Origin of the sequence: Streptomyces sp. NPDC087787 (assembly GCF_044743035.1) — a bacterium.
Lineage (GTDB): Bacteria > Actinomycetota > Actinomycetes > Streptomycetales > Streptomycetaceae > Streptomyces.
Genome location: NZ_JBIUVQ010000012.1, coordinates 1 through 113,543, shown reverse-complemented (window position 1 = coordinate 113,543; position 113,543 = coordinate 1). Strand labels below are relative to the sequence as shown.

102 protein-coding genes, 1 tRNA gene and 6 pseudogenes are annotated in these 113,543 nt (G+C 70.8%); 38 read left to right on the top strand and 71 right to left on the bottom strand.

Features of this window, described 5'->3' with window-relative positions; all coding sequences use genetic code 11:
* Window positions 1-151: 151 nt before the first annotated feature.
* Window positions 152-484: pseudogene (locus ACIOWN_RS20280) on the bottom strand (LacI family transcriptional regulator); the annotation flags it as partial.
* A gap of 137 nt (window positions 485-621) precedes the next feature.
* On the opposite strand from ACIOWN_RS20280, the gene ACIOWN_RS20275 reads away from it, so the two are divergent.
* Entirely contained in the window at window positions 622-1,464 is an 843-nt protein-coding gene (locus ACIOWN_RS20275; RefSeq protein ID WP_401347878.1) for a hypothetical protein, read from the top strand.
* Between the two features lie 433 nt (window positions 1,465-1,897).
* Entirely contained in the window at window positions 1,898-2,464 is a 567-nt protein-coding gene (locus ACIOWN_RS20270) for a Uma2 family endonuclease (RefSeq protein ID WP_326803423.1), read from the top strand.
* Between the two features lie 1,407 nt (window positions 2,465-3,871).
* Here ACIOWN_RS20270 and ACIOWN_RS20265 read toward each other — a convergent pair.
* The 4 genes and pseudogenes from ACIOWN_RS20265 to ACIOWN_RS20250 form a co-directional block, all read right to left on the bottom strand.
* Window positions 3,872-4,411 (bottom strand): EF-hand domain-containing protein, encoded by a 540-nt coding sequence (locus tag ACIOWN_RS20265; protein ID WP_362350045.1) that lies wholly within the window; start codon window positions 4,409-4,411, stop codon window positions 3,872-3,874.
* 34 nt (window positions 4,412-4,445) lie between these two features.
* Window positions 4,446-5,663 (bottom strand): sodium:calcium antiporter, encoded by a 1,218-nt coding sequence (locus ACIOWN_RS20260; RefSeq protein WP_401983021.1) that lies wholly within the window; start codon window positions 5,661-5,663, stop codon window positions 4,446-4,448.
* Between the two features lie 142 nt (window positions 5,664-5,805).
* Window positions 5,806-6,189 (bottom strand): annotated as a pseudogene (locus ACIOWN_RS20255) (TIGR03943 family protein); the annotation flags it as partial.
* 62 nt (window positions 6,190-6,251) lie between these two features.
* The gene (locus tag ACIOWN_RS20250; protein WP_401983019.1) at window positions 6,252-6,716 is read right to left on the bottom strand and encodes an ATP-binding protein; all 465 of its coding nucleotides are present in this window, start codon (window positions 6,714-6,716) and stop codon (window positions 6,252-6,254) included.
* A 156-nt stretch (window positions 6,717-6,872) separates the two neighbouring features.
* On the opposite strand from ACIOWN_RS20250, the gene ACIOWN_RS20245 reads away from it, so the two are divergent.
* From ACIOWN_RS20245 to ACIOWN_RS20215, 7 genes are all read left to right on the top strand, one after another.
* Entirely contained in the window at window positions 6,873-7,787 is a 915-nt protein-coding gene (locus ACIOWN_RS20245) for a Scr1 family TA system antitoxin-like transcriptional regulator (RefSeq protein WP_401983017.1), read from the top strand.
* Window positions 7,744-7,884, top strand: a complete 141-nt coding sequence (locus tag ACIOWN_RS20240; protein ID WP_383731107.1) for a DUF397 domain-containing protein — start codon at window positions 7,744-7,746, stop codon at window positions 7,882-7,884. Before ACIOWN_RS20245 ends, ACIOWN_RS20240 begins: the two co-directional genes overlap by 44 nt.
* A 1,013-nt stretch (window positions 7,885-8,897) precedes the next feature.
* Window positions 8,898-9,536 carry a YeeE/YedE family protein gene (locus ACIOWN_RS20235; RefSeq protein ID WP_401983015.1) on the top strand — a complete coding sequence of 213 codons (639 nt, stop codon included), beginning with the start codon at window positions 8,898-8,900 and terminating at the stop codon, window positions 9,534-9,536.
* Entirely contained in the window at window positions 9,536-9,952 is a 417-nt protein-coding gene (locus ACIOWN_RS20230) for a YeeE/YedE thiosulfate transporter family protein (protein ID WP_362350034.1), read from the top strand. The genes ACIOWN_RS20235 and ACIOWN_RS20230 overlap by 1 nt, the downstream gene beginning before the upstream one ends.
* Before the next feature lie 163 nt (window positions 9,953-10,115).
* Entirely contained in the window at window positions 10,116-10,271 is a 156-nt protein-coding gene (locus ACIOWN_RS20225; protein WP_362350031.1) for a hypothetical protein, read from the top strand.
* Complete coding sequence (locus ACIOWN_RS20220) at window positions 10,255-12,159, top strand: ABC transporter ATP-binding protein (RefSeq protein ID WP_401983013.1); 1,905 nt, start codon at window positions 10,255-10,257, stop codon at window positions 12,157-12,159. The genes ACIOWN_RS20225 and ACIOWN_RS20220 overlap by 17 nt, the downstream gene beginning before the upstream one ends.
* Entirely contained in the window at window positions 12,156-13,013 is an 858-nt protein-coding gene (locus ACIOWN_RS20215; RefSeq protein ID WP_401983011.1) for a serine/threonine-protein kinase, read from the top strand. Before ACIOWN_RS20220 ends, ACIOWN_RS20215 begins: the two co-directional genes overlap by 4 nt.
* Window positions 13,014-13,049: 36 nt before the next feature.
* On the opposite strand, the gene ACIOWN_RS20210 is transcribed toward ACIOWN_RS20215, so the two are convergent.
* Window positions 13,050-13,802 (bottom strand): hypothetical protein, encoded by a 753-nt coding sequence (locus ACIOWN_RS20210; RefSeq protein ID WP_362350023.1) that lies wholly within the window; start codon window positions 13,800-13,802, stop codon window positions 13,050-13,052.
* A complete protein-coding gene (locus ACIOWN_RS20205; RefSeq protein WP_100568443.1) occupies window positions 13,792-14,379 on the bottom strand; it encodes an RNA polymerase sigma factor in 588 nt (195 codons plus the stop codon). The genes ACIOWN_RS20210 and ACIOWN_RS20205 overlap by 11 nt, the downstream gene beginning before the upstream one ends.
* A 232-nt stretch (window positions 14,380-14,611) precedes the next feature.
* On the opposite strand from ACIOWN_RS20205, the gene ACIOWN_RS20200 reads away from it, so the two are divergent.
* Complete coding sequence (locus ACIOWN_RS20200; protein WP_401983084.1) at window positions 14,612-16,573, top strand: NAD-binding protein; 1,962 nt, start codon at window positions 14,612-14,614, stop codon at window positions 16,571-16,573.
* Window positions 16,574-16,649: 76 nt separating this feature from the next.
* Here the strand turns inward: ACIOWN_RS20200 and ACIOWN_RS20195 are convergent, their stop codons facing one another.
* Window positions 16,650-18,509: a prolyl oligopeptidase family serine peptidase gene (locus ACIOWN_RS20195; RefSeq protein WP_401983008.1), complete on the bottom strand. Its 1,860-nt coding sequence runs from the start codon at window positions 18,507-18,509 to the stop codon at window positions 16,650-16,652.
* A gap of 178 nt (window positions 18,510-18,687) precedes the next feature.
* Here ACIOWN_RS20195 and ACIOWN_RS20190 point away from each other — a divergent pair, with 178 nt between their 5' ends.
* Window positions 18,688-19,494, top strand: a complete 807-nt coding sequence (locus ACIOWN_RS20190; protein ID WP_362350017.1) for an SURF1 family protein — start codon at window positions 18,688-18,690, stop codon at window positions 19,492-19,494.
* A gap of 76 nt (window positions 19,495-19,570) precedes the next feature.
* Here the strand turns inward: ACIOWN_RS20190 and ACIOWN_RS20185 are convergent, their stop codons facing one another.
* The 4 genes from ACIOWN_RS20185 to ACIOWN_RS20170 all read right to left on the bottom strand — a co-directional run bounded on the left by ACIOWN_RS20185 (window position 19,571) and on the right by ACIOWN_RS20170 (window position 24,199).
* A complete protein-coding gene (locus ACIOWN_RS20185) occupies window positions 19,571-20,737 on the bottom strand; it encodes a hypothetical protein (RefSeq protein WP_362350015.1) in 1,167 nt (388 codons plus the stop codon).
* Window positions 20,734-21,429, bottom strand: a complete 696-nt coding sequence (locus ACIOWN_RS20180; protein WP_401983006.1) for a SigE family RNA polymerase sigma factor — start codon at window positions 21,427-21,429, stop codon at window positions 20,734-20,736. The genes ACIOWN_RS20185 and ACIOWN_RS20180 overlap by 4 nt, the downstream gene beginning before the upstream one ends.
* A 392-nt stretch (window positions 21,430-21,821) precedes the next feature.
* Window positions 21,822-22,925, bottom strand: a complete 1,104-nt coding sequence (locus tag ACIOWN_RS20175; RefSeq protein WP_362350012.1) for an aspartate-semialdehyde dehydrogenase — start codon at window positions 22,923-22,925, stop codon at window positions 21,822-21,824.
* Complete coding sequence (locus ACIOWN_RS20170; protein ID WP_100568438.1) at window positions 22,922-24,199, bottom strand: aspartate kinase; 1,278 nt, start codon at window positions 24,197-24,199, stop codon at window positions 22,922-22,924. Before ACIOWN_RS20170 ends, ACIOWN_RS20175 begins: the two co-directional genes overlap by 4 nt.
* A gap of 400 nt (window positions 24,200-24,599) precedes the next feature.
* Between ACIOWN_RS20170 and ACIOWN_RS20165 the strand changes: the two genes are divergently transcribed.
* The 3 genes from ACIOWN_RS20165 to ACIOWN_RS20155 all read left to right on the top strand — a co-directional run bounded on the left by ACIOWN_RS20165 (window position 24,600) and on the right by ACIOWN_RS20155 (window position 29,631).
* Window positions 24,600-27,488, top strand: a complete 2,889-nt coding sequence (locus tag ACIOWN_RS20165; RefSeq protein ID WP_401983004.1) for an alpha/beta fold hydrolase — start codon at window positions 24,600-24,602, stop codon at window positions 27,486-27,488.
* A gap of 388 nt (window positions 27,489-27,876) precedes the next feature.
* A complete protein-coding gene (locus tag ACIOWN_RS20160; protein WP_362350002.1) occupies window positions 27,877-28,704 on the top strand; it encodes a proline hydroxylase in 828 nt (275 codons plus the stop codon).
* 90 nt (window positions 28,705-28,794) lie between these two features.
* Complete coding sequence (locus ACIOWN_RS20155) at window positions 28,795-29,631, top strand: PhzF family phenazine biosynthesis isomerase (protein WP_362349999.1); 837 nt, start codon at window positions 28,795-28,797, stop codon at window positions 29,629-29,631.
* 34 nt (window positions 29,632-29,665) lie between these two features.
* On the opposite strand, the gene ACIOWN_RS20150 is transcribed toward ACIOWN_RS20155, so the two are convergent.
* Genes ACIOWN_RS20150 through ACIOWN_RS20135 form a run of 4 tightly spaced genes read right to left on the bottom strand, consistent with a single transcriptional unit; the run spans window position 29,666 to window position 31,842 of the window.
* Complete coding sequence (locus ACIOWN_RS20150) at window positions 29,666-30,130, bottom strand: RidA family protein (RefSeq protein WP_362349997.1); 465 nt, start codon at window positions 30,128-30,130, stop codon at window positions 29,666-29,668.
* A 57-nt stretch (window positions 30,131-30,187) separates the two neighbouring features.
* The gene (locus tag ACIOWN_RS20145; protein ID WP_362349994.1) at window positions 30,188-30,847 is read right to left on the bottom strand and encodes a DUF5063 domain-containing protein; all 660 of its coding nucleotides are present in this window, start codon (window positions 30,845-30,847) and stop codon (window positions 30,188-30,190) included.
* Window positions 30,840-31,439, bottom strand: a complete 600-nt coding sequence (recR, locus tag ACIOWN_RS20140) for a recombination mediator RecR (protein WP_141359690.1) — start codon at window positions 31,437-31,439, stop codon at window positions 30,840-30,842. Before recR ends, ACIOWN_RS20145 begins: the two co-directional genes overlap by 8 nt.
* A gap of 58 nt (window positions 31,440-31,497) precedes the next feature.
* A complete protein-coding gene (locus tag ACIOWN_RS20135) occupies window positions 31,498-31,842 on the bottom strand; it encodes a YbaB/EbfC family nucleoid-associated protein (RefSeq protein WP_362349991.1) in 345 nt (114 codons plus the stop codon).
* A 255-nt stretch (window positions 31,843-32,097) separates the two neighbouring features.
* Between ACIOWN_RS20135 and ACIOWN_RS20130 the strand changes: the two genes are divergently transcribed.
* A complete protein-coding gene (locus tag ACIOWN_RS20130) occupies window positions 32,098-32,847 on the top strand; it encodes an SLATT domain-containing protein (RefSeq protein WP_362349988.1) in 750 nt (249 codons plus the stop codon).
* Between the two features lie 6 nt (window positions 32,848-32,853).
* On the opposite strand, the gene ACIOWN_RS20125 is transcribed toward ACIOWN_RS20130, so the two are convergent.
* On the bottom strand, window positions 32,854-35,226 hold the full coding sequence (locus tag ACIOWN_RS20125) for a protein kinase (protein ID WP_401983001.1): 2,373 nt from the start codon (window positions 35,224-35,226) through the stop codon (window positions 32,854-32,856).
* 215 nt (window positions 35,227-35,441) lie between these two features.
* Here ACIOWN_RS20125 and ACIOWN_RS20120 point away from each other — a divergent pair, with 215 nt between their 5' ends.
* The 4 genes from ACIOWN_RS20120 to ACIOWN_RS20105 all read left to right on the top strand — a co-directional run bounded on the left by ACIOWN_RS20120 (window position 35,442) and on the right by ACIOWN_RS20105 (window position 40,769).
* On the top strand, window positions 35,442-36,800 hold the full coding sequence (locus ACIOWN_RS20120; protein ID WP_362349982.1) for an aspartate aminotransferase family protein: 1,359 nt from the start codon (window positions 35,442-35,444) through the stop codon (window positions 36,798-36,800).
* Window positions 36,801-36,910: 110 nt separating this feature from the next.
* Window positions 36,911-37,612 (top strand): GntR family transcriptional regulator, encoded by a 702-nt coding sequence (locus ACIOWN_RS20115; protein ID WP_362349979.1) that lies wholly within the window; start codon window positions 36,911-36,913, stop codon window positions 37,610-37,612.
* The gene (locus ACIOWN_RS20110) at window positions 37,609-40,038 is read left to right on the top strand and encodes a glycosyltransferase (RefSeq protein ID WP_401982998.1); all 2,430 of its coding nucleotides are present in this window, start codon (window positions 37,609-37,611) and stop codon (window positions 40,036-40,038) included. The genes ACIOWN_RS20115 and ACIOWN_RS20110 overlap by 4 nt, the downstream gene beginning before the upstream one ends.
* A gap of 80 nt (window positions 40,039-40,118) precedes the next feature.
* Window positions 40,119-40,769 (top strand): hypothetical protein, encoded by a 651-nt coding sequence (locus ACIOWN_RS20105; protein ID WP_100568430.1) that lies wholly within the window; start codon window positions 40,119-40,121, stop codon window positions 40,767-40,769.
* 83 nt (window positions 40,770-40,852) lie between these two features.
* Here the strand turns inward: ACIOWN_RS20105 and ACIOWN_RS20100 are convergent, their stop codons facing one another.
* The gene (locus ACIOWN_RS20100; protein WP_362349973.1) at window positions 40,853-42,136 is read right to left on the bottom strand and encodes an adenylosuccinate synthase; all 1,284 of its coding nucleotides are present in this window, start codon (window positions 42,134-42,136) and stop codon (window positions 40,853-40,855) included.
* Window positions 42,137-42,333: 197 nt separating this feature from the next.
* Between ACIOWN_RS20100 and ACIOWN_RS20095 the strand changes: the two genes are divergently transcribed.
* Entirely contained in the window at window positions 42,334-43,197 is an 864-nt protein-coding gene (locus ACIOWN_RS20095) for a diacylglycerol kinase family protein (RefSeq protein WP_401982996.1), read from the top strand.
* Window positions 43,198-43,230: 33 nt separating this feature from the next.
* On the opposite strand, the gene ACIOWN_RS20090 is transcribed toward ACIOWN_RS20095, so the two are convergent.
* Window positions 43,231-43,728: a MarR family transcriptional regulator gene (locus ACIOWN_RS20090; protein WP_362349967.1), complete on the bottom strand. Its 498-nt coding sequence runs from the start codon at window positions 43,726-43,728 to the stop codon at window positions 43,231-43,233.
* Window positions 43,729-43,837: 109 nt separating this feature from the next.
* Here ACIOWN_RS20090 and ACIOWN_RS20085 point away from each other — a divergent pair, with 109 nt between their 5' ends.
* Both ACIOWN_RS20085 and ACIOWN_RS20080 read left to right on the top strand, forming a co-directional pair.
* A complete protein-coding gene (locus tag ACIOWN_RS20085) occupies window positions 43,838-44,797 on the top strand; it encodes an ABC transporter ATP-binding protein (RefSeq protein WP_362349964.1) in 960 nt (319 codons plus the stop codon).
* Window positions 44,794-46,437: an ABC transporter permease gene (locus ACIOWN_RS20080; RefSeq protein ID WP_401982991.1), complete on the top strand. Its 1,644-nt coding sequence runs from the start codon at window positions 44,794-44,796 to the stop codon at window positions 46,435-46,437. The genes ACIOWN_RS20085 and ACIOWN_RS20080 overlap by 4 nt, the downstream gene beginning before the upstream one ends.
* 195 nt (window positions 46,438-46,632) lie before the next feature.
* Here ACIOWN_RS20080 and ACIOWN_RS20075 read toward each other — a convergent pair whose 3' ends face one another.
* From ACIOWN_RS20075 to ACIOWN_RS20020, 12 genes and pseudogenes are all read right to left on the bottom strand, one after another.
* Window positions 46,633-47,862: a cytochrome P450 gene (locus ACIOWN_RS20075; protein WP_362349959.1), complete on the bottom strand. Its 1,230-nt coding sequence runs from the start codon at window positions 47,860-47,862 to the stop codon at window positions 46,633-46,635.
* Window positions 47,863-47,948: 86 nt separating this feature from the next.
* Window positions 47,949-48,623 (bottom strand): response regulator transcription factor, encoded by a 675-nt coding sequence (locus ACIOWN_RS20070; RefSeq protein ID WP_326803392.1) that lies wholly within the window; start codon window positions 48,621-48,623, stop codon window positions 47,949-47,951.
* On the bottom strand, window positions 48,620-49,975 hold the full coding sequence (locus tag ACIOWN_RS20065) for a histidine kinase (protein WP_362349957.1): 1,356 nt from the start codon (window positions 49,973-49,975) through the stop codon (window positions 48,620-48,622). Before ACIOWN_RS20065 ends, ACIOWN_RS20070 begins: the two co-directional genes overlap by 4 nt.
* Before the next feature lie 102 nt (window positions 49,976-50,077).
* A complete protein-coding gene (locus ACIOWN_RS20060; protein ID WP_362349955.1) occupies window positions 50,078-50,752 on the bottom strand; it encodes a response regulator transcription factor in 675 nt (224 codons plus the stop codon).
* The gene (locus tag ACIOWN_RS20055) at window positions 50,749-52,182 is read right to left on the bottom strand and encodes a histidine kinase (RefSeq protein ID WP_401983083.1); all 1,434 of its coding nucleotides are present in this window, start codon (window positions 52,180-52,182) and stop codon (window positions 50,749-50,751) included. The genes ACIOWN_RS20060 and ACIOWN_RS20055 overlap by 4 nt, the downstream gene beginning before the upstream one ends.
* Entirely contained in the window at window positions 52,182-53,399 is a 1,218-nt protein-coding gene (locus ACIOWN_RS20050; RefSeq protein WP_401982988.1) for an acyltransferase, read from the bottom strand. Before ACIOWN_RS20050 ends, ACIOWN_RS20055 begins: the two co-directional genes overlap by 1 nt.
* Entirely contained in the window at window positions 53,392-54,291 is a 900-nt protein-coding gene (locus ACIOWN_RS20045; protein ID WP_362350343.1) for an alpha/beta hydrolase, read from the bottom strand. The genes ACIOWN_RS20050 and ACIOWN_RS20045 overlap by 8 nt, the downstream gene beginning before the upstream one ends.
* A gap of 711 nt (window positions 54,292-55,002) precedes the next feature.
* Window positions 55,003-55,971 (bottom strand): alpha/beta hydrolase, encoded by a 969-nt coding sequence (locus ACIOWN_RS20040; RefSeq protein ID WP_362349954.1) that lies wholly within the window; start codon window positions 55,969-55,971, stop codon window positions 55,003-55,005.
* A gap of 195 nt (window positions 55,972-56,166) precedes the next feature.
* A complete protein-coding gene (gene kynU, locus ACIOWN_RS20035) occupies window positions 56,167-57,366 on the bottom strand; it encodes a kynureninase (protein ID WP_362349953.1) in 1,200 nt (399 codons plus the stop codon).
* Window positions 57,359-58,216 carry a tryptophan 2,3-dioxygenase family protein gene (locus tag ACIOWN_RS20030; protein WP_100568414.1) on the bottom strand — a complete coding sequence of 286 codons (858 nt, stop codon included), beginning with the start codon at window positions 58,214-58,216 and terminating at the stop codon, window positions 57,359-57,361. Before ACIOWN_RS20030 ends, kynU begins: the two co-directional genes overlap by 8 nt.
* 145 nt (window positions 58,217-58,361) lie before the next feature.
* A pseudogene (locus ACIOWN_RS20025) lies at window positions 58,362-58,496 on the bottom strand (DUF3151 family protein); the annotation flags it as partial.
* A gap of 771 nt (window positions 58,497-59,267) precedes the next feature.
* Window positions 59,268-59,510 (bottom strand): hypothetical protein, encoded by a 243-nt coding sequence (locus ACIOWN_RS20020; protein WP_362349951.1) that lies wholly within the window; start codon window positions 59,508-59,510, stop codon window positions 59,268-59,270.
* A 66-nt stretch (window positions 59,511-59,576) separates the two neighbouring features.
* On the opposite strand from ACIOWN_RS20020, the pseudogene ACIOWN_RS20015 reads away from it, so the two are divergent.
* The 3 genes and pseudogenes from ACIOWN_RS20015 to ACIOWN_RS20005 all read left to right on the top strand — a co-directional run.
* Window positions 59,577-59,811: pseudogene (locus ACIOWN_RS20015) on the top strand (ATP-binding protein); the annotation flags it as partial.
* 572 nt (window positions 59,812-60,383) lie between these two features.
* Window positions 60,384-60,983, top strand: a complete 600-nt coding sequence (locus ACIOWN_RS20010; protein WP_362349949.1) for a hypothetical protein — start codon at window positions 60,384-60,386, stop codon at window positions 60,981-60,983.
* Between the two features lie 15 nt (window positions 60,984-60,998).
* Window positions 60,999-61,496 (top strand): hypothetical protein, encoded by a 498-nt coding sequence (locus ACIOWN_RS20005; RefSeq protein ID WP_362349948.1) that lies wholly within the window; start codon window positions 60,999-61,001, stop codon window positions 61,494-61,496.
* Window positions 61,497-61,586: 90 nt separating this feature from the next.
* On the opposite strand, the pseudogene ACIOWN_RS20000 reads toward ACIOWN_RS20005, so the two are convergent.
* Window positions 61,587-62,077 (bottom strand): annotated as a pseudogene (locus ACIOWN_RS20000) (DUF3631 domain-containing protein); the annotation flags it as partial.
* Window positions 62,078-62,314: 237 nt separating this feature from the next.
* Complete coding sequence (locus ACIOWN_RS19995) at window positions 62,315-63,280, bottom strand: recombinase family protein (protein WP_362349946.1); 966 nt, start codon at window positions 63,278-63,280, stop codon at window positions 62,315-62,317.
* A gap of 122 nt (window positions 63,281-63,402) precedes the next feature.
* Here ACIOWN_RS19995 and ACIOWN_RS19990 point away from each other — a divergent pair, with 122 nt between their 5' ends.
* Window positions 63,403-63,822 (top strand): DUF3151 domain-containing protein, encoded by a 420-nt coding sequence (locus ACIOWN_RS19990; protein WP_326803385.1) that lies wholly within the window; start codon window positions 63,403-63,405, stop codon window positions 63,820-63,822.
* Here the strand turns inward: ACIOWN_RS19990 and ACIOWN_RS19985 are convergent.
* The 8 genes from ACIOWN_RS19985 to ACIOWN_RS19950 form a co-directional block, all read right to left on the bottom strand.
* Window positions 63,740-63,991, bottom strand: a complete 252-nt coding sequence (locus tag ACIOWN_RS19985) for a DUF3151 family protein (protein ID WP_401982985.1) — start codon at window positions 63,989-63,991, stop codon at window positions 63,740-63,742. The two genes, ACIOWN_RS19990 and ACIOWN_RS19985, sit on opposite strands and share 83 nt — an antisense overlap.
* A gap of 92 nt (window positions 63,992-64,083) precedes the next feature.
* On the bottom strand, window positions 64,084-65,634 hold the full coding sequence (locus tag ACIOWN_RS19980; RefSeq protein ID WP_401982983.1) for an MFS transporter: 1,551 nt from the start codon (window positions 65,632-65,634) through the stop codon (window positions 64,084-64,086).
* A 122-nt stretch (window positions 65,635-65,756) separates the two neighbouring features.
* A complete protein-coding gene (gene fbaA, locus ACIOWN_RS19975) occupies window positions 65,757-66,788 on the bottom strand; it encodes a class II fructose-bisphosphate aldolase (protein ID WP_362349943.1) in 1,032 nt (343 codons plus the stop codon).
* A 214-nt stretch (window positions 66,789-67,002) separates the two neighbouring features.
* Entirely contained in the window at window positions 67,003-67,551 is a 549-nt protein-coding gene (gene pyrE / locus ACIOWN_RS19970) for an orotate phosphoribosyltransferase (protein ID WP_100568410.1), read from the bottom strand.
* Window positions 67,552-67,561: 10 nt separating this feature from the next.
* The gene (locus tag ACIOWN_RS19965) at window positions 67,562-68,359 is read right to left on the bottom strand and encodes an aldose 1-epimerase (protein ID WP_362349942.1); all 798 of its coding nucleotides are present in this window, start codon (window positions 68,357-68,359) and stop codon (window positions 67,562-67,564) included.
* Between the two features lie 635 nt (window positions 68,360-68,994).
* Complete coding sequence (locus ACIOWN_RS19960) at window positions 68,995-70,161, bottom strand: SRPBCC domain-containing protein (protein WP_401982981.1); 1,167 nt, start codon at window positions 70,159-70,161, stop codon at window positions 68,995-68,997.
* 91 nt (window positions 70,162-70,252) lie between these two features.
* A complete protein-coding gene (locus ACIOWN_RS19955; RefSeq protein ID WP_362349938.1) occupies window positions 70,253-71,881 on the bottom strand; it encodes a polyamine aminopropyltransferase in 1,629 nt (542 codons plus the stop codon).
* An 89-nt stretch (window positions 71,882-71,970) separates the two neighbouring features.
* Window positions 71,971-72,498: a DUF2617 family protein gene (locus ACIOWN_RS19950; RefSeq protein WP_362349936.1), complete on the bottom strand. Its 528-nt coding sequence runs from the start codon at window positions 72,496-72,498 to the stop codon at window positions 71,971-71,973.
* An 865-nt stretch (window positions 72,499-73,363) separates the two neighbouring features.
* On the opposite strand from ACIOWN_RS19950, the gene ACIOWN_RS19945 reads away from it, so the two are divergent.
* Window positions 73,364-74,557: a pyridoxal phosphate-dependent aminotransferase gene (locus tag ACIOWN_RS19945; RefSeq protein WP_362349934.1), complete on the top strand. Its 1,194-nt coding sequence runs from the start codon at window positions 73,364-73,366 to the stop codon at window positions 74,555-74,557.
* Between the two features lie 143 nt (window positions 74,558-74,700).
* Here ACIOWN_RS19945 and ACIOWN_RS19940 read toward each other — a convergent pair whose 3' ends face one another.
* From ACIOWN_RS19940 to ACIOWN_RS19930, 3 genes are all read right to left on the bottom strand, one after another.
* Window positions 74,701-75,264: a YbjN domain-containing protein gene (locus tag ACIOWN_RS19940; protein ID WP_362349933.1), complete on the bottom strand. Its 564-nt coding sequence runs from the start codon at window positions 75,262-75,264 to the stop codon at window positions 74,701-74,703.
* 296 nt (window positions 75,265-75,560) lie between these two features.
* Window positions 75,561-78,158 (bottom strand): ATP-dependent chaperone ClpB, encoded by a 2,598-nt coding sequence (gene clpB, locus ACIOWN_RS19935; protein WP_401982978.1) that lies wholly within the window; start codon window positions 78,156-78,158, stop codon window positions 75,561-75,563.
* Window positions 78,159-78,511: 353 nt separating this feature from the next.
* Window positions 78,512-78,847 carry a hypothetical protein gene (locus ACIOWN_RS19930; protein ID WP_100568401.1) on the bottom strand — a complete coding sequence of 112 codons (336 nt, stop codon included), beginning with the start codon at window positions 78,845-78,847 and terminating at the stop codon, window positions 78,512-78,514.
* A 298-nt stretch (window positions 78,848-79,145) separates the two neighbouring features.
* On the opposite strand from ACIOWN_RS19930, the gene ACIOWN_RS19925 reads away from it, so the two are divergent.
* Both ACIOWN_RS19925 and ACIOWN_RS19920 read left to right on the top strand, forming a co-directional pair.
* Window positions 79,146-80,159 (top strand): helix-turn-helix transcriptional regulator, encoded by a 1,014-nt coding sequence (locus ACIOWN_RS19925; protein WP_362349929.1) that lies wholly within the window; start codon window positions 79,146-79,148, stop codon window positions 80,157-80,159.
* Window positions 80,160-80,178: 19 nt separating this feature from the next.
* Window positions 80,179-81,168 carry a helix-turn-helix transcriptional regulator gene (locus ACIOWN_RS19920; protein WP_401982976.1) on the top strand — a complete coding sequence of 330 codons (990 nt, stop codon included), beginning with the start codon at window positions 80,179-80,181 and terminating at the stop codon, window positions 81,166-81,168.
* On the opposite strand, the gene ACIOWN_RS19915 is transcribed toward ACIOWN_RS19920, so the two are convergent.
* The 7 genes from ACIOWN_RS19915 to ACIOWN_RS19885 all read right to left on the bottom strand — a co-directional run bounded on the left by ACIOWN_RS19915 (window position 81,131) and on the right by ACIOWN_RS19885 (window position 90,093).
* Window positions 81,131-82,174 carry a helix-turn-helix transcriptional regulator gene (locus ACIOWN_RS19915; RefSeq protein WP_362349927.1) on the bottom strand — a complete coding sequence of 348 codons (1,044 nt, stop codon included), beginning with the start codon at window positions 82,172-82,174 and terminating at the stop codon, window positions 81,131-81,133. The two genes, ACIOWN_RS19920 and ACIOWN_RS19915, sit on opposite strands and share 38 nt — an antisense overlap.
* Before the next feature lie 196 nt (window positions 82,175-82,370).
* Window positions 82,371-83,483, bottom strand: a complete 1,113-nt coding sequence (locus tag ACIOWN_RS19910; RefSeq protein WP_401983082.1) for a sugar ABC transporter substrate-binding protein — start codon at window positions 83,481-83,483, stop codon at window positions 82,371-82,373.
* Window positions 83,484-84,358: 875 nt separating this feature from the next.
* Window positions 84,359-84,808, bottom strand: coding sequence for a heat shock protein transcriptional repressor HspR (locus tag ACIOWN_RS19905; protein WP_100568395.1), 450 nt, complete (start codon window positions 84,806-84,808; stop codon window positions 84,359-84,361).
* Window positions 84,809-84,813: 5 nt separating this feature from the next.
* Window positions 84,814-85,989 (bottom strand): molecular chaperone DnaJ, encoded by a 1,176-nt coding sequence (gene dnaJ / locus ACIOWN_RS19900; RefSeq protein WP_362349924.1) that lies wholly within the window; start codon window positions 85,987-85,989, stop codon window positions 84,814-84,816.
* A gap of 39 nt (window positions 85,990-86,028) precedes the next feature.
* Entirely contained in the window at window positions 86,029-86,700 is a 672-nt protein-coding gene (grpE, locus tag ACIOWN_RS19895; protein WP_362349922.1) for a nucleotide exchange factor GrpE, read from the bottom strand.
* Window positions 86,697-88,559 carry a molecular chaperone DnaK gene (gene dnaK / locus ACIOWN_RS19890; RefSeq protein ID WP_362349920.1) on the bottom strand — a complete coding sequence of 621 codons (1,863 nt, stop codon included), beginning with the start codon at window positions 88,557-88,559 and terminating at the stop codon, window positions 86,697-86,699. The genes grpE and dnaK overlap by 4 nt, the downstream gene beginning before the upstream one ends.
* A 94-nt stretch (window positions 88,560-88,653) precedes the next feature.
* Window positions 88,654-90,093, bottom strand: a complete 1,440-nt coding sequence (locus ACIOWN_RS19885; protein ID WP_401982973.1) for an undecaprenyl/decaprenyl-phosphate alpha-N-acetylglucosaminyl 1-phosphate transferase — start codon at window positions 90,091-90,093, stop codon at window positions 88,654-88,656.
* Window positions 90,094-90,318: 225 nt separating this feature from the next.
* Here ACIOWN_RS19885 and ACIOWN_RS19880 point away from each other — a divergent pair, with 225 nt between their 5' ends.
* The gene (locus ACIOWN_RS19880) at window positions 90,319-92,646 is read left to right on the top strand and encodes a (Fe-S)-binding protein (RefSeq protein ID WP_362349918.1); all 2,328 of its coding nucleotides are present in this window, start codon (window positions 90,319-90,321) and stop codon (window positions 92,644-92,646) included.
* Between the two features lie 122 nt (window positions 92,647-92,768).
* On the opposite strand, the gene ACIOWN_RS19875 is transcribed toward ACIOWN_RS19880, so the two are convergent.
* Window positions 92,769-93,101: an antibiotic biosynthesis monooxygenase gene (locus ACIOWN_RS19875; protein WP_362349916.1), complete on the bottom strand. Its 333-nt coding sequence runs from the start codon at window positions 93,099-93,101 to the stop codon at window positions 92,769-92,771.
* Between the two features lie 217 nt (window positions 93,102-93,318).
* Between ACIOWN_RS19875 and ACIOWN_RS19870 the strand changes: the two genes are divergently transcribed.
* The gene (locus ACIOWN_RS19870; protein WP_362349914.1) at window positions 93,319-94,215 is read left to right on the top strand and encodes a Yip1 family protein; all 897 of its coding nucleotides are present in this window, start codon (window positions 93,319-93,321) and stop codon (window positions 94,213-94,215) included.
* Window positions 94,216-94,312: 97 nt separating this feature from the next.
* Here ACIOWN_RS19870 and ACIOWN_RS19865 read toward each other — a convergent pair whose 3' ends face one another.
* A complete protein-coding gene (locus ACIOWN_RS19865; RefSeq protein ID WP_401983081.1) occupies window positions 94,313-94,735 on the bottom strand; it encodes a hypothetical protein in 423 nt (140 codons plus the stop codon).
* Window positions 94,736-95,130: 395 nt separating this feature from the next.
* Here ACIOWN_RS19865 and ACIOWN_RS19860 point away from each other — a divergent pair, with 395 nt between their 5' ends.
* Genes ACIOWN_RS19860 through fmdA form a run of 3 tightly spaced genes read left to right on the top strand, consistent with a single transcriptional unit; the run spans window position 95,131 to window position 97,364 of the window.
* Entirely contained in the window at window positions 95,131-95,412 is a 282-nt protein-coding gene (locus ACIOWN_RS19860; protein WP_362350337.1) for an FmdB family zinc ribbon protein, read from the top strand.
* A gap of 38 nt (window positions 95,413-95,450) precedes the next feature.
* Window positions 95,451-96,104, top strand: a complete 654-nt coding sequence (locus ACIOWN_RS19855) for an AmiS/UreI family transporter (protein ID WP_401982970.1) — start codon at window positions 95,451-95,453, stop codon at window positions 96,102-96,104.
* A gap of 9 nt (window positions 96,105-96,113) precedes the next feature.
* Window positions 96,114-97,364 (top strand): formamidase, encoded by a 1,251-nt coding sequence (gene fmdA / locus ACIOWN_RS19850; protein ID WP_362349911.1) that lies wholly within the window; start codon window positions 96,114-96,116, stop codon window positions 97,362-97,364.
* A gap of 90 nt (window positions 97,365-97,454) precedes the next feature.
* Here the strand turns inward: fmdA and ACIOWN_RS19845 are convergent, their stop codons facing one another.
* Both ACIOWN_RS19845 and dcd read right to left on the bottom strand, forming a co-directional pair.
* A complete protein-coding gene (locus ACIOWN_RS19845) occupies window positions 97,455-97,964 on the bottom strand; it encodes a phosphoribosyltransferase (RefSeq protein ID WP_362349909.1) in 510 nt (169 codons plus the stop codon).
* 14 nt (window positions 97,965-97,978) lie between these two features.
* Entirely contained in the window at window positions 97,979-98,554 is a 576-nt protein-coding gene (dcd, locus tag ACIOWN_RS19840) for a dCTP deaminase (protein WP_362349907.1), read from the bottom strand.
* A 503-nt stretch (window positions 98,555-99,057) separates the two neighbouring features.
* On the opposite strand from dcd, the gene ACIOWN_RS19835 reads away from it, so the two are divergent.
* Window positions 99,058-99,131 (top strand) — tRNA-Gly (locus ACIOWN_RS19835).
* Between the two features lie 79 nt (window positions 99,132-99,210).
* On the opposite strand, the gene ACIOWN_RS19830 is transcribed toward ACIOWN_RS19835, so the two are convergent.
* The 14 genes from ACIOWN_RS19830 to ACIOWN_RS19765 form a co-directional block, all read right to left on the bottom strand.
* Window positions 99,211-100,377 carry a tyrosine-type recombinase/integrase gene (locus ACIOWN_RS19830; protein ID WP_401982967.1) on the bottom strand — a complete coding sequence of 389 codons (1,167 nt, stop codon included), beginning with the start codon at window positions 100,375-100,377 and terminating at the stop codon, window positions 99,211-99,213.
* Window positions 100,377-100,589 (bottom strand): excisionase family DNA-binding protein, encoded by a 213-nt coding sequence (locus ACIOWN_RS19825; RefSeq protein WP_362349903.1) that lies wholly within the window; start codon window positions 100,587-100,589, stop codon window positions 100,377-100,379. Before ACIOWN_RS19825 ends, ACIOWN_RS19830 begins: the two co-directional genes overlap by 1 nt.
* The gene (locus ACIOWN_RS19820; protein ID WP_401982965.1) at window positions 100,586-101,887 is read right to left on the bottom strand and encodes a replication initiator; all 1,302 of its coding nucleotides are present in this window, start codon (window positions 101,885-101,887) and stop codon (window positions 100,586-100,588) included. The genes ACIOWN_RS19825 and ACIOWN_RS19820 overlap by 4 nt, the downstream gene beginning before the upstream one ends.
* A gap of 130 nt (window positions 101,888-102,017) precedes the next feature.
* A complete protein-coding gene (locus ACIOWN_RS19815) occupies window positions 102,018-102,266 on the bottom strand; it encodes a SpdD protein (protein ID WP_401982963.1) in 249 nt (82 codons plus the stop codon).
* A 14-nt stretch (window positions 102,267-102,280) separates the two neighbouring features.
* On the bottom strand, window positions 102,281-102,475 hold the full coding sequence (locus ACIOWN_RS19810) for a hypothetical protein (protein ID WP_358737017.1): 195 nt from the start codon (window positions 102,473-102,475) through the stop codon (window positions 102,281-102,283).
* 10 nt (window positions 102,476-102,485) lie between these two features.
* Entirely contained in the window at window positions 102,486-102,677 is a 192-nt protein-coding gene (locus ACIOWN_RS19805) for a mobile element transfer protein (protein WP_401982961.1), read from the bottom strand.
* Window positions 102,677-102,877 carry a hypothetical protein gene (locus tag ACIOWN_RS19800; protein WP_358737020.1) on the bottom strand — a complete coding sequence of 67 codons (201 nt, stop codon included), beginning with the start codon at window positions 102,875-102,877 and terminating at the stop codon, window positions 102,677-102,679. The genes ACIOWN_RS19805 and ACIOWN_RS19800 overlap by 1 nt, the downstream gene beginning before the upstream one ends.
* Before the next feature lie 18 nt (window positions 102,878-102,895).
* A complete protein-coding gene (locus tag ACIOWN_RS19795; protein ID WP_401982959.1) occupies window positions 102,896-103,495 on the bottom strand; it encodes a DUF2637 domain-containing protein in 600 nt (199 codons plus the stop codon).
* Entirely contained in the window at window positions 103,495-103,701 is a 207-nt protein-coding gene (locus tag ACIOWN_RS19790; protein ID WP_388479209.1) for a hypothetical protein, read from the bottom strand. The genes ACIOWN_RS19795 and ACIOWN_RS19790 overlap by 1 nt, the downstream gene beginning before the upstream one ends.
* An 83-nt stretch (window positions 103,702-103,784) precedes the next feature.
* Window positions 103,785-105,164: an FtsK/SpoIIIE domain-containing protein gene (locus tag ACIOWN_RS19785; protein WP_401982957.1), complete on the bottom strand. Its 1,380-nt coding sequence runs from the start codon at window positions 105,162-105,164 to the stop codon at window positions 103,785-103,787.
* 5 nt (window positions 105,165-105,169) lie between these two features.
* The gene (locus tag ACIOWN_RS19780) at window positions 105,170-105,520 is read right to left on the bottom strand and encodes a hypothetical protein (RefSeq protein ID WP_358737027.1); all 351 of its coding nucleotides are present in this window, start codon (window positions 105,518-105,520) and stop codon (window positions 105,170-105,172) included.
* Window positions 105,521-105,646: 126 nt separating this feature from the next.
* A complete protein-coding gene (locus tag ACIOWN_RS19775) occupies window positions 105,647-106,375 on the bottom strand; it encodes a GntR family transcriptional regulator (RefSeq protein ID WP_401982955.1) in 729 nt (242 codons plus the stop codon).
* Between the two features lie 92 nt (window positions 106,376-106,467).
* Window positions 106,468-106,905 (bottom strand): ATP-binding protein, encoded by a 438-nt coding sequence (locus ACIOWN_RS19770; RefSeq protein ID WP_362349893.1) that lies wholly within the window; start codon window positions 106,903-106,905, stop codon window positions 106,468-106,470.
* 276 nt (window positions 106,906-107,181) lie between these two features.
* Window positions 107,182-107,922 (bottom strand): GntR family transcriptional regulator, encoded by a 741-nt coding sequence (locus ACIOWN_RS19765; protein ID WP_401982952.1) that lies wholly within the window; start codon window positions 107,920-107,922, stop codon window positions 107,182-107,184.
* Window positions 107,923-108,003: 81 nt separating this feature from the next.
* On the opposite strand from ACIOWN_RS19765, the gene ACIOWN_RS19760 reads away from it, so the two are divergent.
* Both ACIOWN_RS19760 and ACIOWN_RS19755 read left to right on the top strand, forming a co-directional pair.
* On the top strand, window positions 108,004-109,098 hold the full coding sequence (locus ACIOWN_RS19760) for a DUF1152 domain-containing protein (protein ID WP_401982950.1): 1,095 nt from the start codon (window positions 108,004-108,006) through the stop codon (window positions 109,096-109,098).
* A 491-nt stretch (window positions 109,099-109,589) separates the two neighbouring features.
* The gene (locus ACIOWN_RS19755; RefSeq protein ID WP_401982948.1) at window positions 109,590-109,805 is read left to right on the top strand and encodes a hypothetical protein; all 216 of its coding nucleotides are present in this window, start codon (window positions 109,590-109,592) and stop codon (window positions 109,803-109,805) included.
* Between the two features lie 778 nt (window positions 109,806-110,583).
* Here the strand turns inward: ACIOWN_RS19755 and ACIOWN_RS19750 are convergent.
* A complete protein-coding gene (locus ACIOWN_RS19750; protein WP_401982947.1) occupies window positions 110,584-111,126 on the bottom strand; it encodes a hypothetical protein in 543 nt (180 codons plus the stop codon).
* Between the two features lie 1,035 nt (window positions 111,127-112,161).
* On the opposite strand from ACIOWN_RS19750, the pseudogene ACIOWN_RS19745 reads away from it, so the two are divergent.
* Window positions 112,162-112,292, top strand: a pseudogene (locus tag ACIOWN_RS19745) (IS481 family transposase); the annotation flags it as partial.
* Here the strand turns inward: ACIOWN_RS19745 and ACIOWN_RS19740 are convergent.
* Window positions 112,289-113,122, bottom strand: a complete 834-nt coding sequence (locus ACIOWN_RS19740; protein ID WP_401982945.1) for a hypothetical protein — start codon at window positions 113,120-113,122, stop codon at window positions 112,289-112,291. The pseudogene ACIOWN_RS19745 and the gene ACIOWN_RS19740 overlap by 4 nt on opposite strands.
* Between the last annotated feature and the right edge of the window lie 421 nt (window positions 113,123-113,543).

The following is a 113,543-nucleotide window of genomic DNA, read 5'->3' as shown; positions in this document are numbered from 1 at the left end:
CCTCCTGCAGACCCAGAGCACTTCCGCCGACCTCGTACGGTCTGGCGGAACGTCCGCCGATGTGATCACTTCAGCGGTGCTTGACCGAGCCCGAGGTTCCTCTCTCCCTGAACGCCCGGGGCGTGCAGCCCCAGGTATTCCGCAACCATGCCTATGCGCCCATGCGTCGCCTCTGCAGCAAGGTGTCCAACACGCGCACCGGTGACATGGGGCATATAGTCAGGCGATCCTCGACTGCAGCCTCCCACTGCTCGGTCAAACCAAGCATGAGGCGCCTGCGCATGCCGGAGGTGACGGGGGCGTAGCGAGCGGAGACGGAACTGTCGACGTGGTCCATGCGCTCGTCCATGAGGACCTTCTCGGTGCCGAGGTCCTCCATCACGGTCCGGTGGGTGTGGCGAAAGCCATGGGAGGTGAGGCTCTTGGCGATCGGCAGCCAGCAGGTATCGGCCCGCTCACCGGCGCAACGCCCTCGCGCTGGCACACGCTGACCACGTCCTTCAGGAGTGTCAGTGGTCGAACAGGGCGAAGCACAAAGCAACGTTGGCGGCCAGCCACTGTCACTGCTCACCCTTACCCTCAACTGCGCATCCCCCGAAAACACGTGAGAGGCCGCTCGACATGGTCAACGACGACGACATGTCCCCCGAAGTGCAGCGCATGCTTCAAGAAGCGCAGGCCATGATGACCGACGAGGTCATGGAGGAGACCCTTCGCAGCAAGGCCGGCGCGGACCCCAGCCACCTGGCCACATTGCTGGACCTCGTAGCGATCGGCATCACCAACGGCGCCTGGCGGAACAGCTGCATCGAGAACTGGCACGCCGAGGGCCGACTGTCGGACGGCGACATGATGCGCATCAACAGCTACACCACGGATGCCATACGTCGGCGCCTGAAGGGTTGGTGCATCGAGTCGGGGATCACTTCGGCGAACAGCACCGCACTGGCGAGGACCGACGCGGAGGACGTGGACGTCCTTGCCGGTCGTCTCTTCCGATGGCTGACGAATGCTGAGCGCAGGCTCCCCACCGGAATGACTCTCGGCGAACTGGCTCGCTCCAGGGAAGACCTCGAAGAGTACGAGGACCACGCGGATCGGGTCCTCGGCGGCTTTACCGGACAGATGGAGGACAAGGGCGTCCGATTCGGTCTGCTGCGCACCGCCTGCCACGGTGCCCTGGCCTGCTCCCGGTGGTGGGCGCATCCCGCATGGCCCGACCGCGTCGAACGCTTCATTCGCGTCCTTGACGATGCGACCGACTCTCATTGGGGTTCCAACGGTGAGCGGAAGAAGAAACTGGGCGCCGAGCCGCCCTCCGTGCAAGACCGTGACGTTATGCGTGCCGCGCTGCTGGAGAGCCCGTGGAAACTCGATCCCATGGCCGCTGAGTGGATCGTGGATGCCGGGATCGGCCACATGACGCCCGAAACGGGGCTGCCGGCCGCAACCGCATCCGATTAGAAGTTGCAGTAGGCATCGAGTCTGGAAAGCCATTTGGGGGCCGACGCGCTCCCGAAGCTCCTCCCACTCAGAAGCGCTCCGCCCAGGTAGACGGTCACGATGCTGTCGAGGAGATCAACTTCCATGCCGTCGGGTCCCTCGATGGCCTAGACCGATCCCCGGAAGCTCTGGGCTACGGGCTGGCTGGGGTGTGGGCGGACGCTGTGACGGGCCGACGCAGGTCCACCCTGACGGCTCCCACTGCGGCGACCGCAGCGAGGCAGCGCAGGCCGCCGCTGATCAGCGGCGCAGCTCCGGAGGTGGCGTCGCCCACAAGGCCAGCACGCATGTTGCCGATGTCCGATAGCCCTGAGGCAGAGTGCCCGACGGGCTGGAGACAGTACGCTGAACCGAGCGGGATCGGGCCCGCCGCACAGTGTCCGGGAGGTGCTTCATGACGGCCGAGATGGTGGCCCCGGCGTGGATGCACGAGCAGATCACGGCGGAGGAGTACGAGTCCTGGTCCGAGGAGCAGTGCGCCGGCATCGAGATCGTTGACGGGATGGTCGTCGTGAGCCCGAGTGCGTCCAAGCGGCACAACCGGCTGGCCCGGATCCTGGCAAACGCCCTGGATGCCGCCGCGGGGCCGGACTGGAACGCGGACACGGACTTCGACGTCCGGCTCCAGGACGTCCCGCTGACCAATCGCCGCCCGGACATCGTGGTGTACCGCGCGGACACGATCGACGTCACGCCCACCCGGCCCGAGCACGTACTGCTGGTGGCGGAGGTGGTATCACCGGGCTCGGAGACCACCGACCGGGTCGTGAAGGTCGACCAGTACGCCAAGGCAGGCATCGGCTTCTACTGGCGGATTGAGCAGGCCGCGACAGGTGTTCCTCTGGTGTATACCTACGTGCTCGACCCTGCGACGAAGACCTACCGGGACGGGGACGTGTTCACCGGTGTCCTCAAGGTCACGGCCCCCTTCCCGGTGCAGATCGACCTCGGGCAGATCTGACCCACATGCTGCCGAGTGGTCCGCTGTGCGTGGGCGGACGGTGCCGCGCAGGGCATCACTGAGAAGGCCGCGCGACACCTGTCACGGGCTCTGACCAGACAGATCCGCCCAGCGGAGCACCGTCCGGAACCACCCGGCACACCCCCACCAGCCCTCGTAATGCGCAGGTCTCATCTCTGCCGACCGCCCCAGTGCACGCGCGCCAGAAGGCGGATCGCCAGTCCGTCGGCGCCGACCAGCCTGAGGTGGCAGATGAGGGTCCTTCTGGGAGCCATCGGGGAGCCGACTCACTCTCCGAGCCCCTTCGAGACCACTCGAGACCACGCCAACCCGACGCTCTGACCAGGGCAAACGCCATCCGAGCTGGCAAGGTCAGCAACCGGACCTCATTCGGGACGAAGAGGTCGTGGGTTCAAATCCCGCCACCCCGACGCCAGTCAGAGGCCCATTCGCGTGATCGCGAATGGGCCTCTGTCGTGCTCGGAGGGCCAACCACCCTGGCTGGTGTGCCCGACCCTGCCAGGTCGGGCCGGACCTGGTCGACGGACTGGATGTCGACTTGTGAACGGACTAGCGTCTGCAAGTGAAGCCGCGATCGGGTCACGCCTCGTCCGGCGAGGCTCCTCAGCGGGGCCCTGGTCGCAGCGCCCGCCCGTGGAACCCGGGCGGGCGGCGTGACGGCATCGGGACGTGCTCTCATCAGCGGCGGCGCCTAAGACCGCGCCACTCCGTCTCATTCGGCGGGCGCGGCCATCAACCTCGCGCGGTTCCCTTGCGTGAGGCGATGGAAGGAAAGGTATTACCCATGCGAGCACAGCGCGTCAAGCGCCTTCTCGCGGTGTCCGCAGCGGTGTGGTCGTGGCCGGCGGCGCGGCGATCGGCGCGGCGGGGACCGCTTCGGCGCATGACTTGAGCTACGACCAGGGTCACCATTCCGGTTACAGCAGCGACTACGGCGACCGCGGCGGCGGTGGCGGTGACGGTCACGGCGGCGGCTACGGCGGTGGCGGTCACGGCTACGGCGGCGGCTACGGCGGTGGCTATGGCGGCTACGGTCACAGGTGGGGCGGCGGCTACCACCGATACGACCGCAACAACGATTACGGAAACGGTTACAACCGCCTCCACCTGCGCATACACAACCGAAACAACAACCTGGGGGTTCATGAATCAGCGCGACTACCAGGGATACGAGTGAAAAACTGGGCGGCATGGGTTGCTGTACTTCGCAGCCGCCGCGATGCGCCGACGTCCAAGCCCGTTGACGCCAAGCCTGGATGTCGCCGCATCACCCCGTTTCTCCTCGACGTACGCTTTTGCCCTCGCGCCCTCGACGCGGGGGCAAAGCTCTGGCGACCGGCGTCGTGTCCGGTACTACGGCACGACCTCCAGGGATATCTCCTCTGCTCAGTGGCCGAGCAGCGGTACGTCGATCTCGCCCAGGTGGTAGGCGCGGACGGCCTGGACCAGTTCGTCGGCGGAGAGCTGGTCGTCGCCGTTGGTCTGCATCTGGCGGAACGCGTCGGCCGGGTCGATGTTCTCGACCCCCATGGCGTCCAGCCAGGTCTTGAACTCGGTCGGGCTGATCTGGTCGTCGTCATCCACGTCCGCCAGCTCGATCATGGCCTGGACGGTCGGCTTGACGGCCTTCCCGAAGTCCGTGCCGCCGTTCTCCAGGACGTGTTCCTTGACGATGTCGTGGAACTGCTCGGCGGTCAGCCGGCCGTTCTCCTTGTCGATCCCGGCCTTGCCGGCGAAGAAGTTCCACATGCCCAGGTAGGCCTCGCTCAGCACGCGGCTTCTCGGGGAGCCGGGAGCTTCGCCGAAGGCCCGCAGGATGCGCTTGGACTCGGCGTCGAAGTCGGCCCTGTCGATGCGGCCGTCGCCGTTCACGTCCCAGCTGTCGAAGCGCGTCTTGATGCGGTCGAGCTGCACGGAGGTGGTCATCTCGGAGATCTCCAGGTGGTTCGGACACGGAACGTCACAGTATCGACACTTTCTGCAATGACGGGTCGTGCGCGTATTGCCAACCGAGTGATACGGAGCGGGCATGGGCGGGCGCGCCCGGAACCGCCGGGGCCTCGATGCCCGGTCGCCGCGCGTCGTCGTCGGAGCCCGGGGCGTCGTCGACGGGAACCAGCCCGAACACGGAGAAGCTGATGGCCCAGTAGGCGATGTAGGCCACCAGCAGCACCGCGCCGTGCCAGCGCCTGAGGTGCCCGGTGAGAAGTGCGTAGGCGGCGAACCCGTTGATCGCCACGAGGGCCGGCAGGTGCCAGCTGAAGATTTCCCGGGTGATCACGAGCGCGCCGCCGGCCAGGGTGATGATGCCCACCTTCGCGGTCACCGAGAACACCACGCTGCCGATGACGTTGCCGACGCCGATCGCGGGCGCGCCCCGCCGGGCCGGCTCCGCGGTCAGGAAGATGTCCTCCAGGGACAGCACCAGCGTCGCGATCGTCGCCCCGAAGACAGTGCCGCTGATCGCGAAGTCCTCCAGGATGCCCTCGGTTCCCCTCGTCATGATCCAGGCGCCGACGACGATCCCGGTCAGCGCGAGGAGCGCCAGTCCGAGCAGCATCCATCCCGGCCGGTTGGCCGACTTCGCCGCGCCGACCTGGCCGGTCTCGTAGAGGCCACCGGAGCCCTGATCCCGGTCCCCTGCACCACCCCCCGCGCCCCCGGCCGTCCCGGCGGCCACGCCGACGAGTTCGGGACTGTCCACCGCTTCGAGTACTTCCGCGCTCCTGAACGTCGGCAGCGCCCGGCGGGACTCGCGGTAGGCGATGTAGGCGACGAACAGCACGAACAGCAGGACGAGAACGATCGCGAAGACGGTCCCCAACTCGCCGAGCAGTGCCGGCACGATCAGGATCAACGGAGCGATCGCGAACAACGCGATGTAGTCCTTGGGGATCTCCACCCGGCAGGGTGCGACGAGGGCGGCGATCGCGAGCACCAGGCCCGACAGCGAGATGACGGTTCCGAAGACGACGCCGAGCGCGACGTCTTCCAGGCCCTCGACGTTGAGCACCACACCGAAGGCGAGGTCGTCGAACTCGATCCCGGTGAACACGATGGCCAGCAGGAACAGCGAGATCGCCAGGCCGCGCGCGGCGCCGACCAGGTAGGTGATCAGCTTCTCGGCACTGTAGATCAGCAGCGCCACTCCGGCGGCGAAGATGAGGATGGACGTCATCCGATTGCTCCCCCTTGAGCAGAACGGACTGGCCAGGCCCCGTGGGTGCCTGGCCAGCGTCAATCAATCGGAAGCTAGCAGGGATGAGGGCGAGTGACAGCCGGGCGCACTGGAGCACTCCGCCCCAGGGCGTGCGCCCGCCTCACCTCGTGGGAGTGAGCGGCAGGGCGTCGGTGTACGCGTTCGCCGGCTTGTCGGTCTTCTCCACGGAACGGGCGTCGAGCGCGGCGGGCGCGGAGCTCGTGCCCAGCGTTCCACCGGGGTGCCAGGTGCCCGTGACGGCCACCCAGCTGTCGGCCGGCGGGGCCGGGGTGCCGTGGATCCGTACCTTCACGGACTGGGCGTCCGCCGCACAGCAGGAGATGACGATCCGGGGCAAGGTCCGGCCGTCGCCCTGCTTGCCCGAGGTGACGAAACCAGTCAAGCGGACCGGACGCTCCTCGACGGCCCGCGTGCGGTCCTGCTGCACACGGCGGGTGACGTCCGAAAGCGTCATCGGAAGCGGCGAGGCCGCGGGCAGCGGGTCGCCGCGCCCCACCTGTCGGATGTTCCCGTCAACATAACGGGCCCCGAACTGACGGACGGTGCTCAACCGGCCTTGCCGGAAGGGCCGCCGACCTCGGCCCAGACCGTCTTGCCCACGGGGTGACGAGGTGTCCAGCCCCAGCGCAGGGCCAGGGCGTCCACCAGGAGCAGGCCGCGGCCCGATTCGCCGTCGGGGTGGGATGAGGGGGCGGTCGCCGGAGGGTGTTTGGGCGAGGCGTCCGCCACCTCGATGCGCATGACGCCCGTCGCTGCGTCGAGGGCGAGCCCGAGAGCGAACTCATGGCCCGGCGCCCGGCCGTGCCGCACGGCGTTCGCCACGAGTTCGCCGACCACGAGCGCGATCGTGCACGACGTGTCCGAGTCCGGCGGGTGCCCCCACTCCTCGATGTGCCGCACGGCCAGGCGCCGGGCCAGCCTCGCGCCTCGCGGAGTCGCGGCGAACTGCGCCGCGAAGTGACGGGAGTCGGGCGCTACGCCCTCTTCCGGTGTGGTCGTTCCTGCCAGCACGGCCTGTCTTCCTTCCCGCAAAGTGCACGAGTCGTCACGTTCCGTACTCAAGAGTCGTCCACCGGCCCTACGCTCGGAAGACGGCGCAGCCTTACCTTTCAGCTCATAAGAAACGGAAGTAACGCCTTGGCCAAGGGAATCGACCCCAGTACGTCCATGGCGGCGCTGTTCGGTGCACGGGTGCGCAGACTCCGTACGGCGGCCGGACTCACCCAGGCCGAACTCGGCGCCAGGACACACGTGGTGAGCACCCGGATCACCCAGATCGAGCGCGCCTCCGGCGCCAAGCCCACCCTAGAACTGGCCCGCGCGCTCGACGCGGCCCTCGGCGCGGACAACCTGCTCGTCGAGCTGTGGCCCTACGTGTACCGGGAGGCGTTCCCGGACTGGTCGAGGGCGTTCATGGCCTACTCCGAGCGCGCCCTGTCCATCAGGCAGTACGCGGCGCACGTCGTGCCGGGGTTGTTCCAGACGGAACAGTACGCGCGAGCCGTTCTGAGCCTGGACGCGCTACTCGCCGACGAGGACCAGCTGGAGGAACGCGTCGCGGCCCGGCTGGGGCGACAGGAACGGCTTCGTTCGCCCGGCCGACCGGAGCTGTGGGTGATTCTCGACGAGGCCGTGCTGCGGCGTCCGATCGGCAGCCTGGCCGTGATGCGAGAGCAATTGGGGGAGTTGCTCAATGCGGCAGCGGACCGTCGCACCACCGTGCAGGTGCTGCCCTTCGACCAGGGCGGACACGAGGCGATGGGCGGATCACTGACACTTCTCACTCTCCCCGACGGTTCAGAGGCCGCCTACACAGAGGGCTCGGACTATGGACGACTCATCGAGGAACCGACCAACGTCAGTCGCTACACGGTGATTTACGATCGGCTACGGGCAGCCGCCCTGCCCCCTCTCATGTCGCTCGACATGATCCGAAGCGTGATGGAGGGCAACCACCGTGGAGCGAACGTCCCGTCCCGATCCGAACGGCGCCGCTTGGCGCAAGAGCAGCTACAGCAATCAGGCTGGGGGCGACTGCGTGGAGGTCGCGGACGGGCTCAAGGACATCGTCCCCGTTCGTGACAGCAAGGTCCCGGACGGTCCCTCGCTGGCCTTCGGCGCCGGCTCCTGGGCCTCGTTCATAGGCGAGTTGAAGTCCGGCACCACCGCATCGAACTGACGTAAGGCGCTGGTCCGTTAATTCGGCGACCGGGAAAGATCCCGGCCGCCGAATTCATTTAGGACCTGCAATTCTCACGCTCCCCCCACAACCCCGTCGAATATTCGCACTCTCTCCACAAACGACCGACGCACGTCCGCAGCGTGCGGGATCATGTGACCTGATCGCGATCAAGTCCTGACCGTCGGCCGGAAAATATCCGGACATCAGAGGCAGGCGAATGGATCTTTCGCGTGGTGTATCTCACTGAGGGAATGTCAAGTGGTTCGACCGGAAAACCCATTCGGGTTGCCCAGGGCACCGGGAAAGTGGTTCCATCTCGGCTGAACGCGGTGACTGGCAGTCACAATGCGGCTCTGTGCCGAATTCCCGGACGTTTTGTGATCGTCGATCGGGCGTGGCAAGGACAGGAACCAGGAAACGGCGACCGCCCCTTTGCGAACGGGCGGTCCGCGCCGGTCAGGAGGGAGCAACGTGGGTTGCTCGCACGCTGTGGGATGCCCCCTTTTCCCCTTGCTCAGGGCGAGCTTGCAGGGGTGGCGCGACTACTACTGCGACAGCACGGACCAGTGGCACGACTGTGCCCGCTACCAGTTGTCACTCACCGGTGAGCGCGTGCCGATCAGCCTGCTGCCCAACGGAGCGACGGCGCGGCACCTCGAAGGCGAGACCCGTACGGGCCGGTCCAGCGCGACCAACACCACGCAGGCTCCCCAGCCCCAGGCGCATCCCCAGCCGCATGTTCACCCCCACCCCCAGCCGCAGCACCCGGGCGCCTGGTCCCAGGCGGTACCGGCCGGCCCGCCTGAGCCGTCCCCGCCCGGCCCCGGACAACCGGAGAACTCGGCCTGGTTCGGGGCGGCGCCCCCGGCACCGGCCCCGACGTACCAACCGTCACCACCCCACATACCGGGCCCCCGGCATTCGGACCACCCCGCTCCGCGCACGGGGCGGGCTCCCGGTCCGAAGCGCGGCTTGCTGGGCCGGCTCGCCGACTGGATGAGAGGTCCGGCATGAACTACTGGCCCTGGTGGGCGGGCGCGGTCGGGCTCGCCCTGGTCACCGTCAACTACACCCTCACCACCGACCGGTCCTTCGGGGTGTCGTCCGCCTGGGACCGCGTGCTGCACTGGCGCAGCGAACGCCGTCTGGAGAAGATGGACGACGAGTTCGCCGACGATCAGGCGCTCGCCGAAGCCCTCGCCGCGGCCACCGCGGAGCACTTCGGAACGCTGCCCGGCGCGCCGGCCTCGGCCCAGCCTCCGTACGGGGACCCGCAGCCGCCCGCGCCCGGCCCCGGCGTCGAACCGGTCACGAGTCAGCGCCCCGCCCCCCTCGTCACCCAGGCCGCCCTGCTGGTGTCGATCTTCCTGGGCGGCCTGATCGCCTCGCTCGTGTCCGGACGGTTCAAGATCCGCCACGACATGGGCCCGGGGTTCCGGGACCTGGTCACCTCCGATCCGGTCACCATGGTCGTCGTGCTCTTCCTGGGCGGGGTGCTGGTCGGCTTCGGCACCCGGCTGGCCGGCGGGTGCAGCTCCGGCCACGGGCTGAGCGGCTGCGGCCGGCTGCGCCCGGTCAGCATCGTCGCGACCGCCGTGTTCTTCGGCACCGCCGTCGGTGTGTCGTTCCTCCTGTGGAAGGTGATCTGATGCGTACCCGCGGCGCGATCCTGCTGGCCAACATCATCACCGGGCTGGCACTCGGCTTCACCGTCTCCAACATCGGCTTCGGCGACTACGCCGAGCTGAACCGCATGTTCACCTTCCAGGACCTGCGGATGTTCCTGTCCTTCGCGGGCGCCGTCGCGATCATCGTGGTCGCGTTCGCCCTGCTGCGGGTGCGCCGGACCCCCGGGCGCATCCACGCCGGTGTGATCCCCGGCGCGGTGCTGTTCGGCACGGGGTGGGCGATCTCGGGCGGCTGCCCGGCGATCCCGATCATCCAGGTCGCCGGCGGTTACCTGCCCGCTCTGGTCACCATCGGCGGTGTCGCCGTCGGCATCTGGCTGTGCCGCTGGGCCAACGCCCGGTTCTTCCACCTGGACCGCGGCTCCTGCGGACTGTGACCGGGGGCGTCAACCCCCACCGGAAGGCGTTTGCCCCGTTTTGACCTGAGGCGCCATCCGATTCCTGATCCGGGACGTATCCCCTGCGAGACATGTTCCATCAGGAGGAAAGCGATGGCGATCTTCACTGCACTGTTCCCCGCCCTGAGCCGTGATCACGGCGGTGGCCACGGCGGTCACGGCGGCGACCACGGAGGTCACGGCGACCACGGCGGCCGTGGCGACAACGACCGCGGCGACCGTGGTGACCGCCGCGACCGCGGCGACCGCGGGTCGCGAGGCCACCGTCACGGTTACTGATTTTGGCCACCCCAGCTGACTCGGAGCGGAGCGGACCGGAGCCCCAGGGAGCCGGTCCGCTCCGTCAGTACGTCCTGAGCCGCCTGCTGTCGGTGGGGGCGGACGAGCAGGGCGTGGTCACGGCCGCCCCGCCGCTGCCGCTGCGTGAGGTGTTCCGGCGTTTCTGGCCCTACACCCGAGGGCGCCGTGGCTGGCTCGCGCCGCTTCTCCTGCTCAGTACGACGGGCCCCCTCGTCGACGCGGCCGAACTGTGGCTGTTCAAGATCTTGGTGGACGAGGTGCTCGTCCCACGGGACCTGCGTCCGTTCGTCTGGATCGCGCCCACCTACGCGGGGCTGATCCTCCTCTCCGGCGTCTTCGGCTTCGCCGACGACGTGACCTCCGCGTACGTCAGCGAACGCTTCCTGCTCTCCCTGCGCTCCGACGTCTTCCGGCACGTCCAGGGGCTGTCGCCGGGGTTCTTCGAACGGCGCCGGCTCGGGGACGTGCTGTCGCGGATCACGGGGGACGTGGAGTCCGTCGAGACGCTCCTGCTCTCCGGCGTGGCGGACGTCTTCTACGACCTGCTGCGACTGGGCGTCTTCCTCGGCCTGCTCTTCTATCTGAGCTGGGACCTCACGCTCCTCGCGATCGTCATCGTGCCGCTGTTCTGGGGCGCCGCCCGCCACTTCTCCCGGCTGACCAAGCAGGCGTCGCGGGAACGCACGCGCCGCAGCGGCTCGCTCAGCGCGGTGGCCGAGGAATCGCTGGGCAACGTGACCCTGGTGCAGGCCTACAACCGGCAGGACTGGGAACAGCGCCGCTTCGAGCGCGAGAGCGTGGGCCGCTTCCGCGCCGCGATGGCCTCCACGCGGATCCGGGCCGTCTACCGGCCGCTGGTGGAGCTGATCGAGGTGTGCGGCGGACTCGCCGTCATGGGACTCGGCACCTGGAAGCTCACGCAGGGGCAACTCACCCTGGGCGGGCTGCTGGTCTTCCTGGCGCTGATCGGCAAGCTCTACGGCCCGGTCCGCGACCTGTCCCGCCTCGGCCCCACCTTCTACGCCGCCTCCGCCTCCGCCGAACGCATCGTGGAGCTGCTCGACCAGCGGCCCCAGGTCCGCGAGGCCCCGGACGCGCGGCGGATCGGCCGGGCCCGCGGCGAGGTCGAGTTCGACGGGGTGTCCTTCCGCTATCCCGAGACGTCCCGCTGGGCCCTGTCGGACGTGTCGTTCCGCGTCCGCCCCGGCGAGACCCTGGCCCTGGTGGGCGCGAGCGGGGCCGGGAAGTCCACGGTGGCCAAGCTGCAACTGCGCTTCTACGACCCCGACCGGGGCGCCGTCCGCCTCGACGGCACCGATCTGCGCGAACTGGCCCTGACCGACGTGCGCGACAGCGTCGCGGTGGTGCTCCAGGAGACGCTCGTCCTGCACGGGACGGTGCGGGAGAACATCGCCTACGGCCGGCCCGGCGCCACCGAAGCGGAGATCGTCGAGGCCGCCCGCGCCGCGGACGCCGACGAGTTCATCCGGCTGCTGCCTGACGGCTACGACACCGTGGTCGGACAGCGCGGCCGGATACTGTCCGGCGGGCAGCGCCAGCGGCTCGCCATCGCCCGCGCGATGATCAGGGACGCGCCCGTGCTGCTGCTCGACGAGCCCACCACCGGCCTGGACGCCCTGTCGGGCCGCCGCATCATGGACCCGCTGCGCCGGCTCATGGCAGGCCGGAGCACCGTCGTCATCTCCCACAATCTGCTCACGGTCCGCGACGCCACCCGGATCGTGGTGCTCGACCGGGGCCGGGTCACCGAGTCCGGGACCCACGACGAGCTGTTGGCCCGCGGCGGCACGTACGCGCGGCTGCACCGGCTGCACGACGCGGCCGCGCCCACGGGGCCGCCGCCGCAGGGCACGGTGCTGACATGACCGCCGCCACGCGGACGGCCGTGGAGCCGCCGCTGCCCGCGGGCACCCGCCCGGTCCCCGGCTACGAGATCCTCGGGCACCTGGACCGCACGGGCTGGCTGGACCTGTACGACTCCTGGAGCGAGGAACGGACCTGCCGGTGCGTCATCAAGGTGCTGCGCCCCGATCTGCGTGGCGACCCGGGGCTGGGCGCCAGGCTGCTGCGGGAGGGCGGGTGGCTGCGCGACTTCACCCACCCGCACCTGGCCCGCGCGTACGAGACGTTCGCGGAGCCCGAGCCGCTCGTCGTCATGGAGACGCTGACCGGGGAGACGCTCGCGCATCTCCTCGGCCGGCTGCGGCGCCGGCCGGGCGCAACCGACGTGGCGCTTCTCGGGGTGCAGCTGTGCTCAGCGGTGCACTACCTGCACGGACGGGGGCTGCTCCACCTGGACCTCAAGCCGGCCAACATCGTCGTGGACCGCGGACACGTCAAGGTGCTCGACCTCAGCGTGGCCCGGCCGCCCGGGGACGCGCCGCGCGGGACGGGCACGTTGTACTACCGCTCGCCGGAGCAGGCGCGCGGCGGGCCGCTGTCGGCCGCGGCCGATGTGTGGGGCATCGGCGTCACGCTGTACGAGACGGCCTGCGGTGACGTGCCCTTCCCGGAGGGCGAGGAGGCCGAGAGCGAGGACGGCGCGGGCGGCGTCCGGTGCCCGCTCCTCGAGGACGCCGCCCCGCCGGTCGCGTCGCGCCGCCGCCTGCCGCGCACGCTCGCCGGGGCCGTCGACGCCTGCCTGAGCCTGGACCCGGCGAACCGCCCCACGCTCCCCGCACTGGCCGAGGCCCTGGGCACCGTGCTCCCGAGTTCGTGAGCGATCCTCCTCGGCCGTCTCCGGGACGGGCAGCCCTCAGGACGTGTCCTCGCCCGTGGCGAAGTGGGTTCTGGCCAGGACGGTGCCGTCGGGGGCGACCACCCGCGCGCCGGCCAGTTTCGCGGGGTCGATGGTGGCCGGGCCGCCCCAGGAGCCGCGGCCGCGGTGCAGGGTGAGGTCGCCGACGCGGACGGTGGTGCCGTCCTTGCGCACCAGCCGGCAGGTGACCTTGCCCTCGTGGGGTCCGCCGGTCCTGGTGAGGTTGACGGTCATGTAGATCCAGCCCGGGGAGCCGGGGTGGGCGTAGACCTCGCCGGCCGGCCTTCCGACGGCGTCGGCCGAGGTGAGACCGCCCCACAGCATGCCCGTCCCGGCGGCGGTCGCGGGGGGCCGGGACATCGTGGACTCGATCGCCGTGCCGACCGCCCAGCCGCCGAAGCCGACGGCGAGGACGACCGCGCCCGCGGCGGCGGCGACCCGAGGACGCAGCCGGCCGAGCAGGCCCGGACGCGGGATGCCCGGCGCCCGGCTGTGCGGACGCTTCTCGTGCGCCGCCATCTGCGTCAGCGCCTGCGCCACCCGGCTCTCGAACCCGACCGGCGGCTCGCTCCCCGGCAGGAGCCCGATCAGCCGGTCACCCAGCAGAGTGAGCTGTGCGATGTACTCGCGGCAGTCCGCGCACCTTTCCAGATGCGCGACGGCACCGGCGCGCTCGCGGCCGGGCAGCACGCCCAGCGCGAGTTCGGCGCCGATCTCGCGGAGCTTCTCGCAGCTGGTCTCACTGGCCATGGTCGCCTCGCTGGAAGGAGGCGAGGGTGGTGCGCAGCTTCCCCATCGCCGCCCTGACCCGTGTCTTGGCGGTGCCCAGCGGAATGTGCTCCCAGTCGGCGATCTGCTGGGCGGTCATGCCGTAGATGCCGGCCATCACCAGGGCACGGCCCTGTTCGCGCGGCAGTTCGGCCACGGCGGCCCGCAAGCGGGACGACGCCTCGTCGGCCAGTGCGTGCCGCTCGGGGGTGTCGCTGACGACGTCCAGGATCGCGTCGAGGTCCTCCGGCGCCACCGGCTCCTGACGCCGCGACCGTACGGCGTCGATGGCGAGGTTGTGGGCGATGGTGGTCAGCCACGTCGTGACCGACCCACGGCGCGAGTCGTAGATCTGCGCGTGCCGCCATGCCCGCTCGAATGTCTGTTGTGCGATGTCCTCCGCCAGTTGGGGATCCCCGGTGACCGCGACGGCGACACCGAAGACCCGGTGCTGGAACCTTCTTACGAAGCTGACCGCGAGTTCCGGATCACCGGCGGCGAGCCCGGACAGCAGAGCCTCGTCCGGGAGCCGGCCCACGGGGAACCAGAATCTCGACACATCCGTATATACGGACCATCCCCGTCCAGGGATTGCCCGGCCGAACCGGAGTCCCATAGTCCGATTCTCGCGCGGGACCGCCCTCCCCGCGCCCCGTCGCGGAACGGTCCCGGGCAGAGGGCCGCGCGGGAGCCGGGCGGAGGGTGGAACCACCCGTCTCGGTAGGGCAGTCTCTTCCCTCGTGGGGAGCGTTCCGTATCAGGGTGGTGTGTCGTACGGCACGGGCGCGCACATGGTGGTGTGCGGGGACGACGGGCTCGCGCACCGGCTGGCCGCCGAGTTGCGGGGGGTGTACGGCGAGCACGTGACACTGGTCGTGCCGCCCTCCGAGCGCACGGTACGGCCGCCGGTGGTGGGCCGGCCCCGTACGGCCTCGGCGCTGCTCGACCGGGTGGACCGGGTGGTGAGCGCGGCCGTGAGCCGGGCCGGAGTGGGTGCCAACGGCACCGGCAACGGCAACGGCACGGGCGGTCAGCCGACAGGCCCGGACCGGCTGCTGGAGGCCGCCGAACTGACCGAGGCCGTGCTCGCGGACGCGGGCGTGGAGCGGGCGGCGGCGCTGGCCCTGGTGTACGACGACGACGAGACCAACATCCGCGCCGCGCTGACCGCCCGCCGTCTCAACCCGCGGCTGCGGCTCGTGGTGCGCCTGTACAACCGGCGGCTGGGCCAGCACATCGAGGAACTCCTCGACCAGGCCGCCGCGCTGGCGGTCGGCGGCGACGCGGCGGCGGGCACCGACGCGTCCACGACCGTGCTGTCCGACGCGGACACCGCCGCGCCCGCGCTGGCCGCCAGTGCCGTCGTGGGCACCAGCAAGGTCGTCCAGACCGACGGACTGCTGCTGCGCGCGGTGGAGCGGCCACCGCCCGCGCCGGGACAGGTCGCCGACCCCGGACTGTGCACCCTGGCCCTGCTGTCCGCGACGAGCAGCGACCCGGCCGGAGCTGACGGCTCCGAGGACAGCGGCGACCAGCGGCCGCAACTGCTCCCGGACGAGGCGGCGGTGGAGGCGGCCACCGGGCGCGGGACCGTGGTGCTGGAGCAGGTCTCGTACGGCGCCGGTGAGCCGTTGTCCGCCCGGCGTGTGGTGGCGGCGGCCGTGCCTCCGCTGACGTCGCTGTTCTCGCGGCGGCTGCGGTGGACGGTGGCGGGCCTGCTGGCGTGCGTGTTCGCGCTCGCGGTGGCGCTGTGGGTGGTGGCCGGGGTCCATCCGCTGGGCGCGGTGTACCTGACGCTGCTCGACCTGTTCGCCATCGACGACCCGGCGCTCGGCGAACCGGTCGGACGGCAGCTCCTGCAACTGCTGACCGGGCTGGTGGGCGTGCTGCTGCTGCCGGTGGTGCTGGCGGCGGTACTCGAGGCGCTGGGCACGTTCCGGTCGGCGTCCGCGCTGCGCAGACCGCCGCGGGGGCTCGGCGGGCACGTCGTCCTGCTGGGACTCGGCAAGATCGGCACCCGGGTGCTGACGCGGCTGCGGGAACTGCGGATTCCCGTGGTGTGCGTGGAGTCGGACCCGGAGGCGCGCGGTGTGGCCACGGCCCGGCGGCTGCGGGTGCCGGTGGTGCTCGGGGACGTCACGCAGGAGGGCGTGCTGGAGGCCGCGAAGATCCACCGCGCGCACGCGCTGCTCGCCGTGACCAGCGCGGACACGACGAACCTGGAGGCCGTGCTGTACGCGCGGTCCGTGCACCCCGACCTGCGGGTGGTGCTGCGTCTGTACGACGACGACTTCGCCACCGCGGTGTACCGCACCCTGCGGGCCGCGCACCCGCACGCCCTGACCCGCAGCCGGAGCGTGACGCACCTGGCGGCGCCCGCGTTCGCCGGCGCCATGTTCGGCCGGCAGATCCTGGGGGCCATCCCGGTGGAGCGGCGGGTGCTGCTGTTCGCGTCCGTGGACGTGGGCGGGCATCCGCAGCTCGAGGGCAGGACGCTCGCGGAGGCCTTCCGACCCGGGTACTGGCGGGTGCTGGCGCTGGACGTGGGGATCACCGCGGACGCACGGCGGGAGCCGGCGGCGCCGGAGGCGGCGGCCGAGCGCCCGGACCGGGCCTCGGGCCTGGTGTGGAACCTGCCCGGCACCTACGTCCTGCGCGGGGAGGACCGGGTGGTGCTCGCGGCGACCCGGCGCGGGCTGGCGGAGCTGCTGGGCCGCGGGCCGCGGGGACGGACGGGAACACAGGGGACGTAGGAGGCGCGCGGGGCGGGCACAGGCGGCCCAAGGGCGCTCTGCCCTTGAACCACCCGCGTCCCGCGCCGCGGCCGCCCTACTTCCGCTTCTCCTTCGGCCTCTTCTCCTTCGGCAGATACCGCTCCGCGAAGTCCAGTTCCAGGCGGATCTGCTTGATGCGTTCGTCGACGACCAGGGAGCCGTGGCCGGCGTCGTAGCGGTACACCTCGTGGACCACCTCGCGCGCCTCCAGGCGCTTGACGTAGTTCTCGATCTGGCGGATCGGGCAGCGCGGGTCGTTGACCCCGGCGGAGATGTAGACCGGCGCCGCGACCCGGTCGACGTACGTCAGCGGCGAGGAGGCCTCGAAGCGCTCCGGCACCTCCTCCGGGGTGCCGCCGAGCAGGGTGCGGTCCATGGCCTTCAGGGCTTCCATCTCGTCGTGGTACGCCGTGACGTAGTCGGCGACCGGGACCACCGCGATGCCCAGCGCCCACAGCTCGGGCTGGGTGCCGAGACCGAGCAGGGTGAGATAGCCGCCCCAGGAGCCGCCGGTGAGGATCAGGCGGGCCGGGTCGGCCAGTCCCGAGCCGACGGCCCACTCGCGGACCGCCGCGATGTCCTCCAGCTCGATCAGGCCCACCCGGTGCTTGAGCGCGTCGGTCCACGCCCGGCCGTAGCCCGTCGAGCCGCGGTAGTTGACCCGGACCACCGCGTATCCGTGGTCGACCCAGGCGGCCGGGCCCGCGGCGAAGGAGTCACTGTCGTGCCACGTGGGGCCGCCGTGGATGTCGAAGACCGTGGGGAGCGGTCCGGTCGCGCCCGCGGGCCTCTGCACCAGGGCGTGGATACGGCCGCCGGGACCCTCCACCCACACGTCCTCCACCGGCACCGACCCCGGGGACTTCATGCCGGGCGGGTCGAGGACCACCCCGCCGTGCGTCGAGCGGACCGCGGAGGGCTCGGCCGACGAGGACCACAGGTACTCCACGCTGCCGTCCGGGCGGGCGGTCGCTCCGGAGACCGTGCCGGGCGGGGTGGGGACCCGCGTCAGCTCGCGGGTGGCCAGGTCGTAGCGGAACAGCTCGCTGCGGGCCTCGAAGCCGTGCACCACGAGCAGGCCGCCGCCGTCCGGACACCACTCGGCGCTCACGTCGCCGGGCAGGTCGAGAGCCAGGTCGTGCTCCTCACCCGTCGCCACGTCCCACACCAGCGGCTCCCAGCGGCCGCGTCTTTGGTGGCCGACCAGCAGCCGCGTGTCCCCCTCGACCGGAGCGAAGCCCAGCACGTCCAGGCCCAGCTCGACCGTCCCGCCCTTGGTGTCGTCCAGCTCGGCGACCGTCGTGCCGTCCGGGCGCAGCACGCGCAGCGCCGAGTGCATCGCGTCGCCGTGCTCGGTGTGCTCCAGGGCGATCAGCGAGCCGTCGTGGGAGAGGTCTCCGACGCCCGCCGACTCGCGGTGCCGGTAGATCTCCGTCACCTGCCCGTCGCGGGCCAGGTGCAGGGTCGTGCCGTCCTCGTCCGTGGAGCGCCCCACGACCGCCGTGCGGCCGTCCCGGCCGAGCGCGAGCCCCGCCGGATACGACGCGCCGAGGCCGGGCACGGCGGCCTCGTCGGCCCCGCCCTCGAAGGGCTGGCGCCGCCAGACGCCGAACTCGTCGCCGTCCTTGTCGTCGAACCACCAGATCCAGCGCCCGTCCGGCGAGAGCACACCGTCCGTCGTGCCGTTCGGCCGATCGGTGACCTGCCGCTGGTCACCCGTCGTCCGGTCCCAGGCGTACAGCTCGTACGTCCCCGTCGCGTTCGACACGAACAGGGAGCGCTCCGGCGCGTCCTCCGCCCAGTCGGGCAGGGACACCCGGGGCGCTCGGAAGCGCTTCTCCCAGTCCGGCATCTCCTCGATGAGTGGCCGCCGGTCGAGCTGCTGCGGCGAGTCGGACCCGTTGCTCTCAGTCATGACCCCATACTGCACGCTTCCGGGGACAACGCGCTGTCCGGTCTCCCCAGCCTGTGGAAAACTCCGCCCGGTCTCTTCGCATCCTCTTGCCTTTTCCACACCGTTCCCGCCCGCCCGGCACGGCGCCGGGCCGACCCCGCGACCGGGGCGCGGCGTCCGGCACCGTACCGTTGAGGGCGTGTACCGGTTTCTGCTGACACCTCGCTGGTGGGGCATCAACGTCTTCGTGCTGCTCGCCATCCCCTTCTGCGTGTTCATGGGGTCCTGGCAGCTGAGCCGGTTCGAGGCGCGAGTGCAGGACCACCGGACCGCGACCGAGCAGGCCGCCTCCTACCGCAAGGAGGCGCCGCGCCCGCTGGACCGGCTGCTGCCCGTCGACAAGCGCACGTCCGGCATGCAGACCACCGCGGCCGGCCGGTACGCCGATCAGCTGCTGATCCCGGACCGCGATCTGGACGGCAAGGCCGGGTACTACGTGCTGACGCTGCTGCGCACCGACTCCGGCAAGGCACTGCCGGTCGTCCGCGGCTGGCTGCCCGGGAAGCCGGACGCGGCCGGGGTCCCGGCTCCGCCCACGGGCGAGGTCACGGTCACCGGAGCGCTCCAGGCGTCGGAGACGCCGGGTGACAACGGGGTCAGCGCCCGGGGCGGGCTGCCGTCCGGGCAGACCGCGGCGATCAGCGCGGCCTCGCTGGTGAACCTCGTGCCGTACCCCGTGTACGACGCGTGGGTCACCCTCAACCACGCCGATGCCGGGATGACGGCGGTACCGGCGAAGGCCCCCGACAACACCGGGCTCGACCTGAAGGCGTTCCAGAACCTCGGCTACACCGGCGAGTGGTTCGTCTTCGCCGGCTTCGTGGTCTTCATGTGGTTCCGGCTGCTGCGCCGCGAGGCGGAGGCCGTACGGGACGCGGAGCTGGGGCTCGCGCCCGAGCAGGCGCCGGTGCCGGCGCCCGCGTCGAGCGGCGTGTCCGGCGCCTGACCGGCTCCCCGGGGCCTGTTCCGGCGAGCGTGCCTGCCGGGCGACGGAGCGCAGGCCGGCAGACCCGGCACAAGCCCTAGGACGCCGGGAGCACCCCGGTCCGGTAGATCGTCCCCGCACACGCGTTCGTCACCGTCACCGACGCCGAGGGCGAGCCGGCCTCCGGGGTGTGCGAGACCACGACGCCGCCGTCGGCCGGGCCGTCCGTCAGGAGCATCTGGGTGGAGACGCCGGTGTCGCCGCCCGTGGTCGTGGCGCCCGTGGTGCTGACGCCCTGGGTGGGGGACGGATCGGACGAGGGTCCGCCGGTCTCGTTGCCGCCGGTGCTGCTGCCGCCGCCAGTGGTGGTCGGACAGGTCTGGGAGGGCACCCAGGCGAACTTCACCTCGTACGCCGAGCCGGACGGCAGGAGCAGCCCGGGCACCTCGGTGGAGGGGTCAGGCAGTCCGGCCGCCGCGTCGCCGGAGGTGTGGGCGACCACGGTGATCCTGGTGGGGTCGGCCGCGCCCTGCGCGAGGGGGCTCACCGAGCCGGAGCCGCCGACCCGGCAACTGCCGCCGGAGACGTTGGTGACGTGGAAGGTGCCGTAGACGACACCGGCCGAGTCGGGGGCGTCGACGGTGGCGGTGGCGGAGCCGAGCTGGGAGGCCGCGCACACCGGGATGTCGCCGCCCGGGTCGGCCGCGGGGCTGTCCGGACCACCGGTGGGTCCGCTGTCGGCGGCGCTGCCCGGGCCGCCCGTGCCGACGTCCTTCCGGTCCTTCGTACCCTCGCCGGCGGCCTTGTCCGAGGAGCCGCCGATCGTGCTCTCGCCGCCGTCCGGGCCCTTGCCCCGGCTCGCGTCGCCCTGGGCCTGTGAGGCCTGGCCCGCGATGGCCGGGTTGGCGTCGGAGGCGGCGGTGTTGGAGACGTGCACGAGGGCGGGCACGGCGGTGCCGACGAACAGGGCGGCGGCCGCCATGCCGACGGCGGCCTGCCGCTTGCGGGCCCGCCGCGCCGGGACCGCGCGCCGCAGGTGGTCCAGTGTGCCGTCCCGTGGCTCGACGTCCTGGACCGCGTCGTGCAGCATCCTGCGCAGTGCCAGCTCGTCCGAGTCGAGCCCGTCCGGGCCGAGTTCGTCGGGGCTGTGGTTCACGGTTCCGTTCCCAGCGTGCGATGACGTGTGCTCTTGATGGTGCGGCTCGCCCGACGCGTCGGGTTCGTGTTCCTCGTACGCGTCGCGGTCCTCGTCGTGCTCCCTCATGCCGACGCCCCCATCGCGACCCGCAGCGCCGCGATGCCGCGCGAGCCGTAGGCCTTGACCGAGCCCAGCGAGACGCCGAGGGTCTCGGCGACCTGCGCCTCGGTCATGTCCGCGAAGTAGCGCAGCACCAGGACCTCGCGCTGACGGCGCTGGAGGCCCTTCATCGCCTTGATCAAGGAGTCGCGCTCCAGCTGGTCGTAGGCGCCCTCCTCGGCGCTGGCCATGTCCGGCATCGGCTTGGACAGCAGCTTCAGGCCGAGGATGCGGCGGCGCAGGGCGGAGCGGGAGAGGTTGACGACCGTCTGCCGCAGATAGGCGAGGGTCTTCTCCGGGTCCCGGACGCGTTTGCGGGCGGAGTGGACCCGGATGAAGGCTTCCTGGACCACGTCCTCGCAGGAGGCGGTGTCGTCGAGGAGGAGCGCGGCCAGGCCCAGCAGGGACCGGTAGTGCGCGCGATAGGTCTCGGTGAGGTGGTCGACGGTGGTGCCGGCCGCCGTAGTCTCCTCGGCGGCCTCACGCTGGCTGGGTATGCGGGCTGGCCGCGCGGCGGGCATGGGCGCGATCACCGGCATGCCGCCGGGCACGCGCGGGCGGAGCGCCGCGCGGGGCGGTCGCAGGGCGGCGCCGCGGGTCGCCGCCGGGGATACCCCCCGCTCGAAGAGCTTGGGGGTGAACTCGAGAACCTCTGCCACGCCAGTTGGACACGTCTCCCCCCACTGAGGTTGTACGTGCCGGGCAAGTCGATTGCGCCAGGTGACACGTCCGGCGCCGTTCTCGTGGCAGGCGGCACAACCGAATGCGCCTCGTATGCCCTCATGCGTCCCGCTCATCCCCTATGCCTGAATCGCCGGAACGTCCCCACGTCCCGCAGCGTCCCCACGCCCGCGAAGGGCGACCGCAAAGACGCTCCCCGCCCTTCGCGCGGTTGCAAAGGACGGGGAGGCAAATCATCGGCCGCCGAACAGCGAACAGCATGGATCAAGTGGCCCAGCCCACCAGCCGAATTGATTCTCACATGGATCCTACAAACGGAAAGGCCCCTGGCCACGGTATTTCCGGCGGCGACGGTCGCGTGCGACAGGAGTCACGGTGCCTCGGCGGCCACCAGCTCCGCGATTTGCGCGATGTTCAGCGCCGCGCCCTTGCGCAGGTTGTCACCGCACACGAAGAACTCCAGCGCCGTGGGATCGTCCAGCGCCCGGCGCACCCGCCCGACCCAGGTCGGATCGGTGCCCACCACGTCGGCGGGCGTGGGGAACTCGCCCGCGGCCGGGTTGTCGTAAAGCACCACGCCGGGCGCTGTGGCGAGGATCTCCCGTGCCCTGCCGACCGTGACCTCGCCCTCGAAGCGGGCGTGGACGGTCAGGGAGTGCGTGGTGACCACCGGGACGCGTACGCAGGTCACGGCGACCGGCAGCCGCGGCAGCCCGAGCACCTTGCGGGACTCGTCCCGCAGCTTCATCTCCTCCGAGGACCAGCCCTCCTCGCACAGCGACCCGGCCCACGGCACGACGTTCAGCGCCACCGGCTCCGGGAACGGACCGGTGTCGTCCCCGACGGCCCGCCGCACGTCACCGGGGCTGGTCCCCAGCTCCGTGCCCGCCACCAGGGACAGCTGCCGGCGCAGGGTCTCCACGCCCTCGTCCCCGGCCCCGCTCACCGCCTGGTACGAGGAGAGGACCAGCTCGCGCAGGCCGAACTCGGCGTGCAGCGCGCCCAGGGCCACGATCATGGACAGGGTGGTGCAGTGGGGGCTGGAGACGATCCCGCGCGGCCGCCGCCGCACCGCGTGCGGGTTGACCTCGGGTACCACGAGCGGCACCTCCGGATCCACGCGGAAGGCGCCCGAGTTGTCGACCACCACCGCGCCCCGGGCGGCGGCGAGCGGCGCCCAGTGCGCGGCGGCCTCGTCGGGGAGGTCGAACAGGGCGATGTCCACCCCGTCGAAGGCGTCCTCGGCGAGCGCGGCCACCTCGACCTCCTCGCCGCGCACGGTCAGCCTGCGGCCGACCGCGTGCTCGGGCTCCCCGCCCGCCGTACGCGAGTGGGAGCCCGGGGAGGAGCCCGCAGGCAGGGCGAGCAGGCGGATGTCACCCCAGATGTCCGCGCGCTGGGACAGGATCCGGAGCAGGACCGTGCCGACGGCTCCGGTCGCTCCCACGACCGCGAGCGTCGGTCGGTCGCTCATCGCCCGGTGCCTCCGTAGACGACGGCCTCGTCGCTGTCGGAGTCGAGCCCGAAGGCACTGTGCACGGCGCGCACGGCCCCCGGCACGTCGTCCTGGCGGGTGACGACCGAGATACGGATCTCGGAGGTCGAGATCAGCTCGATGTTCACGCCCGCGTCGGACAGCGCGGTGAAGAAGTCGGCGGTGACACCCGGGTTGGTCTTCATACCCGCGCCGACCAGGGAGATCTTGCCGATCTGGTCGTCGTAGCGCAGGGAGTCGAAGCCGATGCCGGCCCGGTTCTTCTCCAGCGCGTCGATGGCCTTGCGGCCCTCGGCCTTCGGCAGCGTGAAGGAGATGTCCGTCAGGCCGGTGGCGGCGGCGGACACGTTCTGCACGACCATGTCGATGTTGATCTCGGCATCGGCGATCGTACGGAAGATGGAGGCGGCCTCGCCGGGCTTGTCGGGCACGCCGACGACCGTGATCTTGGCCTCGGAGGTGTCGTGTGCGACACCGGAGATGATGGCCTGCTCCACCTTCTTGACCCCTTGCTGAATCGGCTCGCTGCTGACCCACGTGCCCTGCAACCCGCTGAAGGAGGAGCGGACGTGGATCGGGATGTTGTACCGGCGCGCGTACTCCACACAGCGGTGGAGCAGCACCTTGGAGCCGGACGCGGCCAGCTCCAGCATGTCCTCGAAGGAGATCCAGTCGATCTTCCGGGCCTTCGCCACCACCCGCGGGTCGGCGGTGAACACGCCGTCGACGTCGGTGTAGATCTCGCACACCTCGGCGTCGAGGGCTGCCGCGAGCGCGACGGCGGTGGTGTCGGACCCGCCACGCCCCAGCGTGGTGATGTCCTTCCCCGCCTGGCTGACGCCCTGGAAACCGGCGACGATGGCGATGTTGCCCTCGTCCAGCGCGGTCCGGATGCGGCCCGGCGTGACGTCGATGATCCGGGCTTTGTTGTGCACCGAGTCGGTGATGACACCTGCCTGGCTGCCGGTGAACGACTGGGCCTTGTTGCCCAGGTTTTTGATCGCCATGGCCAGCAGGGCCATGGAGATCCGCTCTCCGGCGGTCAGCAGCATGTCGAGCTCGCGCCCGGCAGGCATCGGGGATACCTGCTCGGCGAGATCGATCAGCTCGTCCGTCGTGTCGCCCATCGCGGAAACCACGACAACCACGTCGTTGCCGTTCTTCTTGGCTTCCACGATCCGCTTGGCGACGCGCTTGATGCCCTCGGCATCGGCTACGGAGGAGCCTCCGTACTTCTGCACGACAAGGCCCACGTGCGCTCCTCGCTCAGTCCGTGTCCATCGCACTCGCGCATACGCGGTGCGGTCGGCTCAGTCTATCGAGCGTCCGAATTTCCCATTCGCGATATCGCATGGTGAGATGCCCGGCGCCCGCTGGTCAGAACGGCTCATGCCCATATGACGAAACCGCACTCGGAAAGTGCTCCGGGTCACACTGATCGGCGGCGAGCCCGACCGGAGGGCGCCCGTCGAGTCGCGCCCACGCATTCACGCTCCGCATCTGTGTGTTCTCCGACCGGCTGCTTGGCAGCACAGCAGCACCTGCCTCGTCCTTGGCCCCGGCGTCACCGCTCGTGCATCATTGACGGATCGCCCTCCTCCCAGGGCCCTTCCATGCGGTGACGACTGGCCAGCCACAGGTCGGGAGGTTTCGATGACGACGCGCACCCACGTGGTCCTCGTGCACGGTCTCGGCTCGTCGGCCAAGGTGTGGCAGGACTTCTCCGCACTCCTCGAAGGCGACCCGGACCTGTCCGATCGGATCGAAGTCCGAACCTTCTCCTACGACTCTCCGCGGACCCGATTACGGCCCGACCGCCGTATCGCCCGCATCGACGACATCGCCGACCGGCTCGGCACATGGCTGAGCACCAACTGCGCCGACGGCGCACCGATCGTGCTCGCCAGCCACAGCCAGGGCGGCCTGGTCGTCCAACGGTTCCTCGCCCGGACGCTGCGGCGGGCGAACGGGCGGCAGCTCGCGCACATCAAGCACATCATCATGTTCGCCTGCCCGAATAACGGTTCAAATTTTGCCCTCTCCCTGAGGAAGCTCCTGATCTTCTGGAGACATCCGCAGGAACGCGAACTGCGCCCTCTGGCCTCGCGGCCCGTACTCGAGGCACAGCAGACCGTGCTGGAGAAGGTGGTGGCGGCCGACGAGGCCTCCGACACCAAGTGCCCCATCCCCATATCCGCCTACGGTGGAGAGACCGACAACGTGGTGCCGCCCCACACCGCCGTCAACCCCTACGCGGGCGGAGTGATCCGGGGCGACCACTTCTCCATCGTGAAACCCCCCGACCGGAACGCGGAGTCGTACGCGGCGCTGAAAAGGGTGCTGCTGGACCCGAACGTCACGCATCCGCAGCCACCCCCGGCCGCCCCGCCCGCGTCCCTTGCCCAGCACCTCGTGCCGACGCCCCGGCACCCCGCCGGTTCCACGGACGACGAGGCACCGTTCTCGGTCACCCTGCCGCTCGCGGACGGTCAGCTGTACGGAGAAGAGCGCAGACGCATCGTCTCCTCGATCCTGTCCGCCGGACCGGGCGTGCACGTCCTCGCAGGGCCGGGCGGAAGCGGCAAGAGCCGTCTGGCGCTGGAGACCGCCACCCGTGCCGTGGCCGAGGGCCGCGACGTGTGGTGGGTCAGAGTGAACCAGCTCAGTGCGTGCATGCGGCAAGTGGCCCGCGATCTGCACATTCCCGACAGCCAGGCGGACGAGGCCTGGAAGGGCAACGGCAGCCAGTCGGACCTCGTCTGGCGCTTCCTCAACCAGGCCACCCGTCCCTGGCTGCTCGTCTTCGACAACGCCGACGACACGCAGCGGCTCGGCCCGCGGGGCGGCTCGGTCAAAGAGGCGACCGGCTGGCTGCGGCCACCGCAGGGACCGCAGGGACTGGTCCTCGTGACGAGCCGGATCCGGGATCGCGACGTCTGGGGCAATTGGAGCGAGGTGCACGGAGTCCCTCTGCTCAACGAGACCGACGGCGCCTCCCTGCTCATGGACCGCGCAGGACCGGGCGCCGGCACCACTGAGACTGCCCGGCTGCTCTCCCGACAGCTCGGCGGTCTGCCACTGGCCCTGCGGACGGCAGGGAAGTACATACGTTCGGTCCGCGAAAGCGGTGTGAAACTCGGCACCGCCGACATCAAGGACTTCGCCAGTTACCGCCAGGCCTGGGCACGCCGGTCCGCGTCGCCGGCAGGCACCCGTGGCGCCGACACCGAGGAGTCGCTGGGCCTGGAGAAGATCGTCGACGAGGTGTACGGCATCTCCCTGGGACTCCTGGAGCGGCGCGGGCTCTCCCAGGCGGCGCCGCTGCTCAAGGCCTTCGCCTGCCTGAACATCGCGCCGATTCCCTACCGGCGGCTGCTTGAGGGACCCGCCGTCACCGAGTCCTCGCTGTGGACGGAGTTCCCGCTGGCCCGCCGCCGCGATGTGATCATGGGTCTGCACGACCTCGGACTGATCGAACTCGACCAGCGCCGGGATGTCCTCTCGCTGCACCCCGTCGTCCACGGCATCCTCCGCGACGACCAGGACGTCAAACGTCGACGCAGCGACTACTACGCACTCGACGTCCGCATGCTGCTCGACGCGGTCCGGGACCACGATCCCGACTATCCGGACGCCTGGCCGGTCTGGGCCGTGGTGACCACCCACGCGATGGAGGTGGCACGCTCGGTCCTGCGGCCCGACGGCCCGACCCGCGACCGCAGTGTGGTCACCTCGGCGGTCGAACTCACCCGGCTGACCTGCCGTTACCTTCTGGTCGCCGGACACCTCGGGCCGGCCCGCGAACTGCTGCTGCCGATCATCGAGAACTGCGCGTCCTACGGCTTCCACGAGGGCGACCGCGAAATCCTGGGGCTGCGCCACGAGAAGGGACGCATCTTCCTGGAGGTCGGCGATCTCGCGGCCGCGGAAAAAGAGCTGCGCCAGGTGGTGAACCGGCGCGGGGAGATCTTCGCCGACCGCCATCACGACACTCTGGCCAGCCGGCACAAACTGGCCAGGGCCATCCTGGAGCAGGGCGACCACCGGGCACCCGAGGCCGAGGAGATCCTGCGCTCCGTCGTGCACGACGAGAAGTGGGTCCGGGGCGAGGAGCACGCCGACACGATGGTGGTGCGGCACACCCTGGCGCGTGCGATTCTGGCGCAGCGGCGGGCCTTCGAGGCGGAGCCCCACCTCCGGGAGATCCTGGCGATCCGGCTGCGCGAGTGGCTTCCGGGAACGCCGGAGACCCTGCACGTGCGCGAGACGCTGGCGAGCTGTCTGCTGGAGCAGGAGAAGGTCGAGGAGGCCGTACTCCTGATCGACGAGGCCCGACGGGACGCCGAACAGCCGGAGAACTCGCACCCGGTGATGCGTCTGCGCTACTGCGGTGCGTACGCCCTCCTGCTCCAGGGGCGGGTCCCGGAGGCCACGGAGGCGCTCACCTCTCTCCTGGCCGACCAGCGCCAGGTTCTCGGGGACGCGCACCCGGAGGTGCGCCTCACCCGGGACCTGCTCGGCCGCGTACACAAGTCCCTCTGATCAAAGGCGAGTTGTCGCCCCGAGTTGGCAAAAACGTCGCCCGAATGGGGTCTTGCGGCCTAGCATCGCAACCCGCACTCTCTGAGTGCTGACTGCAACCGAGCCGCAACCCTCGACAAATCGATGCGCACGTGGGGGCCTGTGTGAATTCCCTCCCCGACCAAAACCAACCCGAACGCGACGAATCCTTAACCACCGGCACGGAGCAGCAGCGCTCCGAACGCACCGCCGAGTCCTCCCGGCGCGAGATCGCGCGGCGGATCGCCCTCGAGGCCCTACGCGCGGACCGACACGTCCTTGAGACGAGTGCGGCCACGGCGTTCCGCGACTTCAGCTACGTCCATCCGGCCTGACGATCCAGCCGATCCGCGAGAAACGGGGTGTCGTGATGCGTCTTTCCGACCTGTCGGCTCACTCACCAGCCGTACCGCACGACCCGCACTTCTCCGTCGTCACCGCACCGTCCTTCACCCGCCGGAACATCGCCGACCTCGCGGCCGGCCGTTGCGCGGCCGTCCGCGTGCCGGACTTCATGCCCCGCACCCAGTGCGAGGAGATCCTGCGCGCACTGGAGAACTCGCCTTTCGAGTCGTACGGAAGACAACGCGTCCAGCCGCCGGTGATGCGATTCGGCGTCGGTGTCAGCGATCACCGCCGCAACGGCTCGGTCGCGGACAGCTACTGGCCCGCCGTGGAAGCCGGCCGGAAGGCCTGGCGCGGACTCGGGCTGCCCTACGACCCGTTCGCCCGTTGCCGGGAAATACTTGGGGCGGACTGGCCCGGCGCCGTGGCGGTCGGCCGCCGGGGCGGCCGGGAACTGGCGCCGGGCGTGGCCCGGGAGCCGAACCAGGGCTTCCAGGTCCACTTCGACGAGGCACTGCGCGAGTTCGAGGACGACTTGCTGGACTCGCCCCTGGTCGCCCAGTTCGCCTTCAACCTGTACCTGAGCGTCCCGGACGGCGGAGGTGAGACGGTTCTCTGGCGGCACCGCTGGCACCCGGGCGACGAGTCCTTCCGGCTCCCGGAGTCCTACGGCTACTCCGAGGCCGTGGTGGGTGACGCGGAGTCGGTGGAGATCAGGCCCGTCATCGGCGACGCCCTGCTGCTCGACCCCCGGAACTTCCACGCCGTACGGCCCAGCACCGGAGCCCGCCGTATCGCGCTGGGCTTCTCGATGGGCCTGAGTGTCACCGGGAACCTGCTGACCTGGGGCTGACTGGACTCCACGGTCCGGGCAACCGGACTCTCCCCTTCGACAGCGGCTCGGGCTTTGACGCCCCGTCACCCGCGCCGCTACGTTCTGTCGATGGACGTTCTACGTTATGTGGCATTCGCCCACGGCCCCGCGGGTGGGAATCCCGCCGGTGTGGTGCTCGACGCAACCGGACTCGACGACGCCACGATGCTGGAAACGGCGGCAGAGGTCGGTTACTCGGAAACCGCGTTCGTGGTGCCGTCCGACGACGGCTTCCTGGACGTGCGGTATTTCAGCCCTCTCGCCGAGGTGCCGTTCTGCGGCCACGCGACGATCGCCACGGCGGTCGCCTACGCCCACCGGCACGGCGTCGGACTCCTGCGGCTGCGGACCAAGGCAGGTCCCGTCCCCGTCACCACCTCGGTGGCGGCGGACGGCTCCGTCTTAGCTTCTCTGGTGAGCGTTGCCCCGAGGTCGGAACCGATTGCGGAGGCCGACCTGACGGAGCTTCTGACCGCACTGCGCTGGCCCGCCACGGACTTGGACCCGGCGCTGCCGCCGCGCGCCGCCTACGCGGGCGCCTGGCACCCGGTCATCGCCGCGGAGAGCAGGGAACGGCTGGCCTCACTGGACTACGACATGCCGGCACTCGCCGCGCTCATGGAACGCAGGGACTGGGCCACCATCGACCTGATCTGGCGCGAGTCGCCCGCCGTCTTCCACGCTCGTAACCCCTTCCCCCCGGGTGGTGTGGTCGAGGACCCAGCCACCGGTGCGGCGGCCGCCGCGCTGGGCGGTTACCTGCGAGAGCAGGGCCTGGTGACCACTCCGGCGACACTGACGGTGCACCAGGGCATCGACATGGGACGGCCGAGCAAGATCTTCGTGACAGTACCGACGGAGAGCAGCAGCGGCATCCAGGTCACCGGTACAGCCGTCCCGGTCTAGATCCGGACGGAGTTCCGATCGGACGGCGGCCGGCTCAGTCCGCGACCTGGAAGACGGTCTCGATCTCAACGGGAGCGTCCAGAGGCAGCCGGGCGACGCCGACCGCGCTGCGCGCGTGTCGGCCTGCATCACCGAAAAGGGTCAGGAACAGGTCGCTCGCTCCATCCACCACCGTCGGCTGACCGGTGAAGCCGTCGGCGGACGCCACGTAGCCAACCACCTTCAGCACGCGTACCAGGAACCCCGGAGCCGCCACGGAGTTCGCGGCGGCGAGAGCCGCCAGCGCGCAGCGCCGACTGAGGTCGTAGGCCTCTTGAGGCGTCACGGAGTCCCCGACTCTGCCGGTGGCCACGAGTTCGCCCTCCGCCATGGGCACCTGGCCGGACACATACACATGACTGCCGCTGCGCACCGCGGGGATGTACGCGCCTTTGGGCGGACTGACGCCGGGCAGGGCGAGGCCGAGCTCTCGCAGCCGAGCCTGGAGGTCGAGATTCACCCGGAAACACTACCCTCCGCGACCCCGCCGCCACCAGGCGTAGGCGGCGCGGGTCGGTCACTTGCGCAGGCGCAGGCCCAGTGGGTCCGCGATCTCCTGTGCCATGACCTTGCCGGCCTCGAACTCCAGGGTCTCGTCGCCCATGCCCTGGTCGGTGTCCAGGCCGTCCAGTTCCTCCAGGGGCTGGTTGAGGCGGACGTGGGCGACCAGGGACTGCAGGGCGCGCAGGGTGGCGGAGGCCGTGGAGCCCCAGTTGGAGAAGTAGGAGAACTGCCACCACCACAGGGCCTCGGTGGTGCGGCCGGCGCGGTAGTGGGCCATGCCGTGCCGCAGGTCGGCCATGACGTCCGCCAGGTCGTCGGAGATACGGGCCGGCACGGGCGCCCGGCGCGGCTCGTAGGGGTCGAAGACCTCGGAGTAGACGTCGATCGGCTCCAGCAGGCGCGCGAGGTTCTCGCGGAGCTGGTCCACGTCCGGCTCCGGACCGGGGTCGGGTTCGTAGCGCTCGTCGGGGACGATGTCCTCGTGCGCGCCGAGCCGGCCGCCGGCCAGCATCAGCTGGGAGACCTCCAGCAGCAGGAAGGGCACCGCCGAGTCCGGCTCGTCGCCCTTGGCGACCTCGGTGACCGCGACCAGGAAGCTCTCCACCTGGTCGGCGATCTGGACCGCGAAGTCGTCCGGGTTCTGGCTGGCGGCGTGCAGCGTGGCGTCAGACATCTAGGAGTCGTCTCCCCTCGAAGGCGCGGCCGAGGGTGACCTCGTCCGCGTATTCCAGGTCACCGCCCACCGGGAGGCCGCTGGCCAGGCGGGTGACCTTCAGGCCCATGGGCTTGATCATGCGGGCGAGGTACGTCGCCGTCGCCTCGCCTTCGAGATTCGGGTCCGTGGCCAGGATCAGCTCGGTGACCGTGCCGTCCGCCAGACGGGCCAGGAGTTCCCGGATGCGCAGGTCGTCCGGGCCGACGCCCTCGATGGGGCTGATCGCCCCGCCGAGGACGTGGTAACGGCCGCGGAACTCACGGGTGCGCTCGATGGCGACGACGTCCTTCGGCTCCTCGACCACGCAGATGACCGAGGGGTCGCGCCGGCTGTCGCGGCAGATCCCGCACAGCTCCTCCTGCGCGACGTTGCCACAGGTCGCGCAGAAGCGGACCTTCGCCTTCACCTCGAGCAGGGCCTGGGCGAGCCGCCGTACGTCCGCCGGTTCCGCCTGGAGGATGTGGAAGGCGATCCGCTGCGCGCTCTTGGGACCGACGCCGGGCAGCCGCCCGAGCTCGTCGATGAGGTCCTGGACCACGCCTTCGTACAACGGACTGCCGCCCTTCCTGGATCGCTTCGGTTCGTACGGTAGTTGCCCGGCGGCCGTCTCAGAAAGGCAGCCCGGGGATTCCGGTGCCGCCGCCCAGGCCCTGGGCCAGCGGACCGAGCTTCTGCTGCTGGAGGGTCTGGGCGTTCTCGTTGGCCGCCTGGACGGCGGCGACGATCAGGTCGGCGAGGGTCTCGGTGTCCTCCGGGTCCACCGCCTTGGGGTCGATCTTCAGCGCGCGCAGCTCGCCTGCGCCGGTGACGGTGGCCTTCACCAGACCGCCGCCCGCCTGCCCGTCGACCTCGGTCCGCGCCAGCTCCTCCTGGGCCCGCTGAAGGTCCTGCTGCATCTTCTGGGCCTGCTGGAGCAGCTGCTGCATGTTGGGCTGGCCACCACCGGGAATCACGATCAGCTCCTGCTCTCGTACGACTGTCCGGACGGGGGCCGATGGACCGGTTCCCCGCTGGCACGAGCCTACGTGGTCCGGGCAGGCAGCGCCCCGCCACTCTTTCGAGTGAGTCTTGGATGAGCCCTGTACCTGATCAAGGCCCTCTTACGAGCGGAAAAGCCGTGCTCCACGGCGCCTCGCCACCCGTTGGGGGGTAGGAAGGGTCCGGCGTGTGAGCCAGCGTCACGGACCGTGATCAGTAGGGAGTGCCGGGTGGGTCAGCCGGAGATGCAGCCCGAGCGTCCGCCGCAGGACGGGCGGGGCGACGGGGCGGCCGGGCTGCGGCCGGGCGATCTGACCGGGCGGCCGTTCCCGCTCGGCGACTGGGGCGAGCCCGCGCAACGGCTGGACGAGCTGTACCGCTGGGTGGAGCGGGGGGCGCTGCAGACCGTTGCCTGGTATCTCGGGGAGCGGGTGTGGAAGCGGCGCGGGGCCCGTGCGCTGCGGGTCGGGGCCGCGGCGGGGGCGGTGACCGGGGCGGCGCTGCCGCTGCTCGATCTGACCGGGGCGGCCGAGGGCGCGGCGCCGTGGGGGTATGTGGCGCTGCTGCTGTGCGTGGCGTGTGTCGGGATCGACCGGTACTTCGGGGTGACGGCGGGGTGGATGCGGGACGTGGCGACCGCGCAGGCCGTGCAGCGCCGGTTGCAGGCACTGCAGTTCGACTGGGCGTCCGAGAACGTACGGGAGGTCCTGGGCCCCGCGGAGGGGACGGCCGGTGAGGCCGCCGAGCGGTGCCTGGGGGTGCTGCGGCGGTTCTCGGAGGACGTCACGGAGCTGGTGCGCACGGAGACGGCCGACTGGATGGTGGAGTTCCGTATCGGCTCGGCGCCGATGGGGCTCCAGGCGGCGGGGCCCGCAACCGCCGGGCGGTCCGAGCCGGGCGGCGGGCACGGGCGCCTGCCGCTGCCGCCGGGCGCCGCACGGCCGAACATGCCCCGGCAGCGACCGCCGGAACCGCGCTGACTCCGGTCACTGCCTGGTGTACGTCAGCTTTTCCCCGGTGCCGGTGTTCACACGCTGGAGCGTGCCGTCCGGCAGCAGGACGACCTGCGTCGCCGCGCCCGGATTGCACCCCTCCCTCTGCCGCCCGGTCGTCACGACGGAGGGGCCGACCTCCAGCGGGCCGCCGTCGCCGGGCCGCCGGGTGAGCCGGGCCTCGAACACGCAGTGGTAGGTGCCGCCGCTGTCGATGGGGCCGTCGGCGACGAGGGTGAGCACGGTGTCGCCCACGTCTCCCTGGGTGATGGTGAGCCGGCGGCTGTTCGAGCCGTAGGCGTTGTCGATCGTCGCCGTCCAGCTGCCGAGGTAGCCGGTCGGGACCGCGCCGTCGGACGGGGAGGGGGACTGCTGCGAGGCCGCCGGGGACGGGTCGGAACCGCCGGGGCCGGTGGCGTCGTGCGTGGACGCGCTGACGGTCGGCGTCGGGCCGGGCGCGCCGCCCTTGTGGTCGCTGTCACCGCCGCCGCGCATCAGCACGTACACGGAACCGCCCGCGCCGAGCGCCACCACCAGGGCCACCGCGACGAGGGCCGCGGTGGAGCGACCGCTGCGGCGCGGTTCCCGCTCCGGGAACCGACTCGGCCCGTACGACGGCGTCGAGCCGATCGGAGGCGGCCCGTACGGCGGGGTCTGGCCCAGGGTCTGGCCCAGGGCGCCGTACGGGTGATGCCCGGCCTGCGGGTGCTGCTGGGGGTAGCCGTAGGCGGCGGGTTGCGGGTGCTGGTGGGGGTATCCGTACGGGCCGGGAGCAGGCGGTGGCGGAGCGCCGGACGCACCGGACGACGCCGACGGCCCGTAAGGGCCGGGCACACCCGAAGGGGCAGCCCCGGCAGCTCCGAACCCGGCTGAAGCGGCGGCGGCTCCAGAGGTACTGGGGGTACCGGATGACGCCGACGGCCCATCGGAGCCGGGCGCGGCCGAGGCAGCGCCGACAGCCCCGGACGTGCCGGGTGACGCAGGCGCGCCGTAAGGGCCGGGCACGCCCGGAGCCGCACCAGCTCCCGGCGGCGTGCCGGGCGCACCGGACGACGCCGACAGCCGGTGAGAGCCGGGCGCGGCCGAAGCAGCGGCCCCGGGGGCAGGTGCCGCCGGGGCGAACCCAGGAGCCACGGGAGTTCCGGGCGCGCCGGACGGATAGTGAGCGCCGGGCGCGGCGGGACCGGGCGTGCCCGGCTCCTGGGCCGCCGGTTCCTGGGGCTCCCCCGCCGCCTCAGCGGCGCCCGGGGCCCGGGCCGCGGTGCCCGGCGGCTGCTTGGTGAGGGCAGGGGGTGCCCCTGGCACGACCCCGGAGACACCCGGCGCCCCGGGCGTACCGAGCGCGCCGGACGACGGCGTGATGCCCGGCGTGGCCGGCGTGGCCGGCGGCGGGGGCGCGTCCGGCGTCTCCCCCGGGTCACCCGGGTCACCCGGGTCACCCGGGTCCTCCGGGTTCTCCTCGTTCAGGAGTCGGACCGCGTGGCGGCCGAGTTGGGCGACCAGGGCGCTCGGCAGCCAGGGGTCGCGCAGGCGGCCGTCGGCGATCGTGTCCTCGGCGCCGGTGCGCTGGATGATCCGGTCCACGGTGGGACGGGCCGCCGGGTCCTTCCTCAGGCAGGCGCGGACGAGGTCGGCGATGCCTTCGGGCAGTGCCTGAAGGTCGGGTTCCTGTTCGGCGATGCGGTACATCAGCGCGTGCGCCCCGCTGTCGGCGCCGCCGAACGGAAGCGCGCCGGTCGCCGCGTACGCGAGGATCGAGCCCAGGCAGAACACGTCGCACGCGGTCGTGATCCGGTCCCCGCGCACCTGCTCGGGCGCCATGAACCCGGGCGAGCCGATCAGCGCGCCGGTCCGCGTGAGCCCGCCGTCCGTGACGGTCTCCAGGGCCCGTGCGATGCCGAAGTCGATGACGCGCGGCCCGTCGATCGTCACCAGCACGTTGGAGGGCTTGAGGTCGCGGTGGATGAGACCCGCGGCGTGGATGTCCTTCAGCGCGCCCGCCAGCCCGGCCGCGAGGATCCGCACCGACCGCTCGGGCAGCGGGCCGTGGTCGTGTCCGACGACCCTTTGCAGGCTCGGCCCGGCGACGTACCCGGTGGCCACCCACGGCACGGCGGCCTCGGTGTCCGCGTCCAGCACGGGCGCGGTCCAGTGCCCGCCGACCTGCCGCGCGGCCCGCACCTCCTGCCGGAAGCGTGCCCGGAACTCCTCCTGCTGCGCCAGTTCCCGCCGCACCAGCTTCACGGCGACGGTCCGCCCCCGGTCCGACCGGGCCAGGAACACCTGCCCCATGCCGCCGGCCCCGAGCCGCGCCAGCAGCCGGTACGCGCCGATTCCCTGCGGATCGTCAGGCCCCAGCCTCTGCATCGCCGAACCGCCTCCCCCGATATCCCCCGATACGGCTCCTGTGCGTCAGACCGAGAATAGTGCGGCGGTCCGGACGGCCGGGCGACCCGGCGTCTACGGTTCCGTAACAGGTCCGACCCGCGCGGTCCCCTCCCGACAACCTGTCGCTAAAACCCCGCGTCCACAGACAGGGCGCCGATGTCGCGCCCCCGTCCACGCCGTTTACCCTCGGCCGCATGACCCCTCAGCCGAATCCCGAAGCCGGCGCAGTCGTCAAGGCCGCGGACCGGGCGCACGTGTTCCACTCCTGGTCCGCCCAGGACCTCATCGACCCGCCGGCCGTGGCCGGTGCCGAAGGGTCCTACTTCTGGGACTACGACGGCAAGCGTTTCCTGGACTTCACCAGCGGACTCGTCTTCACCAACATCGGCTACCAGCACCCCAAGGTCGTCGCCGCGATACAGGAGCAGGCCGCCACCCTGGCCACGTTCGCGCCGGCGTTCGCCGTCGAGGCCAGGTCCGAGGCGGCGCGGCTGATCGCCGAGCGGACACCGGGCGACCTGGACAAGATCTTCTTCACCAACGGCGGCGCGGACGCCGTCGAGCACGCGGTGCGCATGGCGCGGCTGCACACCGGGCGCCCCAAGGTGCTCTCGGCGTACCGCTCGTACCACGGCGGCACGCAGCAGGCCGTCAACATCACCGGCGACCCGCGGCGCTGGGCGTCGGACGCCGGCTCGGCGGGCGTGGTGCACTTCTGGGCGCCGTTCCTCTACCGCTCCCGGTTCTACGCCGAGACCGAGGAGCAGGAGTGCGCGCGGGCCCTCGAGCACCTGGAGGCGACGATCGCCTTCGAGGGCCCGGCGACCATCGCCGCGATCATCCTGGAGACCATCCCCGGCACCGCCGGGATCATGGTGCCCCCGCCCGGCTACCTGGCCGGGGTGCGCGAGCTGTGCGACAAGTACGGGATCGTCTTCGTCCTGGACGAGGTCATGGCCGGCTTCGGGCGCACCGGTGAGTGGTTCGCGGCGGACCTCTTCGACGTCGTGCCGGACCTGATGACCTTCGCCAAGGGCGTGAACTCGGGATACGTGCCGCTGGGCGGCGTCGCCATCTCCGGGAAGATCGCGGAGACCTTCGGCAAGCGGGCCTACCCCGGCGGCCTGACGTACTCCGGGCACCCGCTGGCGTGCGCGGCGGCCGTCGCGACGATCAACGTGATGGCCGAGGAGGGCGTCGTCGAGAACGCCAGGCGGCTCGGCGCCGAGGTCGTGGAGCCGGGGCTGCGCGAGCTGGCCGAACGGCACCCGAGCGTCGGCGAGGTGCGCGGCACCGGCATGTTCTGGGCCCTGGAACTGGTGAGGAACCGCGAGACCCGCGAGCCGCTGGTGCCGTACAACGCGGCCGGTGAGGCGAACGCCCCCATGGCGGCCTTCGGCGCCGCCGCGAAGGCGAACGGCCTGTGGCCGTTCATCAACATGAACCGCACGCACGTCGTCCCGCCGTGCAACGCGACCGAGGCCGAGCTGAAGGAGGGCCTGGCGGCGCTGGACACCGCGCTGGCGGTGGCCGACGAGCACACCGTGCAGTAGCGCGGGCCGCGACGAGCCGGATTCGGAGGCATCGCGAACGCGTAAGGTGGCGTGCCCGTAGACATGACGTACGAGTACGCCACCCGCACGCGCAAGGAGACGCCCCGACCATGCCCGGCATAAGCGGCAACGGCGCCGTGACGCGCAGCACCCTGCGGCAGCAGATCGCGGACGCGCTCCGGGACGAGGTGCTGGCCGGGCGGCTCCAGCCGGGGCAGGAGTTCACGGTCAAGGAGATAGCCGAGCAGTACGGGGTGTCCGCCACCCCGGTGCGCGAGGCGCTCGTCGACCTGTCCGCGCAGGGCCTGCTGGAGGCCGACCAGCACCGCGGCTTCCATGTGCGCGAGTACTCGCTGCACGACCTCTACGACATGATCAAGGCCCGTGCCCTGATCACCGACGGCATGTTCCAGGCCGCCGTCTCGGCGTCCCAGGCGTTCCGCCGGCCCGACGACCCCTACGTCAAGGCCACGCTCACCGGGGTGCGACGGCGCGGCGAGGAGGCCCAGCGCGCGGCCACCGCCGGCGACCTGACCGTCCTGATCGGCTACGACCTGCGGTTCTGGCGGGAGCTCGGCGCCCTGTTCGGCAACCCGTACCTCTCCGACTTCCTCAACCGGCTGCGCGTGCAGTTCTGGGTGTGCGCGGTGCAGCACCTGCGCCGCCGCGGCGATCTGCGCGGCCTGCTGTGGTCCTCCCACACCGAACTCGTCGACGCCATGGCGAGGGGCGACGCCCCGGCCGCCCGGGCGCTCGTCGCCGCGTACAACGCGCACGACCTCGCTCTCGTCGAGCGGCTGGCCACCGCATGAGCGGGACCGTCACCAGGGCCGTCGGCCTGTCCGTCGTCATCCCGGCCTACAACGAGGAACGGCGCCTCGGCCCCACCCTCGACGCGGTCACCGCGTATCTGGCCGCACACGAGGACCGCTTCGGCTCGTGGGAGGTCGTCGTCGCCGACGACGGTTCCACCGACGGCACCGGCGACCTGGTCACGGACCGCCGGGACCCGCGTGTCCGGCTGGTCGTGGGCGACCGCAACCGCGGCAAGGGCCACGCCCTGCGCCTCGGGGTGGCCGCCACCCACGGCCGCCGGGTGCTGGTCACCGACGCGGACCTGGCCGCCCCCATCGAGGAGCTGGAACAGCTCGACAAGGCACTCGGCGAGGGCGGCGTGGCCGCGATCGGCTCCCGCTCGGTGCCGGGCGCGACGATAGCCAGGCGCCAGCACCGGGTGCGCGAACTGCTGGGCCGCGCGGGGAACTTCCTGATACGGCGGGTCGCGGTGCCCGGCATCCGCGACACCCAGTGCGGCTTCAAACTCTTCGAGGGCGACCGGGCCCGCGAGGCCTTCGCCGCCTCCAGGCTGAGCGGCTGGGGCATAGACGTGGAGGTCCTCCAGCACTTCCGCCGCCGTGACTGGCCGGTGGCAGAGGTGCCGGTCCGCTGGGCCCACCAGTCCGGTTCGAAGGTCGCCCCGCTGGACTACCTCCGGGTCCTCGCCGAACTGGGCCGGCTCAAGGCCCGCTCCGTCCGCCCGGCCGACCTGTTCGCCGGCGCGCTGTTCCTGCTGATGGCGGTCACCCTCTACTCGGGCCGCCTCTTCGACCCCGGCCACCGCTACCTCCCCGACTCCCTCCAGGACCAGAACCAGTGGGAGTGGTTCTTCGCGGTCACCGCCGACAGCGTCGCCCATCTGCGCGACCCCCTGTTCACCGACCTCCAGAACTTCCCGGACGGGGTGAACCTCATGGCCAACACGGTCATGCTGGGGATGTCCGTCCCCTTCGCCCCGCTCACGCTGGCCTTCGGTCCGGCGCTCTCGCTGAGCGTCTGCATGACCCTGGGGCTCGCGGCCACCGCGGCCGCCTGGTACTGGCTGATCGTCAAACGGGTCGTACGGCACCGGGGCGCGGCCTTCACCGGCGCCTGCCTGGCCGCCTTCGCCCCGCCGATGGTCAGCCACGCCAACGCGCACCCGAACTTCGTGATCCTGTTCATGATCCCACTGATCGTCGACCGGGCGCTGCGCCTGGCCGAGGGCCCCCGGGTGCGGCGGGACGGGATCGTGCTCGGGCTGATGACGGCGTACCAGATCTTCCTGGGCGAGGAGCCGCTGCTGCTCGCCGCGATCGGCATGGCCCTGTTCGCCGCCGCGTACGGGCTCGTCCGCCGGGAGGTCGCGCGGGCGGCGTGGCGGCCCCTGCTGAAGGGACTGCTGATCGCCGCGGCGGTGTGCCTGCCGATCGTCGCCTACCCGCTGTACTGGCAGTTCGCGGGCCCGCAGAGCTACAAGAGCGTGCTGCACGGCGACAACGCCGGCAACAGCCCGCTCGCCCTGATCTCCTTCGCCGAGCGCTCGCTGTTCGCGGGCGACGCCCAGAAGGCGAACGCGCTCTCCCTGAACCCCACGGAGCAGAACGCCTTCTACGGCTGGCCGCTCCTCCTGCTCGCCTTCGGCATCGCCGTACGGCTGTGGGAGCACGCGCTGGTGAAGGCGCTGGCGGTCACGACGGCCGCCGCGGCCCTGCTGTCCCTGGGCCCGAAGTTCCGCGTCCCGCTGACCGGCACGGTCTACCCCGGCCCGTGGGCACCGCTCGCGCATCTTCCGCTGTTCGAATCGGTCATCGAGGGGCGCGTGGCGATGATCTGCGCGCCGGCGCTGGGCATGCTGCTGGCGATCGCCGTCGCCAGGATCACCGCCACCGGCCGCGTCGGCACGCTCTACGGCGGCCTGCTGGCGGTCTGTCTCGCGCTGCTGCCGCTGGTCCCGGCGCCGCTGAAGGCCGAGGACCGCGCCCCGGTGCCGGAGTTCATCACGGCCGGCCGGTGGAAGTCCTACGTCCGCGACGGCGAGTCCCTGGTGCCGATACCGCTGCCCGACCCGGGCAACGCGGAGGCCCTGCACTGGCAGACCGCGGCCCACCTCGGCTTCAAGCTGCCCGGCGGCTACTTCAACGGCCCCTACGGACCCGACCGCGTCGGCATCTACGGCGCCGTGCCCCGCTACACCTCCAACCTGCTGCGGGACGTGAGCTACACCGGGTCCGTGCCGGCCATCGGCAAGGACTGGCAGGCCCAGGCGCGGCGGGACTTCGCCGACTGGCACGCCGGTGTCCTGGTGCTGGCACCCCAGCCGCACGAGGAACCGCTGCGGGACGCGGTGACGAAGCTGGTGGGCCGGCCGGGCACGTGGACGGGCGGGGTATGGGTATGGGACCTGCACGAGGTGAGCTGAGCGGCTCCGTACCGACTAGGCTTCTACACTCTTCGACCACCGAACACGCTGAACGTCCTGCCCTCCCCGAGGAGCCCTCTTTGGCCTGTGACCTGTGGCTGGTACCGCTCGTCGACGTCTTGTGCCACACCCCGGACAACCCGTTCGCCGAGGAACTCGCGCAGTACAACAAGGTTCTCGCCGAAAACGGGCTTCCACCGGTGCCGGTGTACCAGTACATGCCCGGCCTGTCCGGGGAGGTGGCGCCGGTGGCCGGCTTCGACTACGACGCGCTGCACTTCCTGCGCCGCGCCCACCTCCTCCAGGTCTGCGGCCTGCCGCTGACCCCGGTCGACGAACTGGGCGGCGACTACGAGCAGTTGCTGGAGATGTTCGAGTCGACGGCCCAGCAGTCCCACCTGGTCTGGCACTACGACCACGCCGGCGCCTACGTCCCGCTGGACTTCCCGCACCCGCTGTCCAACGAGGAACTCCTGGCCGGTGGCGGCCCGTTGGGCTCCTCGCAGGCCCTTCTGCGCGAACTGGAGCACGTCGCACCGTCGTTGGGCATCGACCCGGCCAACCCGCCCGCGGCCCCGCAACCGCCGTCCGCGCCCACGGAGCTGGAACAGCCCGCCGCACCCGCCCCCTACGATCCCAGCCCGTTCGCGCGTGAACGCCACGTGTGGCTGGGGCTGCACGCGGCGGCCACGCGGAGCCTGGCCCAGGGCTCGATGATCGTCTTCAGCTGAGGCCGGGGCGGACGCGGACGCGGGACGGCCGGGCGGATGCACCGCGCCGGCCGTCCCGTCGCATCTCCCGGAAGGGGGACGCGTCAGATGAACGAGTTGATCTCGATCGTCTCGTCGCGGCCCGGGCCCACGCCGATCGCGGAGATCGGGGCGCCGGACATGTCCTGAAGGGCCTTGACGTAGGCCTGGGCGTTCTTCGGCAGGTCGCCGAAGGTCTTGGCCTTCGTGATGTCCTCCTGCCAGCCGGGGAGGTACTCGTAGACGGGCTTCGCGTGGTGGAAGTCGGTCTGGGAGTAGGGGAGCTCCTCGACGCGCTCGCCGTCGATCTCGTAGGCGACGCAGACCGGGATCTGCTCCCAGCCGGTGAGGACGTCGAGCTTGGTGAGGAAGAAGTCGGTCAGGCCGTTGACCCGGGTCGCGTAGCGGGCGATCACCGCGTCGAACCAGCCGCAGCGGCGGTCGCGGCCCGTCGTCACACCCCGCTCGCCGCCGATCCGGCGCAGCGCCTCGCCGTCCTCGTCGAACAGCTCGGTCGGGAACGGGCCGGAGCCGACGCGGGTGGTGTAGGCCTTGAGGATGCCGATGACGCGGCTGATCTTCGTCGGGCCCACGCCGGCGCCCGTGCAGGCACCGCCCGCGGTCGGGTTGGAGGAGGTGACGAAGGGGTACGTGCCGTGGTCGATGTCCAGCAGCGTGCCCTGGCCGCCCTCGAAGAGGACCACCTTGTCCTCGTCCAGCGCCTGGTTGAGGACCAGGACCGTGTCCGCGACGTACGGCTTGATCTGGTCGGCGTAGCCCAGCAGCTCCTCGACCACCTGGTCCACGGCGATCGCGCGGCGGTTGTACAGCTTGGTGAGGATCTGGTTCTTGGCGTCGAGGGCCGCCTCCACCTTCTGGGTGAGGATCGACTCGTCGTACAGGTCCTGCACCCGGATGCCGACGCGGTTGATCTTGTCCGCGTAGGTCGGGCCGATGCCCCGGCCCGTGGTGCCGATCTTCCGCTTGCCGAGGAAGCGTTCCGTCACCTTGTCGACGGTGACGTTGTACGGCGTGATGACATGGGCGTTGCCGCTGATCAGCAACTTGGACGTGTCGACGCCCCGCTCGTTCAGACCGCTCAGCTCGGAGAGCAGGACCGACGGGTCGACGACCACACCGTTGCCGATGACCGGCGTACAACCGGGCGAGAGGATTCCGGAAGGGAGGAGGTGCAGTGCATACTTCTGATCACCGACGACGACGGTGTGGCCGGCGTTGTTTCCGCCTTGGTATCGCACTACATAGTCCACCGAACCACCGAGCAGGTCGGTGGCCTTCCCCTTGCCCTCGTCACCCCACTGAGCACCGAGCAGCACAAGTGCGGGCACGCGCGTACACCCCTTCCGGGCGGGGCATGTCCAGGGTCAGGGGCGTACGCGGAGGGTTCACCGCCGCGTGCACCACGACCGTCGTCGGCCGCTCAACCGTCGGACCGGATGCCCCGGAATAGACGAAGCCCCTGGCGCAATAGCGCAAAGGGGCTCTTGCACAAAGATGCTACCCGAGGAAGCGAGGCAGGACCGAGGTGGCGACTTATCCGACGTCCGATCAGCTGCTGGTGGTCATCGACCCGGTCGCCCGGAGGACGGACGGTGAGTCCGTACGGATCGCGAAAGACGTGCTCAGCGCGGGTGCGGCCACCAAGGTGTGCCTGCCGGACGGTCCGGAGGAGTTCACCCGCGCGCTGGCGCGGCGCGGCTCACGGCGGCCGGTGGTGGTCGGCGACGACCGGGCGCTGCTGCGGGCGGTGTCGGCGCTGCACCGGCAGCGGGAGCTGGCCGGATGCGCCCTGTCGGTGGTTCCGGTCGGGGGCGCCCTGTCGCTGACCCGGTCGCTGGGGGTGCCGACGGGGCCGGTGGCGGCGGCGCGGGCGGTCCTCGAGGGCGCCGAGCGGCGGCTGGACCTGCTCGTGGACGACAGTGACGGGGTGGTGCTGGGCACGCTGCGCATCCCGCCGGTCTCCTCGCAGCAGGCGGATCCGGCGGGGTCCGCGGCGGTCCCGCCGGAGGCGGGGCATCCCTGGCTGCGGACCTGCCAGTCCCTCGTGCGGACGCTGGTGACCCGCCCGCCGAGGACCACGGTGGTCGCCGGGCCCGGCCCCTCCCGGCTGCGGGTGGAGGTCGACGGGGAGACGGTCGTGGACCTGGAGCAGCCGGTGGAGGCGGTCTCGGTCACGCCGGGCGGCGGCACGGGGAAGGCCGAGGTGGAGGTACGGCGGCTGTCGGTGGGCGCGGAGGCCTCGCCGCTGCTGGCCCACGGTCGCACGGTGACCGTCTCGGGAGCCGGCTTCCGCTACCGGGCGGACACGGTGGTGTCGGGACCGGTACGGACGCGGACGTGGCGGGCCGTGGAGGGGGCGTGGGGCCTGACGCTGCCGGTGCCGCGGTGACGCCGCCGGCGGGCGGGCCGGCGGCCGGTCGGGTCATCCGCGGGAGTTCTCCTCCTGGTAGCGGCGCCAGCGCTCCATCATTCCGGCGACGTCCTGCTCGATGAACTCGAAGAAGGCCAGCGTCTCGGCCAGCCGGCGGCCCGCCGGGGTCTCGGCCCCGAGGCTGGCCACGCCGTCCCGCAGGGCTTCCTCCCAGCGCTTGATGAGCGCGTCACGGCTGGTGAGCGCCTCGTACCACTGGTCGCTGCGGACCCGGTAGCGCTCCCGCCGCGAGCCGGGCTCCCGCTCGCGGGAGACCAGGTGCACCTGGGCGAGGTAGCGCACCGCGCCGGAGACGGCCGCGGGGCTGATCTTCAACTGGGCGCCGAGTTCGGCGGAGGTCAGGGCGCCGGCGTCGGAGGCGAGCAGCGCGCCGAAGACCCGGGCCGGCATGCGCGGCACGCCCGCCTCGACGAGCTGGGCCGCGAAGTGCTCGACGAACTGCGACACCACCTCGGGGTCCCGCTCCACCGCCGCTTCCCGTTCCGTCATCCGGACCTCTCCCCTGCTCTCCTGTTCGGACACCACCTTCGAGTCTAACCTTGCGTTTATACGCTTCCTTAACTTCACAAATTTGTGAAGTTCGCGTACGTTCCAAAGCATGACCAAGGCAAACTCCGCCATCGAGGTGTCCGGCCTGTGCAAGTCGTTCGGCGGCACGCGGGCACTGGACGGCCTCGACCTGAACGTCGCCGCCGGCGAGGTGCACGGCTTCCTCGGCCCCAACGGCGCCGGCAAGTCCACCACCATCCGGGTCCTGCTCGGCCTGCTGCGCGCCGACTCGGGCGCCACGCGGGTGCTGGGCCGCGACCCCTGGGCGGACGCGGTCGAGGTGCACCGCCGGATCGCCTACGTGCCCGGCGACGTGACCCTGTGGCGCAACCTCTCCGGGGGAGAGGTCATCGACCTGTACGGCAGGCTGCGCGGAGGCCTCGACCGGCGGCGCCGGGACGAGCTGGTCGAACGGTTCGAGCTGGACCCGACCAAGAAGGGGCGGACGTACTCCAAGGGCAACCGGCAGAAGGTCGCCCTGGTCGCCGCCTTCGCCTCCGACGTCGACCTGCTGATCCTGGACGAGCCGACCTCGGGCCTCGACCCGCTGATGGAGGAGGTCTTCCAGCGCTGCGTGGCCGAGGAGCGCGACCGGGGCCGCACCGTCCTGCTCTCCTCCCACATCCTCAGCGAGGTCGAGGAGCTGTGCGACCGGGTCAGCATCATCCGCAACGGCCGCACGGTGGAGAGCGGCTCCCTCGCCGACCTGCGCCACCTCACCCGCACCAGCGTCACCGCCGAACTGGCCGGGCCGCCGAGCGGGCTCTCCCTGCTGCCCGGCGTGCACGACCTCGACGTACAGGGCCGCCGGGTCCGCCTCCAGGTGGACACCGACAAGCTGAACGAGGTGCTGCGCTCGCTGAGCGAGTCGGGGGTGCGGTCGCTGACCTCCACCCCGCCGACGCTGGAGGAACTGTTCCTGCGGCACTACCAGGACGAAACCGGGGCCGAGACCGAGGCCGGGGCGGACTCCGGGACCGGCGCGGAAGCCGCGGAGGTGACGCGATGACCGCCGCCGTCTCCACGCCCGCCGCCTTGCCCGCCGGACGCTCCCGCAACCTGGCCGGCACCGGCACCCTGCTGCGGTTCGCCCTGCGCCGCGACCGCGTGATGATCCCGGTCTGGGTCTCGGTCAACGCGCTGATGGTCCTGTCCATGCCGGGCACGCTCAAGGGCCTCTACGCCACCCCGGCCGAACGCGCCGAGTTGGTGCGCCAGATGGCGACGAACGCCTCCCTGCGCGCCATGGTCGGCCCGGTGTTCGGCGACTCGCTGGGCGCGCTGACGGCCTGGCGGGTGGGGGTGTACGCCGGCGCCCTCGCCGCCGTCATGAGCCTGCTCGTCGTCGTCCGGCACACCCGGGACGAGGAGGAGAGCGGACGGCAGGAACTGGTGTCGTCCGGGATGGTGGGCCGCCGGGCACCACTGACGGCGGCGCTGCTGGCCGCGGCGGTCGCGAACGCGGCCCTGGCCCTGCTGATCACGGCCGGTCTCGCCGGACGGGGCGCCGCCGGCGCCCTCGCCCTCGGGCTCGGGGTGGCGGGCGTGGGCATGGTCTTCGCCACGATGGCGGCGATCGTCGCCCAGCTCACGGAGAGCGCCCGGCTGGCCCGGGGCCTGACGTCCGCCGTCCTGGGCGCCGCCTTCGTACTGCGGGCCGCGGGCGACTCGGGAACCGATGGGGGCACCGCCCACGCGTTCGGCACTGGGGGAGGTTCGTCCCTGCTGACCTGGCTTTCCCCGCTCGGCTGGCTGGAGTACCTGCGCGCCTTCGCCGCCGAACGCTGGTGGGTGCTGCTGCTGTTCGCCGCGGCGACCGCCCTCCAGGCGGGCATCGCCTACGAGCTCGCCGGCCGCCGGGACCTCGGCATGAGCTTCCTGCCCACCAGGCCGGGACCGGCCCGGGGGCGCCTCGCCACGGCGGGCGCGCTGGCCTGGCGGCTGCAACGCGGCAGCGTGCTCGGCTGGAGCGCCGGCTTCTTCGTCGCCGGAGTCGTCTACGGCGGGATGGCGGACGGCGCAGCCCAGCTCGTCGGCGACAACGCCAAGGCGCGGGAGATCTTCCAGCGGATGGGCGGGCAGTCCGGCATGACGGACGCGTTCCTCGCCGCGATGGCCGGGATGCTGGGCCTGGTCGCGGCGCTCTACGTCGTGGCGTCCGTGCTGCGCCTGAACGGCGAGGAGACCTCCGGCCGCGCCGAACCGGTGCTGGCGGGCGCGGTGGGCCGACTGCGCTGGGCCGCGGGGCATCTGCTGATCGCCTTCGGCGGCTCCGCCGTGCTCATGCTCCTGGCCGGAGCGGGCATCGCGGTCGGCCACGGCAAGCAGGCCGGTCCGGTGCTCGGCGCGTGCCTCGTGCAGGTGGCCGGGGTGTGGGTGATCGGCGGCATCGCCGTCCTGCTCTACGGTGTCCTGCCGCGGGGTGCCGTGGCCGCGTGGGCCGTGGCCGGAGCGGTCCTGCTGATCGGCTGGATCGGTCCCGCCCTGAACGTCCCCCAGCTCGTGCTGGACCTCTCCCCCTTCGGTCACCTCCCCAAGCTGCCGGGCGGCGGGATGGAGTGGGGGCCGGTCGGCGTCCTGCTCGCGCTCGCGGTGCTCCTGGTGACCGGAGGGCTGGCGGGTCTGCGCAGGCGGGACATCAGCGGCTGAGCCTCCGGCTCAGCCGACGTACCCCTTGAGGTCCTCGGTGTCGAGTTCGAATCCGAGGGCTCCGGGGAGGGTCGTCCTTTCGCCGAGTTCTGCGACGCGGACGGTGTGGTAGCCGATCCGCGGGTGGCGAGTCCTCGATCAAGACAGGACGTACTGGTACGGAGATCAGCCGAACAGGTGAACCGGACGCGGGCGTCAGCCCACCGTCACACTCAGCCCCTCCAGTCCGCGGATCACGAAGTTGGGCTTGCGCCGTGGCTCGGTGGTCGGGGTGAGCGTGGGGGCCCGGTCCAGGAGGGCCGCCATGGAGGCGGCCAGTTCGATGCGGGCCAGGGGGGCGCCGATGCAGTAGTGGATGCCGGCGCTGAAGGAGATGTGGGGGTTGTCCCGGCGGGTGAGGTCCAGGTGCCCGGGGTCGGTGAAGACGGCCGGGTCGTGGTTGGCCGAGCCGAAGAGCATGGCGATCTCCGCTCCCCTCGGGATCGTGGTGCCCGCCATCTCGATGTCGTCCAGCACCCAGCGCTCGAAGAGCTGGAGCGGCGTGTCGTAGCGCATCAGCTCCTCGACCGCGGTCGGGATCAGGGAGGGGTCCGCCCGCAGGGCCGCCAGCTGCTCCGGGTTGCGGAACAGCGCCCACCAGCCGTTGACCGTGGCGTTCACGGTCGCCTCGTGACCGGCGTTGAGGAGCAGCACGGCCGTGGAGATCATCTCCTGCTCGGTCAGCCGGTCGCCCTCGTCGTGCGCGGCGATCAGCCCCGAGACGAGGTCCTCGCCCGGCTCCTTGCGGCGCTCGGCGATCAGCTCCCGCAGGTAGTCGGAGAACTCGACCGACGCCCGTACCGCCTTCGCCGCCGTGCCCTCGGACGGGTTCAGCTCGTACATCCCGCAGATGTCCGCCGACCACGGCCGCAGCTGCGCCCGGTCGGACTCGGGGATGCCCAGCATCTCGGCGATCACGGCCACCGGCAGCGGTTCGGCCACGTCGCTCAGCAGGTCGCCGCCGCCCGCCTCCACCAGTGCGGCCACCAGCTCGCCCGCCAGGTCGTGCACATACGGCTTGAGCCGCTCCACCGTGCGCGGCGTGAACGCCTTCGACACCAGGCGCCGGATCCGGGTGTGGTCCGGAGGCTCCAGGTCGAGCATCCCGTGGTCGTTGAGGACATGGAACGGCTCGTGCTCCGGCGGGGGCGGCGTACGGCCGAAGTCCTCGTGCGTGAAGCGGTGCTGGTAGGTCCGGCCCAGCCGCCGGTCCCGCAGCAGCGCCGAGACGTCCGCGTGGTGCGGAACCAGCCACTGGTCGGTGGGCTCGTAGTGGAGCACGCGGCCCCGCGCGCGCAGCTCGGCGTAGGCCGGATAGGGGTCGGCGAGGAACGCCGGGTCCCACGGGTCGAAGGCGAGGCCGGAAGGACCGGAAAGACCAGACATGCCCGGACGTTAGCCCGGCCACCCCCGATCCGACCAGGGGTGTCGATCGCAGGCCCCTGCGCGGCGCGCTCCCGGCCCGGGGCGGCTCACCCGGGTGTGACCAGTCTCGCCTCGTAGGCGAACACCGCCGCCTGGGTGCGGTCCCGCAGGCCCAGCTTGACCAGGACGCGGCTCACATGGGTCTTGACCGTCGACTCGGCGACCACCAGCCGCTCCGCTATCTCCGCGTTGGACAGGCCCTGTGCGATCTGCACCAGCACCTCCGTCTCCCGCTCGGTGAGCTCCCCGTACGCCGCCCGCGCGGTGGCCGCCAGCCGCGGGGGCTCGGTCAGCTTCGAGAACTCCGTGATCAGCCGCCTGGTGACCGAGGGGGCGAGCAGCGCCTCGCCGGCCGCGACCACCCGCACCCCGTCGGCGAGCTGCCGCGCCGAGGCGTCCTTGAGCAGGAACCCGGAGGCCCCGGCCCGCAGTGCCTGGTACACGTACTCGTCCAGGTCGAACGTGGTCAGCACCAGCACCTTCGCCGTACCGTCCGCGGCGACTATCTCCCGGGTCGCCTCGATGCCGTTCAGCTCCGGCATGCGGATGTCCATCAGGACGACGTCCGGGGCCAGTTCGCGTACCCGCTCCACCGCGTCGCGGCCGTTGACGGCCTCGCCGACGACCTCGATGTCCGGCATCGCGTTCAGCAGGACCGAGAAGCCCTCGCGCACCATCATCTGGTCGTCCGCGACCAGCACCCGGATCGTGCCCGTCCTCATGCGCCGGCCTCGTCGTCGTCCGCAGGCCCGGCCACCGTGGCGACCGGCAGGAACACCGCCACCTCGTATCCGCCGTCGTCGGCCGGGCCCGCCGTCATCTCGCCGCCGAGCATCGACACCCGCTCCCGCATGCCCGTGATGCCGTGCCCGGATCCCGGCGAGGGCTTGAGCAGGGACGGCTTGGGCGGCGGGCTGTTGACTATGCGCAGGGCCAGCCCGCCGAGGACGTAGCCGACCTCGACGCGGGCGCTCGCGCCGGGCGCGTGCCGCAGGGTGTTGCTCAGTGCCTCCTGGACGATCCGGTACGCCGACAGCTCGACTCCCTGAGGGAGTTCGCGCACCGCGCCCATCGTGGTCCTGTCCACCGCCAGGCCGGCCTCCCGCACGTTCGCCAGCAGGGTGCCGAGATCGGCGAGGGTGGGCTGCGGGGCCTCGGGGGCCTCGTAGTCCTCCGCGCGGACGACACCGAGGACGCGGCGCAGCTCGGTGAGGGCCGCCACCGCGTTCTCCCGGATCGTGGCGAAGGCCTTCTCCAGCTCCGGCGGCGGGTTCTCCACCCGGTAGGGGGCGGCCTCGGCCTGGATGGCGACGACGGACATGTGGTGGGCCACGACGTCGTGCAGCTCGCGGGCGATCGTGGTGCGCTCCTCCAGCAGGGTGCGGCGGGAGCGCTCGTGCGCGGTCACCGTCTGCTGGGCGGTCACCTCCTGCTCGGCGTCCTTGCGTATGTGCCAGACGGTGACGGCGAGAAGGATGAGCGCGGAGAGGACCAGCAGCGGCGCCGAGTTGTTGCCGTAGGTGTAGCCGAACAACGCGTCGGCGATCACGGCGTAGAAAGCGGTGGCCGCCCACATCCATGCCGCCGTGCGCGGCCGGGTGCGTATCGCCACCACCGTGAGCACTGTCAGGTGCGCGATGTAATTGCCGGGCTGCCAAGGCCAGTTCGACTGGAGACCGGCGAACCACGACGAGACCGTGGCCGCCATCAGGGAGACCCAGAACGCTCCGACCGGGCGGGTCAGGGTGAGCAGCACCGGGGCGAGGGCCAGCAGACCCGCTACCGGGGCCGCCCTGTCCGCCCAGCCGACGAACAGCGCCAGCAGGCCGGCCGCCACCACCACGGCGTGCCGCCTCCAGGCCGCGTAGGGACGCAGGCGGCCCGGCAGCCGCCTGATCAGCGGGCCGTCCACCCCCACGGGCCGCAGCGGACGGTAGGCGAAGGCGTCGTGGAACAGGCCCTGCCGCAGCCCGCGCAGAGCGCTCTCGGCGAACTTGTACTCCGGGCTGCGCGGCTTGTACGGGCTGGAGGCGCCGTCCGGCGGCGTCGCTTGCGTCTGCGTCGTCTCGGTCACGCTGAAAACGGTAGGCGCAGGCGGTGGTCGCGGTCGTCCCCTGTGAGAGGGGTCCTTCACGGTCCGCCTCAAGTACTACGGGTATCGCCCCGCTGCCCGCGATCAGTACCCGGAGGGGCGGACCAGTCCCGACTCGTAGGCGAACACCGCCGCCTGAGTGCGGTCCCTGAGGCCCAGTTTCACCAGGATGCGGCCCACGTGGGTCTTCACGGTCTGCTCGGCGACGACGAGATGCCGGGCGATCTCCGCGTTGGACAGGCCCTGCGCGATCAGGGCGAGCACTTCCGTCTCGCGTTCGGTCAGCACTCCCACGCGGGACTTCAGCGGGGCGCGCGGCGCGTCCTTCAGCCGGGAGAACTCCGCGATCAGCCGGCGGGTGATCCCCGGTGCCAGCAGCGCGTCTCCGGCCGCGATGACCCGGACCGCCTCGGCGAGCTGGTCCGCGGAGGCGTCCTTGAGCAGGAAGCCGGACGCGCCGGCGCGCAGCGCCTCGTACACGTACTCGTCCAGGTCGAAGGTGGTGAGCACCAGGACCTTCATGTCCGGGGTGGCGGTCGTGATGCGGCGGGTGGCCTCGATGCCGCCGAGTTCGGGCATGCGGATGTCCATCAGGACGACGTCCGGGCAGACCTCGGCGGCCTTGGTGACGGCGTCGAGGCCGTCCACCGCCTGGCCCACCACCTCGATGTCCGGCTGGGCGTCGAGCAGCACGGTGAACCCCTGACGCACCATCTGCTGGTCGTCGGCGATGAGGACGCGGATGCTGCCGCTCGTCATGGGGTGTCCTCTCCTGTCGGGGACGGTGGGCCGGGGGGTTCGACGTGGACGACGGGGCTGTCGGGCGGGTCGGAGTAGATGACGGGCAGGCGGGGCGAGCCGATCCCGGTCACGGGCACGATGCCGTCGTGGGGGAGGAAGGCCGTGACCGCGAAGCCGCCGTGCAGTGTCCTGGCGGCCGTGACGTGCCCGCCCAGCATGGTCGCCCGCTCGCGCATGCCGAGCAGGCCGTGCCCGGCGCCCGGGGAGGGCTGGACGGGCCGCCGGGGCCGGGAGTTGACCACGCTGAGGAACAGGCCGTCGGGCACGTGGCCGACCTCCACGCGGACCGTCGACCCGGGGGCGTGCCGCAGGGCGTTGCTCAGGGCCTCCTGGACGATGCGGTACGCCGACAGCTCCACGGCCGGCGGATACGGCCGTGGCTCACGCCGCGAGTCCTCGATGTCCATGGTGACCGTGAGACCGGCGGCGCGGGTGTTCTCGACGAGGGCGCCGAGACGGTCGAGGGTGGGCTGCGGGGCGTCCGGGGCGGCCCGGGTGCCGGAGTCGCCCAGGCCGTAGGGGTCCTCGGGGTTCTCCGAACGCAGCACGCCGAGCACCCGGCGCAGTTCGCCGAGCGCCTCCAGCGCGTTCTGCCGGATGCCGTCGAGGTTCTCCTTCAGCTCCGGCGAGGGGTCCTGTGTGAGGTGCGGTGCCACCTGCGCCTGGATCGAGATCACCGACATGTGGTGGGCGACCACGTCGTGCAGCTCACGGGCGATGCGGCTGCGCTCCTCCAGAAGCGTGCGGCGGGCCCGCTCCTCCGCGGTGAGCGTGGTCTGCTGCACCAGTTGCGCACGGGCCTCGCGGCGGCCGTGCAGGGCGGTGCCCAGCACCACCACGACCGCGAACAGCGCCAGCGCGAGAACACCGGTGGGCTCGTAGCGGGTGGGCTCGTAGCGCGGGGCGCCCCACACGCCCTGGAGGACGTAGGTGAGCAGGGCGGTCAGGGCCAGCGCCTCCACGGCGACACGGGTGCGCACGCGCAGGGCGAGCAGCAGCAGGACGAACAGGTGGGCGATGATCCCGGACGTGGTCCAGGGCCAGGTGAAGCCCTGCAGATCACCGGCGACCAGCGGGCCGTGCAGGGCCACCGCCCCCAGCAGCATGGCCGCCATGGACAGCCACCACGCCGGGACGGGCCGCCACAGGGCCAGCACCATCGCACCGGCCTGTCCGAGCGCGACGAGGAAGGCGTACCCGAAGGCCAGCCGCGCGCCGCTCCAGAGGTGGCCCGAGGCGCCCAGCAGCACCGCGAACGCGGCCAGCCACACGATGCCGTGCGGAAGCCAGCGCAGCCAGACGGACGGGGGCAGCGGGTCCTGCCGTGCGGTCCACAGGTCGTCGCGCAACACCCGCAGTCCGTGCCTGACGCGGCTTTCCCATCGCATCACGCGCCCACTCTAGGGTCTGGCGCGGGGGCCGTCCCGGGGCGATGAGTCCGTACGACCCGGGAACGGCGCCGGTCACCGCCCCGCTCACAGGTGCGGAAGGCGGCCCAGCAGACGGCCAGGGCGAGGGCGAAGACCGGGAGCCAGGCCAGCCGGGCCGCCACCCAGCCGGGGCCGTCGGGAAGCGTGTGCAGGCCCGGGAGACGGCCGGCGAGGAGGCCCATGGCGGTGGTCGCCATCAGGGCCGTCTGGTGCCAGAGGAAGATCGTCATCGCGGAGAGGTTGACCAGCACCACCGCCGCCCAGGCGAGCGGGCGGGACATCGCGCGGCGCAGCCGCTCGCGCAGCAGCAGGGCCAGTCCGCACTGGGCCAGGCCGAAGGTGACGGCCGCCAGTGTCGGCGGGTTGAGGTTGGAGACCGCGGTCCCCGGGACGCCGACCATCGACGCGGGGTAGCCCGCCCAGGCGACGAGGGCCGCGGTCGCCGTCGCGCCGCAGGTCAGCAGGGTCCAGCCCGCGCGGCGGCCGTCGAGCTCGCCGCGGGTCCAGGCCGCGCCCAGGGTGTACGGCACGAGCCAGCCGGCCGGCAGGTTCAGCCAGCCGAGCCAGGAGGGGGCGCCGAGGCCGAACCGGAGGAGGTCCACGTGCAGGACGACGGCCAGGGGCCACAGGGGACTGATCCGGGTGAGCAGCGGGGTCGCCGCCGTCAGTACGGCGAAGACCAGGAGGAACCACAGGGGGGACAGGGCCAGCTTCACGAGGGTGCGGACCGTGTCGAGGTCCACACCGGTCAGGAGGAGGGCGACGGCGGTGACCGTCCACAGGGCCAGTACGGCCGCGACCGGCCCGAACAGCCGGGACAGGCGAGCGCGGAGCCACTGCCGGTAGCCGGTGCCGCAGGCGCGGGCCGAGAGATGGCTGCGGGTGGCGACGTGCCCGCCGACGAGGAAGAACACGGCGAGGGTCTGGAACACCCAGGAGACCGGGACCAGGGCGGGCATGTAGTGGAGGGGGCTCGCGGTGTGCAGGGTGGGGCGGGGCTGGGTGCGGGTGTCCGCGACCAGGGCCGTGACCAGCCAGTGCCCCAGGACCACGCCGAGGATGGCGAGGGCCCGCAGGGCGTCCACCGCCCGGTCCCGCTGCGGCGGGGTCCGGACGTGGAGGCGGTGCGCGAAGGCTCGTACGCGGGTGAGTGCTGCGGGAAGGCGGTCAGTCACCTTGCACCTCGTTCGTGGTGCCCAGGACGATCCGGGCCAGGTTCGTGAGGGACGGGGAGCCGGGGGTGAAGTAGGCGCTGTGGCCGCCGCTTCCGGCCGTGAACCTGCGGGCGCCGAAGGCGGGGTCCATGGGGTCGGCGCCCAGGCCGACGGTCGTGCCGAAGAGTTCGGCGCGGACGTGCGGCACGTTCGCCACCCAGTCGCCGTCGCCGCGGGCCGCCCAGACGCGGGCCCGGGTGTGCAGCGCGGGCACGGAGTCCGCGCCGGTGCCGGGGCTGCCGATGAGGGCGATGTCGTCCACGTCCAGGCCGGACGCGGCGCGCCCGCACACCACCGAACCGTAGGAGTGGCACACCAGGGTGATGTGCGGCACCCGCCCCGCCACGGCACGCAGGTCGCGTATCAGTTCCCTGAGGCCGGGGGCCGCCTGCTCGGCGCGGCCCGTGGTGAGCACCGTGGTGCTGACCGTGCCCGGTGTCTCGTAGCCGAGCCAGGCGACGACCGCCGGGCGTGCACCGGCCGCGGCCTCGCGGCCGAGCTCCTGGTACAGGGCGAGCGCGCCCTTCCGGAAGCGGTCGTAGGTGTCCAGGGAGGTGTCGGAACCCGGGACGAGGACCGCTGCGCGGTCGGCGTGCGCCAGGTCGCCGAACACCTCCGCCACGCGGCCGGAGCCGCGGCCGTCGAAGGAGAGCAGATGTCGGGAGGGTGCCGCCAGCGCCCGGTCCACGGCCGCCCGGTGCGTGTCGCCGTGCGCCGCGGCCATGTCGGCGGCGCGGGCGGCGTCGGCGCGATTGGCCCCGTAAGCCGCGTCGAGGGTGGTCCTGGTCAGGGGCGCGAGAGCCGCCGGGGCGGGCGCGGGAATGTGTGGCCGGGCGGCTGCCGACAGAGGCACCACGAGGGCGCCGGTGACGAGAAGGGCGAGCAGAGCCCGACGCCATCCGCCGGCCCAGGTCCCGGCACCGGGTATCGCTCCCGGATCGGCGCTCGGGCCGTTTCCCGGGCCGGCACCCGGACCGTCTCCCGGTTCGGCACCCGGACCGGCCCCCAGACCCACACCCGGACCCGGCCCCGGGCCGGCACCCGGACGGGCACTCAGGCCCACGCCCGGACCCGGCCCCGGGCCGGCACCCGGACGGGCACTCAGGCCCACGCCCGGACCGACACTCGGCCCCAGACCCGGACCGACACTCCGGCCTGCTCCCAGGCCGGCACTCGGACCGGCCTCCAGGCCGGCGTTCGAGCACGCAGCCGGGCCGGCGCTCGGGGTCGCTCCGGACTCAGCGTTCGGTCGCGCGCCCGGAGCGGTGTCCGGCAGCCCGCTCTCCGAGCCCCCGCCCAGCCTCGCGGCCGCACGCAGCCTCGCGGCCCCGCCAAGCCGCGGGGCCGCACCGAGGCTCGTAACCCCGCCGCGGCCCGCCGCCGTGTCCCGTCTCTCCCGCTCGCGCCCCACGGCTCATCCCCTCCGGCCTTGTCCGGCCGGTGGGCCGGGCTGGAAGGGAAATTACGGAGCCGGAGTCGTAGCTCGCGTCATGCCAGGGAGGTGTTCGCGGCCGTAGCTCTCAGGTACTACGGGTACGACCCGCGCCGGGTGGCCCGGTCCGCGTCACCACGCGAGCTGGGCGATCTCCTCCGCCACCACCGCGCACGCGTCGGCCGCCGGGTCGATCAGCGGGAAGTGGCCGACCTCCTCCAGGAGGGTCAGGCCCACCACCTCGCCCGCCTTCGCCGCGGCCTCGGTGTAGGACTCCGCGACCACCTGCGGTACGACCACGTCCTCGCGGCCCTGGACGACGGTCGTGGCGATGCCGGTCGGCAGCAGCAGGGCCGGGTCGGCGTAGGGCTGCCGCTCGACGAACCCCTCTTCACCGCCCAGCAGTTGACGGGCCGCCCCACCGCACACGTCCAGCTTCTCGGCGACCGCGAAGTCGGCGATGGGGGCGAGCGCGACCACGCCCCGCAGCGGCGCGGGGCGGTCCGTGCGCCAGGGCGCGTCCGCGGGCAGGACGTGCCGGGCCGCCGCCCACAGGGCCAGGTGACCGCCGGCCGAGTGGCCGGTGACCACCGTGCGGCGTATGTCGGCCTGCGGGAGCGCCTCACGGGCCAGCGCGGGCAGCGCGTCGAGCGCCGCCGCCACGTCGTCGAAGGTGTCCGGCCAGCGGCCCGCGACCGGGTCCTCGCCCGGTCCCGCCGGGGTGGCGCTGCCGCGCCGGTACTCGACGCAGGCCACGGCGAAGCCCCGGCGGGCGAGGAAGTCCGCGAACGGGGTGATGTGGCGGCGGTCGTAGGGGGCCCGCCAGGCGCCGCCGTGCAGCACCGCCACGAGCGGGGAGGGCCCCGGGAAGTCCGCCGCGCCGCGCGGGCGGTAGAAGTCGACGACCTGGTCGGGGTGGTCGCCGTAGGCGGCCGTACTGTCGGGTGCGACGGGCGCGTGCGAGAAGACCGACTCCTCCTCCGCTGCGGCGCGCGCGGCCGCGTCACGGCCGCCGGTGTTCCCCGGTTCCGCGGCGGTGGGGTTTCCGCCCGTTCGCTCGGACCCGAGCGCTCGGGGGAGGGGGGCGTCGGCTTCCGGCATGCTCCAACCTCTCAGCGGTGAAACGGTTTTGGGGGTCCGGGAAAGAAATCAACCGGCCGTTGGCCGGGACGGTATCAGGCGGGTGACGTGCGCCGACATGGGGATGTCACGCTGGGTGAGGTCAAACGGTTCTGCCGCACGGTCCGGGACCGTGCGGCAGGAACCCTCATTCCGGTGCGGCCGTACCGGAGTGCGTCAGCCGGCCAGTTCCTCCGCCAGCGCCCGCGCCGCCCGTTCCACGTCCGCGAACCCGACGTAGAGCGGGGTGAAGCCGAAGCGCAGGACGTCGGGGTGCCGGAAGTCACCGACCACCCCGCGTCCGATTAGCCGCCGCATCACGTCCCCGGCGTCCGGGCAGCGCAGCGCCACCTGGCTGCCGCGCTGCTCGTGGGCCGACGGGGTCAGCACCTCCACGCGTCCGGCGGGGACGTACGCGGCGACGCACTCCAGGAAGAAGTCCGTCAGCGCGAGGGACTTGGCTCGTACGGCCTCGACCGTCACCCCGTCCCAGACCTCCAGCGCCGCCTCCAGGGCGAGCAGGGAGAGGATGTCGGGGGTGCCGACCCGGCCCCGCAGCGCGCCCTGGGCCGGTTCGTAGCCGGGCCGCATGCCGAAGGGCTCGGCGTGCGAGTTCCAGCCGGGCAGCGGGGTGTCGAAGCGGTCCTGCACATCGCCGCGGACATACAGGAAGGCCGGTGAACCCGGGCCGCCGTTCAGGTACTTGTAGGTGCACCCGACCGCCAGGCGCACCCCGTGCTCGTCCAGCCCCACCGGCAGGGCGCCCGCGCTGTGGCACAGGTCCCAGACGGCGTACGCGCCCGCCGCGTGCACAGCGGCGGTCAGGGACGGCAGGTCGTGCAGTCGGCCGGTGCGGTAGTCGACGTGGTTCAGCAGGGCCGCGGCGGTGCGTCCGCTCAGCGCACCGGGCACCTCGGCGGGCGTCACCGGGCGCAGCGCGCAGCCCGTCATCCGAGCCGCCGACTGCGCAATGTACCCGTCCGTGGGGAACGTCGTCGCGTCGACCAGGATCTCGTCCCGCTCGCCGCCACCGGCCTCCCGGGCCATCCGGACCGCCGCCACCAGCGCCTTGAACACGTTCACGCTGGTCGAGTCGCCCACCACGATCTGTCCCGGCGCGGCCCCGACCAGCGGGGCGATCCGGTCGCCGACCCGCTCGGGCGCGGTCCACCAGCCGCCCTCCGTCCAGGAACGGATGCGCAGCTCGCCCCACTGGCGGCGTACGACGTCGTTGATGCGGTCCGGGACGTTCGCCGGGAGCGCGCCCAGCGAGTTGCCGTCCAGGTAGACGCCGTCGTCGAGGACGAACCGGTCGCGCAGCCCGGCGAGTTCGTCGGCGGCGTCCAGCTTCTCGGCCCTGATCGTCAGCTCAGACATGGGACCTCGCCGTCCACAGCTCGGGGAAGACGTTCTTCCGGGCCCGCTTCTCCAGCCAGGCCACCCCGGCGGAGCCGCCCGTGCCGGACTTGGCGCCCATCGCACGGCGGGTGGCCACGAGGTGGTCGTTGCGCCAGCGCCACACCAGTTCGGCGACGTCGGTCAACGCCTCACCGAGCCGGGCGAGTTCGTCGTCCTGGTCACCGGAGTAGAGGGCCGTCCAGACGGCCTCGACCTCCTCGCTGGGCTCGTAGCGCAGCGTCACGTCCCTGCCGAGCACGGCGTCCGGGACCGCGTGCCCGCGGCGGGCGAGCAGCCGCAGCACCTCGTCGTACAGGCTCGGCTCGTGCAGCGCCTTCTCCAGTTCCGCGTGGACGCGGGGGGCGCCGCGGTGCGGGACGAGCATCGAGGCGGACTTGTCGCCGAGCAGGAACTCCATGCGGCGGTACATCGCGGACTGGAATCCGGAACCCTCGCCGAGGGCGCCGCGGTAGCTGTTGAACTGGGCCGGAGTGAGCCCGGCGAGCGGCTTCCAGGAGGCGTTCAGCGCCTGCAGCTCCCGTACGGACCTCTTCAGCGCGGCGACCGCCGTCGGTACGTCGTCCGAGCGCAGGGCGCGGGCCGCGGTCTCCCACTCGTGGACGATGACGGTGAACCACAGCTCCATCACCTGGGTGGTGACCAGGAAGACCATCTCTCCGGGGTCGTCGGAGAGGGTGTGCTGGAGGTGGGTGAGCACGTCCGCCCTGACGTAGTCCTCGTACGGCGTCGTGCCGGCGAAGTCGAGATGCGGGGTCTCGGGCTCAGAGGCCTCAGCGGGCTGAGGGGTCGGGTGAGCCGGTTGGGACATCGCTGTCTCCTGCAGTACTCCGGGTAGCGGTCCGCCCCTGCCGATGCCGGCACGGGGGCCCCGGTCCCCAACCGCATCCTGCGCATCACGCGCGCAGATCGCAAGGCCCGCCCGGTCGCGGGGGCGGGCCTCACATCCGTACGGGTCAGCCCAGCGTCTGCGCGGCCGTCTCCGAGGAGTCCTTCAGGAACTGCGTGCAGCGCTCGTACTCCTCCTGCTCGCCGATCGCCCGGGCGGCGCGCGCGAGGGCGTGCAGGGCGCGCAGGAAGCCGGTGGTTGGGCTCGCGCTCCTAAGAAAGTGGCGGAGGATGTACACGAGAGACCTAAGGGGGCACGGTTATGACCGAGCAGGAGTGGCTGGACAACCTCGCGGCCCAGTTGCCGAAGCGGAACCTGGAATGGGTGTCGGATTTCGCCAGGATCTGCTCCACGGAGTGGGCAGGTGACAAGCCCCCGACGGGAGAGGCTTGCCAACCCGCCGGGACCAGTGCCGCTCTCAATGACGGCGACGCTTCGAGGCACACCAGCGAGTCGACGAGGGTCCAGGCTCCCTCGCAAACCGACAGAAGCTGAACCGATGGCCTCTTCGTCCCGAATGAGGTTCGGTCCAGATTGGTTCGACGGAGCTGAGACCTGCGCACTACGAGCGCCTGCAAGATCGCGACGACAGCTGCCGGGCGGTGCCGCCGCGTCGTGTTTCCACTGGTCAGCGACGAGCGACCGAGCACGGGATGCCGCCCGGTCCAGCTTGTGCCACCTGTCCGCTCACACTTGACGACGCGCGCCAATATGGTGGGCAAGTGGCGGAGCTGTCCTTCCTCGCGACCAGGCTCGGCAAGCCGTGGCGGAACTTAAGTAGGTAGAGAACGCCTCGGTCTCGTCACGACGCGGTGGACGGGTCAGGATTCCACCGTCCGCCGCGGCGCAGGAAGACTCGGAAAGTAGCCCTCCTCGGCCAGCCAAGCGCGGGCTCACCCACGCTGCCGCTCATCAGCCTGCGTTGAGCAGTTACCCGGGCAGAGTGAACTTCGTTGCCTTGCCATGGCCGAGTTCAACCGTCGGTGCTGCGGTCGACCAGTTCGACGTGGCCGGGGAGTGAGACTGTCGCCGTGATGCTCGTGGAGTCCGCTGTCGCTCGGTCGATGCGGCCGGCGGACGTGGTCAGGCCATAGATCTCGCCCTGCTTGGCCAGGTGCAGGCGGCCGACGCCGCGGAGGTACGTCCGGGTGGTTTGCGGCCGGATGAGTTGCTGGTGGCCGGAGTGCGGGTGGACGCCTTGGGTCGCATCGTCCACTGGGCTGGTGCGGCCGAGGTCCTGCTCGGCTATCCGGCGTCGAAGGTGCTGGGGCAGCCGCGTTGATCTCACTCCATCCGGTGCGCCGGCGGCCCCGCGGGCCTGAAGCTGATCAAGGAGCAGTGCTGATCTGCGGGTCTCCGACCCGAGCCAGACCCAGCCCAGGCTGCGCCGGGCCCGGCCGACCGACGAGGGCGGCCGCGGACTGTTCCTGATCGCCCAGCTGTCGCAACGCTGGGGAAGCCGCTACACCCACCACGGCAAGACCATCTGGACCGAACAGGCGCTAACCACCGACTGGCACGCCGGAAAGGGGCCGACCCCCTGGGGCGGGAGAGTGCACAGCCTCTGCCAGCCAGTGGTGTCGACACCGAAAGCGGCCCCGGCGCCGACCCTGTGTCCAGTTCGTCGGATGAGGACGAGCAACTCCCGTCGACCGTCAGCTGCGGTAGGCAGCGGGGGCTCGGACCGGGTGCGCCGTGCTACCGGGCCTCCTGGCAGCTTCCCGGACCGAATTCCACCGGCAGGCAACAACGACCTCACGACCGAAAATCACCTACGTCATCAGGACCTCCAGCCTGCCGGGCGCACGAAAGATCGAAGCTGAGTTCAAGGGTCAAGCCCCTAAATTCCCTTGATTGAGTAAAGAAGGTAAATAATGGGCGATGCCCTTGCGTCTATACGTTGATTCGCACCGAAGGAGCGAGGCATTCCACTCACTCGCTTACGAGAGCCATGGCGTAAGCAGAATTTTCTAGCCAACTGCCAAGCTCAAGCCTCGCTCAAACTATTCGAGTTCCCTTGACGATCACTCAGGCATTCCACGATCGTTCTGTCCATGCCGCTCCCGGAGAGGGGCGGAGGGAGGAAACTATGAATGCCGCACTAACTCGCGCGTGCACAGCCGCTGCGCTGACTTCTTTTCTCACTGTAGGAGCGGGGGGAGGGGGCGCTGCTTTTGCGGAAGACGCCCCGACGCCGGTCAACGCCGACCAGGATGGGAACCCGATCCCTCAGGCGCCGGACGACGTCGACGCCGATATTCCGGTGCACGCGGAGGGCTGCCCGCCGGACCCGAGCTTCTCCTTCACCAGCGTCAAAAGCACGTTTGTCGGGGACAAGAGCAAGACCGTCTACGGACAGTCCGGTGTCACGCTCTCGGTCTCGGTGGCCAAGGGTCACACCTGGACCGGCACCGTGACATATTCGGCCAAGCTTAGCGAGTCAATCCTCGTCGCTTCCGCCGAAGAGACCATCAGTGGCTCGATCTCCTACGCTAAGACCACCACCGTCGCCCTTAGCGGATCGTGGAAAGTCCCGGCGAGCCAGAAGGACGGATGGCTTGCCCTTGGTTCGAAGGGATACTCCTTCAACTGGGAACGCGGTTCCTATAACGGTGGCTGCAAGTGGATCGTCTCGAATCACGGGACCGCCAAGCTCCCGGCACTCTCGCCCTACATCGCCCACTCGTGAGTTGAGGACGATTTAATGAAGCTTTCCATGCTGGCCGTCGGTCTGTCGGCCCTGGTGCTTGTGTCGGCCTGCTCCGGTGGCGCTCACTCCCGAGCGACCGCCACCCACGGGGCGACGCCGCATCCGGCGGAGTCAACAACGGAGGCCGGCGCGACCCCCTCTCCGGTGCAGACCCCGACGAGCCCGGCCCGCCTTCCAGATCCGGTCCAGTCTTCGCTCCCTGTCGGGTCGAAGACGCTGTACACGGGGTCGGGTCACGGTGCGGGCGGTGTCACGCTTCCCGCGTCAGCGGGGAAAGCCTCATCCATCACGGTGATGTGGACATGCGCCGGCCCCGCCAAGTTCAACATCATCGCCGCCGGAAAGACCCTCGCCGGTTCCCAGTGTGGTGACGGGAGCGGCGTGTTCACCGCCGAGATACCGCGCGCCAATATGCACGAACTGGAATGGAAGTTCTCAGCGGCCAATTCGGTGATCTGGCGGATGGTCGTCACCCAACCCCCCGGGAAGTAGCCTCGATCCTTCGCGGCGGTCCGCCGACGAAGTCGGTGGGCCGCCTCCCCGGCCCGGCTCGCCGAAGCCCGCCCGCCCGCCCACCTGAGAGTCGCCTCCCGCGAGGTCGGCAACGATCACCAGGGGCTCCCACGTGTCGGCGGCGCGGTCCTCAACCGGCATGTCCGTGATTGTGTCGGGCAGGTCACCGATGCCCGCCAAAGCGGCGATGGCGAACGTCGGAGGCAACCGGCGTGCGTTCAGGCCCGGTGACGCGCAAGGTGGGCCGGTTGCGCTGGTGGCCGGCGTTCAGCAGACCGCGCAGGCCTCGTTGCGCTCAGCCGCCTTGGCCGTGCCGAAGAGTATGTCGGCCTCGTCGACCAGGAGCGTTGGCGGATCCTCTGCGGTGATCGAGCGGAAGATCGCCGCTAGGCTGGCGTTACCGTGATCAGCGGTGCATGCACGGTCTCGGTCACCACGTCGAGCAGCCGCGACTTGCCGCACCGCCCGGCCGGACCGACCACCGCCAGGCGCGGCGCATGCTGCAGATGGGTGGCCGCCACCCACAAGGTCACCGCTGTGAGGGCCTCCTCACTCGACATCACGACGAACCGCTTGATCAGGGCCCGCAGGTCGGCCAGTATCTGCGCCCCCTCGGACACAGGCACGACATCGGGTTCGTCGCCTGCGGGCTGAAGACGAGTGGCCGCGCCGAGTAGAGGCTCAGCTCCCTGACCGGGCCGAGGAGTGGGTCGACGGCCTGCTGCGCGTCTTCGGCACGGACCGGTCGTTACGGAACGAAGCCGGGCTCCGGCCGCAACGGAGCCCGGCTCCGTTCTTCACCTGAGCACCGGTTCGATGTCCGCCGGGTCGAAGATCGGCCCGTTGGACGCGGGCTTGACGATGACCGCGCGGAAGACCTTGAGAACGGCTGCCCGCTGCTGCTCGATCGTCAGCCTCTCCCACCGCTCCCGTATGTCGACAGGGCCGGCGGAGAAGGTCGCGGCCTCGGCACGATGCAGGGCTCGCTCCCGATGCAGCTCCGCAGTCTGCTTCTCCAGATCCTCGGTGAGCGCGATGTAGCGGGCGGCCGACATGCGCTTCTCCTGCCACGCCTGCTTGAACTCTGCCATGTCTCGCTCCAGGGAGGCCAGTTGATCCTCCTTGCCCCATTCCGGCACGCGCACAGGGACGTTCGCCGGCGCCCTGTCCGAGCTGAGGAACACAGCGTTCCTGATGAGGCGATCGACTGGTTCGCCCGCCCTGGCCACTCCCCCACATCCGCCGTCGTTCCTGCCGGGGCACGCATATCTGAACTGAGATGACGTCTTCGACTTCCGGTACGAGGGGAACGCCCGCATCTTCGCACCACACCGCCCGCACCGGGCGATGCCCGAGAGCAGGTACTTGGTGGCGTAGTCCCGTACAGCCCGTCCCTCCGACTCACGCCGGACCTTCTCTTGGCGCTTCCGGTGCTCGGCATCCTCGTACTCGTCGATCCATGCCTCCAGTTCGCGCGGCCGGCGCGTGAAGCGGTCGATGTCCCAGGCGACTACTCCGTCGATCAGCCCGGCCTTGAGGTCTTCCAGCATCTGACGGAACTCCGGGCGCACGGCCTTGCGCTTGTACGCCGAGAGGTCGTTGTCCTCGTAGACCCGGGCCACCTCCCAGCCCCTGGCGGCACAGTGCAGCCGGCAGTCCTCCTCCTGACGCGCGACACCCAGCCCCTCGGCCTCGTCGTCCTTGCTGATCCGGGTGTAGATGCCCACCCGTACGGCATCGGAGGACCCCCGTCGTGCTGCCATGCGCCGGATCGTCGCACGCTGCGATCAGATACATCAACCGCCATTCTCGTTTGCCATCGATGCGCGGCCGTTCTCTCCCGTGGACGTCCCGGATGCCTGGCCACAAGTGGCAGACTGGCGGCATGACGACTCACAAGAACCTGCTCGGCGGCCCGGAGCCGACATACCTGCCGGAGAACGAAGAGGCGTACCGCCTGCTGGGCGAGGAGTCCCAGCCCCCGGCCGAGGTCGTGGCGCAGCACCCCACGTTCTCGCTCGCCTGGGCGATGCTCGCCGACGACGCCTTCGAGGCGGGGCGGGTTGTCGAGTCGTACGCCTACGCGCGCACCGGCTATCACCGCGGCCTGGACGCCCTGCGCCGGGCCGGATGGAAGGGGCATGGCCCCATCCCCTGGGACCACCGCGCCAATCGCGGCTTCCTGCGCTGCCTCGCTGCCCTCGGCCGCGCCGCCGGCGAGATCAACGAGAAGGACGAGACGGAGCGTTGCTGGCAGTTCCTTCAGGACAGCAGCGCCGAGGCGTACGCCGAGCTGAAGCGGTAACCGTCACCGCGGCTCGAACGAAATGTGCCGCCGCTCTCAGGAAGCGGCGGCACGGAGTGCTCGCATGTAGCGCCCTTCTCCCAGGGGACCGGACCGTGGCCCAGCCGCTGCGGCACGGGGCGTCCAGACCGCGGTGGTAGCCCGTACGGGCGTACGCGTACGACTCCACGGCCCCCGCTCGAAGGCGTCGTCGGCGAGCTGCGCCCAGGCCAGCGACGACGCCGGGTAACGCGCCGCCACCTCGGTGGCCCCTTCCTCGGCTCACGAAGCCGGACCGGCGCCGGAGGCCGCACCCCCGCGGCCCGTCTCCAGAGGCGGTGTCGTCACACTGCCGTGGGTGCGGCACTCGGGCCGGCGGCAGCCCTTGGCCGGGCGGCGGACGGCGACGAAGGCGAGGGCCGCCCCCACCACCAGGACGGCCGCGCAGATCGGCATGGCCCGGCGGAACGCGGCGTCGAAGGCGTCCGCCGAGCGGTACGCCTCGGGGCCCATCCCGGCCAGCAGCGGCAGCGCGGCCACCGCCATCAGGCCGGCCGCGCGGGCGGCGGCGTTGTTGATGCCGCTGGCCAGCCCGGCGCGGGAGGTGTCCACCGAGGCGAGCACGGTGGCGGTCAGCGGGGCGACCAGGGTGACCATGCCCGCGCCCATGACGAGCAGGGCCGGGAGCACGTCCGTGAAGTAGTGCGCGCCCTTGCCGACCCGCAGCATCAGCAGCATCGCCACCGCGCACAGCAACGGCCCGACGGTGAGCGGCAGGCGCGGCCCGATGCGGTCGGCGAGGGCGCCCGAACGGGCCGAGAACAGCAGCATGAGGACGGTGGTCGGGAGCAGGGCGGTGCCCGCCTTCAGCGGTGAGTAGCCGGCCACCACCTGGAGTTGCAGCGCGGTGAGGAAGAAGAAGCCGCCGAAGGCCGCGTACACGCACAGGGTGACCAGGTTGACGGCGGTGAACTGGCGGGAGGCGAAGATGTCCGGCGGCACCATCGGATCGGCGCGGTGCTTCTCCACGTACACGAAGGCGACGGCGGCGAGCACGCCCGCGGCGGCGGTGAGGGCGACGGCCAGGGTGCCGTGGCGGGCCTCGATCAGGGCGTACGTCACCAGGGCCAGGGACAGGGCGCCGAGAGCCGCGCCCAGCACGTCGAAGCGGCCGTGGGCGGCGCCTTTCCCGGACTCCCGGCCGCGCCGGGACGGGGAGGTGCCGCCAGTGGCCGCGCTGGACTCGGGCACGTGACGCAGGGCGACGGGGGCGCAGACCAGGGCCACGGGGATGTTGAGCAGGAAGACCCAGCGCCAGCCGGGCCCGGCGACCAGCCAGCCGCCGAGGAACGGGCCGACGGCCGCGCCGATGCCGCCGAAGCCGGACCACAGGCCGACGGCCCGGCCCCGGTCGTCCGGGTGGAAGGAGGCCTGGATGAGGGCGAGCGAGCCGGGGGTGAGGAGGGCCCCGCCGATCCCTTGCAGGGCGCGGGCGGCGATCAGGACGGTCACGTTCGGGGCGAGGCCGCACAGCAGGGAGGCGGTGGCGAACCAGACGACGCCGAGCACGAAGATCCTGCGTCGGCCGTAGCGGTCCCCGAGTGAGCCGCCGAGGAGGATCAGGCCGGCCAGGGTGACCAGGTAGGCGTTGACCGTCCACTGCAGCGCGGCGAGGTTCGCGTCCAGGTCGCGGCCGATGCGGGGCAGGGCGACGTTGACGACGGTCGAGTCCAGCAGGGCCATGCTGGAGCCGAGCACGGTGGTGAGCAGGATCCAGCGGCCGGTGGGGCTGGAGATCCTGACGGCGGGGGCGTGCTGTGCGGTGACAGCCATGAGGGGATCATCCCGCGCCGGCCGGCTCCGGGCCAGGCGGGCGGACGGGCGGATCGACGGGCAGCCGGAACGGACGACGGGTCCGGTGCCGTGGCACCGGACCCGTCGCGGGAGAGCGGGAGTTACTTGATCTTCGTGCCGGTGGAGCGGAGGTTGCCGCAGGCCTCCACCACGCGCTGGGCCATCGACGTCTCGGCCAGCTTGCCCCAGGTGCGCGGGTCGTACGTCTTCTTGGAACCGACCTCGCCGTCGACCTTGAGGACGCCGTCGTAGTTCTTGAACATGTGGTCGGCGACGGGACGCGTGAAGGCGTACTGGGTGTCGGTGTCGATGTTCATCTTCACCACGCCGTTCTCCAGCGCCGTGCGGATCTCCTCCTCCGTGGAGCCGGAGCCGCCGTGGAAGACGAAGTCGAACGGCTGGCTGCCGGCCGGGCGGCCGTACTTCGCCGCGACGCCCTCGTTCAGGTCCTTCAGCAGGTCGGGGCGGAGCACGACGTTGCCCGGCTTGTACACGCCGTGCACGTTGCCGAAGGAGGCGGCCAGCAGGTAGCGGCCCTTGTCGCCCAGACCCAGGGCCTCGGCGGTGCGGATCGCGTCCTCGACCGTGGTGTACAGCTTGTCGTTGATCTCGTGGGTGACGCCGTCCTCCTCGCCACCGGTCGGGGTGATCTCCACCTCGAGGATGATCCTGGCGGCGGCGGTGCGGACGAGCAGTTCCTGGGCGATGGCCAGGTTGTCGGCGAGGGTCTCCGCGGAGCCGTCCCACATGTGCGACTGGAACAGCGGGTTGCGGCCTCCCTTGACGCGCTCCTCGGAGATCGCGAGCAGCGGACGCACGTACCCGTCGAGCTTGTCCTTCGGGCAGTGGTCGGTGTGCAGGGCGATGTTGACCGGGTACTTCTCGGCGACGATGTGCGCGTACTCGGCCAGGGCGACGGCGCCGGTGACCATGTCCTTGCTGTACTGGCCGCCCAGGAACTCCGCACCACCCGTGGAGATCTGGACGATGCCGTCGCTCTCCGCCTCCGCGAAGCCGCGCAGGGCCGCGTTCAGGGTCTGGGAGGAGGTGACGTTGATGGCCGGGTAGGCGAACTTGCCTGCCTTCGCCCGGTCGAGCATCTCGTTGTAGACCTCGGGGGTTGCGATGGGCATCTGTCCGCTCCTTGTATGTGCGGGGTGCGTTCTGCGTACTTACGGCCCTGACCTAGGGAGTGACGTCATCGTCGGCCCCATCTTCGCAGACGTTGCCTGATGTGTAGGACACCCTGCCCGACCTGTGGACGGCCGGGTCGCGCGGTGCGGACCCGGTGCCGTCCCGGTTCCCGTCCCGGGCCTGCCTGTCCTGGTCGGTCCGGCCCGGTCCGGCTCAGTCCAGTCCGAGGTCGTCCTTCGAGTACGCGAAGACGTACGGCACTCCGGCGCCCTCAGTGATCTTCTCGGCGGCGCCCGTGGCCCGGTCGACGATCGTCGCCACGGCGACCACCTCGGCGCCCGCCTCGCGGACCGCCTCCACGGCGGTGAGCGGGGAGCCGCCCGTGGTGGAGGTGTCCTCCACCACCAGGACGCGGCGGCCCCTGATCTCGGGGCCCTCCACGCGCCGTTGCATACCGTGCGCCTTGGCGGCCTTGCGGACCACGAAGGCGTCCAGTCTGCGCCCGCGCGCGGCGGCGGCGTGCAGCATCGAGGCCGCGACGGGGTCGGCGCCCATCGTCAGGCCGCCCACCGCGTCGAAGTCGAAGTCGGCGGTCAGGTCCAGGAGCACCTGACCGACCAGCGGGGCCGCCTCGCCGTCGAGGGTGACGCGGCGCAGGTCGATGTAGTAGTCGGCCTCGAGACCGGACGACAGCGTCACCCTGCCGTGCACCACGGCCTTGTCCTTGATCTGCTGCAGCAGCTCGCCGCGAACGTCGCTCATGACAGTCAGCTTAAGCGCGGTGCCAGGTCCAGGTCGTCGAGGCCTCCAGCGGCTCCAGCGGGGTGACCAGGCGCGGAAGGGTGTTCAGGCCGTTGGGCGGACCGGTCTGCGGCTCCACGCACACGGCGGCCTGCTGCTCGTCGTAGACGACGACCCATTCCTCACGGCTGGTCACCCTCAGCTCCAGCTGCCCGGGCCAGGTGAGCGTGACGTCCACTCCGCCGGGCATGCCGAAGCAGTCGTCCCAGGGGCCGGGCTTGGGCTCGACGCGGTGGCCGGTGGGCAGGTGGTCGTCGCCGCGCTCCTCCTGCCAGGCGGGCCGGAAGTCGACGCGGGCGTCCTGGGCACCGGGTCCCCCGAGGGTGCGGTTGAACCACGGGTGCCAGCCGATCTGTGCCGGGAAGGACGACTCGTACGTCTCCACGGACATCGTCAGCGTCAGGGCGTCCTCGGTCAGGGTGACGGCCTGGGTGACACGGCCGGGGTGGGGCCAGGGGTCGACGAGGTCGTACGTGATCACCGCCTCGGTGGCGGAGGTGCGGGCGGTGCGCCAGGCGCCGTCGCGGGCGGTGCCGTGGATGGCGTGCGGTGGGGAGTTGAGCGGCATCTGGTGGACGGCGGCGCCGTCCCGGAAGCGGCCGTCGCGGATCCTGCCGCACCAGGGGACCATCGGGAAGCAGCCGAAACGCTCTCCCTGACGGAGCAGTTCGAGCCCGCCGACGCGCAGACTCCCGACGCGCCCGCCATTGCCCGGCTGCACGACCGCTTCCGCGTCACCCGCGGTCAGCGTGATGTCTTCGTTACTCACCCCACGAGGCTACTGGCCGGATCAAGAAGGCGTTTTGCGCCGCGGGTGGCTGGAGGGACAGAGGCCGGCCACGGCGAGCCGAGGCGCCGCTCGGCGACGGCGCCGGCGGGCCCGCCCCCACGACGCCCAACGGCAGGAACCGGGCGGAAACGGCCGACGGCGCCGGAACGGGCGCGCAAAGCGGCGGGCGCCGTTCAACGGCTGCGCCCCAGGGCTCGCCCCACCCGATCACCGACGCCGACGGGCGCCGTCCGACGGAGCGTCGACCCGGCGGGCGAGGACACGAGCGCCGCGAAGTCACGGCGACGCCACTCAGCGGCCCGGCGCAACGCTCACCACGGCACCTCAGGGCCCGGCCTACGACGATCACCGACGCCACGGCCAACCCGCGACGGACGCCGCCCAACCGAGCTCCGGCCCGGCAGATGAGGACACGAGCGCCGCGAAGCCACACGGACGCCGCCAGCGGCCCGGCGAAAGGCCCGCCGCAAAGCCCACGCTCAGCAGCGGCGGCACCTCAGGGCTGCGCCCACCACAAGCACAGACGCCACGACCAACCACGCCGCAGGCGCCGCCCGACCGGGCTCCGGACCGGCAGGCGACGCCGAACTCCCGCCAAGCCACGCGGACGCCACTCAGCGGCGGCGCCTCAGGGCCCGGCCCACGACGATCACCGATGCCACGATCAGCGCCGCGGCGGGCGCGGCCCAGCGGAGGGTCGGGCCGGCGGAGACGGTGAGCGGCGCGGGGACGGGGGCGTAGCGGCCGCGGGGCGGGGCGTGGTCCACCTCCTCGGCGCTGCGGCCGATCATCGTCCGCCGGGCGTGTGCCGCCTCGGCGGGCGGCTCGGCGGTCTCGGCGAAGTCCTCGGAGACGGGGGGCTCGTCGTCCTCGTCCTCCTCGTCGGCCAACGGGTCGAGGGAGGAGGGCGGAACATCGGCGTCGAAGAGGGAACCGCGCCGGGACGGTGCGGCCGGGTGGGCCTCGCCCTCGTCCCCGAGCGGCGGCGCCGGGGCGTCGTCCGCGTCCGGTGCGGCCTCGAAGTCCCCACTCGCCAACGGAGCGAAGTCCTCGGTCGCCTCCTCGGCCAGCCCCACGCCCCCGTCGCCCTCGGACGGCTCGGAGCCTTCCGCCTCGGACTCCTCCGGCCCCCCGCCGCGATCCGGCTCGGCGGCAGCCGGCTCGGAGTCCTCCCGCTCCGCGCCGGCCGGTCCGGCGGCAGCCGTCGCGGGGCGGTCGCCGCCGGCCGCCCGCGGGGCTTCCGGCTCTCCGGCGCCCGACCCGGCGCCATCGGACCCGGCGCCATCGGACCCGGCGCCATCGGTTCCGGCGCCACCCGAGTCGGCGTCACCCGGCCCGGCGGTGGCCGGATCCGGCTGCTCCGGGCCCGAGCACAGGTGTTCCGTGAAGCGGGTCAGGAGGCGGGTCGTGGCGGTGTGTACGGAGTCCGGGGGCAGCTCGGTGACGCGGCCCTCGGCCGTGGCCGTGCCGTCGAAGGTGACGGTGGAACCGCCGTCGCTGTCGCGGAGGCGGAGCGTGAGCGTGAATTTCACGGATCCGCTGCCGCGGGACTCCGTCGCGTCGCCCTCGACGGCGTAGGAACCCTCGTCGAGGGCGCGGACACGCAGCGTGCCGCGGTACGTGATGGAGTGGCCGCCGATCCGCATCTTGAGCCGGCCGGTGACGGGCTCGCCGCCCGCGTCCTGCTGGAGCCCGGGAACCGCCCGGGCAACCCGCGCCGGATCGGCGAGCGCCCTGCGCAGCAGCCGGGCCGGAACCGGAACGAACACCTCGTGCTCCATGTCAGCCGAGGGTACCCAGTGCCGCTCCCGATTACCCTCCCCTCGCCCAGAGCCGTCCCCCGCGCACCGCACACGCCCGCGGCGGGCCGGATCAGTCCGTGTACCGGGGATGGACCAGCGTCGAGGGCGGAAGGCCGGGGACGCGGGTGCGGGCCGCCGCGCGGGCGGCCGCCGTGAGCGACTCCGGCGTGAGCGTGCGGGGAGCGGGGGCCCGCGGGTCCAGGCGGAGGGCGGGCGGCATACGGGACGCCAGGACGAAACCCCAGTCACGCGGGGCGCGCGAGGCCGTCCGGTCGGGATCGGCGGCGGAGTCACGGCCGTCCACGCGGTACGGCACCGTACCCAGCCCGGCGGCCCGGACCGTGGCCTCCACCGTCCAGAACACCCGGGGCCGGGAGGAGACCGGTCCTGCGTGCACCACCAGCCGCCCGCCGGGTGCCAGGGCCCGCCGGGCCAGGCCGTAGAACTCCTGCGCGTAGAGCTTCGTACTCGCCGTGATGGCCGGATCGGGCAGGTCCTCGATCACCACGTCGTACGCCGCCGCCGGCGCCCCGCGCAGCCAGTCGAAGGCGTCCGCGGTGCTCACGTGCACCCGCCGGTCGTCGAAGGCGTGCTCGTCCAGCCGGGCCAGTGCCGGGTCACCGCGCGCCAGCCGTACGAGGGCCGGGTCGCGCTCGACGACGTCGACCCGCTCGACGCCGGGGTGCCGCAGCACCTCGCGCGCGGCGAGGCCGTCGCCGCCGCCGAGGATCAGCACCCGCGTGTGCGGCCCGGTCATCGCGGGGTGGACCAGCGCCTCGTGGTACCGGAGTTCGTCGCGGCCGCCGACCCGCAGCCGCCCGTCGAGGAACAGGCGCAGCGGACGGCCCCGGGTGCCGCCGGTGAGGACCACCTCCTGCTCCCCGGTCCGCAGCGCCACCCGGACGTCCTCGCCGTACATCGCCTGCCGCGCGGCCCGTTCGAAGTCGCCGACCAGGGCGGTCAGCGAGGCGAGCAGGCCGAGCACGGCGAGGTTGGCGACGATCAGCAGCCAGCGGCCGCGCGGGGTCAGGTCCCGCGCGAACAGGCCGAGGACGAGCACGCCGCCCGCCACGGCGTTGACGGCGCCGGTCACCAGTGCCCCGGTCAACTGCCCGAGCAGCGGCAGCAGGAGGAACGGGAAGGCGAGTCCGCCGACGAGCGCGCCCACGTAGTCCGCCGCGAACAGGTCGGCGACCGCGCCGCCCGCGTCCTGGCGCCGGATCCGCTGGATCAGTTCCATCAGCAGCGGCACCTCGGCCCCGATCAGCAGGCCGATGGCCAGGGAGAAGGCGACCAGCAGACAGCGCGGGCCGTTGGCCCACGCACCGCCCCAGCCGCCGGTCCAGGCGAACACCGCGTACAACGCCATGGCGCTGCACCCGCCGACCAGGGCGAGCGTCGCCTCGATCGCGCCGAAGGCGACGGCGGCGTGCCGGCGCAGCCGCTTCGCGGCGAGCGAGCCGATGCCCATCGCGAACACCATGACGGACAGCACGATGGACGCCTGGGTGACCGAGTCGCCAATCAGGTACGAGGCCAGCGCCACGAGTTCGAGCTCGTACACAAGACCGCAGGCCGCGCAGACGAACACCCCCGCGAGGACGAGGAACCGGCCGGTTCCCGGCCGGACGGGCAGTCGCGCGGGGCCGCCGAGGGGCGGCGCCGCGCCGGGCGGGGCCGGGGCGTGCGGTTCGATCACCCCTGTGACGTTACGTCACAGGAGCAGCACCCCTCGTCACCCACACGTGTGGAAAAGGAAGTTGACGCGCATCGCAGGTTTACCCGCGCTCAACTCGCTCCGGCCAAGGCGGAACGGCGCACCCCCACCCTCGTCCTGGTCGCCACCAACTGGCCGTCCTGCGGGTAGGCGTGCCAGGTCCGCCAGTGCACCTGGCCGTCGTGCCACTGCGCCAGCATCGCGGTGAACGCGTTCGGACTGCCCGGGAAGACGCCCGCCAGACCGTGCGGATGCTCGGAGACGAGGGCCAGCAATTCCTGGGCACGGCCGGTGAACGAGCCCGGCGAGAGGAACTCGACGCGGGCGGCGAACTCGTACTCCCAGTCGTCGGACCGCTTGGCGACGCCGAGGGGCAGCGGGGTGCTGGAGCCCGGGATGCACGCCACGGTCTCCGAACAGCTTCCCCGCTCCTCCTCCAGGAGCACCTGGTGGGACGCGCCGAGAAGTCTCAACTGGACTTTGGCCCCGCCCTGTTCGAGGTCGAGGGTGGCCAGTGCGGGCAACGGCTCGCGTCCCAGGGCCCAGGCGAGGTCGGCCGCACGCGTGTCGGTGTAGGAGGTGTTCAGGGTCGTGAGCATGGATCGGCTCCGCTAGCACGCAAAGAAAAAGAAGGGGGAGGAACGGGCCGGCACGCCCCGGTGGACACGGGGACGACGGCCCGGTCAGCCCAGCTCGGGAGGGGGGTGTGCGGGACGTCCGAGGGGCTGCGTCGGTAGAGGCAATCACGAACTGCGGTTCCACCACAGGGTTTTTACCCAACTTCGTGCGGTTTCCATCCCTCAGAGGGCCCCACAGCTCATCTGTTCAACGCCGACAGGTGACAGGAGTCGCGCATCGGGGCCGGTGCGCCCGCCGGAGACTGCCTCCCGACGGGCGCCGGCCCGGATGCGGTTCCCCCGTGGAGCTCGGCCGCCCCGTGTCAGCTGCCTCCTCCGCATCCGCCGCCTCCGCACGACGACCCGCCCCCGCACGACGAGCCCCCTCCGCAGGAGTGACCCCCACACGAGTGATGCCCCCCTCCCGAGTGACCCCCACCCGAGTGATGGCCGCCGCCGGACGAACAGCCACCGCCGCCGTCCGACCCGGCCCACCAGCCGGCAGCCCCGCCGCTCGCGCTCCCCCCGCCGGCCGACCCGGTGCGCCGGCCGCGGTACGACTTGACGAACCGGTCGCGGCGGGCCCTGCGGCGCCCCGCTGCCACGGCGGTCACGCACAGCACCGCGATCATCGCCAGGACGATGCCCCACACCATGGCGTCCCCCTCCCTCCGTCCCCGGAACCTCGCCGGCCGCGCCCCGGACCGTTCCCCGGACGCCCGCCGGACCTTCCCGGGGCGTTGTTGCCGAAGCGGCCCCCCGTGGGCGCCTCGCAGCGTGCCCGGGAGATGCCCGGCCGCCGGACCGGCCAAAGCACACTTGAGGAAGTCCAGAGCTTGGACGGAGGATGGCCGGCATGACCTCCAGCGCACGCCCGCTCCTCAACCGCCGGCTCGCCGAGTTCGGGACGACGATCTTCGCCGAGATGTCCGCGCTCGCCGTGCGGACCGGGTCGATCAACCTGGGGCAGGGCTTCCCCGACACCGACGGCCCCGAGGAGATCCGGGAGGCGGCCGTGCGCGCCCTGCGCGACGGGCGGGGCAACCAGTACCCGCCGGGCCCGGGCGTCCCCGAGCTGCGCACGGCGATCGCGGAGCACCAGCGGCGGCGGTACGGGCTCTCCTACGACCCGGACACCGAGGTGCTGGTCACCGCGGGCGCCACCGAGGCGATCGCGGCGGCGCTGCTCGCGCTCCTGGAGCCCGGCGACGAGGTGATCGCCCTGGAGCCGTACTACGACTCCTACGCCGCCTGCATCGCGATGGCGGGCGCGAAGCGGGTGCCGGTGACCCTCCGGCCGCACCACGGCGGGGACGCCGGATTCCGACTCGACCTGGACGAACTGCGCGACGCGGTGACCCCGCGGACCCGGCTGCTGCTCCTGAACACCCCGCACAACCCGACCGGCACCGTCCTCACCCGCGCCGAACTGGCCGAGATCGCTCGGCTCGCCGTCGAACGCGACCTGCTCGTGGTGACGGACGAGGTGTACGAGCACCTGGTGTACGACGACGCCGAGCACATCCCGCTCGCCACGTTCCCCGGCATGCGCGAGCGCACGGTCGGCATCTCTTCGAGCGGCAAGACGTTCTCGTTCACCGGTTGGAAGGTCGGCTGGGTCACCGCCGCCGCTCCCCTGGTCACGGCGGTCCGCTCGGCCAAGCAGTTCCTCACCTACGTGAGCGCCGGGCCGTTCCAGTACGCGATCGCCGAGGCCCTCGCCCTCCCCGACAGCCACTTCACCGGCTTCCGCGACGACCTGCGCGCCAAGCGCGACCTGCTCGCCTCCGGCCTGGCCGACGCGGGCTTCGAGGTCTTCCGCCCCCGGGGCACGTACTTCATCACCACCGACATCGCCCGGCTCGGCGAGAAGGACGGCATCGCCTTCTGCCGCGCCCTGCCCGAACGCTGCGGCGTGGTCGCCATCCCCAACGCGGTCTTCTACGACGACCGGGAGGCGGGCCGCACCCAGGTCCGCTTCGCCTTCTGCAAACGAACGGACGTCCTGAGCGAGGCCGTGTCCCGCCTCGGGAGCCTGTGAGCCGGGGTACTTCCACCGCTACGGCGAAGAGCCCGGTCCCGGGTGCGCGGCCAGTGCCGCGCGTCCGGGCCGGGCTCTCGCTCGGCTACGGCGCGTGTCCGCGCGCGCTCATGCGGACACCGCTGTCTGTGACGGCCGTGGGACTACTTCTCGTCGTCCTCGGGCTTGTCCGCCTCGTCGGCGTCCTGCTCGGCGGGCTGGTCCGCCGCGTTGACGTCCTCTTCGAGGCCGAGCTGCTCGACGAGCCACCGGTCGAACTCGATGGCGGCCCGCACCCAGCTGACCGTCGAGGAGACGAAGTGCTCCAGGCTCACGCCCATGCCGATCAGCATCTGCGCCTCGCCGATGAGGCGGACGGTGCCGTCGTCGTGGGTGTGGGTGTACACCTTGGGCCACAGAGTCCGCCGGTTCCAGTCGTCGATGGACTCCAGCAGCTGCGGCTTCTCGTCGATCTTGTGGGGCCGGTCGTAGAACGTCCGCACCGAGAAGACCTGCTGGTCCGCCTCGCCGCGGAACATGAAGTACGTACGGAACTGCTCCCACGGCGCCGCGAGGTCGCCCTCGTCGTCGACGACGTACTTGAGCTCCATCTGGTCCAGGAGCTGCTTCACGAGGTCCTGATCCGGGACGACGGGGCCCGCCGGTCCCTGGGGCTGCGGCTCGGGCTGGCCCCCGAAGTTCGGAATCGAGGACGGGTCGATGCTCACCGTGTTTTTCCCTTCGTACGGATCTCGCCATCCTCCCTCATCCGGGGAGGGGGGTGGCAAGCCCTCCGGGAGGCTGTCAGCCCTGGGCTGACATGATCCGGCCGTCAGGTGGACGTCCGGCGAACGGAGGGGGAGGCCATGACGGTCCTGTCGGCCTCCGAGTACCCACTGAGCGGCGGACCCACGAAACGTCCAGCGCCGGCCCGGCCGCGGTTCCGGGCCGGCGCGGTGTGACGCGGTCCGCCACCCGCCGTGGCGGCGGACCGCGCCGGGGCCAGGGGGTGTCAGACACCCCCCTACAGCGTCTTGCCGGTCGCCGGGCCCACCAGCAGGCCCTCGCCGAAGCGGTCCACGCGGACCGTGTCGCCGTCCTTGATCTCGCCGGAGAGGATCTCCTTGGCGAGGCGGTCGCCGATGGCGGTCTGCACCAGGCGGCGCAACGGGCGGGCGCCGTAGGCCGGATCCATGCCCTCCTCGGCGAGCCAGGCCAGGGCGTCGGGGGTGACGTCCAGCGTCAGGCGGCGCTCCGACAGGCGGCGGGCGAGCCGGTTGATCTGGAGCCCGGCGATCCGGCTGAGCTCCTCCTTGGACAGCGCCGAGAAGACCACCAGGTCGTCCAGGCGGTTGAGGAACTCCGGCTTGAAGGAGGTGCGGACCGTCTCCAGGACCTGCTCCTTCTTCTCCTCCTCGCTCGTCAGCGGGTCGACCAGGTACTGGCTGCCCAGGTTGGAGGTCAGCACCAGGATGGTGTTGCGGAAGTCGACCGTGCGGCCCTGGCCGTCCGTGAGGCGTCCGTCGTCCAGCACCTGCAGCAGGATGTCGAAGACCTCCGGGTGGGCCTTCTCCACCTCGTCGAGCAGCACCACGCTGTACGGGCGGCGGCGCACCGCCTCGGTGAGCTGGCCGCCCTCCTCGTAGCCGACGTAGCCGGGCGGGGCGCCGACCAGCCGGGCCACGCTGTGCTTCTCGCCGTACTCCGACATGTCGATGCGGACCATGGCCCGCTCGTCGTCGAAGAGGAAGTCGGCGAGCGCCTTGGCCAGTTCGGTCTTGCCGACGCCGGTCGGACCGAGGAAGAGGAACGAGCCCGTCGGCCGGTCCGGGTCCGCGATGCCGGCCCGGCTGCGGCGTACGGCGTCGGAGACGGCACGCACGGCCTCGGACTGGCCGATGAGCCGCCGGCCGATCTCCTCCTCCATGCGCAGCAGCTTCTGCGTCTCGCCCTCCAGCAGGCGGCCGGCCGGGATCCCGGTCCAGGAGGCGACCACGTCGGCGATGTCGTCGGGGCCGACCTCCTCCTTGACCATGGTGTCCTTGGATGCCTCCTCCTCGGCCTGCGAGGCGGCCTCCAACTCCTTCTCCAGGTCAGGGATCTCCCCGTACAGCAGCTTGGAGGCGGTGTCGAAGTCGCCGTCGCGCTGGGCTCGTTCGGCCTGACCGCGCAGGTCGTCCAGCCGTTCCTTCAGCTCACCGACCCGGTTGAGGGCCTGCTTCTCCTTCTCCCAGCGGGCGGTCAGGCCGCGCAGCTCCTCCTCCTTGTCGGCGAGGTCGCGGCGCAGCTTCTCCAGCCGCTCGCGCGAGGCCGCGTCGGTCTCCTTGTCGAGCGCCAGCTCCTCCATGCGCAGCCGGTCGACACCGCGCTGGAGTTCGTCGATCTCCACCGGGGAGGAGTCGATCTCCATGCGCAGCCGGGAAGCTGCCTCGTCGACGAGGTCGATCGCCTTGTCGGGCAGGAACCGGGAGGTGATGTACCGGTCGGAGAGGGTCGCGGCGGCCACCAGTGCGGAGTCGTTGATCTGCACCTTGTGGTGGGCCTCGTAGCGGCCCTTGAGCCCGCGCAGGATGGCGACGGAGTCCTCCACGCTGGGCTCGGCGACCAGCACCTGCTGGAAGCGCCGCTCCAGCGCCGGGTCCTTCTCGATCCGCTCCCGGTACTCGTCGAGCGTCGTGGCGCCGACCATGCGCAGCTCGCCGCGGGCCAGCATGGGCTTGAGCATGTTGCCGGCGTCCATCGCGGAGTCGCCGCCTGCGCCCGTGCCGACGACGGTGTGCAGCTCGTCGATGAAGGTGATGATCCGGCCGTCGGAGTCCTTGATCTCCGCCAGGACGGTCTTGAGCCGCTCCTCGAACTCGCCGCGGTACTTCGCGCCCGCGACCATCGCCCCGAGGTCCAGCGCCACCAGCCGCTTGTCCTTCAGGGACTCGGGCACGTCGCCCTTGACGATCCGCTGGGCGAGCCCCTCGACGACGGCGGTCTTGCCGACGCCTGGCTCACCGATGAGGACCGGGTTGTTCTTGGTGCGGCGCGACAGCACCTGCACGACGCGGCGGATCTCCTGGTCCCGGCCGATCACCGGGTCGAGGCGGCCCTCGCGCGCCGCGGCGGTGAAGTCCGTGCCGAACTTCTCCAGGGCCTTGTACTGGCCCTCGGGGTCGGGTGTGGTCACCCGGCGTCCTCCCCTCGCCTTCGAGAAGGCATCTTGCAGTTTCCTGGCGCTCGCGCCCTGCCCGGACAGCACCTCGCCGGCCGCGCCGCCCTTCGCGGCGGTGCCGATCAGCAGGTGCTCGGTGGACAGGTACTCGTCCCCGAGGTCGGCCGCCCTGCTCTGCGCGTCCGCGATCACGGCGAGCAGCTCGCGGTTGGGCTGCGGCGGCGCGACCGTGGAGCCGGTCACGCTGGGCAGGGACGCGAGCACGCGCTCCGCGCCGGAGCGGACGGAGGCCTGGTCGGCGTCGACGGCCGACAGCAGGTCGATGATGTTCTCGTTGTCCTGCCCCTCGAGCAGCGCGAGGAGCAGGTGGGCGGGGGTCAGGTCGGGGTGCCCCTCCCGTACGGCCCGGTTGCCGGCCGCGTTGATCGCGTCACGGCTCCTGTTGGTCAGCTCGGCGTCCACGGTCGCTTCTCTCCTCCTTGACGAGCGCTCTCTGCCACATCTCCCAGTGCTGACTCAATCAGCGTACACAAACTTGAGTCTATTCCACTCAAGGTGACGCCGGGAGCTTTCCCAGGACAGGAGTGGGAGCTTTCCCGGAGACAGGAAGGGGGAGGAAGAAGCGCCCGCGCGGCAGGCGGAGGCGGAGACCGCGCGGCGATCCGCGGAGCGGTGGCTATTTTCGGCCAGCGATCGAATCCGCTGATACCCGGAGTTTTCCGGGGAAAACAACAGCGGCGTCACCGTGTTCAGGTCACGGTGACGCCGCTGCGGGGGGAAGCACCTGAGCGATCTGTTACGACGGGGGAATCGCGTCAGGCACTGCGGGGGGTGGCGGAGATGGCTCTGAGGACCGAGGGCGGTGCCGGCACCTGGCGGTGGTCCCTCTGGTCCAGGTTGACGAAGATCATTCCGTAACGGACGGCACACCGTACGGGCTGCGGCGCCCCCCGAGGCCGCCGCAGACACCGGTACGCCCGTACGTCACCGTCGTCGTCCCTCGTCACGACGACCGGTTCACCGAAGACGGTCACCATCAGCGAGTCACCGCTGTGGGGGATGGCGGTGACCAGGTCGATGAAGTGCCAACCGGAGCGGTAGGCCGTGGCCATCTCGCGGCGGAAGGAACGGTCGTCGGGTGGAGTGGTCACATCAGCTCTCCGGAATCAACTGCCGCGGGAGAGCCCGGCCAGTGCGAGTCGGGGGGGCCCGCCATCACGACCGCCGGCCAGTGGCTGTCCGCCCGATCGTCGCTCTTCGCACCGGAGTGACCACCCATCGCTCCGAAGACCGCAACGGCGGAGAAGGCGGCCACAAGCACCGAGCGAAGCATTCTCTTACGCATAGTCGGCTTCGTCCTCACTTGAAAGTCTCCTTTTCCCCCGTCGGATAAGACGATGGCTCATTCCAGCACGTCATGGCCACAGGATCGATGCATCATGTTCCTGCATGTTCAGGACCCTGGGGGGTGGAGATTTCGTGGCAAATCAGACTAAGGCGACGCATCCCCATGCGGTGACCGAACTTTGTGAGGAAGGTGGCCGACTTTACGCGAACGCCCTCCGCCTGGGGAGGATCCGCCGGGCGGATGCCGAAAGCGCCCCCTGCCTCGTGGAGTTCGACCTTCTCCACCCGGATCCGGACGACACGGACTGGCTGTGCCCGGTACATCCGTCGGTCGCGCTGGCCGAGCGGCTCCATCCGATCGAGCGGGAGATCACGGACCGCCGACGGCTGTCCATCCAACTTGCGGACATCTTTGAGCCGTTCCTCGCGCTCAGCGCGCAGTCGGCGACGACCGACCACTCCATCACGGTGCTGGAGGGAGGCGCGCGGATCAACGCCGCGCTCAACGCGGCCACGGCCCAGTGCCACACCGAGATGCTCACCATCCAGCCGAGCGACGACCGCTTCTCCGAGCGCAGCCTCACCCAGGGCCTCGAGCGGGACCGGCCGCTGATCGAGCGCGGCGTGCGCATCCGGACCCTCTATCAGCACACCGCTCGCTACAGCCCCGAGAAGCTGGCCTACGTGGACCAGTTGTCGACGGGGAAGGCCGAGTACCGCACCATCGACGAGGTGGTGGAACGGCTCATCGTGTGCGACGGGACCGTCGCCTTCATCCCCGCCCGCGACGATCAGCAAGTCGCTCTGGAACTCCGCCACCCGGGCCTCGTCCGTTACCTCATCAGAGTCTTCGAGTTCATGTGGGGCCGCTCGGTCCCCCTGAGCGCGGGCGCCCCCTACGAGACCGCGCCCGGCGGCATCAACGACATCCAGCACTCCATAGCCAAGCTCCTCGTCGAGGGCCACGTCGACGAGGCCATAGCCCGCCGCCTGGGAATGAACGTCCGTACCTGCCGGGCCCACATCGCCAAACTCGCCGCCATCCTCGGCAGCGGCAGCCGCGCACAACTCGGTTATCTCATTGCCCAGTCGGGGATTCTGCAGCAGAAACACTGAAGCCACAGGGAGGACCGGGGTGGGCCCGACACGTCATCCGGAGCACGGCCCGGAGGACCTGTGCCCCGCGGGCACGGAGTTGTACGAACGCGCCCTGCGGAGCGGATGGGTGCGTGCGGGGGAGGCGGACGGAGCCCCCTGTCTCATCGACTTCGGTCTGCTGCACCCGGCGGTCGAGGATCTCGACCGGCTGGAGCCCGTGGCGCCCGCCGCCGCCCTCCACCGACTACTGCGCGCCGCCGAGGAGCGCATCGCGGAGGAGCGACGCCGTGAGGATCGGCTGGCCCGGACCTTCGAGCCGCTGATGCGCGTCGACGGCCGGCGCACCGGGGAGCCGGGCACCTCGGCGCTCGTGATCCTCAGCGGTACACCGCGGATCAACCAGGCCATCACCGAGGCCATGGCCGAAGCGAGCGAGGAAGTCCTGTGCGTACAGCCGCACTCCGGCCTCCTCGGCCGAAGGGGCGAGGCGGCACATGGAGTGGCGCTGGACCGCGATCAAGCGCTGCTGGACCGCGGCGGGCGTATTCGCACCCTCTACCAGCACACTCTGCGCCATGTCCCCTCGATACCCGCCTACCACGAGACACTCACCGGTGATGTCGAAGCCCGCTCCCTCGACGAAGTCACCGACCGGCTCATCGTCGTCGACCGCAGCGTCGCCTTCGTCCCCGCCAACGCGGACGGCACTCTCGCTCTCGCGGTCCGCCACCCCGCCCTGGTCGGCTACTTCGCCACCGCCTTCGACCGTTTCTGGCGCCTGGCCACGCCCATGTACCCGCTGATCGTCCATCAGCCGTCCGCCGGAGGCGTCACCCGCCGCCAGCGCGCCATAGCCGCCCTCCTGGTCGAAGGGCACACCGACGCCGTCATCGCCGACCGCCTCGGCATGAACGTACGCACCGCCCGTGAGCACATCGCCAAGCTCGCCGCCACACTCGGCAGCTGCAGCCGCGCCCAGTTGGGCTACCTCATCGGACGGTCGGGACTTCTTGACCAGGAACCGTGAACGGGCCCACGCCCGCGGCGCGCGGCGGTCCGTCGAGCCCCGCCTGGGCGATCCTCACGCCCAACTGCGTACGGCTGGCCGCGCCCAGCGTCTCGGACAGCCGGGCGATGTGGGCCCGGCAGGTGCGGACGCTGATGCCCAGCCGCTCGGCGATCACCGCGTCCTGGTGGCCCTCGGCCAGCAGCGCCGCGATGGATTGCTCGCGGTGGGAGATGCCCTCGATGCCCGTGTCGGGCAGCGGCGCGGTCAGCGGGATCGCCAGCCGCCAGAGCCGCTCGAAGACCGTCCCCAGGTACTCCACCAGCGCGGGATGGCGCAGTTCCAGCGCCATCGTGCAGTCGGCGTTGGCGGGCACGAAGGCGACCGTGCGGTCGAAGAGGATCAGCCGGTCGATCACCTCGTCCAGCGTGCGCGCCTCGACCGCGTCGCCCAGCAGTTCCAGGTAGTTGAGCAGCCCCTGACCGTGCCGGGCCACATGGGTGTACAGGTCCCGCATGCGCACCCCGCGCCCGCGCAGCGCCAGCGCCCGGTGCAGCCCCTCGGACAGTTCGTGCTCGCGGCGGATGCCGCCCGGCTGGACGGTGAGCACCTCGGTGGTGCACGCCTCCGTCGCCTCGTCCATGGCCGCCTGGATGCGGGACAGGCCGTCCAGGACCCGGATCGCCGTGCCCTCCACGGCCGCGGAGGGCACCCGCGCCTGGCGGCCGAGCCCGCCGTACCGCTCGACGGCGGCCACCACCGAGCTCACCCGCCGGTGGCTCTCACTGACCTCGTCGTACATCCCGCGCAGCAGCCGGGTCATGACCTCCTGCGGCGCGGTCGGCACCAGGAAGCCCATGTCGTCGGGGTCAGGGTGCAGCAGGGCGAGTTCGAGCAGGCAGGGCACCGGCTCGGCGATCCGGCGCGGCACCCGGCCCCGTCGTACGGCCCGGGCGTACACGTGCTCTCCGGCCTCGCACAGTCGGTCGGCACCGTGTGGATGCTCCGCCGTCCCGTGCCCGGTCATGCCCCATCACACCCCCGGTCTCCGCGTCTTCCGCAGCGCAACTATGCGCGGAGCGGACCGGCTGTGCAACACGGCTGCTGTCGGCGCGACCCTCGAAAACCAGCGGTTTCGACCGGTGTGTACGGGCCGGTGTCCGGCGGATCGCGGCGGGATCGCGCCTGCTGTCGGACCCGAACGCGCCCGGTCCGACAGGCAGTTACTGCCGCACGAGACCGAGCGCCGTGCAGGACGCCTGGTACTTCGGAGTGCAGATGTCCTCGAACTTGTAGATCTTGTCGGCGACGACAGTGCTCTGGATGTTCTTCTGGGTCAGGGCCACCACGGAGACCAACTGGGCCGGGATGTCGTGGTGGGTGGGGCTGCTGACCCGGTCCCGGGTGAGGGAGTCGAACTGGATGTCCTTGCCCTGGACCTTGGCGACCGCCATCTGGGCGGCGGTCTCGGCCTCCGTCGGGTAGGGCTTGTACACGCTCATGTACTGCTCGCCGGCCACGATCCGCTGCACGGCCTCGAGTTCGGCGTCCTGGCCGGTGATGACCGGCAGATCGGTGACGCCCACGTCCTTGAAGGCCTTGATGACGCCGGCCGCCATGCCGTCGTTGGCGGAGTAGACGGCGGCGATGTTGTCCTTGCCGAGCGAGGCGAGCGCCTGGGCCATGTTCGCCTGGGCGTTCTCCGGCTTCCAGTCCTTGGTGTCGTAGGACTTGGCGATCGTGACCTTCCCGCCGAGCTGGGAGAGCGCACCCTCCTTGAACTGCTTGGCGTTCGGGTCGGTGGGCGAGCCGTTGATCATGACGATCTTGTCGGAGATGCTGGCCTTGGGGCCCAGCGCCTCGATCAGGGAGCGGCCCTGCACCTCCCCCACCAGTTCGTTGTCGAAGGAGATGTACGCGTCGATCGGGCCCTCGGAGAGCCGGTCGTAGGCGATGACCGGGATGCCCGCGTCCTTGGCCTTCTGCACCATGTCGGCGATGGCGTGCGAGTCGACGGCGTCGAGCAGGATGACGTCGACCTTGTTGTCGATCATTCGCTGCATCTGGCCGACCTGCCGGCTCGCGTCCGCGTCCGCGTTGGCGTACTCGACCTTGCCCTGCTTCCCGGTCAGGGCGGCGACCTTCTCCTTGATGATGGGGTAGTCGAACTTCTCGTAACGGGTGTTGGCCGTCTCCGGCAGCAGCAGACCGACCGTCAGGTCGTTGCCCCTGGTCGGCCTCGCGTCGCTGCCGCTCTCCGACCCGCTGAGCGACCCGCAGGCGGCGAGCGAGAAGGTCAGCGTGGGCGCGGCCACGGCTATGGCGATACGACGCATCAAGGTGCTCACTTCTGGTGCCTTCCGGACGAGGGCGCAGCATTGCGACCCAGGTGACTGAAAAGCCAACGCGGAGGCGGCCGTCGGCGTCAAGCGGAACCACTTAACGAGATAGCAACGTAACGCTCCGCTGCAGCGGTGAAGGCTTTGCGGAGCCTTGTGGAATCACCGTCAAACGCCCTTTGCGGACCCTTCACCAGAGGAAAGTTCACCAGTTGTGCGAAGAGGCGGGGGACCTGACGGACCCGCACCGGCCGCACCACCGAGAACTCCTGACGCGGCCGGCAGCCCGCAGGCGGCTCCCCTCGCCCGCGAACGGGGCTGGATCCGAGTGGACCCGGACACGACACGGACCGGCGCAGCCCTGGACGGCGCGGCCTCCGCGCGCGCCGCCCTCGCCGACCGCGCCACCGCGCCCTGGTGGTACCACGCCGGGCTGGGCCTCGGCGTGGGCATCGTCTTCGCCTCGATCGACATGGGCGGCAGCATGGTGCCCTCGGGCGTCATCGTCGGGGGGATCGTCCTCCCGACGATGCTCACCCTGAGCGTCGCCCGCTCCCGCGGCGTCTCCGTCAACCGCTCGGTGTCCGCTCCGGGCACGCGCCGGCTCAACGGCCTGTACCTGCTGGCGCTCATCGCCCTCGGCGGCCTCGGCCTGAGCCTGAAACTGGCCACGAGGCGCTTGCCGGGCACCTGGCGGAGCTGCGGCGCATCGCGTCCCTCGCGGACCGGGCCAAGCCGTAGGGCCGTCCGGCAGGGCCCGGGGCCCGTTGCCCTGCTCCTGGTCAGGTTGCCGCACCGGTGCCGGACCGGCCGGGAAACACGAAGCGGCCCGGAGGCTTGCGGCCTCCGGGCCCCTCGAGTGCGGGACGGTGCTAGTCCGGTTGCTGGCGCTTGGGCCGCCACACCACCAGCGCGCTGGTCTGCTGGACCTCCTGATAGGGGACCAGGTCCCGGCGGTAGGAAGCGTGGACGGCGGCCTCGCGCTGCCGCATCGCCGCCGCCGCGCCGTCCAGCGCCGCCTGGAGCTCCGCGACCCGGGACTGGAGCGCCGCGACTTGGTTCTCCAGTTCGATGATGCGCTTGATTCCGGCCAGGTTTATGCCCTCGTCCTGCGACAACTGCTGTACCTGGCGGAGCAGTTCGATGTCACGGGCCGAGTAGCGGCGCCCACGCCCGGCGGTGCGGTCGGGGGACACCAGTCCCAGCCGGTCGTACTGACGGAGAGTCTGCGGGTGCAGTCCGGACAGCTGGGCGGCCACCGAGATGACGTACACCGGTGTGTCTTCCGTCAGTTCGTACGGGTTGCGGCGGCGGCCGTCCATCTCGCTCATGCTCCCTTCGCGGCCTCGAACAGCTCGGCCCGCGGGTCCTCGCCCTCGGTGGCCTCGCGATACGCCTGAAGCGCGTCACGAGCCTTCCCCGACAGGCCCTTCGGGACACTCACCTCCACGGTGACCAGCAGGTCGCCGTGGGTGCCGTCCTTGCGGACCGCGCCCTTGCCACGGGCCCGCATCGTACGCCCGTTCGGGGTACCCGGGGGCAGCTTCAGGGTCACCGGCGGACCGCCCAGGGTGGGCACGCGGACCTCGCCGCCGAGGGCCGCCTCGGCGAACGTGACCGGCACGGTGACGGTGAGGTTGTCGCCCCGCCGGCCGAAGACCGGGTGCTCCCCGACGTGCACCACCACGTACAGGTCGCCCGCGGGTCCACCGCGCTCGCCCGGGGCGCCCTTGCCGCGCAGCCGGATGCGCTGGCCGTCGCTGACCCCGGCCGGGATGCGGACCTGCATCGTCCGGGACGACTTGGCCCGCCCGGAGCCCATGCAGACCTCGCAGGGGTTCTCCGCGATGAGCCCGCGGCCCTTGCAGTCCGGGCACGGGTCCGTCAGGGAGAACCCGCCGCCCGAGCCGCGCGCCACCTGTCCGGTGCCGACGCAGGTCGGGCACACCCGCGGGGTGCCGTTCTTGTCGCCGGTGCCCGAACAGACCTTGCACGGCTGCTGGCTGGACATGCGCAGCGGCACCGTCGCGCCCTCGATGGCCTCGGTGAAGCTCAGCGTGACCTCGGACTCGATGTCCTGGCCGCGCCGGGGCTGGGTGCGCGTGGTGCCCGCCCCGCCCCGGTTGAACAGGCCCCCGAAGACGTCACCGATTCCGCCACCGAAGCCGCCGCTCCCGCCGCCGCCCTGGGCGCCTCCGAAGAGGTCGCCCAGGTCGAAGTTGAAGGAGCCGCCACCGGCGCCCGGTCCGGGGCGGAAGCCGCCGTTGCCGAACAGGGTGCGGGCCTCGTCGTACTCCTTGCGCTTCTTGGCGTCGCCGAGCACGTCGTTCGCCTCGGAGATCTCCTTGAAGCGCTCCTCGGCCTTGGCGTTGCCCTTGTTGGCGTCCGGGTGGAACTCGCGGGCGAGCTTCCGGTACGCCTTCTTGATCTCGGCCTCGGTGGCGTCCTTGGGGACGCCGAGGACCTTGTAGTAGTCCTTCTCGATGAAGTCCTTGGTGCTCATCCCCGACGTCCCTCCTCTCGTGCGTCGTCCGTTATCGCGTCAGCCCTCCTCCGGGCCACCGTTCTCCTTGTCCTCACCCTGCTCGGCGTCCGGGGCCGCGCCGGACTCCTCGGCCGGCTTGACCGTCTGCGCGCCGGGCTGGGGCTCGGCCACCGCCACCCGCGCGGGACGGATCGTACGCTCGCCGATCCGATACCCCGGCTGCAGAATCGCCACGCACGTCGTCTCGGTGACGTCCGGTGCGTAGGAGTGCATCAGGGCCTCGTGGATGGTCGGGTCGAAGGACTCGCCCTCCTTGCCGAACTGCTGCAGGCCGAGCTTGGCCACCACGGTCTCCAGCGACTCGGCGACGGACTTGAAACCGCCCACCAGCTCGCCGTGGTCCCGCGCGCGGCCGATGTCGTCGAGCACGGGCAGGAGCTCGGACAGGATGTTCGCGACAGCGACCTCCCGTACCGCGATCCGGTCCCGGTCGACCCGGCGCCGGTAGTTCTGGTACTCGGCCTGGAGCCGCTGCAGATCCGCCGTGCGCTCGCCGAGCGCCGTGCGCACCTGGTCGAGCTGCGCCGTCAGCGCGGCCGACTGGTCCGCTTCACCGGCCGGGGCCGCGCCCTTGTCCTGGGCGGCGGCCTGCGCGGCGTCGTCGGGGGTGTCGGACTGCGGCGGAGGCTGCGGCTGATGCTCCTCGAAGCCGGGGGTCTCCTCCGTCACGCCGCACCGTCCTTGCGCTCGTCGTCGACGATCTCGGCGTCCACGACGTCGTCGTCGGCCCTGGCCTGGCCCGTACCGGCGTCACCGGCACCGCCCGCGGCCTGCGCGGCCTGGGCGTCGGCGTACATGGCCTGGCCGAGCTTCTGGGAGACGGCGGCGACCTTCTCCGTGGCGGTACGGATCTCGGCCGTGTTGTCGCCTCCGGCGGACTCGCCCTTGAGCTGTTCCTTCAGCTCGGCGACGGCGGCCTCCACCTCGGTCTTGATCTCGCCGGGGACCTTGTCCTCGTTGTCCTTGAGGAACTTCTCGGTCTGGTAGACGAGCTGCTCGCCCTGGTTGCGGACCTCGGCGGCCTCGCGGCGCTTGTGGTCCTCCTCCGCGTAGCGCTCGGCCTCCTCGCGCATGCGGTCGACCTCGTCCTTCGGGAGCGAGGAGCCGCCGGTGACGGTCATCTTCTGCTCCTTGCCGGTGCCGAGGTCCTTCGCCGTGACGTGCATGATGCCGTTGGCGTCGATGTCGAAGGACACCTCGATCTGCGGGACGCCGCGCGGCGCCGGCGGCAGACCGGTCAGCTCGAACATGCCGAGCTTCTTGTTGTACGCGGCGATCTCGCGCTCGCCCTGGTAGACCTGGATCTGCACCGACGGCTGGTTGTCCTCGGCCGTGGTGAAGATCTCGGAGCGCTTGGTCGGGATCGTGGTGTTGCGCTCGATCAGCTTGGTCATGATGCCGCCCTTGGTCTCGATGCCGAGGGACAGCGGGGTGACGTCGAGCAGCAGGACGTCCTTGACCTCGCCCTTGAGGACACCGGCCTGGAGCGAGGCGCCGATGGCGACGACCTCGTCCGGGTTCACGCCCTTGTTGGCCTCCTTGCCGCCCGTCAGCTCCTTGACGAGCTCGGCGACCGCGGGCATACGGGTGGAACCACCGACGAGCACGACGTGGTCGATGTCGCTGACGGAGACGCCGGCGTCCTTGATCACGTTGTGGAACGGCGTCTTGCAGCGCTCCAGCAGGTCGGCCGTCAGCTGCTGGAACTGGGCGCGGGTGAGCTTCTCGTCCAGGTGCAGCGGGCCCTCGGCGGACGCCGTGATGTAGGGCAGGTTGATCGAGGTCTCGGTGGACGAGGACAGCTCGATCTTGGCCTTCTCCGCCGCCTCACGCAGACGCTGCAGGGCCATCTTGTCCTTGGACAGGTCCACGCCGTGACCGGCCTGGAACTGCTTGACCAGGTAGTCGACGACGCGCTGGTCCCAGTCGTCACCACCGAGGTGGTTGTCGCCGTTGGTGGCCTTCACCTCGACCACGCCGTCGCCGATCTCCAGCAGCGAGACGTCGAACGTACCGCCACCGAGGTCGAAGACGAGGATCATCTGCTCGTCCTTGTCGAGGCCGTACGCCAGGGCGGCGGCCGTCGGCTCGTTGACGATGCGCAGCACGTTCAGACCGGCGATCTCGCCGGCCTCCTTGGTGGCCTGGCGCTCGGCGTCGTTGAAGTACGCCGGGACGGTGATGACCGCGTCCGTGACCTTCTCGCCGAGGTACGCCTCCGCGTCCCGCTTCAGCTTCTGCAGCACGAAGGCGCTCATCTGCTGCGGGTTGAAGTCCTTGCCGTCGAGGTTGATCTTCCAGTCGGTGCCCATGTGGCGCTTGACCGACCGGATGGTCCTGTCGACGTTGGTCACGGCCTGGCGCTTGGCCACCTCGCCGACCAGCACCTCGCCGTTCTTGGCGAAGGCGACGACGGACGGCGTGGTCCTGGCGCCCTCGGCGTTGGTGATGACGGTGGGCTCGCCGCCTTCGAGAACGCTGACGACGGAGTTGGTGGTGCCCAGGTCGATGCCGACCGCACGTGCCATGGTGAATTCCTCCAGCTGACTTGAGTGGAACGGACTCAAGTGTGCCCGAGGCTCACCGCCGGGTCAACAGACCTGAGCCACATCGACTCAAGACTTATCCATCCCTTATACGCAAGGGTGCTCTGACCTGCGGCGATGTGGATTGCCTGGGCGGAGGAGGCGGGTATTCAAGTTGACGACGAGGCGTCTGCACCCCGGATACGCCGGGTCCGCCGGCCTCCGCGTCGTACGCGATCCGGCCGCGCGGGGCTCCCGCGGCGGACTCTCCCTGGGCGCGGAGGATGCCCCAGAAGGGCTCGCCGCGGAGGCGGGCGCCGGAAGCGCCGGCACGCGCGCGTGGCGGTGCCCCGCCACCGGACGCCTCCGCACGCGCGCGCGTGGCACCCCCGGCGGGAAGGCCCCGGGCCGTGCGCTCCTCCGGGCGCCCGCGGGTGCCGGGCACCCGGGTCTGCCCCCGGGCCCCGGGCGGCCGGGACTGCTCCCGCGTGCCGGGCAGCCGGGACTGGGTGCGCGTACCCGGGAGCGGGGACTGCACGCGGGCGTTGTTCGGTTCGGTCGGGCGCCGCGGCGCGTACGCGGGCACCCGCAGCAGCCCGAGGACGGCCACCAGGGCCGCCCCGGCCACCCACGCCACCGCACTCGGCCCGACCCAGCCCGTATGGACCAGCACCCCGACCAGGACCGCGGCGAAGGTGCCGAGACCGAGCAGGACGGTCGCGCCCGGCGGGGTCGGCCCGAGCCGGCGCAGCCGGTGCGCGAGGTGGTCCGGGCCCCGGCGCAGCAGCGGACGCCCGGCCAGCTTCCGCGACACCAGGACCAGGACGGCGTCGGCGCTCGCCGTGGCGGTGAGCGCGAACAGCACCGCCACGGTGGAGACCGTGTCGTACCCGGTACGGGTGAGCAGGGCCGTGGAGGCGAGCACGAAACCGGTGAACAGCGAGCCGCCGGAGCCGAAGGCCACCCGCGCCGGATGCCAGTTGTGCATCAGGAACCCGGTGAGGGCGGCGGCCAGCACGCTCAGCAGCACCGCGAGGTCGTCCATCACCTCGGCCGCCGCGCACGCGCCCACCCCGAACGCGGTGAGCACCCCCACCGTGCCCGCGAGGCCGTCCGCGTGATCGAGCCCCCGGAAGGCGGCGGCCACACAGGCGATCCAGACGACGGCTGCGATCCCGGCCACGGGCCCGGTCTCGTCGTACGGCACCACGCAGGCCGCCGCGATGGCCGTACCGACGAACAGGAACGGTGTCTTCAGCCGCCACACGTCCGCGGCGGTCCCGAGCAGGGCGACCGCGGCACCCGCGGCGAGCAGCCTGCCCACCCCGTCGCCCAGCGGGGCGGTACCCGTCCAGCCGCCGGCCGCGGCGACCAGGCAGGTGCTGAGCACCACGGCCAGGCCGCCGAGCAGTGGCAAGGGGCGTGCCCGCCTCCTGCGGTCGACGAGGCCGAGCCGAAGCGCGAGCACTCGGAGCAGCGCCGAGAGCAGGGCGGCGAGGAGGAGGGCGGTGATGGCGGTGGCGATCCCGTATAGCACGGTTCTTAAATTAGGGGTATATGGGGCGATCGGGTGCGAATAACACGAACGGCACGCGACCGGATCCCCGGGCGGGCCTCCCGTACCCCCGGACGGCCCCCACGAGGGCTTCCAGCGACCCAGATCACCCCGCGCCCGGCTGCATTGCGTCAGAAGATGGGGGTAGTCTCAAACGGACTACATAAGTTACCGCTCAGTAATTTCGAGGCCGCCTCAGGAGCCCCCATGCAACTCGCCGCGATCATCGTGTCGCTGGTCCTGACCGTGGTCGGCGTCGCGCTGCTCGCCCGTGCCATCGGCCAGTTCGTCCGGTACTTCAAGCTGGGCCAGCCCGTACCCGCCGGCACCCGTAGCGACAACCCCTACCAGCGCAGCGTGACCCTGGTGCGGGAGTTCCTCGGCCACACCCGGATGAACCGCTGGGGCATCGTGGGCGTCGCCCACTGGTTCGTGGCCATCGGCTTCCTGACGCTGCCGCCCACCCTCGCGCAGGCCTTCGGCCAGTTGTTCCGGGCCGACTGGACGCTGCCGGTCATCGGCGACTTCCTGCCGTTCGAGATGTACATCGAGTTCATCGGCGTGATGACCGTCCTCGGCATCGCCGTGCTCATGGCGATCCGGCTGCTGAGCCTGCCGTCCCGGCCCGGCCGCAAGTCCCGCTTCGCCGGTTCCAAGGCCGGGCAGGCGTACTTCGTCGAGTACGTCATCCTCACCATCGGCCTCGCGATCTACGTCCTGCGCGGTCTTGAGGGCGCGCTCCACCACGTGGGGCACTACGAGGCCGGTTACTTCGCCTCGTACCCGCTGGTGCTCGCCTTCAAGGGCCTGTCGGCCGGCACCCTGCAGAACCTGGTCTACCTGACCGCGATGATCAAGATCGGCACGTCCTTCGTGTGGATGATCGTGGTCTCCCTGAACACCAACATGGGCGTGGCCTGGCACCGCTTCCTGGCCTTCCCGAACATCTGGTTCAAGCGCGAGGCCACCGGCGGTACGGCCCTCGGCGCCCTTCAGCCGATGACCTCCGGCGGCAAGCCGATCGACTTCACCGACCCCGGCGAGGACGACGTCTTCGGCGTCTCCCAGGTCGAGCAGTTCTCCTGGAAGGGCCTGCTGGACTTCTCCACCTGCACCGAGTGCGGCCGCTGCCAGTCGCAGTGCCCGGCCTGGAACACCGGCAAGCCGCTCTCCCCCAAGCTGCTGATCATGTCGCTGCGCGACCACGCGCACGCGAAGGCGCCGTATCTGCTGGCCGGCGGCGGCAAGACCATGGAGGGCGAGGAGAAGGCGTCCGAGGAGCAGCTGAAGGACGTCCCGGCGTCCGCGCTCGCGGAGGCCGAGCGCCCGCTGATCGGAACGCTGGAGGCCGGCGCCGACAACGCCTTCGCCGGCGGCGTCATCGACCCGGACGTGCTGTGGTCCTGCACCACCTGCGGCGCCTGCGTCGAGCAGTGCCCGGTCGACATCGAGCACGTCGACCACATCGTCGACATGCGCCGCTACCAGGTCATGATCGAGTCCTCGTTCCCGTCCGAGGCGGGCACGATGCTCAAGAACCTGGAGAAGAAGGGCAACCCCTGGGGCCTGGCCAAGAAGCAGCGCCTTGAGTGGACCAAGGAGGTCGACTTCGAGGTCCCGGTCGTCGGCAAGGACATCGAGGACCTCTCCGAGGTCGAGTACCTGTACTGGGTCGGCTGCGCCGGCGCCCTGGAGGACCGCGCCAAGAAGACCACCAAGGCCTTCGCGGAGCTGCTGCACATCGCGGGCGTGAAGTTCGCGATCATGGGCGGCGACGAGAAGTGCACCGGTGACTCCGCACGCCGCCTGGGCAACGAGCCCCTGTTCCAGGAACTCGGCATGGAGAACGTCGCCACGCTGAACATGGCCTTCGGCGAGGAGACGGACGACGACGGCAACGTCACGCCCGAATCCAGGAAGCCGAAGTCGGCGAAGAAGATCGTCGCCACCTGCCCGCACTGCCTCAACACGCTCGGCAACGAGTACCCGCAGCTCGGCGGCGACTACGAGGTCATCCACCACACCCAGCTCCTCCAGCACCTGGTGGACGAGGGCAGGCTGGTCCCGGTCACCCCGGTCGAGGGCATCATCACCTACCACGACCCCTGCTACCTGGGCCGCCACAACAAGATCTACACGCCTCCGCGCGAGATCATCGGCAAGGTCCCGGGCCTCAGGAACGAGGAGATGCACCGCCACAAGGAGCGCGGCTTCTGCTGCGGCGCCGGCGGCGCCCGGATGTGGATGGAGGAGCGGATCGGCAAGCGCATCAACGACGAGCGCGTCGACGAGGCTCTTTCGCTGAACCCGGACATCATCTCGACGGCCTGCCCGTTCTGCCTGGTCATGCTCACGGACTCGGTCAACGGCAAGAAGGCCGCATCCGACAGCGGCTCCGCCGCGGGCGGCAAGGCCAAGGAGTCCGTCCAGGTCGTGGACGTCGCCCAGCTGCTGCTTGACTCCGTCAGGACGCCGGTCGACCCGGCGGGCGAGGCGGCCGACGAGACCGAGCCGGAGCCCGAGCCGGTGAAGTAGGCGCCGGCCGGCGCACGACCGGGCGGCATGGTCGTCCACCGTCCGACGCCCCCGTGCCCGTACGGGCACGGGGGCGTCGCCGTGTTTCCAGGAGCGGTCTCCGCAAGCAGGCTCCGGGAGCGCTACGCGCTCTTGGGCGCGGCCTGCTGCACGACCTCGAAGGACCACAGGGTGGAACCGCTGGCCGCGGGCTTCGGCCGCTCCCCTCCCTCCCCCGCGCCGGTGCCCTGGTGCGCGGACTTCATCGGCCCCTCCATCCAGGCCTGGAACGACTCCTCGTCACGCCAGCGCGTGTAGACGAGATAGGTGTCGGTGCCCTCGACAGGGCGCAGGAGCTCGAACCACTCGAACCCGTCGGAGTTCTCGACCGCGTGCGCCCGGGAGGCGAACCGCTTCTCCAGCGTCTCGCGCTGCTCGGCGGGCACGGTCAGTACGTTGATCTTGACTACGCTCATGGTCCCATCCTGCCCGGTGGCCCCCGGGCCGCCACTCAGCGCCTCCGTGATCCGGGAGGCGAACCGGGAGCTCCCGCCCGGCGCCTCGGACCGCCCCGTGGACACCCCTGAGAAACGCCCGGAAAGCCCCTTAGGGGATGTCACAGCTCGGACCCAAAGCCCTGCCGGAACACCCGCTCCCGCACGGGATTCGGCGGGCTCGGGTACGTTCGATGACGTGGCTGGATTCAGGAGCGGACGCGGCGACCGGAACGACCGGGCCCCGCAGGCGCGGACCCAACGACCTCCGTACGGGCAGCAGGCACCCCAGGCCCCCTCGTACGGCTATCCCCCGGCGCAGCAGCCGTACCCGCAGCAGCGGCCGCCGTACGGAGGCGGGGGCGCCCAGTGGCCCCGGGCCGACGGCGGTGGCTACGGCGAGCCGGAGTACTTCGGCGGCGGCCACCCGCAGGGCGCACCCGATCCGTACACGGCCGACAACCCCGGCCACACCCAGGCCTTCGCGGTCGGCGAGGACCCGTACAACCAGAGCGGGACCTACCGCGCGGGCTCGGCGCCGGCCGGTCCGATCGGCCCCCGGCTGCACTGGACGGACCTGCTGCGGGGCATAGTCCTGTCCCCCAACCAGACCTTCCTCCGGATGCGCGACTACACGATGTGGGGCCCCGCCCTCATCGTGACGTTCCTCTACGGGCTGCTCGCGGTCTTCGGCTTCGACGGCGCCCGCGAGGAGGCCATCCACGCCACCCTCACCAACGCGATCCCGATCGTCCTGATCACCGCCGTGGCGCTGGTGCTCAGCGCCTTCGTCCTCGGTGTGGTCACCCACACCCTGGCCCGCCAGCTCGGCGGCGACGGGGCCTGGCAGCCCACGGTGGGCCTGTCCATGCTGATCATGTCGGTCACGGACGCGCCGCGTCTGCTCGTCGCGATGTTCCTCGGCGGCGACGCGGGCTTCGTCCAGCTACTCGGCTGGGCCACCTGGATCGCGTGCGGCGCACTGCTGACCCTCATGGTCAGCCGCTCCCACGACCTGCCCTGGCCCAAGGCGCTGGGCGCCTCGGCGATCCAGCTGATCGCCCTGCTGTCGATCGTGAAGCTCGGCACGTTCTGACGCTCCGGCGTCCCAGCGGCCCACCAGCACACAAGGGGCCCGGCGATGCGCCGGGCCCCTTGCTTCGTCTCAGCTGGTCTCAGCTGGTCTCGGCTCGTCAGAGCTTGCCGCCGATCTCGCAGGCCCGGCACGGCGGCTGCCCGCAGGTGCACTGCATGACGGCTTCGACGACGCCACGGTCGTGGTAGAGGCACTCGTCCTTGCAGGTGTGGCGCGGTATGAACCCCGCCGGAATCTCGCCGGGCCACGGCTCGTGACCGTCCCGGCAGCGGGCGAACCGCTCGGGGTCGGTGGAGTGCAGCTCGTGCATGCCCGAGCGTGCGTTGTCCTCCAGCTCCCGCACTCGCTCCACCAGGCTCTTCAGCTCGGCGGCGATGCTGGCGTACTGGTCGGTGCCGGTCCTCACGTGTGCGGCCCGCAGGGCCATCGCCGCGTTGCCCAGAAACCTGCCGGCGTCCTGCAGGTCGGTCACGTGATGCAACTGAATGCCGTTCACGCCTCGTACCCACACGGCGTCCATGTTGCTCACCGATCCGCCCTCCTTGGCTTTCTGCGAGACAGTATGCGCGGCGCCGGTGCCTCCGCATAAGGAAAATCAATCTATTTACCGAAACTAAAGGTCTCGGTCGCGGCCGTCCAGCAAAATCCGGAGTGAGCCGCCTCACTCCGCCCCTCATAATGGATCTTCCACCGGCCCCCTCGCGGCACCTGAATGATCAACGCGGCCGCACGATCATGCGCCGGTGCGCACTTCACGGGCTGCCGGAGCAGGAGAGAGGGCGGGCGACCCCTCCCCGACTTGACACGCCCATTGGCGAGACGTCTCCTTGAAGAGAGGAAACAGTTGCGGCACACGCTTTTCCAGCGCACCGCACACTCGGGTTCGTGGGCGTCCAGCCGATTTCCGGAGCGATAATGGCCACTTACGAATATCTGTGCGACCATTGCGGCCCCTTCGATGTGAAATTGACGATCGGAACGGCACCCAGGACGCATGGTTGCCCTTCTTGCACGAACGCTGCGAGGCGCTTGTACTCCGCGCCCGGCCTGAAGACGACCTCGACGAATGCGTCCGCCGCCCTCCGCGAACGGGAGGAGCAGGCCCGCGAGGCCCCGGCAGTGGTTTCTGAAGTGCCGCTGCGCGCAAGGCCGGAGCGGCGACCGCACCCCGCGCTCTCGCGGCTGCCGCGTCCCTGACTGTCTTCACCCCACGCGGAGTCAGGAGGTGCGTCGCGGTGGGAAATGTGGGACTCCTCTTTGTCGGCGCAGTGCTCTACATAAACGGGTTGCTGCTCCTCGGCAAGGTCGACGGCCGGGCAGGCGCAATACTCAACCTGTTCGTAGGCGCATTGCAGGTACTGACGCCGACCTATCTAATCTTCACCGCCGACGGCGACCCGAAGAAGATCCTGGCGGCCTCCGGCCTCTACTTGTTCGGCTTCACCTACCTCTACGTGGGTATCGGCTTGCTGGCCAATCTTGACACCACCGGGGTCGGCTATTACTCATTGTTTGTGGCAATTTGCGCCCTGGGATATTCGTTCGCCAATTTCCACCTCCTGAAGGACTACCCCTTCGGGGTCATCTGGCTCTACTGGGCCTTGCTGTGGTTCCTGTTCTTCCTGCTGCTCGGTCTCAAGATGGATCACCTCACGACCTATACGGGCTGGGTCACAGCGATCGAGGGCTGGGTCACCGGTGCCATTCCCGCGGCGCTGCTGCTCTCCGGCTACTGGAAGCACCCGACCGAGACCGCCATCGCCCTGGGAGTGTTCGGCGTGCTGATGTTCGTGGGGCTGTGGCCGCGCACCCGTGGAACGCCGCAGCCGACCCGAGCCGCTCCGCCGGCCGGCAGCGCGGGTGCTCCGACGTCACCGGATCAGAAGTGAGGAGTTGTCATGCCCGAAATTCTCTTCAATGTGGACCAGAGCAAGTCGATGCGTGAGCAGGACGTTCCAGGACACAACAGGTGGCACCCCGACATCCCCAACGCCACCATGGTGAAGCCGGGAGCGGAGTTCCGGATCGAGTGCCGCGACTGGACCGACTGCCAGATCGGCGACAACGACTCCGCCAACGACGTGCGCGACATCGACCTGACCATCCCTCACATGCTCAGCGGGCCGATCGGCGTGGAGGGCGCCGAACCCGGCGACCTGCTCGTCGTCGACATCCTCGACCTCGGTCCCGTGCCGCAGCAGCGTGGCGACGCGGCGGGCCAGGGCTGGGGCTACACCGGCATCTTCGCCAAGAGCAACGGCGGAGGCTTCCTGACCGACTACTTCCCGGACTCGTACAAGGCCATCTGGAACTTCCACGGCCAGCAGGCGGTCTCCCGCCACCTGCCCGGCATCCGCTACACCGGAATCACCCACCCCGGTCTGTTCGGAACGGCTCCGTCCGCCGAGATGCTCGCCCGCTGGAACAGGCGCGAGAAGGCACTGATCGACACCGACCCGAACCGGGTCCCGCCCCTCGCCGTACCCCCGGACGCCACCCACGCGCTCGCCGGCACGGCCACCGGGGACGTCGCCACCCGCATCGCCGAGGAAGGCGCACGTACGGTGCCGGCCCGTGAGAACGGCGGCAACCAGGACATCAAGAACATGACCCGCGGCTCGCGGGCCTTCTTCCCCGTGTACGTCAAGGACGCCAAGCTCTCCGCGGGCGACCTGCACTTCAGCCAGGGCGACGGAGAGATCAGCTTCTGCGGCGCCATCGAGATGGGCGGTTTCATCGACTTCCATGTCGAACTGATCAAGGGCGGCATGGAGAAGTACGGCATCACCACCAACCCGGTGTTCATGCCCGGTAACGTCGAGCCGCGCTACACGGAGTTCATCAGTTTCATCGGTGTCTCCGTCGACCACGACACGGACACCAACTTCTACATGGACGCCACGCTGGCCTACCGGCGGGCATGCCTCAACGCCGTCGAGTACTTCAAGAGGTTCGGCTACAGCGGAGAGCAGGCCTACCTGCTGCTCGGCTCCGCGCCCATAGAGGGACGCATCAGCGGCATCGTGGACATCCCCAACGCCTGCTGCTCGCTGTACGTCCCCACCGCCATGTTCGACTTCGACGTCCGGCCGTCCGCCGCCGGCCCGATGAAGGCCGACCGCGGCCAGGCCGCGCTGACCAGCGCCTGACCCACCCCTGACCGGACCAAGCACAGGTACGGCCCCGCAGCAGGCGCTGCGGGGCCGTACTGCGCTCCATGGCGCTCGATGCGGTCCTCGCTACAGGGCGTCCTTCGAGGGCGTGATCGGCGTGCCGGCCTTGCGGCACGGAGGAAGCACGGACCACGGGAAGTTGATCCAGTCGTCGGTGCGCTTCCAGACGTACTCGCACTTCACGAGCGACTGGGACTTCTCGTAGATGACGGCGCTGCGCACCTCGGCGACGGTGTCCAGGCAGAAGTCGCGGACCAGCTTGAGCGTCTTGCCGGTGTCGGCGACGTCGTCCGTGATCAGGACCTTCTTGTCGGAGAAGTCGATCACGTTGGGCACGGGCGCGAGCATGACGGGCATCTCGAGCGTGGTCCCGACGCCGGTGTAGAACTCGACGTTGACCAGGTGGATGTTCTTGCAGTCGAGGGCGTAGGCGAGTCCACCGGCGACGAAGACACCGCCGCGCGCGATGCTGAGCACGATGTCCGGCTCGTACCCGTCGTCGGCGATGGTCTGCGCGAGTTCGCGCACGGCGGTGCCGAAGTCCTCGTAGCTGAGGTTCTCTCGTATCCCGGTCATGTCGTGGCTGCCCCTCACACCTGCGTGCGGTGGAAGTTGAGGTAGGAGCGGGAGGCGGTGGGCCCGCGCTGCCCCTGGTACCGGGAACCGTAGCGTTCACTGCCGTACGGGGCCTCGGCGGGCGAGCTGAGCCGGAACAGGCACAGCTGCCCGATCTTCATCCCGGGCCAGAGCTTGATCGGCAGGGTCGCGAGGTTCGACAGCTCCAGGGTCACGTGCCCGGAGAAGCCGGGGTCGATGAACCCGGCGGTGGAGTGGGTGACAAGCCCGAGCCGCCCCAGCGAGCTCTTGCCCTCGAGCCGGGAGGCGAGGTCGTCGGGAAGCGTGATGACCTCGTACGTCGACGCGAGGACGAACTCCCCCGGATGCAGGATGAACGGTTCGTCGCCCTCCGGCTCGACGAGCCGGGTGAGGTCCGGCTGCTCGACGGAGGGGTCGATGTGGGGGTAGCGGTGGTTCTCGAACACCCGGAAGTAGCGGTCGAGCCGCACATCGATGCTCGACGGCTGCACCATGGATTCGTCGAAGGGATCGATCCGCACCCGCCCGGCGTCGATCTCGGCCCGGATGTCCTTGTCTGAGAGAAGCACGTAGCGAGGATACGCAAGGCGCGCGGAGCCCCCACAATCAGGACGACTCCACGCGCCGGTACCGCGTTGCTGCCGCTACCGCTTCTGCAGTCCCACAGGCACCACGCTGCGGAGCCTGGCACACCGTGGACACCTCATGAGCCGGCCGGGGCCGAGCCGCTCGGCCTGCTGCATCGGGAACGAAGCGGTGCTGAACACGTGCCCCTCGGCACAACGGACGACGGTGCGCTCCATCAAGTCCCTTAAGTCCCTTCCCCAGAACCGCGTCTGGCCTCTCGCCGCCTGACGACAAAAGCCACAGTACGGGATCAAAGAGACGTGCCACCAGACGGCACTCCGGCCCCACAGGACCCCAGCCGCACACCCCCACCGTACGCCCCAACTCCGGTTCCCCGCAGCGCCGCTCCCCCCTTTGAAACGCACACCGGCCCCACGGTTCGGGCACCGGGGGCCGGGGATGAGGTACAGTGAGCGCCGGACCCGAACTTCGGTCGGCGTCTTACGCGGGTGTAGTTTAATGGTAGAACATCAGCTTCCCAAGCTGAGAGCGCGAGTTCGATTCTCGTCACCCGCTCCATGCGAAACCCCCAGGTCAGAGACCCGGGGGTTCTTTGTTGTCTGAACCAGGGGATGGGTGCCGCACCACAACCGCACCATTAGTTCTCGGACGGCTCCACCCTGTGGTGCGCGGGATCGTTCTTGTGGTCCTTCGCACGTTCGGCGCGTACAAGGTCGTCGAGCCCGGCGGCTACCTCCCGTTGCCGGTCCTCGTCGGAGTGCTGGTAGATCAGCGCCGCCTTCTCGGAGGACTGGCCGGCGCGCACCATCGTGTCCCGGAGGGTGGCGCCCGAGCGGGTCGAGAGGGTGTGCCCGGTGTGCCGGAGGTCGTAGAAGCGGAAGCCGTCCGGAAGACCGGCGACCGCGCGAGCCCGACGCCACTTCCGCCCGAACGAGGTGCGCCGGAAGGCCGCGCCCTTCTCCCCCACGAAGACCAGCCCATCGGGCCCCTTCTCGGCGAACCAGTCGAGGTGCCGCTTCACCTCCTTCTGCAGGAAGGCCGGGAGGACGACGACACGAGCGCCCGCATCGGACTTGGTCGGTCCGGGAGCCCGCTTGCCATTGGTCCGCTCAGGCTCGGCGACCCGCACGCGGATCACGAGGTTGTCGAGGTCGACGTCACGGCGACGGAGGCCGGCCAGCTCCTCGGGCCGCATCGGACCGTACGCGCCGAGGTAGACCATGAGCCGCCAGCGGATGCCGATCGCGTCGGCGAGCGCGTCGACCTGGGCGACGGTGGCGATACGACGCTCGGTGGCGGACTCCTTGCCCGCGCCCTTGATCCGGCACGGGTTGCGGGTGATCAGGTCGTCGTCGACGGCTGTCTCGAGGATGCCCTTGAGGAGGCGGTACGCCTTGGCGACGGTTGTCTTGGCTTTGGTGGTGCGGAGCCGTTCGGCTCGCCACTCGCGTACGCGAGGTGCGGTGATCTCGTCCAGGTCGAGTCCGCCGAACGTCGGGAGGATGTGCAGGCGGAGCAGGTGCCGGTACAGGTCCTCCGTCCGAACGGCCAACTCTCTCTCCTCGACCCACTTCTCGGCGTAGACGCCGAGGTTGACCGCCCCGACGTCAGGAGCACGCCAGTCCCCGCGGCTGAGGTCCGCCTCGACCTGGGACAGCCAGATCTCGGCGTCCCTCTTGGTCTGGAAGGTCTCGCCCGCGCGGATGCGCTCACCGTCGGGCCCGAGGTACGACGCCGTCCAACTCCCGGACCGGTACTGCCGTACAGCACCGAAGCGCCGGCGCCTGCCCTTCTTGTTGGCCATCAGGCAGCCCTCCGCAGGGCCGTACGGCGGAGCCTCACCGGTTCCACGGTGTGGGCGGCGATGTAGTCGCGCACGGCACTCTCGGGAACGCGGACATGACGGCCGACCTTGACGTACCGGATGCGCCGTTCCTCGATGAGCCGCCGAGGAAAGCGGACGGTCGTCCCCAGCAGCTCGGCGACCTGATCCACGGACAGATAGCGGTCGTTCATGTGGTCGGCTCTCCTTCTGTTCCGGGAGCGGGTTCGAGGGTGGCGGCGAGCCAGCTTTCAGCGGCGGAGAGGCCGGTTCCGGCGAAGACCCAGTGCGCGAGGACGAGCGTCGTGTCATGGCCGGTGTCGACGACCGGGGCGGCTTGGGCGCGGCGCCATTCGGTGCGTGCTTCGCGGAGGGCGCCGAGGGTGGTGGAGTAGCGGCGGGACTTGGTGGAGAAGTGGCCGCGGAAACCGAGCATGTGGGCCCAGGCCCGCAGGCGGAGGTCTGCCAGCTCGGGGCGTGCGCCCAGGGCCCAGGCAGTACGGATCACGTGCCGGGCGTGTTCGGTGATCCGCGCTTGCGCCAGCTCGGCGAGGAAGCGCAACGGCCGGTCGAGGGTGCCGGTCGCTGTCTCGGCCCCCTTGGTGGCGTACTTGGCGACGTAGGCCGCGACGGCCCGCTCGGTCAGGTCGTCGTCGCCGTCGAAGTCGGCGGAGCGGATCGGGCGGACGTCGAGTTGGCGGCCGAAGACGAAGGTGTGCGGCCGGCCGTCAACCTCCGGGCCGTCGACGCGGGCGGCGGCAGCGGCAGCGCGGATGGCGTCGGTCAGCAGCTCGGCCGTTGCCCAGGCCGGGGGTACGGTCTCGCCGCCTTCCGGGCCGTCGAGGCGGATGACCGCGTGGAAGTGGACGGCGCCGCGCTTCTGGTACTCGGCCACCTTGGCGAAGGAGACGCGCGCGTGGTCGCGGAAGGCCCGTTGGGTGAGTCCGGCTCGCTTGGCGGCTTCCCGGCGGAGGTAGATCGAGAAGCGCTGCCAGAGGGCCCCGGCGTGCGCGTTCCAGAGAACGGCCGCTTCGTAGTCGTAGGCGTCCGGGTCAAGGGGTGTGCCCAGGGCCGGGTCCTGATCGTCGTGGCGGATGCCGCAGCGGCAGGGGCGTCCGCTGGAGGGGCGGTTGTGGACCGGGCCGAAGCTGGGGGCGGTGAAGGTGGCGAAGACGCGCGGGTGCGTGGCGACCTGTTCCGGGGTGCCCTTGCCGCCGCGGAGACCGGCGGTGATCAGGTGGTAGGTGTCGCGGCGGTAGGTCTCGGCGCAGGCCGGGCACCGGGTGGCCCGGCGGTTGTTGCAGCGGACGAGAAGCTGGCCGGCGGGGAGGGTGGCGGAGTCGAGGTGGTGCAGGGTGCGGCCGATCTCACCGGTCGTGATGTCGATCTCGTACTCGGTGCGGTGGCCGTCGAGGCGTACCGGGCGAGTACAGCCGCCCAGGCCGGACAGTTGGCGGGCCAACTCGGGCATGGTGCCCAGCGAGGCCAGCATGGAGAGTTCCGCCAGCGGGGGCGGAGTCTGCCGGGTGATGATGGGAGTTCCTTTCGGCTGCTTTGACGGTTGGGAGGGGCGGCCCCGGGGCGGCGGGATGCTTGGCGGCGTTTGCCGCCCCGGCGGCCGGTCAGCGCTTGTTCGCGCCGTTGACGAGGGAACGCAGGACCACGGCGGCGATGGCCACGGACACGGCCGAGACGGCGAGGGCCGCCAGGAGCGCGGTGAGCACGACGCCGACGACGGTCACCGCGGCGACGGCGCCAACCCAGGGGGCGAGGGTGCGGCCGGCCGAGGGCGCCGGGACGTGGCTGTGCTGGGCGCTGACGATGTGCGACGTGGGCTGAGTCGGGATGTCGGGCAGCTTGGGGCGGAGCACGGCGTATCTCCTCGTCAGTCGTGGGTGCCGTTGACGACGTCGACGCCGGAGCGGGTGCCGGAGTCGATGGCCGGTGCGAGGAAGGTCCGGGAGAGCAGGAAGCCGAACAGCGCGATCACGACGACGATCCAGACGCGGACGCCGAGGAACTTGATCGCGCCCCACGCGATGAGGCCCAGGACCAGGACGAGCGGCAGTGAAACAGTCACGGAAGCTCCCTCAGCGGACGTTGCAGCGGTGGGTGCGGGCGGCGAGTTCGGCGGCGGTGCGGCTGTCGTAGTCGGCTGAGAAGCCGCAGCGCGGAGCGGTACAGGCCGCGGTGTGCTTCTCGCGGCCCCGGCCGTCGTAGTACGTGGCGACCTGCACGGGGCCGATGCGGACGAGTCGGCGAAAGCGCGGGTTCGCGGGCATCAGGGCAGCTCCCTCGATTCCGGGTGGCTCTCGCCGGTGAAGTCGGCGACGTGGTCGAGCAGCCACCGCCGGATCTCCTCGCTCTCGTACTCGTCGGCGGTGAGGATCACGGGTTCGGCGATGAGCATTGCTTCGGTGAGGCGGTTCTGACGGGTCAGCTCGGCGGCCCGGTTGAGCGCGCGGAGCGTGGACGGACGCACGGTGGGATGTCCTCCGGGTCAGGTGAGGTGGTGGGTGGTGATGGCTTCAGCGAGCCGCAACGGGACGCCGAGGCGGGCGCGCAGGGTCGAGGTGTCGATGGCTGTCCCGGTCCGGGCCCGGTGTTCGTCGGCGACCTTGCGGGCGAGAGCGACGAGTGCAGGGGGAACGGGCGCGGTAGCAGGAGCGGAGGCCGAAGCCCCGGAAGCACTGTTGTCTGCCGGGACCGGTTCTGGTGACGGCGCGGATGTCTGTGTGCGTGAGCCGTGGGCGAGCAGGGTTCCGCCGAGGAAGGCGACCGCGGGCCATCCGGCGACGAGGATGCGCAGCCAGGCCGGTACGTCGTCCATGTCGAGGAGGCCGGCGGTCGCGACGTTCGCACCGAGCGACGCGGTCAGGGCGACGGCGAACCAGCACCAGGCGGCCGGCTTCGATCCGCCGTTGCGGAGCCGGTGCCAGGCAGCGACGAGGAGCAGGTCGACGGAGACGGGGTAGGCCCACGCCTTCCATCCGTCCTGTCCCGCAGCGGCGGCGAGGTCGTGCAGATGGGCGAAGGACAGGGCCCCGGCGATGACGGCTTGGACCAGGACCGCGTCCGCACGGAGAGCGGGGCGGGCCATCAGGACGACTCGCCAGGGTGGTCCGGGCCGTCTTCGGGGTCGTAGCCGGGCGGGAAGATGCCCGGCGGCGGCTCCGGAAGGGACACGGCCAGGGACTGAGCCACGGCTTCGACGAACTTCTCGTCGGCGCCCGACGTGTCGGCGTAGAGGGCGAGTTGGCCCAGTAAGAAGACGGTCCGGGTGAAGTCTTCGCAGTCAGGGCACATGGCAGCGCTCTCCTTCCTTTGGGCATGACGGGGTAGGGACTTGGCGCGTGACGGTCGCGCCGACCGTGGAGGTGGAGGTGTGGCTACTCGGTCATCGGCTGCGAACGGCTCGGTGATTCGGTGGACTTCACCGACTGCACGGGCGGTGCGGAAGGCCGGAAGGGCGAGAGGGCCGGTACGTCGGGAGCGAAGTGGGCCGCAGCGCGGCAGGTGGCCGCAGCGTCGGCGAGGGAGAGATGCGGGGTGCGGATGCGGGACCAGCCGCCCGAGGTGTCACCCACGACGGCCAGGCCGGGCCGCTCGGAGGCGATCGAGCACGCGGCCCAGACGGCTTCCGGAGCGATGTCCCCGAGTGCCATCTTGGCCGACGCCTCGTCGTTGACACGGTGGCAGACACGGCCGGTGAGCTGTGCACGGAGCATGGTCGCGCCCTTACCCAGCTCGGCGCCGAAGCGCTGGCCGCAGACCTCCAGGTAGATGCCGGCCGCGCGGCCGAGCTGGGCGAGGCGGATGAGGTGGGTCACCATCTCGTCGCGCCGTTCCTCTTCCTTCCGCGTGGCGACGAGGAAGAGTTCCGCCACCTCATCGACGAACAGCACGATGGGCGCCGGGCGTTCGGTGTCCGGCAGGCCCCAGATGTCGGAGGTGATCAGTTCGTCCGGGGTGCCCGGGGCGATGCCCTGCCGGGCCTTGATCAGGTCGTATCGGTCCTCCATTTCCTTCACGAGCACCGGCAGCAGCTCGGCCGCCTGGTCGGGGTCGGTCGCCAGCGCCGACAGCCGGGCGGCGAACGGCGCCAGTTCGACACCGCGCTTGCAGTCGATGCCGACCAGGACCACCGGCTGCGTGGCCAGTCCGGCGAGCAGGTTCCGCAGGTACATGGACTTGCCCGAGAGCGTGGCGCCGAGAACCAGCTCATGCGGTACGGCACGGTAGTCACGGACGTACGGAGTCGCGTCCTCCCGCAGGGCCACCGGCACTTGGAGTAGTCCTGGGCCCGTACGACCGCGGGGCATCCGTACCTTCCGGAGGACGTCGAAGCCGACGAGCCGCAGTTCGACGACTCCGGGCTTGATGTCCCGGACGTGCACGGCATGGACGCCCCAGGCGTGCCGAAGCCGTTCGGTCGAGGCCGCCACGTCCGCCGGCTCCTGTCCGGGAGCCAGGCGCAGCCGCATGCGCAGGCCTGTCGAGGTGGGCCGGATGAGCCCCCGGCGGGGCGGGACCGGCCGGACCTCCCGTCGGGTGGTGGCCCGGACGGCCAGGGTCCGCCAGCGCGGCGGCTCGACGGTCAGGCCGCAGGCGTCCATGGTCGAGGAGTACGAGGCCAGCAGCCGGGCCACCGACAGCGGCAGCCCGACCGTGGACCAGTACGCCGCGGGGTGAGCGTGTCGGACGTAGGCCGCGCCGCCTATCGCGGCGAGCGACCCACCCAGCTCGGCCACCGTCCCAAGGTCCGCCACGGCGATCAGCCCGCCTGAGCCATCGGGAAGGCACCGGGGGCAACGGCGGTGGCCCGGTAGGCGATGCCGTGCCGCTGCTGCCCGTTGAACACGCTTTCCCAGGGCCGGGCCACCAGCCCCGGCAGGGCGACCGGAGCACCGACGGTCAGCCCCTCCGAGACCCCGCTTTCGGGGATGGTGACCTGGATCAGCGACGACTCGCCCTCGTCGATGTAGACGACGCCGACGGTCATCAGGGCCTCACCGCTCACGGCGTCCTTGGCAATCTCGCCGGTCTGCCGGTCACGGACCTTCGGTGCCGGTGCTTCGGTGAGCAGGATCGTGGCGGTCGAGGCGTCAACGCGGATAACACGCACTGAGATGTCTCCTTCTGAGTCGATCAACTCGCACCTGACAAGTTGACTTAGCAAGTTCGAAACTAGGGATGCCAAGTTGACTTGTCAAGCCACTTGTGAGGGTGAGTTGAGGGGGCGTCAGGCGGCTTAGTTCAAGCGGTAGGTGTCTTCCAGCTCCTGCCGATCGGCAGGAAGGAGCACGTCAGAGACCTGGAGCGCCTGGCCGGAGGCATCGCAGGCGATGACGAGGACGCTCAGGACGGGGACGCCGTCCGGAAGCCCCAGCAACTCAGCTTCGGCAGCGTCGGGCAGCCGGGCGGACACCCGCTCCGTGACATGGTCGAAGCGAATCTTCTTACGCGTCTCCAGGTGCTCGCGCACGCCGGACGCCAACGCGTCACCGTCGGCCAGATCGGTTCCGTCGACCAGGCCGGCGGGGAAGTACGACGAGACGAGCTCGACCGCTTCGCCGTCCTCTTCGACCAAGAGCCGACGACGGAGCACCTTGGCACTCTTGGGCAGCCCGAGAGCCGAGGCCACACGCGGCGGGACCGCCGCTTCCCCGACATCGACCAGGCGCCCAGGGGTCTGCGACTCGTCGCGCGTCAGAGCGTCGAGCCCGCGCCGATCCTTGCTCTCGACGACCGCGGGACGTCCGCGCACGATCGTCCCGTAGCCCTGCCGGGACTCCAGCCAGCCGTCCCGCTTCAACAGCTCCAGCGCTCGCACGACCGTGGGGCGGGACATCCCGAACGCCTGCACCAACTGGTTCTCACTGGGAACCCGTGTACCAGGCGCGTACGTGCCGTCCTCGATACGACGTTGGATCGTCTGCGCGAGGCGCACGTACTTGGGTGCCTCCACTTCATACGCCATGAACGCCGCCGTCTGTCGAGATTGGCCAAGTCAACCAGTCAACCAGACTAGCGACTATGCGCGTGCGGCAGTAGAAGTGGGGCAGGTCCGGCTCATGAAGGCCAGGCATCGGCCATCACGAAGGAGACGACCGTTCCCCCGAAGCGGCTCGGCCCGGAGTGCCAGGATTCGGCGATGGAGTCGACCAGGAGCAGACCGCGTCCGTGCGCGTCGTCGGCGTCCGGCCGACGGAGACGCACGCTCGCCGGGAATCCCGGATTGTGCACCTCCACCCGCAGCGAAGTCCCCTCCCGGAACCACTCCACCCGTACGAGCCACTGCTCGTCCGACCGTCCGCAGCGGATCGCGTTGGTCACCAGCTCCGAAATCATCAGCATGCAGTCGTCGACCGAGCAGAGCGGGTTGTACGGGGCGATGAACTTGCGGAACCAGCGCCGGGCCCGGGGTACGGACTCCGGAGTCGGATGCAAGGTCATCGCCCCGAGTCGGGGCGAGTCCTCGCAGGGGTAGCGGTCGATCGTGTAGGTCATCCGCGCTCACTCCTTGCCGCTGCCGTCGCAGTCGAGGCAGCGCCGCTTCGATGTGGCACGAGTCCGGTCATCGGTCGTGGCCAGAGCCGCCGCCGTGCGCGAACCGACGCGTTTCCAGCCGCGCCCCCGGCATCCCCGGCAGGCTAAGCGCGTGCCCTGATCCGGCCGCTGACTCGTCACGCCGTGCCCCCTTCTCGTAAGTGGCCTTAGCCACTTAGTGGATGGTGGCATTAGCCACTTGCAGCACGCAAGCCGTTCGCGCGAAGTGACCTGCAATCAGGTGAGGGGGTAACCCTGCTCGAACGCCCAGCGGCGCGGCGGGTAAGTGGCCTCGGCGAACTCCAGCGGCCGGTCCTGAAGGTCATAGACAACGTGGTGGACGATCAACACGGCAGCTCCAGCTGCCAGTTGCAGGTCCGAGGCCTCCTCCTCAGTGGCGCTCCGGGCGCACATGCGGTCCTCGGCGTAACTGCCCTTCCGCCCTGTCATCGTCTCGACGTACATCAGTGTCCCCTCCTGGAGCCGCTCAGGCTCCATGAGCTTGGGCGCACGCTGACCGACGTCAGGCGCGAACCACGAGGTGGACAGGGTGATCGGACCGTCCTGGTTGTTGGTCACCCGCCGGCGGTGCACCGCCCGACGATCCTTCGTCAGCCCCAGGGCCTCAGCAACGTGATCGGGCGCGTCCATCCAGCCGGCGGAGGTGATGACCGCGTACTCCCCAGGCGTGTAGATCTTCCCGGTCTGGCGAGCACGGCCGTACAACTCCCGTGCGCGCCGGTTCACTTCGAGACTGCGCACGTAGGTACCTGACCCCTGGCGCTTCTCGACGAGCCCCTGATGACTCAGCGCCTCCAGCGACCGGGCCGCCGTAGGCCGGGACACCTTCCAGTCGGCAGCCAGCTGCCGTTCCGAGGGAACCTCGTCCCCTGCCCGTAGGTCGCCTCGAAGGATCTGATCGCGGATGTAGTGGGCGATCTGGAGATACTTCGGTTGAGCCTCCTCGATCTGCGGCATGTGCCCTCCTCGTCCAAGTGGCTATGGCCTCTGGCCACTATAGGGTGAGTGGCCAGGCCCTCAGCCCGTAATGTTGGGCACATGACGCGGTTGATCGTCGCAGCAGGAGGAGGTGGCGACGCAGTCGCCGCCGCAATGCTTCACGCCGCCCTGTACGGCGACGAGGACCAGGCGGTGATCCTCACGTACGCCTGGGATCGCCTGCTGGTCGACCCGATCCCGGGCCCGCGAGGAGCGGACAACTTCACGGGACTCGCGCCGGTCACTCACTCCGTCCGGTCAGTGCCGGCCACGGCCGAGCCGATCGCCCCGGCAGGCTCCACACTCCCCCGACTCGCGGAAGAGCTCCCGCACACCGTCGCCCTGCTCGACCCGCACCACGGCGCCGAGGGCGTCACACGCCAGCTCGAAGAGCTGATCGACCACCTGGCTCCCGCGTCGATCGATCTGCTGGACGTGGGCGGCGACATCCTCGCCCAGGGCGACGAACCCACGCTCAAGAGCCCGCTCGCCGACGCCCTCACCCTCGCCGCGTGCTGCCAGGTCAACGCCCCGATCCGCTTGCTGGTCGCAGGCCCGGGACTGGACGGTGAAGTCTCGCCCGACGACTTGCGCCCCCTCTTCGGCCCCCTCGTCCACAGCTTCACGGCGCAGGACGTGGAATCGGTCGGCAGCGTCCTGCAGTGGCACCCCTCAGAGGCGACAGCGATGCTCGCGGCGACAGCCCGAGGAGCCCGCGGCATCTGCGAAGTCCGGGACGCCGGCTTCGCCGTACCCCTCACCGACGAGGGGCCCACGGTCCACGAAGTCGACCTGGACGAAGCCATCAACCGCAACACCCTGGCCCGCGCCATCATGACGACGGCCACCCTGGACGAGGCCGAGGCATACAGCCGCGAGATCTGCGGCTTCTCGGAAATCGACTACGAGCGCAACAAGGCGGCATGGCTCACCGAGCAGCCACCGACGAAGCTCGAACCCGACGACGTACTGCTCCGGCTCGACCAGTTCCAACGTGAGGCCCGAGCCCGCGGAGTCACCCACACGACGTTCCGCCACATCACCGAGGCCCTGAACCTCAGCGGCTCTCATCGCGGTGAGCTGCGCCAACTCCTCATCAGCAGCCGCCCAGAACAGTACGCGGCGCCCTTGTGGCGCATCCCTGCCGACGACTGAGTTACAACCTTCTTTACGGGTTCAAGCCCCGGCTGCGCTCCGCTCCGCCGGGCGCGCTCCCGGCTTCGCTGCGCGCTGCGCTCCTGCCTCCGGCCCGCTCCGCCCGCGCTGCGCCGACGCGCGCCCACATGTGGATAGGGCCGGGTGTCATGAGTCGATCACCGCATAGAGCGGCCCGCGGTCAAAGACGATGCCTCCGGCGGGGATCGGCTGGCACCGGGATGGAGGGGGCGCCATTGCCGACTGCGGGCCCGTAGGGGCGTGCGTGGGGTGCTCCCATCCCGTCCACCGCCGACCCAGGCAGAGCCGAGCAGACGCGGCCCAGGGGCGTCAAGGTCGTTCGTACAGTAGCGCGCTCCACCTTGACGCCCCTGAACCACGCCCGCTCCACGGTGTGTGGGTCGACGGCGGACGGGATGGGAGCTGGGCTGAGTGGTGGGAAAGGTCTCCGGCACCTGGCAATGAGCGCGGTCACCTGCCACGATCTAGCCGTGATCAACCTTTCGAAGATCGCAAGGCTGGCAGACGCCCTCCTCGATGTGGTGGGCGTGGCGGTCGGTTCACTGCTGCTAGTGGTCGGTATCGAGACCTACCGCGACGGTGGATCCGTGGGCTGGCCCATCGCCGGATCAGTGCTGCTCTTGGTCAACCTCTGGGTGGCCTGCCGTCGATTCACCCGGCGCAGGAAGCCGGCTCCGTCGTCGTAGTCGCACACAGGCGGCCACCCGTGCCCCTTGCGTGCCCGATGGGAGAGCAAGCAGCGGGGACCAACGGGGAACGTCGGCGATCCTCCCGAGAACACGCAGGTCACCGTTCTGCCAGGTCAGGCCGGATCCGCATACGCGATCTTCCAAACTGGTGCTCTAGGATCCCGAGCGCCGCGGCGCTTTCTTGGGGACGAGGAGACATACATGCGCCGCCCCCTCTGAGACGCTGGGCAGATGCTCACTGAAGACGAAGCACGAGGGCTCGTTGCGGCGGAGCTCTCACGGGTCGAAAGAGCGATGTATCAACACCTGGACCTTGCGATCTCCAGGGTTGAAACCGTGTCTTTCGGGTGGGTGTTCTACTGGTGCGCGCGACGGGACATCGGTCGCCCCGCCGGCCAGCGGCCAACACTCGGCGGGAACGGCCCTTTCTTGGTGGATCGGGAGAACGAGCGGCTTATCCAAACTGCAACCAGCAGGCCCGTACCCCGACAGATCGCGGACTATGAGCGTCGGCTGCGGCGTGAGGCTCATGCCCAGAACGCGGCGGCGAAGCGAGCTGTACAGCAAGGAAGTACAGCAACTACAGCAACCAGCCTCGACCAGTAGTGCCTCCGAGGAGCCATGAAGCGGCCTGTATGACCGTCACCGACTGATCGGTCTGACACGGCCGCGGCCGCCCCGCCCAGCACGGGTGGACAGGCGGTCAGGCCGAACTCCTAAAGCGGTAGTCAACGCGAGTGCTGCACAGCAACTACCACCGCCGGTTCCCCGACGCTCACGCCCCATACGTGAGGTCCCTGCCACCGCTGGCCTCGATCAGCCAAGACAGCGAACCGCTGCCGAATGGCCAACCGGTGGTGGCTACCTCAACCCAGCCGTTGCCCGGCTCGCCTGACCCCGCGTCCCACCACCACCAGCTGCGGTCGTCGCCCATGCCCTCCGCGGTCGGGTCGAAGTAGTAGAGCCAGCCTGAGAGCGTCCAAGGTCCTTGACTGAAGTCCGCCTTCTCCTCGGGCGTCATCGCCTGCCACTTCCGGAGCCAGGCCTGGGCGTCGAATGACAGGCCAGCCCCCGACTCCGCGTGCTCCGGCGCACACCGCTGCACGAACCACGCCGGCAGCAACTCCGACCACCGCTCGAAGGCGGGCCAGTCATTCGTCCGCTCGACCACAGACGTCAGCACAGCACGGGCATCCGCGATGACCCGTGCCGGATTCTCGGCAGTGAACCGGACCCGCACGAGAAACGGCCTCTGCTGACTGTCACCAGATCCGAGACCGGACCGAAGACGTCGAAGCTCGCCCTTGATGATCTCCACGGCGAGAAGTGTGCACTTCCACCGGCTTCGCCGCACGTAGAGGGCGTGCCTAACGCCATAGCGCTGGCGGAGATCACGTCCATGCTGCACGGGATGGACCTCCCGGCTCTTGGGGCCCCTCGTCATGGGTGAGGTCTTCTGGCACGCCCATACCCACCAGGTCAGCGTGCGGCTCGACGAGTGGCCGACAGCCGATGCGTGATCGCCCCTGGGCCGTCTGTGGGCCGTCCGAGGCCGCTCAGTAGCGACCGGCGATGACTACTAACGACAGTCGCAGCGAGCGACAGCCGCAGGTCACCCAAGTGGATCTGCGACACTGGTACCACCATGCCCAAGCCCGGAGAACAGAGCTTGCCTCGGCCATAGTTGAAGTGGATGGGTGGCTTGGCGTCGGGGGGCAGGATGAACGGCGTTGTCGCTTTGACGAATCCGGTGTCGTCGACGGGTGAAATGAGGGCCACGGACGGTGGATCAAAAGCGGGCCACTGCGTGATCTCTTGATCACCAGCGATCACCATGCATCTTCGCGAAACCCTCTCAACTTCTCCAGGAGGATGTCATGATCGCGCGCATGGATGCGAACAAGAGCACGACAGCATGGCTCCTATCCTTGGGCGCAATCGTGGCAGGGATCGGCCTGTACCTAGGGGCTGCTCCGATGGGCAACTGTGGGTCTCCTTGGTTTCCGGACTGGGAGGCGGCAGACAAGGAAGCCCGCATAGGAAAATTGACTGGGGCGATGACCGGCTTCGGATACGACGGAGACCCGCGTCAGTCCTGTCGTGATCAATTTGGCTCCCGCGGCACCTTCGGTACCGGTCTCGTGGTGCTTGGCGGAGGTTCCCTGATCGCCGGCGGGATAATGCGCAGCAAGAGCGGGCCAGGGGCTCAACCCTCGCCAAAGGCGACCGCAGCAGGGCAACCGCCAACTACACCGCCCGACACGAAGGAGTCGCAGGCCAACGCATAGCGATGTCCCTGCAGCTGGGCCAACCATCGACGCATCACCACCGCACGCGAAGCGGCGCAGCCCGCTCCGAACAGGAACGACGCGGCGTGTCCCCACGGTGGCTGCACACCTCCAATTACCACCGCAGACACACCGCGCTCGCAAGCACACCACCCACCAGCGGCGTCTCCCCAACCACCCAGGGCAAGATAGCTAGGTCGCGACGGACCGCACGTAGTTCACGTGCCGAATCATGTCCGCAAGCGCTGACAAGCAAGCTGACGTAGCCTCGGCCTCCGCTGTTAGCTCCCTCGTCCGAACTGTGCGCAGCCGGGGAGGTAGGCGCACCAGCCCCTCAAGATCTTCCTCGAGCCGCGGTGTAAACGCCCGCCCTTCCAACGTCTCCAGCGTCTGCACGCCATTCCTGAGCACCAGGTAGGAGGGCATGGCCATCCAGCGGAGTCCCATTTCATCTAGACGAGGCCGCACTTCGGTGTCCAGACGGTTCCATCTCAATGCGATGTCGGTGAGCCAGATTCGATAGTCAAGCCTGCCCAGGTTGAGGTGTTCGTCGAACGCCGCTTGCCTCGCGCCGTAGGCTTCAAGTGACCCACGGCCTGCCCTGCGGACGTCACCAAGGCGATCCCGGTACTCGCAGCTTGCGACCGCTGCGTGATTGACCGCGTGGTGTGCCTCAGCAAGGTCCTGCGCCTTGATACCTGCCAGGAGAGCGCGTTCGAACTCCGCTGCTGCCTGGCGCGCCGATCGCTGCACTGCCCGACGTTCCATCGCTTCGGCTTGCATCTCACTCAAGTGAGCCAGTACGACCAGTGCGGTCGGGACACCAAACAGCAGACTGACAAAGCTAGACGCCAGGTTGGTGACGAAGCTTCGTCCATCCCACCAGTGGTGGGAGTCGCCGTAGGCACCGAGCCCGGCGGTGACGAAGCCCAAGGGGATTGCGACGTAAGCAACCCACCGAATCGCCACCGGCGTGTCATGCCACCAAGTCCTCAAGCGGCCGATCCATCCGAAGTGACTCAACACCGATGCCCTCCCCGAGATCCGCACGTGCCGTGAAACGTTAGCCGCTGTGGAGGAGCGCAGCGCGGGCCATGGCTATCAACTCCCCACGAAAAAGCCCGCCGCGGCGGCCGAGGCGCACCCCGAAGAGCGCCGAAGTTGCCGGCGCCGTCCCCGGGATCGGCGCAACAGGTCAGGGCGTTGATCGATTCGGCGGCCGCAGGTCACGGCCGCCGGTGGTCAGTTGTGGCTGTGCAGAGGAGCCTGTCACCGTCCCCGAGAGGGCCGACCAGTGGCCTCGTCGCGTCCGCCAGGCAGCATCGCAGCGGCCCAAAACCCGCCAGCGAGGAAGTGAGGCTTTTCCATCATCGGTCTGAGCTGGCCAGATGCAGGGTGAGGACGGCCTGGACGAGGCAGGTGATCCGGGTGGTCGAGCACCGGAGCT

Excerpts from the sequence above, each read along its gene's own strand:
- ACIOWN_RS19875 (WP_362349916.1), bottom strand. The coding sequence starts at position 93,101 with ATGAGCGTAGTCAAGATCAACGTACTGACCGTGCCCGCCGAGCAGCGC.
- ACIOWN_RS19790 (WP_388479209.1), bottom strand. The coding sequence starts at position 103,701 with ATGTGCCCTGACTGCGAAGACTTCACCCGGACCGTCTTCTTACTGGGC.
- ACIOWN_RS19995 (WP_362349946.1), bottom strand. The coding sequence starts at position 63,280 with ATGGCAGCACGACGGGGGTCCTCCGATGCCGTACGGGTGGGCATCTAC.
- ACIOWN_RS20010 (WP_362349949.1), top strand. The coding sequence starts at position 60,384 with ATGAATGCCGCACTAACTCGCGCGTGCACAGCCGCTGCGCTGACTTCT.
- fmdA (WP_362349911.1), top strand. The coding sequence starts at position 96,114 with ATGCCCGAAATTCTCTTCAATGTGGACCAGAGCAAGTCGATGCGTGAG.
- pyrE (WP_100568410.1), bottom strand. The coding sequence starts at position 67,551 with ATGAGCGACGTTCGCGGCGAGCTGCTGCAGCAGATCAAGGACAAGGCC.
- ACIOWN_RS19770 (WP_362349893.1), bottom strand. The coding sequence starts at position 106,905 with ATGACCTACACGATCGACCGCTACCCCTGCGAGGACTCGCCCCGACTC.
- ACIOWN_RS20110 (WP_401982998.1), top strand. The coding sequence starts at position 37,609 with ATGAGCGGGACCGTCACCAGGGCCGTCGGCCTGTCCGTCGTCATCCCG.
- ACIOWN_RS20230 (WP_362350034.1), top strand. The coding sequence starts at position 9,536 with ATGCGTACCCGCGGCGCGATCCTGCTGGCCAACATCATCACCGGGCTG.
- ACIOWN_RS19825 (WP_362349903.1), bottom strand. The coding sequence starts at position 100,589 with ATGAACGACCGCTATCTGTCCGTGGATCAGGTCGCCGAGCTGCTGGGG.
- ACIOWN_RS19830 (WP_401982967.1), bottom strand. The coding sequence starts at position 100,377 with ATGGCCAACAAGAAGGGCAGGCGCCGGCGCTTCGGTGCTGTACGGCAG.
- ACIOWN_RS20235 (WP_401983015.1), top strand. The coding sequence starts at position 8,898 with ATGAACTACTGGCCCTGGTGGGCGGGCGCGGTCGGGCTCGCCCTGGTC.
- ACIOWN_RS19915 (WP_362349927.1), bottom strand. The coding sequence starts at position 82,174 with ATGACCGGGCACGGGACGGCGGAGCATCCACACGGTGCCGACCGACTG.
- dnaJ (WP_362349924.1), bottom strand. The coding sequence starts at position 85,989 with ATGAGCACCAAGGACTTCATCGAGAAGGACTACTACAAGGTCCTCGGC.
- ACIOWN_RS20160 (WP_362350002.1), top strand. The coding sequence starts at position 27,877 with ATGCGTCTTTCCGACCTGTCGGCTCACTCACCAGCCGTACCGCACGAC.
- ACIOWN_RS20075 (WP_362349959.1), bottom strand. The coding sequence starts at position 47,862 with ATGTCTGGTCTTTCCGGTCCTTCCGGCCTCGCCTTCGACCCGTGGGAC.
- ACIOWN_RS20270 (WP_326803423.1), top strand. The coding sequence starts at position 1,898 with ATGACGGCCGAGATGGTGGCCCCGGCGTGGATGCACGAGCAGATCACG.
- ACIOWN_RS20260 (WP_401983021.1), bottom strand. The coding sequence starts at position 5,663 with ATGACGTCCATCCTCATCTTCGCCGCCGGAGTGGCGCTGCTGATCTAC.
- ACIOWN_RS20155 (WP_362349999.1), top strand. The coding sequence starts at position 28,795 with ATGGACGTTCTACGTTATGTGGCATTCGCCCACGGCCCCGCGGGTGGG.
- ACIOWN_RS19980 (WP_401982983.1), bottom strand. The coding sequence starts at position 65,634 with ATGGCTGTCACCGCACAGCACGCCCCCGCCGTCAGGATCTCCAGCCCC.
- ACIOWN_RS20115 (WP_362349979.1), top strand. The coding sequence starts at position 36,911 with ATGCCCGGCATAAGCGGCAACGGCGCCGTGACGCGCAGCACCCTGCGG.
- ACIOWN_RS20210 (WP_362350023.1), bottom strand. The coding sequence starts at position 13,802 with ATGGCCAGTGAGACCAGCTGCGAGAAGCTCCGCGAGATCGGCGCCGAA.
- ACIOWN_RS19910 (WP_401983082.1), bottom strand. The coding sequence starts at position 83,483 with ATGCGTCGTATCGCCATAGCCGTGGCCGCGCCCACGCTGACCTTCTCG.
- ACIOWN_RS20245 (WP_401983017.1), top strand. The coding sequence starts at position 6,873 with ATGGCGGCGCTGTTCGGTGCACGGGTGCGCAGACTCCGTACGGCGGCC.
- ACIOWN_RS20005 (WP_362349948.1), top strand. The coding sequence starts at position 60,999 with ATGAAGCTTTCCATGCTGGCCGTCGGTCTGTCGGCCCTGGTGCTTGTG.
- ACIOWN_RS19880 (WP_362349918.1), top strand. The coding sequence starts at position 90,319 with ATGCAACTCGCCGCGATCATCGTGTCGCTGGTCCTGACCGTGGTCGGC.
- ACIOWN_RS20040 (WP_362349954.1), bottom strand. The coding sequence starts at position 55,971 with ATGCCGGAAGCCGACGCCCCCCTCCCCCGAGCGCTCGGGTCCGAGCGA.
- ACIOWN_RS19905 (WP_100568395.1), bottom strand. The coding sequence starts at position 84,808 with ATGGACGGCCGCCGCCGCAACCCGTACGAACTGACGGAAGACACACCG.
- ACIOWN_RS20060 (WP_362349955.1), bottom strand. The coding sequence starts at position 50,752 with ATGACGAGCGGCAGCATCCGCGTCCTCATCGCCGACGACCAGCAGATG.
- ACIOWN_RS20275 (WP_401347878.1), top strand. The coding sequence starts at position 622 with ATGGTCAACGACGACGACATGTCCCCCGAAGTGCAGCGCATGCTTCAA.
- fbaA (WP_362349943.1), bottom strand. The coding sequence starts at position 66,788 with ATGCCCATCGCAACCCCCGAGGTCTACAACGAGATGCTCGACCGGGCG.
- ACIOWN_RS19925 (WP_362349929.1), top strand. The coding sequence starts at position 79,146 with ATGTTCAGGACCCTGGGGGGTGGAGATTTCGTGGCAAATCAGACTAAG.
- ACIOWN_RS19865 (WP_401983081.1), bottom strand. The coding sequence starts at position 94,735 with ATGGACGCCGTGTGGGTACGAGGCGTGAACGGCATTCAGTTGCATCAC.
- ACIOWN_RS20085 (WP_362349964.1), top strand. The coding sequence starts at position 43,838 with ATGACCAAGGCAAACTCCGCCATCGAGGTGTCCGGCCTGTGCAAGTCG.
- ACIOWN_RS19765 (WP_401982952.1), bottom strand. The coding sequence starts at position 107,922 with ATGCCGCAGATCGAGGAGGCTCAACCGAAGTATCTCCAGATCGCCCAC.
- dnaK (WP_362349920.1), bottom strand. The coding sequence starts at position 88,559 with ATGGCACGTGCGGTCGGCATCGACCTGGGCACCACCAACTCCGTCGTC.
- ACIOWN_RS20265 (WP_362350045.1), bottom strand. The coding sequence starts at position 4,411 with ATGACCACCTCCGTGCAGCTCGACCGCATCAAGACGCGCTTCGACAGC.
- ACIOWN_RS20055 (WP_401983083.1), bottom strand. The coding sequence starts at position 52,182 with ATGCGATGGGAAAGCCGCGTCAGGCACGGACTGCGGGTGTTGCGCGAC.
- kynU (WP_362349953.1), bottom strand. The coding sequence starts at position 57,366 with ATGTCTGAGCTGACGATCAGGGCCGAGAAGCTGGACGCCGCCGACGAA.
- ACIOWN_RS20145 (WP_362349994.1), bottom strand. The coding sequence starts at position 30,847 with ATGTCTGACGCCACGCTGCACGCCGCCAGCCAGAACCCGGACGACTTC.
- ACIOWN_RS19845 (WP_362349909.1), bottom strand. The coding sequence starts at position 97,964 with ATGACCGGGATACGAGAGAACCTCAGCTACGAGGACTTCGGCACCGCC.
- ACIOWN_RS20070 (WP_326803392.1), bottom strand. The coding sequence starts at position 48,623 with ATGAGGACGGGCACGATCCGGGTGCTGGTCGCGGACGACCAGATGATG.
- ACIOWN_RS19795 (WP_401982959.1), bottom strand. The coding sequence starts at position 103,495 with ATGGCCCGCCCCGCTCTCCGTGCGGACGCGGTCCTGGTCCAAGCCGTC.
- ACIOWN_RS20175 (WP_362350012.1), bottom strand. The coding sequence starts at position 22,925 with ATGAGCGACCGACCGACGCTCGCGGTCGTGGGAGCGACCGGAGCCGTC.
- ACIOWN_RS20090 (WP_362349967.1), bottom strand. The coding sequence starts at position 43,728 with ATGACGGAACGGGAAGCGGCGGTGGAGCGGGACCCCGAGGTGGTGTCG.
- ACIOWN_RS19860 (WP_362350337.1), top strand. The coding sequence starts at position 95,131 with ATGGCCACTTACGAATATCTGTGCGACCATTGCGGCCCCTTCGATGTG.
- ACIOWN_RS19805 (WP_401982961.1), bottom strand. The coding sequence starts at position 102,677 with ATGCCCGCGAACCCGCGCTTTCGCCGACTCGTCCGCATCGGCCCCGTG.
- ACIOWN_RS20185 (WP_362350015.1), bottom strand. The coding sequence starts at position 20,737 with ATGAGGGAGCACGACGAGGACCGCGACGCGTACGAGGAACACGAACCC.
- ACIOWN_RS19990 (WP_326803385.1), top strand. The coding sequence starts at position 63,403 with ATGACGACTCACAAGAACCTGCTCGGCGGCCCGGAGCCGACATACCTG.
- ACIOWN_RS20200 (WP_401983084.1), top strand. The coding sequence starts at position 14,612 with ATGGTGGTGTGCGGGGACGACGGGCTCGCGCACCGGCTGGCCGCCGAG.
- ACIOWN_RS20215 (WP_401983011.1), top strand. The coding sequence starts at position 12,156 with ATGACCGCCGCCACGCGGACGGCCGTGGAGCCGCCGCTGCCCGCGGGC.
- ACIOWN_RS20195 (WP_401983008.1), bottom strand. The coding sequence starts at position 18,509 with ATGACTGAGAGCAACGGGTCCGACTCGCCGCAGCAGCTCGACCGGCGG.
- ACIOWN_RS19945 (WP_362349934.1), top strand. The coding sequence starts at position 73,364 with ATGGCCGGCATGACCTCCAGCGCACGCCCGCTCCTCAACCGCCGGCTC.
- ACIOWN_RS20120 (WP_362349982.1), top strand. The coding sequence starts at position 35,442 with ATGACCCCTCAGCCGAATCCCGAAGCCGGCGCAGTCGTCAAGGCCGCG.
- ACIOWN_RS20165 (WP_401983004.1), top strand. The coding sequence starts at position 24,600 with ATGACGACGCGCACCCACGTGGTCCTCGTGCACGGTCTCGGCTCGTCG.
- ACIOWN_RS19760 (WP_401982950.1), top strand. The coding sequence starts at position 108,004 with ATGACGCGGTTGATCGTCGCAGCAGGAGGAGGTGGCGACGCAGTCGCC.
- ACIOWN_RS19960 (WP_401982981.1), bottom strand. The coding sequence starts at position 70,161 with ATGGAGCACGAGGTGTTCGTTCCGGTTCCGGCCCGGCTGCTGCGCAGG.
- ACIOWN_RS20030 (WP_100568414.1), bottom strand. The coding sequence starts at position 58,216 with ATGTCCCAACCGGCTCACCCGACCCCTCAGCCCGCTGAGGCCTCTGAG.
- ACIOWN_RS19820 (WP_401982965.1), bottom strand. The coding sequence starts at position 101,887 with ATGCTGGCCTCGCTGGGCACCATGCCCGAGTTGGCCCGCCAACTGTCC.
- ACIOWN_RS20080 (WP_401982991.1), top strand. The coding sequence starts at position 44,794 with ATGACCGCCGCCGTCTCCACGCCCGCCGCCTTGCCCGCCGGACGCTCC.
- ACIOWN_RS19775 (WP_401982955.1), bottom strand. The coding sequence starts at position 106,375 with ATGGCGTATGAAGTGGAGGCACCCAAGTACGTGCGCCTCGCGCAGACG.
- ACIOWN_RS19950 (WP_362349936.1), bottom strand. The coding sequence starts at position 72,498 with ATGCTCACGACCCTGAACACCTCCTACACCGACACGCGTGCGGCCGAC.
- ACIOWN_RS20125 (WP_401983001.1), bottom strand. The coding sequence starts at position 35,226 with ATGCAGAGGCTGGGGCCTGACGATCCGCAGGGAATCGGCGCGTACCGG.